Origin of the sequence: Mesorhizobium sp. M0923 (assembly GCF_040319365.1) — a bacterium.
In the GTDB taxonomy this organism is placed as follows: Bacteria; Pseudomonadota; Alphaproteobacteria; order Rhizobiales; family Rhizobiaceae; genus Mesorhizobium.
The window spans coordinates 1-107,582 of sequence record NZ_JAMYNW010000005.1; the positions used below are offsets into that span (position 1 = coordinate 1).

Here is a 107,582-nt window from a genome sequence, read left to right on the forward strand (position 1 = left end):
ACCGGCACTATCACGCTGCTCTGGGAGAACTGGGGCGACAATATCTAGGTTCCCTCCAGATATGGGTGATTGGCGAAAGCGGAAGTGATGGCCAATCTCCCCCCGCGTGGGGGAGATGCCCGGCAGGGCAGAGGGGGGCGCTGTCCCGCCGGCTTATCCAGCTGATTCGTGCTTGCAATCTTTCCCGGGGCGTTGGTGACGAAGTGCACCGGATCCTCGCGTTCCTTCGCGCCCCCCTCTGTCCTGCCGGACATCTCCCCCACGAGGGGGGAGATTGGCAGCTTCGCCGCTGGCTCTCTCTAAACCTCAACATAAGGAATCTTTTCATGACAGATCTGGCAGACGCCGGGTCCGCGGTGGCGGCGCCACCGGCGGGCAACCTTGCACGGCCACCGGCCAACGGGGACAACGGGTCCGCCCCGCCTGCGGCCAAAAGCTGGTTTGACGGTCTTTCCGAAGGCAACCGCAAGCTTGCTGAAACCAAGGGCTGGACCAAGCCAGAAAGCCTCGATCGGGTTTTCACCTCTTATGCGGAGCTGGAGCGGCAGCAGGGTGAGAGCCTGCGCGTTCCGGCAGCCGATGCAGCCGCGGAAGACTGGGACAGGTTCCATGCCCGACTGCCCGAGGCGATGCGTCCGCTGACCTCGCCCGACAAGGTCGAGTACAGGCGCCCCGACGGGCTCCCCGAAAACTTCGCCTATTCGGACGAGCTCGCCAATGCGTCCAAGGCCTGGGCAGTCGAGGCAGGTGCTACCCCGAAGGTCGCGCAGGCCTATCACGACCGCTTCGTCGGCTACATGGCCGAGCAGGCCAAGGCACAGCAAATCGCCGTTGCCCGCTCGGTCGAGACGACCCACGACGACCTTGTGCGGGATTGGGGACCGACCGGCAGCGATGGCTTTCGCAAGAAGCTCGAGGTCGCCAACAGGGCGATGAAGAAGCTCGGCCTGGTCAATGCCTATAAGGCGAAGGGCATCCTTCTGCCGGATGGTGCCTTGACCGACCCGCAGATCGCCAAGGCGTTCCACGCCATCGGCGAGGCGATGTTCCGCGAAGACACGATCGACGGCGGCGCGGCCTTGAGTGGAGGCAATCCCTTCAAGCGCAATGCCGCCGGCGAGCGCAACCTGACTGGCATCTCAGCCCTGGTCAAAAGCGACCCCGCCCGCGCCCGGCGGCTGGCACGCGAGGCCGGCGAAAACCCCGATCTGTGGATGCCCAATAATCCTCTCTGAAATTGGACCATGATCTTTTCCGAAACCGGTTTCCACTTTTCTGGATCATGGTCCGCCAACCCCCACAAACCTGAAGGAAGACAAAAATGGCAGACGCCTATACCCGCATCGCGGACGCGATCGTTCCGTCCGTCTATGCGCAATACTCGTTCGAAGAGCATGTCCAGTCGCTCGACATCTACCAGGCCGGGATCCTGTTTTCCGACCCGGCCATCGCCTCGAAGCTCTCCATGGGCGGGCGTTCCGTCGACATGCCCGGCTGGAAGGATCTCGGCAACGATCCCTCGGAGCCGGTCAATGACGACCCGGCCGACTCGATCGAGATGAAGAAGATCGGTGCGCGCCGCGAAGTCGCGGCCCGCAATGTGCGTGCGCAGGCCTGGGGCATCCCGGACCTGACTTCGATCCTTGCCGGCGACGATCCGCAGAAGCTCATCGTGCGTCGCCAGACCGACTACTGGCAGCGCGCCAACAAGCTGACGCTGCTCGGCATCCTGAAAGGCGTGCTGGCCGACAACATCGCCAATGACGGCAGCGATCTGGTGCGCGTTACCGGTGCTTCCATCGTCGACACCGACATCATCGAGGCCGCCTATCTGATGGGCGACCGCGCCGACAAGTTCAAGACGATCTGGATGCATTCGAAACAGATGAAGGCGCTGAAGCTCGCCGACCTCATCGACTATGTGCCGTCGTCCGAGCAGGGCGGGCCGCTGATCCCCTACTACATGGGGCTCAGGGCCGTCGTCGATGACGATATTCCGGTCGCCGGCGGCGTCTACACCGCCTTCATGTTCAAGGACAAGGCGATCCTGTGGAACGAGCTGCCGGTCAACACCGAAGGCGGCCCGCTCGAGTTCGACCGCAAGCCGCGGCAGGGCCATGGCGGCGGCGTCACCGAAATGGTCGTGTAGCGCGCAAAATCACTTGGCACCTCCGCGCAAGTTCACTTGGCACCAGATTTGGCTCGTTAAATGGGCGTAAAAGGCCGTTGCAGGCGCCTGGCGTTACAACTCACCCAGCGCCGAAGATCACGTGTCGGAGCACCATCAACCCGACCTCGATGCTAGGTGCTATCAGAGCAAGTCCGCCCAGACTGTAGAGCGTGATCGTTGCTAGGCTTAGAATTGGCCGTGAGCGGTCGAGCAAAGTGTAATAGGCAGCAAGAACGTTGAGCACTCCAATCGGGACCGGTGGGATCAATGTGCTCTGCCACTCGGAGTCGCCTCCGAGCACCCCAAGGCCTTGCGCAAGAACAATTACCCTGTAGACGCCGAACAAAGGGGCGCCCTGGCTGCCCGCCGGAACGAATGGCCGGATGGCATCGTACGCAGCCTTGGCCTGACCTAGGTCACCGCCATCGCGGACATAGCGTATGAACTCGTTTGGTGTCTCGAAGCGGCGAACCTCGGACGGGCAAAAAAGCCGAAATGAGCAATACCCGCCCAAAACGAGCAAGCCTCCAAAATATAGAAGATGCAGTCGGGTGATCGGGGAGAACCAAAGGCCTTCGCCCAACAGGCTGAACCGCATGAGCCAGGCCTGAATATTGTCGCCGTAAAGAACTGCATAGCCGACCACGGGCAGAAAGCTCGCCGCCTGAGGAAGCCTCGATCGGGTAATGGCCGCGTTGAGAGACCAAAGCGGATACCGATCCCTCCATGCTCCAACCTCAATGAGCCCCAACCGATCCACCTATGGCTTCCACACGATCAGTTCCCTGGCCGCCCGGCCTTTTGCGCCATCGGATACAACAGGTCTATCCACTCGATGTCAAAGCCCGTGAAAGGCCCGGTACTTCATTAATCGACGGATGAAGCGGACTGCTACGCATCCACCATGGCGGGGGTGGTAGGGTTGTTTTGGACGGCAGACGAGGTCAGGTGTTGAAGCCTCTCTATTTCGCTCTGCAACTCGGCCTCGGTGTTTGCGGCCTGCGCCACAACCGAAGAAGCCAAGTCTTGAAGGCGCTCTATCTCGCTCCGCAACTCGGCCTCTGTTGCTGCTGCGTGCGCCAGGGCGAGGCTTTGGCCGTTTATCGTCGCAAGGGCCTTCTCGGCCGCTTCGGATAGAAGGTCCGATGTCGGGAAGTCGACCAACCCGAGTGGCTCTGCGTCGAGTACATCGTCCTTCAACACCTCGCCGTCGAGGATGACGCGCCGGCGATATTGGACGTGAGCCCCAAGCGGGGCGCCGTCATCGCCGAAGCGGATGAGAATTTCGTAGGGGATCTTAGTGTCTTGGAGGGCCATGGAAACGTCCTTTGTTGGAACAGGTTTTCTTTATGCTGCGATCTGCCATGTGGTGCCGTCCGACATGGCCAGCACCTTGTTCGCGCCACCGCCAGCCACCGTTGTGCGGGGAACGATCGCATTGGCGTCTGTGACGTAGGCCAGCGATCCGGCGCCGCCGACCGAAGCGGCTGGCAATGTGGCGGCCGTGTAGCTCTTCAGCTTGAACGGTACGTTGACGCCGAGAAAAGCGGTTGAACCCTTATAAAGGGCTGCATCGCCAGATGGGCCGAAGTCGATGCCGATACCAAGGCCTGAGCCAGCCCCGGATGACCACTTGCCCTGCAGTGCACCGGCCTGGCTGTTGATCAGGATGGCGGCGTTCTGAAGGGTCAAATTATTGCCGCCAGAGCCGCTGTCCTGTTTCATGGCGCCGGCAGCGGTCCAAGTCTTGCCGTTGGCCGACCAGCTCGCTCCGGTGGCAAGGCCGTTGGTGAAATTGCCGGCGTTGGCGCCGTTGACAGAGATGCCGCCGGCATAGTTGATGCTGAATTCTATTTCGCCAGGATTGGTGCCTTCGGCCGCGCTGCGCAGCGATTGGAACACCACAGTGTTGTTCGTCTGCGTGGTGGCCGGTTGCAGTTTCAAGGCATTGCCGCCGGTAGAGGTATTGAACACCGTCTCGCCGAAGATATTGGCGGTGCCGTGCTTGCCAGCTTTCAAGCCCTCGAAATTTGTATATTCGCCGGCGACGACACCAATTATGATATTCGTATTCGTTGATTGATTGTCGACATATGGCTTGTTGTCGTTCTCGCCGGTGACGACGTAGTTAGCCTTGCCGTTGGCCTGGATCAGCACCATCGCGAGGTATTGAGCGCCGCTGTCGTAGCCCTGATTTCCAACCACGATGGTGTAGGCGGCCATGTTCAGGATGATGCCATAGTCGTAGGCGTTCGAGATCTCGATCAGGTTATGGCCGATATAGTTGCCGGTTGCGTACTGACCTTCGACCTCGGGTCCGCTGTCGATCTCAATCGCGCAGCGAGAGCCGACTGCCAGGTTCGACCCGCATCTGGTCCAAAACGTGTTGTTGAAGAACCGCTCGGCGTTGAATGAGCGCCGTCCCAGGAGGCCCCGACGGATGCCGTTGAAGAAGCACTCCCACACGCTCGAACCGTAGCCTTGAAAGGCAGCCCCGGTTGTGTTGTCGAACACCCTGACGGCGCTGCCGGCAACCCAGAAATCATCGTCGCAATTGGTTCCGCTCTTCAGCGTCCATGCCGTCGTCTGCGTAGCCTTGAAGGTGGTGTTTGTGGTGTAGAAGAAGGCCCGGCCGTTGCCGGGGACTGTGCCTTCGCGGCTGAGCAGGGTGACGTTGTCAACCGAAAGTGTTCCGAGCCCGAGTGAGACGATGCGGCCCACGGCGCCGCTGCTGCCGGTCCACATGAGCATCGATCCGCCCGTCGGAGACGAGCCTTGGCCGGAGCAGTGATGACCGTGGCCGGTAATCCTCAGCGGCGGCTGCTTGCAGACCAGATCGGTGCTGCCATCGTTCGGTAGAGTGAAGTCCTGGGTGACCCGATAGGCGGCTCGCCCGAGAAAGAGTGTGCCGCCGCCAGCCGCGTAAAGCGCCACAAAGGCGTTGGTCACCGCGGCGTCGTTGATGGTGCCTGTGCCGGTCGCGGCATTGCCGTCGCCCACCCCACCGAACTGTTCCAGCATGACGAACCGTCCGAAGTCGAAATCCAGGATGAAGACCAGCACGCCCGCCTGCTTCTGATACATCGTGCGGTGGCCTTGATGGTCCTCGTCGACCAGCACCTGGACGAAGGCGTTGGCGGCGATAGCGGCGACAGCGGCGGTCGCCAGCGCATGCGTGGCATAGGTGCCACTGATGCCAGCAGCACCAGCGGCCGCAATAGCGGATGCGGATGCGGCCAGCCTGTCCGATGCAGTCTGGGCGCGATCTGCCGCCGTGGCGATCGCATCACCAGCAGCAGCCGCCGCGGACCCTTGGGCAGCAGCACTGGCGAGCTCGGCCGCCGCCTGAATGGCGGCGCTGGCCTGGTCCGAGAGAAGGCGGAACGTCGCCCCGCTCTTGTAACCAAGCAAGACGGAACCTGCGGCCACGCCCCCTACGACCGGGTTGTTGCCCGAGTTGGTCTTGAGCGGCAGGGCGGCTTCGCCATTGAATGCCACGGTGACGGGTGTTGCCGTGTTCGTCGCCAAGATCGGCAGCAGGATCAGCGCACCAGCATCGATGGCGGGAACCGGCGTCGGCGTCGTCGCCACGATCACATTGACGCCGCCAGTGTTGGTGGCCGTGAGGAACTGCGTTCCGAAGTCGTCGAGCAGCCGAAAATTGCCGCCCGAAACGTAGCCAAGCACCACCGTGCCGGCCTTCAGGTCACCCGCTTTCAGCTGCTGACCTGTGGCCGACACGATCGTCAGGGCAGCGCCATCATTGAACGCGATGGTGACCGGCGAACCTGTGTTTGCCGCGAAGACGCTGAGGCAGACGATTTGCGATCCTGAGGCGTCGAGCGCGAGGCTCGTCGACGCAACGATCGCGTCAGGTGTGCCGGCGCCGGTGTCGGTCGCATAGACGATCTGGGTACCGGGAACGAAAGGCAAGACATTGACCCATGCGTTGCCGGCGTCGTCCCACCGGTAGAGCCCCGCATTGGCGAGGTCCTCTACGATCAGGGCGAGCTTGTTGTCGGGCTGCGAAGTGTCTGCATCGAGCAGCGCCTTGCTGGCATAAACAAACTCGGGAAGCGCGCCGAGGAACGGAGCACTGGCGATGAGCTGCAGGGCGAGACTGGGTATCGAAGTTCGCCGCGTCAGCGCGATGTTGTCGACGGTCTTGCCGCCGAGAATGCTGTCGAGGCCGCTTGCGGCCGTGATATCTGTCGTCTTTATGCCAATCGAGGCCATCTGGGGGTTCCCTTTAAAACTATTCGAATTCAGATCCTGGCGGACAGAAATGCGCGCATGCTGCTCTCTTGCTCCGCCGTCAGCAGTGGCGTGACTGCGACGGCCGCTATCTTTCCCTGGAAGAAGTTGGTTGCGGTGTTCGGCGTTGCGGCGCCAATCCTCGTCCGCGTCGTGCTTGTGGCCGGTACAAGGGCCGTCGTCGCAAGCGCATTGCCGTCGACCGAGACACCGATAAGTGCGCCATCGAAGGTGCCGCGCACGACATGCCGGCCGGAGAAATCGACGATGGTGCCGTTGACATTGGCCTGCGCGGCGCCGCTGCCGCCACCAGTGCCGCCTCGGTTCACCCCGCCCGACACCGCGCGCGCGATCCAGCGCGAGTTGTTGGCACTGGTCCCGCCGTAGCTGAAGATCCTGCGCCCGGTCGCGTCCGCCGCGAGCGCTTCCTGGTCGACCAGCGCCCATATCTCGCAGGCGGCGGCGCCGGTTGGAAACGGCACGCTGGCCAGATTGAGAAAATGATTGGTGCCGTCGAACGTCAGACAAGGCCGGCCATTGAACGCGCTGGGTGAATAGCCAGGCTGCGACAAAGCCGTCGCTTGCGAGGTGTTGTAGCCGGCGACCAGGTCACGCCATGACGAGACAGAGCCAGTAGCCTCGGATATCGAGCCGACGAAATCGGCGTCCCAATAGCCGGTCAGAAGCGTGCCCAGCTCGCGGATGAGCACCGGGCGGGAGGCCTCCAGAATTGACTTTTTGAGGATGCCAAACATCTCTCAGTTGACCAGGATCGCTTGCAGATCGCGGCTCGCGGCCTGCGCCACTGCCGCCGCGCTCGTGCCAGAGCGGATTTTGACGTATCGGACGCCAATGAAGTCGGAAACCGGCAGCAGGATCGATCGGCTCGCGGCTGCCTGGATGATGTATTCGGAACCGCCCGCCGTATAGAGGTCGTTATAGGTCGCGCCGTCATAGCTGGCCTGGAACGACAGCACCGCGGCCGTCCATGCGGCCGGCATCGCGATCCTGCAGAGCCGGGCGGTGCCGAGATCGATCCCGCCAGTGAGGCTGGCGCCATTGGCGATGTTAGCCACCACCACCGTGACCTGGTTGTTGACGACGGCGGCGTGGAGACGGCCGTCGGAACCGGTCTGGAGCAGCGTATAGTCTCCGTCATCGCCAAGCGCTCCCGGGACATCCTTACGGATTGCAAGCGCCGGCAGGCCAAGATCGCCGGACACATGGACGGCGTCCTCGGCCTTGAACGCCGCGAGCAGGCCAGCCAGTGTGCCGTTGCCGGTGCCGAGCAGTGCTTCGAGCCCGTCGGTGAAGCCCTCAAGCCCGTCCAGATAGGCGCCGATCGCGGTCAACAAAGCGGTCTGGGCGTCCTGCTTGGCGGCTGTGGCCGGATCTATCAAGGCGCCGGTCGCATCGACGGCCATTCGCGCTAGATAGTGCTTGCCGCCGATCAGTTCCGTGGCAATGGCGACGGAAAGTCCGGTGACGGTGTCGGTCGTGTTGATCTGGCTGGCGGCCATCGTTTTGCCCCTCTAGAGCACGAGTAAAAGGAAGGAATTGGCTGGAACCGGCGTCACGAAGTCGTCGGCACCGATAATCACGGAAATGATCACGGTCAGGCCGCTGTCGACGCCGGCCACGCTGACCGCCCAGGCCTGCATCTCGACCGTGTCGCCGAACACATAGCCGGTCACCGCGATGGTGCCTGAGGCCGGCGTACAGGACAGCGGCGGCTGCCAGGCCAGCGCGCCAGCCAGCCGGTGCTGCAGCTCGAAGGCCACCACGGGAACCGCGTTCGACGTGCCGCGGGTGATCATGACGATCAGCCCGTTGGCGTCGCCGGTCTCGATCGTGCCGCTGTCGACGCCGGTGAACACAGGCACCGCCGGCGGTACCAGCGACACGTCGATCTCGGAACCAACCCGGCCGCTCCATGGCGGCGGCTCCTCGGCGTCGGTCAGCTCGTCGATGATGGGTGCTGCCGCCTTCATCGCCAGCACGGAGGAATTGTTCTTGCCGCGCGAGATGCCAGTGATGATCAGAGGGATGCTGTCGAGCACGGCCGGCCCGAAATGCAGGATGTCGCCGGGCTTCGGCCTCTCGCCTGTGCCGGTCAGCCGCACGGCCGCGCTCTCGCCGGCGACCGTGGTGATGGTGCGCACCACGCTGGTGCCGATCGTGTCGTCGGCGTCGAACTGGCGGAAGCGGATGGCGTAGCTCTGGCCGTCGACCATGGTGAAGATGCCGTCGGTCTCGACATGATCGCCGCGCACTGCCTTGACGCGGGCCGAATGCGTGGCGCGCTTCAGCACATCGCGCGATGCGACCACCAGGTCGCCGCTGGTCGCGGTGCGCGCCGTGCCTTGCTGCACCGCCGAATAGTCGACGGCGCGGTTCATGATCTCGTATTGCCGGCGCCGCGTCTCGCGCCAGATCTCGACCGGGTCGGTCTTGCCGGGCAGCTTCAGCTCCTCGGTGATGTCGATCGGCCCGATGTGGCCCGGCCACGGCACCAGGCGCTCGGCCTGCTGGTAATCGTTGGTCTCGTCGATGAACGGCACGCGCAGCGCGTGCGGCGGCTCGAAATAGGAGGGCGACCAGCGGAAGTCGGACGAGTTCCGTGGATTGACGTGGTCGACGACGAGTTCGCGCGGCCGGTCGATGACGACGGTCCATTTGCGGCCGTTCCAGCGCACCGCCGCGCGGCCCGCGGCGCCGATCGCCGCCCTGGTCTGGCCGAGCGTGCTGTCGAAGTCATGGATGCGGTTGTATTTCAGGCCCTTGCCGGCACAGAAGACGTGCCAGTCCTCGAAGGCCGGAAAATCGATCTGATCGTCTGGAACAGGCCGATAGAGCGCCGGGCCGCGAAGCGCGCGCAGCGCCAGCGAGGCGGGGTTTTGCGTCACCCTGTCGACCCATGTGCCGCTCCCGGCATCCCAGTCAGGCGCGATGCGCTTGTCGAGCGTGTTGAAGTTGTCGAGCGTGCCGTTGAGCTGCGCCGTTGCCTTGATGCGTAGCGCGCTTAGGGCCACAGGCTTGCGGAAATTGAACGGGTATTCCGGCCTCCAGCTCTGCAGCACCACCCATGTGCAGTTCGAGATTATCTGCGGCCCGGAAGAGGACATCTGCTCGGAGTCATTCAGGCGCTCATATTCGATCTCGTAAGCGCCACGCACTGGAAACTCGATGCGATCCTCACGATAGAAACCGGCCGCTTTCTTGGCGGTGATCCGCAGAACAGGCAGATCGGTCCATGCCGGGTTGCCGACGAGACGAAAGCGCCGCTGTAACTCCACCGTCGTCGCTTGTTTGTCGCCGTCCTCATCATCGATCTTAATGAGGCCAGCGGGAAACGACAGGATGGCGATTGCCCATTTGCTGTCAGGCGCAGTGAAGCGGCTGACCGGCTTGGCCTCCGACGGAACGCCGTGTTGCTGCTCTCCCATGTCGTCCTTGGGAAACGGCCGCTCCAGATCGGCGCCGACGCGCTCCTCGAGCACCTGATTGACATAGAGCGACAGCGGCGCGTCATCGGCATAGCCGTAGCGCGTCTCGATCTCGATCTCGTCATACTTGGTCAGCAGCGTGTCGCCGAGCTTCTCCTCGGAAATCTCTAGCGGGCCATAGCCGTGCACGAAGACGGCGCGGTCATAGAGAAAGTCGCCGACCACCTCGATATAGGACATCGCTGCGAACGGCGGCGCGTAGCGGTGCGTGCCCATGACGTCGGGCACCGGCGCATCCGGCGTGAACTGGTTCTGCCAGCCGGCAATGGCGAAGGTCGACTTTTCCGGCTTGTCAGGGCCAGGAAGCGGCAGCAGCGCGTTGATCAGCAGCCCGCCGAGCGCGGTCAGGCCAACAGTCAGAGCGGTCTTGGCCACACCTGCCAGAACTTCCGAGCCGAGCAGCGTGGCGCCGGCGGGGAAAAAGAAGCCGGCAATGGCAATCGCCGCGACCGAAACCAGGATGGTCAGCACGGACCTCAGCGCGGTCTGGCCCGGGATGACGCGGATGACGACATGGACCCCGGCATGTGGCCGCGCGCGATGCCAGAGCGCGCGAGGCACGATCTGCATGCCGTCGCCCTTGACCAAGGCGACGCGGGTGCGCGCCAGCACCGGATCGACAGCACCAGGCAGCGCCATCGCCACCATCTCGGCGATCGTCATGCCTTCGGGCAGTGTCAGCTCGACGCGGGCGCGATCGGGCTGGAAGGCCATGGGCGCGGCCGTGACGTGGACACAGTTCGGGGCCTTCATTGGGTACCCCGCCAGCGATAGATGCCGGTCAGGCGGTGTTCCCAGGGCGAGCCGTCGTCATAGCGCTCGATCTTGGAGCAGTCCTGCTCGACCATGTGCAGCATCAGGCCGGGCCGCAGGAACAGGCCGCAATGAGCGTCGAGGCGGCCGCGCCGGAGCCAGATGATGTCCAGCGCCTGCGGCTGCTCGCGCAAGCAGAACTCCTTGCCGTCGCGTTCGCCGATGATCTGCCAGGACGGTGAAGACGCTTCCTGGCTGACGATGGCGGCAATCTCTTGCCGCTCGGCCGCGCCGAGGCCGGCATAGGATGGCAGATCGTTGCCGGCATGCTCGGCATGGACCAGGCGAACGAAGCCCCAGCAGTCGCAGCCGGACCAGTCACGGCCTTTGTCGGCGAAGGGCAGGCCGATGAAGGCTTGCGTCCAGCGGAGATCGCCCCGGGCTTGCATGATTGTCATCTGTGCAGCCCCGGAAAGCGTTCCTTGGTCATGCGGTCGGCCGGATACGGCTCCGAGTCGATAGGCTCCATGGAGAACTTGAGCGACACCTGGCCGCTATCGCCGTCGGCGCCGGTCATCAAAAGCCCGATCCACTCGGCCTCGACGGTGTCGGGGCTCGACGCCAAGACCACGGCCATGTGGCAAGTCGCCTGCACCGTGGTCGAGGTGAGGATGTCGGCGATGTCGCTGTCGAGGATCTCCAGCACCAGCGAGGCCTGCGCCGGCGCGTCGTCCTCCTCGTCTGGAACGAGAGCGTCAAGCATGACGTGTTTGAAAGGCGATCCGTCCGGGGTTCTCCAGGTCGATAGGGTCCCGTATTCCAGCGGCTCGACAGAGAGCCTGTCGGCATTGTCCGACGACAGCCGCACCGGCGCATCGAGCAGTGGATGCTCGATGATGACCAGAACCACCTCCAGCTCGTCCGTGGCGACCACGTCGAGCGCCAGGCGCATGTTGAGCGAGACGCGCCTCATGGCATCACCGCGATCTCGAAGGTGACCCGCCACTGCACGCTGCCCGGCGAACTCGGCGCACGCGTCGGCAGCTGCTGGCCGAGCAGGCAGAGCCATGTCTCGGCGATCAGGATCGGCGTGCCGTCCTCGGTCGTCAGCGGCGTGCCGTCGTCGGTCAGCAGCGGCAGGCCGTCCGTGTCCGGCGCCGGCATTAGGAACGGCTTGGTGCCTTGCTTGATCTCCTCGGTGAACCAGCGGTCGAAGCGGGCGAGCTGCGCCCTGGTCAGCACCGTCGAGAAGTTCACCATGTCGGCGACCGCCGAGAAGCGACGCCGCACATTGGGAGGGCCGGCGTCTTCGGCCCTGCGGGTGCGGCCGTCGCCGCGCGCGTACTGGAACGGGCCGCGCTCCGGCCTCGGCAATTCGGCGGGATACCAGACCAGGCTCATCGGCGTTTCACCGGCTGCCTGGCGCCGCGCGCGTTCAAGGTGCGGTTGGCCGCACTGCCCGGCCTGTTCATCTCGGCCGCCATCTGCTCGCCGACGATCACCTCGGTGCGGCGCCCGCCCTTGCCATCGTCCGTCTCTTCGGTGCGCACACTGCTGTTGCCGTAGTTGTGCACTACCGTGTCGTGCCTGAACTCGATAACCGCCCCGCCACCGCCGCCGGCGCGTGATCCTGACCGAGGCACCGGGTAGCCACCTTCCATTTGGGCGCCGGCATCTTCGAGGCGGCCGTGGCGCCCGGACCTGGCCGAGCGCCGCAGATTGTCCAGGAACGGAACGCCGAGCGCGCGCACCACGGGCGCGTCCATGACGTACTCTTGTTCGTGGACGAGGCCGGCGACCTTGTTCGGGTCGCTGCCGCCGGTCGGGCCGCCAACATCGTAGAGGCCGGCGGTGCCCGACTGGATCGCCGACCAGGCTGCCGGCGACCTGAAGAAGCCACTGATCATAGACCAGATGCCGGAAAACCCGGACAGTCCGCCGCCGGCCGGCGCCGCCGGGAACTGGCTGAGCGCATTGCCGAGCTGGCCAAGCCCACCGCCGAAACTATTGAGGCCCTTTGCGGCAAGGCCGGTGCTTTCGGTCAGCCGCGTGATCGCTGCCGTGGCTTTGTTGCCTGCGCTCTCCACACCGGGGAAAAGCGCGCGTTGATTATCGTTGAGGCCGTTGCGCCAGGAGCCGCCAGCCATCCCGAGCCGGCCACCGCCGAGATCGAAATGCATCTCGTCCATGGCGCCGTATTTGCCCCTCTGGCCGCCGAAATATCCGCCCCACCTGAAACGGTCGGTCAACTCCGGATATTTCTCCAGCTGCACCTGGCGCGCCGTCTGGGCGAACTTCTCGTACGTCGCGAAGGTGCTTGGGTCCTGATAGTTGCCCAGCTTCTTGCCGGTGAGGAGATCGGTCAGCCTGACATCGGTCGCGAGGCCCTGACCGTGAAAACGTGGGTCGCCTGGCCGCAAGCCTGAGATCGCATCGACCTGGTAGCCGCCGAACCGCTTCGCGGCACTGTCGAGAATGTCCATCAGCCGGGCGTCGACGCCCGACTTGAAGTTTCCGACCATGCGAAGCGAGCTTCCGGCGACATCTGACAACGGGGAAGTCGCCGCCTCGCTGCCGCGCATCCCCGACGACGGATCGGTCGAATTGCTGTTGGCCGGTGAGAAGAACCGCTTGATGCTGTCGAAGATGGTGCCAGTGCCGCCGCTGACGCCCAAGGCACCGTTGATGTTGACGACGCCGGCCTGCACATCCATGGCGCCAACAGACTGCCCGCCTGCCGGCTGCGGACCGCCGAGCAGCGTGCCGATGAAGCCGCCAATCCCGCCGATGCTGTCCAGCGTCGGCAGGCCCTTGTTATAGACCGCGTTGGCCAGCGGGTTCTTGATCGCAAGCTGGGCGAGCTGCTTCAGCACGTCGTCGGCCGCGCTCTTCAGCACGCTATCGATATCGGTAAAGCCGCCGAGAGCGCTGTCGACGATGCCGCCGATCGCGTCGACGCCGGTCTCGCGCACGTCCTCCCAGAGCTGCTTCTGCTGCTTCAGCAGCTCGTTCATGCGGATCATCGCCGCCGCCTCGGAATTGAGGTCCACCGCCAGCCCGGCGCCCTTCAGCCGGTCGGCGACGGTCGCCTCGATCGGCGAGCGGCCGAGCTGGTCGCGCTCGAACTGCAGGTCTCGGCTTAGGTTGGCGCGGGATCTGGCTTCGGCCAGCGCGGCCAGCTCCGCCGCGTTGGCGCGCATCGCCTCGGCTTCCTTGCCGTAAAGGTCAATACCGAGCTGTCGAATCTGCTGCTCCACCTGCAGGCTGGCGATAACACGGTCATGGGCGGCGGTACTCGCCCCGACCAGTGCAAGCTCGGCGCGCTGGGTCTCGATATTCTGACCCTGCCCAACGATCGTTGTGCGCGCCGACTGGATGGCGCTAAGCCGGCCATATTCGGCGGCCTTTTCCTTGATGCGCCGGATCTCGGCTTCGTCGGCCGGGACATTGTTGCGGGCGGCTTCCTCGCGGACCGCCTGTTCGAGCTGAAAGGCCATGCGCAGCGCTGCCGCCTCGGCCGCCGTCCTGCCGACCAGGCCGATTTCGAGCTGCTGGGAGGCTATCGTCTGGTCGAGCGACCGCAGACGCTGCTTCTGGGCTTCGTCCAGCGTCTGCTGGGCTCTGGCGTAGGCCAGCGCCGCCGCCGTGTCGCCGCGATAGTCACGGACACCCTTGCCCTCGTTTGGGTCGAATGGCCTCGCGTCCTCGGTTGCGCGAGCGGCCCTGGCTTGTTCTTCCGGCGATCTGGCATAGAGCGACCGGAACGCCGTCTCGCGGTCGCGCTGCAGCTGAACAAGTGCCGCCCGGTTGCCGGCAAGCCATTTTGTCAGGTTGGCGCCTTCATCGCCCCGGCCGACAGTGACGCCCTGGAACGTTGCTATCGCTGCGCTCGACCCGCGCAGATGAAGCTCAAGGGCCGCCGCCTGGTTGGCGCTGTCCTGAAGCTCCTGCGCGAAGTCGTGCGCGGCCTTGCTCAGGCTGGGATCGATCCGCAGTTCGCCGAGCCGCTTCTGGACGCCGGCGGCGTCAATCTGGCCGGCCTGCATTTCCGCCGCCAGCTGCCGGAAGGCGGCCACACCGGCTTGGCCGAGCTTCGCGAAATCCGCGCCGGCGGGGTCCGAAGGCGAGATCGTCGTCGCGATCGACATCTGACGGCGGATATTGTTGAGCGTGGCGACAAGCGTGTTCTTCTCGTCTTCCGCCTGTTTGATGGCGTCGGCCTGTGCCACCGACAGCGGCACTTTCGACGCCTGGTCCTCGTAGGCCTTGGCCGCCGCCGCAGCGAGCGGATAGGCGGCGGCGATCTCGTCGATTATCTTTTTGTGGGTTTTCAGAACGGCGTCGACCGACTGGATGTTTGTCCGCGTCGACAGCGCATAGGCGATGGCGGCGGCGCCGGCGGCAACTAGGCCGGTGGTCACCAGGCCGACGCTGGGCACAAAACCGAGGAAGGACGCGGCCGCCGATGCCAGCGAGCCCCTGATCGCGGTCAGCGAGCCGCGGAGCCCTTTCGGGCCACTCTCCAGCGCGTCATAGACCTGACCGGCCTGCGACGCGAAGATCATCATCGCCGGTGCGCCGAGCGCCCACATCGTGACGACATCGTTGCCCTGCCGCGACAGGTTGAGCAGCTGCGAGGAAGTCAGGCGTGCCGCGCCCGCAACGGAGCCCAGCCCCGTCACTATCTGGCCCGATGCTCGGCCGAGCATCGTATAACGATCGTTCAGATGCGTGAGCGCCAGATCGTATTCCTTGGCGCTGGTGAAGGCGCCGACCCTGTGCGCGTTGTTCAGCTCTGTCAGCTCGGCCTCGTATTGCTTTGAGGCGGCATAGAGCGGGTTGAAGCGGGCCCGCAGCCGGTCCAGTTCGTCGCCATAGGCAGCGATGTCGGAACCGCGATCTGGCACAATGGTGACCCGGTTGACCATGGATTGCGCAGCATTTTTCTGGGCTGCGGCCAAGCCATTCAAGGCGCTGATCTGGCTATTTAGGGCAACCGTCTCCCGCAAGCGCGCGTCGATCGCCAAGGAGCCGCTGATCGCGCCAGTGCGCTCGGCTTGGTTGATGGCCTCAATCGCCGTCCGGTATCGGGTCTGCGCTGCGAAGAGCGGATCGTAGATGGCTCTGATCCGGTCGAGCGCCGCGCCGTAGGCTGATATGTCGGCAGCACGCTGCCGATACGTTGCGTCGTCGGTCGGACCCTTCATGCCGGCATAGGCCGCCACGATCCCCTGGATGCGCTTCTGCACCGCCTCTTGGCCGGTCAGCATGTCGGTCACGCGCTTCGACGATGCCGCCGCCTGGTCGTTGGCGGCGGTGAGCGCCGCCGAGGTGCGGGCCGCCTCGACGCCGACCGTGCGGACCGCCGCTGCCGTGGCGCCGGCCGCCGCAGTCGCACCGACAGCGTCGCCGCTGATGACGAGGGCGAGATTGAGGCTCACTCGCGCACCTCGTTCATGATCGCGCGGGCCTCGATCTCCATGTCGCGCAGATCTTCAAGCAGCTGAGCCGCCGGATAGCGCTTCTTTTCTCGCTTCGGTCGCGCCCGCAGCAGCACGTCGGCCGCCGCATAGTCGATGCCGAGCCAGTAGAGCAGGCCCTGCATGCCGCGCGCGACGACGCGCCACTGTGTCTCGCAGCCGAGAAACAGCACCACCGATGGCATGTTGATGTCCCACACTTCGAACACGTCGCTTTCTTCGTCGTCTGTCGGATCGGGCAGGCTCTCGGGCGGAACGCCCAACGCTTCGGCATCCTGCCGCGCCTGGTCATCGGGCCGCGAAGGGCGTGTCGGGTCGGTCAAGCCTTCCCGTGCCAGCGCCCAGGCGCGCGCGGCCTCTTTCAGTTTCCCTTTCGGGCCTCGGGGCTGGCGAGCGATCCGACATACGCATTGTAGAGCCCGACCCGGTACCAGGTGTCCTGCAGCGCCTGGCGCAGCAGCTCCTCGGAATACTCGATCGGGTTCTTGCTCTCGTCGATGACATCGCGCCAGCCGCGACTGGCCTTGATCAGCAAGTCGTGCTCGCGTGCCCGTCTTTCTTCCGGTGTCTTGAGATCCTCGATTTCCTTTTCGAGTGCCTTCGCGTCGTCCTCGCCGATGCCGACGAACTCATGCGTGTAGCTCTGGATCTGCCACTTGCCGGGGTTCACTGGGTCCGGGCGGTGGATCTTGACCGGCCAGGGGTAGCGATATTCCTTGGTGAGAACGAATTTCATGGGGCACTTTCCTGAGGTTTGAACGGCGGTTTTTGAGGCGTTGAAGCCGCCTTTATTTGACGGTGATCTTCAGCTCGCTGGAGCCGAGGCTGGTCAGCATCAGCGGCAGCGAATAGTTGCGGATGTTGTCGCTCTGGCCCTCTGCCGGCCGGCCGATCTGCACCTTGTCGCTGTCGATCGCCACCGTGTTGCCGCCCACCGTGCCGTGGGTAAGCGCCAGCGCGGCCTTGGTGTGGGCGCGGGCGATCGAGAACCAATCCTTGGTGGCAAGCGATGTCGCCTTGACGACGGCGGTACCAGTCACTGAACGGTCGGTGATCTCGATGCTCTCCTCGCCAATCAGGTGGCGCGGCACGACCTGCGAGCCGGTGTCGATGTTGAGGCTCTCGGCGATCGCGGTCCAGCCATGCAGCGCCATCACCGTGTTGGCCTTGGAGACCACCACCGGGTCGATCCACATCGTCTTGGTGACGACGGGCAAGGCTTCATCGGTGATGGTCCCGACCAGGCCTTTCATCGAGAATTGGAAGCGCGGGATGCGCTTCGGTATGAAGCCGAGCGAGACACTGCCGCGCAGGCCGAGCAGCACATGCTTGACGCCATCGGAGTTGTAATAGAGCCCGCTGCTCTCGAAGGCGTCGTGGATCAGATCATACTGGACGTCGACGCCGGCCGAGATCACCTGGGCAAAGCCGCAGGAGCGCAGCAGCGGGCCATAGGCCGGTGCCGTGCCGAGGGCGCCGGCGCCGGCGATCTCGACCGAGAAATTGAACTGGCCATAGTCGCCGGTCAGCAAGACGCCCTGGTGCCCGAGGAACGGCTGCATCAGATTGCGAGCCTCCTCGTCGCCGGCGAGCGGTGTGAAGACCGCGTCGGAGAGCTGGATGTAATTGGCGGCACCGGTCGGCACGGCATCGACGCCGTACGTGGCATCCATCTTGATGAGGGCGGAAAGCTTCTTCCAGCGGCGGATCGACATGGTCTATTTCCCCTTCCTGGGCGCGCCGGTTTCGGCCGCCAATGGTTCGTCCGTGCCCGCCGGTACCGGCTCGGCCTCCGTGCCGGGCGGCGGCGCGGGCTCGGTGCCCTCGATCCGCTCCAGCGTTCCATCCTTGTGCCGGTTGTACGCACCGCCGGCGATCGGCGTTTCGATCTTTGCCATGTCAGCTTTTCTCCACGAGGTAGTAGCCGGCGCCGAACAGCTCGCGCTGCCAGACGTGGCCGTTCTTGGCTTTGAGAAGGTTCGACGAGATGTGCTCGACAACGTCGGCATTGTTGACGCTGGTCGGCTCGAAACCGATCAAGGCGCCGCGTACCGCGTCCTTGAGGATTTCGATGTCGTCGGCAGCGGCCCCGCCGGTGCCATCGGAGACGTTGCGGGTGACGATGATGACAGCGACATCAGCCTCGGTGCGCTGCAGTACGTTGCCGGTCATGCGCTCGTTTTCACCGCTGTGCTCTTCCTCGACCAGAACGAAGGCCGCGGGCGTCGTCTTCGGTTCGCCACTGAGCGAAGCCCAGGCGGCGGCGCCTGCGATCAGCCGAAAGAGCGGCGGGTCGATATCGCGCAGGCGCTGCTGGAATTCGGCGGACAGCGTCATGGCTGCGCTCCGCCGCCGGCCTCGGCGCGGAAGGCGTCCTCGGCAATGCGCAGGATCTCGGCCTGGTCCTCTTCGTCGACATAGAGATAGGGGCGCGCCGGAATGGTAATCGAGTGCGCGCCGATCGAGACACGCACGGTCTCCTTGCGCTTGCGCGAGGCCTTGACGAAGCGCCGGACGCGATTGGTTTTGGCGAAATGCAGATCCTGCTCGCGCGCCGGGATCTTCACATCGCCGCCGAGCTGCTGGATGGCGGCATAGAGCAGGTTCGTTCCGACCGCCGCTTCGGTTTCCGTCGCCTCGCCGGTAATGGAGCTGTAGAGCCGGTTGGTGACGCGCAGCATGTGGCCATAGCCGCGCTGGCCGCGCCCGATGCGCTTGGCGGCCGTGCGCGGGCTGAGCCGCTGCCACTTACCAGCCGGGCCGGTCTCGCGCTCGAAATGCCGCTGGGTCGAGGTGACCAGGTATGCGGCGATCGCCGACATGATCGTCCTGGGATGTTCGGCCAGACGCTCGATGCGATCGAGTGTCGCCAGCACGGCCTGGTCGACGAGGCGGATCTGGATGCCTTCGGTCGCCATCAGAAGCCCCGCAGCTTGTCGCGGGTGAACACGCGGTTCGGCGCACTGGTCTTGATGGCGCCGCCGCCGGCCTGTTCGGGCGTCTCGCCTTCCTCCTCGATCAGGACGAGACCCTTCGAGACATCCTTCAGCCAGGAGATCGCGTTGGCGAAGTTGCGCGAGACGATGCTGTCCTTGTCGGCCGCCTCGCCATGCAGATAGTAGCGCGCCAGATCCGCGGCGACCTTGACCAGGACCGGCGGTACAACGCTGAGCGGCAGAGTGAACTGCTTGCCGATGTAGCCGTCGATCACGCCGTCGGCGTCGGCAAGCGCGCGGCCGACCACGACGCCGTCGATCGTGCTCGGCGGCATGTTCGTCCGGTCCGTGAGCTGGATCAGCTCAGTGGCGCCGAAGCGGTCGACCAGATCCTGTTGGACGGCGTACATCAGGCACCCACCATGAAAAGCCAGATGAAGGCGGGCCACACGAGGAGCGCCCCGGCCCAGTCCAGGACCGTAAGCGTCAGCGGCACGAGCCAGATGGGCAGGAAGACATGCACGGTCAGATCAGCTCCACGACCAGGTTCGGTTCGGCGAAAAGGGCCTCCAGCTGCTCGGGGCCTTTGAACGCCTCCATGGCGTGCTCGACCGGCGCCTTGGAGTGGGCGATGCCGGCACGGCGGAACCCGTCGACCTTCGACCGGATGCGAACGCCCGTCGGCACATCTCCGTCAGCATTGGCTGCCTGCCAGGCGTCGATCGCGGCGGCCAGGCGCGGGAACTTGGAGCGGAACTCGTCCTCTGCCGTGCCGAGGCGCTTGTCCAAGTCCTCCAGCGTGAGCGACTCGGCGGAGCCGGCCGCATTGCCGGCTCCGCCCTGGCGCTCACTCTCCGGGGGTTTATCGGTGGAATTGATCCCCGTCGCTGCCCCCAGCGACGGGGCAGCCGGTGGCGCCGCTGCGGGCGCGGCACCGGCAGCAGGCGAAGCATTCACCGCGACATTCTGATCCGCGATTACTGGCTTCGTTGCTTCGGAAATGGTCCCCGCCGCCTGTGGCGACGGGGCATCCGACCCATGCTCGACAACCGCCGGGCCGGATGGTTCCACGGCAGCGTTTGTCGGCGCTGCCGTGGTTGGGCTGGCCGCCGAAGCGGTTTCCCCCTCTGAAATGAGCTTCTTGTTCAACTCGAACGGTTGATCCGAGAAGGCGGTTTCCCGCTTGACTACCACCTTCGAAGCTTTCGCCATGGTTCAATCCTCGTTTTCGGGTCTTTGAAAAGGAGCCGTCCGGGCTGCTTTTCGAAAACCCGCCGGCCGGAGCCGGCGGGACGAATTCGGGCAGGCGGTCAGCCAGGCGGTCGTCGATACGGCTCGGACAGGCGCCAGGGGTCGTAGAAGACGAGACTGCGATCGGCGCGGCGCGCGAGCCACCATCTGCGGACAGTCGCGGCAAGCGCGATCACCAGGAGCGTGACGCCGAGCAGCGCCAGGGCCAGCCCCCGCGATCTTCATGACATCGGCGACGACGAAGGCAGTCAGCATGTCGTCGGCGGTCGAGGCGGTGTAGGCGGCCGGCGAGCGGCTATCCGCCATCGAAGGCATGACCGGCATGAAGACGAACGAACAAGCGAAGGCGAGGCAGGCGAGTAGAAGAGGTCGGAAAAGCTTCATCGGATTTCCTCTTGGGTCTTGCGGAAGGAGCCGGGCTCGGCTGCTTCCGGAAAACCCGCCGGCACCGAAGTGCCGGCAGGCAAAGTGCGCAGCTCCGGCTGTGATCAGCCGAGCTGCGGAACCACCACCACTTCGGAGGCCTTGAACCAGATGTTGCTGTCGCCGCCGTTGATCAGCTGCGCCTCAACCACCTGCTTTGCATCGGCCTCCAACGCCTGAGGAACGATGAGCTTGGCCGGACGGATGTTGATGATCTGGCCGTTCTTCTTGCGGATCGCACCCAACGCATCGCGGGCCGCCTTGAAGTTGGCCGGCGTAAGTGTGGCCTTAGACATATGGGCGAGCTGCCAGAGGCCGAAGCCGGCGTTGCATCGCCCGTCGACGCCGTAGAGATACTGGCCCTTCATAAAGACGTTCGTATCGGTCTCCTTGTCCATCGGCACAAGCTTGAAGGGCTTGCGCTTCTGGAACACCATCGGCTGGATAACCCTGGTGTCGTCGACCAGGTACCAGGCCGGGCCGGCGCCAGCGGTGAAGTTCGAAACAGAGGTCTCGCCGCCGTTTTCGTCGAAGCCGGGGTGGTCGGTGTCGAAGAAATTCTGGCCGTCGTAGCAGAGGGTCGCATCGCCCTGCTTCCAGAGCGGCCAGACGAGCTGGTCGGGAAACTCGGCCGCGTCCTGACCCATTTGGGCAGAGATGGTCGTGTAAAAGCCGAACTGATCGTCCTCGATCGAGGCGCGCTTGACGCCGACGGTGCCCTCGAACTCCTTGTTGCGGATGATGTAGGTCGAGGCCGACAGATCATGAATGAGGCGGTCGCCGACCCATTCGCGGATGCCGGGCAGATCGTCCATACGCGGATATTCGTTCATGGCGGTGCTCGAAGGCACGTCCATGGCGACCGTCCGGTATTGTGTCGGGGTGGTTGCGAGCCGCGCGTTGAACGCGGTGCTGAGCCCCGTGTAGACGCTGCGCAGCGTGGAAGCATTAATGTCCATCTGAAGCTTTCTCCTACTGCGCGATCTCGGCGACGACGGTCGCCGGAGTTGCGGTTGCGTTGGTTCCGCCGACCGTGAAGCTGATCACGTCGCCGGGGTTGACCTCGTTGAGGGCGGTCGGCACCACCGTGTCCACGTCGCCCGCGGCCGAGCCGGCCTGGGTGATGGTGATGACGCCGGTGGTCACCGGAACGCCGTTGATGGCGCAGGTGATGGTGGCGTCGCCGGTGGTCAGAATGCCGTCGGTGACGCTGCGCAGCCGGGTGATGCGGCCCTTGACGGAAGCGATCGTCCTGGTGACGCCGGCGCCGACCAGCGTGGCGATGCGGGCGGCCAGCGGGATCATGACCTTTTCAGCGGCCGGGATGTCGATCCAGGTGCGGCCGTCGCTAATGCCGGCCACGGTGCCGACGAGCAGCCGGGCACCGGAGCCATCGAAGCTGAGCGTCTGATCGTCGACGGCGTAGACCGGCCGGCCGATGTCGACCTCGTCGGCGACGAAGATGAAGCCGAAGCAGCCGCGAAGCGCCTCGACGTTCAGGTCGCCGTCCGCGCCGTCGCGGTTATCGACGTTGCCTTCCGCCAGGCCGACGATGGAAACCGCGTTGGCGGTGCCCGCCGGGACTGCCATGCCGGTCGCCAGAAGGGCAACGATCGACTTGCGGAAGATGCGCACACCCGACTTGGCCGGGTAGCCGAAGCGGTCGCCGGAGCGAGCCGGGATTTCGAGATCCTTGGACGCGACCATCAGACGGTTTCCTTGTTGAGCTTGAGGGTCTCGGCGAATTTCTTCGGATCGAGGCCCATGGCGTTGCAGACGGCGAGATCGCTATCCGAAAGCTCGGCGTTTTCGCCGTCCGGCTTCTTGGCCGTGCGGATCTGCGAGGCCGTCATCACCGGCGCGTTGCCGACGAAGGTGTCGAAGGCCTTGAGATCGGCCTTGGCGTAGCCGAGCGCCCAATCCTTCTGCGCCGGCGCGATCTTGCCGGCCTCGATCGCGCTGTTGACCGCCTCGGTCGCTTTGTCGGCGGTCAGATCCTCGCGCAGCTTCTTCAGATCGCCCTGCAAGTCGGTGACGATTGCGATCGGCACGAACTTGGTCGGATCGACCTTGCCGGCGATCGCCGACTGGACGGCCGTGACGATGTCGTCGGCCTTGGCGTCGGCAGTGAGGCCGGCGGCGGTGGCGAGGCGGGTGCGATCGGCGACGATGGAATTGATCGCCGTCAGGATCTCCGCCGGCTTGGCGGTTTCGGTCAGGCCAGCAGCCTTGGCAATTGCCGTGCTGCTGGTCAGATGGGCGTTGATGGCGGCGACAATGCCGTCTTCGGTCGTGCCCTTGGCGAGGCCAAGCGCAGTCAGGATCTTGTCCATGCTGTCTCCGGTGGGGTTGTCGAGAGGGAAGAGGGCACTCGCCGCGACCGCGACGAGATCGAGGTTCGGCGTGTTGGTCAGGCCGGCCATGCGGATGGCGAGCACCCGGCCGGTGGTCTTTTCGTGGAAGAAGACGGGCGATAGGTAGCGGTACTCTTTCCGCTTGATTGCGATCGCTGCCCCTTTGGTCCATTCGACGCGGCCATAGATGCCGTCGTTCTGGACTTTCAGTTCCTTGATCCAGCCGGCGGCCGGCGCTTTGCCACCGACGCCGGGGATAGCCCCGAAAACCGCCTGGTGGTCATAGTCGATAGCGAGGTCGGTGGAGCCGGCATACTGGCGGCTATTGGCGACGATCTGTTCCATCGACGCTTTGTCGCCTGTAACCCAGGGGCCTTGGCCGTTGCGGCCGGAGAACGTGCCGGCTGGCGTCAACTGCACCCATTTGTCGCCACTGTCCGCGTCGGCTGCTGTGAGCGCAGTCGAGTGGGAGGCGACCAAGGCGGCCGAAAGGAGTGCGGCAAGTGCGTTCTGCATCGCCGGACAATTGCCTGCCGCCGCATTTAAGTCGGGAGGCCGAATTCGCCCTCCGGTCGAAATTGATTTTGTGGATTGGCCTGCCGCGAGCTTGTCGCTGTGGATGTCGCGTCAGCGGCGAAACAGACGCTTGGACGGTAGCCGAGCAGGCGCCGGCGGGCAAGCCGTGTAATGACGACCCGCCTCGGCAGTCAAATAGCCTCTAAAATCGGTTTTGAACGGGTCTACAGCGGCAAACGCGGTTCGCGGCTCCAGTGCCACGCCCCGAGGGGTCTCTACGCGCCTGTGCGGCGATCCTGTGAGGCTGCTTCAGTCGGGCGGTGTTGCCCAATCCGAGGTGCTGGTTTTTCGTGCCAGGTCCTGTTCGACAACGGAGAGGTAGCCGGCCTTGCCGGGATTGTAGGCCCAGCCCGGATCGATGCCGTCAGGGACCGTCGTGACTTCGCCGGTGCGCTTGTTGACGAAGCCGCGCATCACGCCTTTCACCGGCTCGAACTTCAGCGCCTCGCCCTCGCGCTCCAGCCGGTCGATGTCGCGCTGCGACAGGCCCTGCAAGGTGCAATGGCAGTTCCAGCCATTCGGGCAGGCATGGGTGCTCCACCAGGGATGGTCGACCGGCAGCACCGTGTTGTGCCAGAGCGCATGAAGCGGGCGCGGGTGCTCCTGGCCTTCCAGATGGACATAGCGCAGGAACGGCCGTGTCGCCTTATTGCGCTCGAATGACGACCAGTGGCCGGCGGCATAGCTCACCCGCATGTTCACATCGAAAATGGTGGTGAGCCGCCTGACGCTGCCGAGCTGCGACCAGCGCGTTTCGCCGGAGGTCGGGTCGAAGGCCGGCTGCTGTCCCCACCAACCCTTGGTCTGAAGCAGCGGCGTCAGCTCGGCCGCGAACTGGGCAAAGGTCTTGCCCTGCGAAAGGGCGACCAGCAATGCCTGGTAGATGTCGCCCAGGATGTCGAAGCCGGCCGACTTCGCCACTGTGAAGCTGCGGGCATGGGCATCCTGCCAAGTGTCCAGCCACGAGAATTCGGGATCGAGCCGTTGGCCGCGCGCAAACAGCGCCGCGATCGCGTCGACTGGCGGGAGTGGCTTCAGATCTGCGGCCACAGGCTCAACCGATCCTGCCCGACCACCATAGCGCCGCGAGTATCCAGATCACGATCATGGCGGCGCTGTATGCCAGGCCGTGCCCATTTCGGCGTTTGGAGTTGATGAAAAAGCCGAGCAGGGCGAGGAACGAACAGAGCGCGAAAAAATAGACCACCGGAGTTCCCTTCAGAGCGTGTCGTCAACTTGGCCTGCGAGCTGGGCTGCAAAGGCCGATCGGGCGAGCAGCTCGGTCAACGCGGCGGCATCGAGCCCGGCAAAGCGCTTCGAAAGCAGCGCCTTCACATCGGCGACGGAGCTGGCGGCCGCGATCTCAGCGTCGAGGCCGGCGACGATCGGCGCGACCAGCGGCTCCCAATCCGCCAGCATGGCGTCCGTCGAGCGCTCGATCGCATCGCGGGTGCCGGTGCCCGCGGTGGAGTGGACCGTCTGTTCGGTCTCGCCGGGTTTCAGTGGCGGGGGCGGGTTGTCATCAGGCGGGTCAGTTGGGGCCGGACCTTTCAGTGGCACGAGCAGTTCTTCGCCCTTGGCGGGGTCTGGAAGGCCGATACGGTCGCGCATCGTCGACATCCCGACCTTCAAGCCCAGGGGAACAAGTTTGGTCACATTGTCGACCAACGATTTGATGTCGACCTGCTCCGGCCGGCCGATCAAGATCCTTGGGTACTTTTTTTGCGGCCCGAAATTCAGATCGACCGTCGGCCGGGTGAGGTCACGGTTCAGCGTGGCTGCGATCTGGCGGCCGTCGGCTTTCTCGATATCCTCACGCACGCCGTCATGGGTTTTGCCGACTGCATAGCCGCCAGCGATTGCATCCGTTGTTCCCGTCTGTCCGAGCACCACCTTGGACGTCTGCTGGTCGAGCCAGTCGGCGCGCTCCTTATAGAGCCCATGCGACCCCGAAATGTCGGCCTTAATGAACTCGACTGCCATCGACGCGGGGACTATGGCGGCATAGTCGACGCCGATGTTGCTCACCGCATCAAGCAGGATTTGCTTGTCCTTCTCGGACGCGCCAGCGTCATATTTTCCCAGGCGGAGCGGCTGGCCATAGGCTTCGCAGAAGATTGCCCAATCCTTGATTGTGAAGCTCTTGAACAGGAAGGTCCAGGCGACGGCACGCGCGATGCCGCCCCGGATCGGCAGGCCGGACTTCACCTTGGCCGAGTGGTAGATCCACTGGTAGGGATTCAGCGGCACATTCTGGCCGCCGTCGCGCAGCAATGGCGTTTCCCCATCAATCTGGTCAAAGACGAACCAGCGCGGGTCGCGCCACGCCAGTCGCTTCGGCCGCCACTGTCCTTCGGACGTGTCCCAAATGATCTCGGTACAGGAGAAGCCCTTTCCGACCGCGTCGAGAATATCGAACAGCTCGTCCTCGAAGCCGTCTCGCTCGATGACTTCACGCACCAGGTCGGCATGCTCGACACTGGCGGCATCCTCGCCGGCCGCTTCAACGGTGATCTCTAGGCCAGAAACCTGCCGCTTGCGCACGCCAAGCACGCCGGCATAGTGCGGATCGCGCTCCTCCATGTCTTCAGCCAGGGCGAGGTAGCTCTCGGGATCGTTGTCGATCGACGCCCGCAAGATGCCGGCCAGCCGGCCGGGGGTGAGGCCAGCCGCCGGGTGAAGGGCATCGTGGCGCCGAACGCCGCTGCCAGTCGGAGCCGCCTGCTCGACCTTCAGGGCAGCTTTGGCGATCGGGCGGCCGTAGCGATCGACGATTCCTTTGAATTCTTCAGCCATCAGAAAATCCCACGGTTGCGGCGGGCGGATGCCATACGGAAGCTGCCCTCGATGTCATCGGAGCGGTTCCGCCACGCGCCCTCCGAACTTTCTTCAAAGCGGCTCTTGGCGATCGCTGCCGGCTGATAGGCATATTCGTGCCACTGCATGCGGCTGGCGAAATACGCCAGGACGAGCGCGACCGCGAAATCGCCATGCCGTTTGGCGCCGGCCATGCCGACCCGCTCCGGCGGGATCGACGGTATGCCGCGGATGATCTTGACCAGGCGAAGATCCACCGCATGCTCGGCGTCCCTGGTCAGCGCGATGTTGGCGTCTTCAAAGGCGGTTTTAAGCGGCGGGAAATTCTCGTTGTACCAGTTCTGGCTGAGCGTCACCGACCAGACCAGGCCGCCGGGTGTCTCCTCGGTGTGCAGGCCGAACGCCCGGCCGAGATCCTCGGCAAGGTTCATGCCGACGCCGGTCGCGTCCACCGCTGCCCCGCAGAGTCGCGGCGCCCGCTTCAGCATCAGGGTGGCGATTTCCTTCTGCTCCTGGAACGGCACGTTGCGCAGCTCGACAGTCAGGGCCGACTGGCGGCGCAGCACCTTGTCGATCGACAGCAGCGACATGATTGCAGGATCGGCCTTGCGCGCCGGGTCATAGCCGAAGGCGTGCTGGCGGTTTTCATCCAGGCCGTCGAGCGCTTCCTTGATGGCAGCCAGATGCGGCGCCATCAGGTGCCGGCGCTCCAGCTCGGGCCGGTGCAGGAAGTCGAGCGGCAGATTGATGCGGATGACCGGTGCCTCTTCCGGCGTCAGCGTCATGCGCGCTTCGATCAGTGGGCTGGTCAGCCAGGCGCCGCTGCCCATGGACGGAACGCAGAAGAGCTCCTCGTCAGCACCGTCGCCGTAGAAGTCGATGATGTCCTGGCGCCACTGCGCCTCTGCCTCCGGCGACCACTCACGGCCAGTCACCAGGCAGATGCGCTCATAAAGCCCTTCGAGCAGCGCCTGGTCGAAATCGATCTTGAGATGGCTGTACTTCGACCGGCCGCCGAGGATGTCCTGGACCTGGACGTTGAATTCGTTATCGGCCCCGTTATGGGTCGAACACACCACGACTTGGCCGCCCCACATCAGGTTGGCCAGCGCCGCCTTCAGCAGCTCCTTCAGGCTGTCGACGAATGCCGCCTCGTCGATGATGACCAGACCCTGCTTGCCGCGAAGGGTGCGCGGCGCCGACGACAATGCCAGGATCTCGAAGCCGGACGCGAACTGGATGCGGAAGGCCTTGATTTGCCGGGTCTCGTCCGGATGGGCGGGGTCGGTGTCGTCGAACAGGAATTCTTCCTGGGCAATGGCTGCCTGCGCGAAGGCCCGAGCCCACATGGCGCAGGCGTCGATGAACTCACGCGTCATCTCCTGCGAATAGGAGATGTACATGGCGTCCATGCCGCCGGCATCCTTGGCGCGGCCGGCGCGGAGCACGGCGTAGGAGGCCAGTGCCCAGGTCTCGCCGATGCGCCGGCTCTTCTCGATGAATAGGACCCGGACCGCCGTGCTTTCGAGCAGCGAGACGGTGCGGCCCTGGTAGCCAAGCAGCACTTTCGGCAGCCCGACGCTTTCGATGACATGGTCGAGGTTCGCCATGCTCTCGCGGCGAACCTTTTCCCATTCCTCTTTGGAGATCGGGCCGGTCATATTCCGGCGGCCCTTTCGATCGCCGCCCGCTTGCACCGATCCCAGGCGCGGCCGCAAAGCCGATCGAGCTTCACCGCCTGGAGGCGCGGCGGCGATCCGGGCGGATAGGTCCAGAACCCATTATCCCCGAACAAGCGACGATAGCGTCGATAGAGCTTGGATTTGCGCCGCCGCAGGTGAACGGAAATCGCGATCCAGTGAGGCCCGCAGATCCACTCACGGCAATCGGCCTTGCGCGTACGCCGGCAGAACGGAACCAGGCAATGCAATCGGGCTGACATCAGTTCGCCCTCATGCCGAGGATCTGCGCCTTGATCGTCTCGCCGTTCATGCGCCAGTCGCTTTCTCAAAGGCCTCGGCCACCTTCTGAATGCAGGCGTCGAGCCGGCGGATGTATTCGTCGACACCGATCCATGCCGGCAGGTTGCGCCGCTTTTCAGCGGCCTGCCTCTCCAGGCGCAGAGCGTTGTTGAGGCATGCTGCCTCGTCGGTCGATAGCTCCAGGCGGATCGTGTTGCTCAATGCAGGCCTCCTGCAGACTTGTCCGACCACGCGAAGTTGAAGGTGTGCACCAGAAGTTCGGCATTCGCCGGATGATTGTCTCCGGTCGTGCCGCCGATCGGGATGCCGTTGCCGTCGAAGATGACCGTCGTCGTGCCGCTGTCGCCCGGCGCGGTCGACAGCGGCAACGCGATTTTCGCGACCTTCTTGCGGTCGTTCATGTCGAGCCGATCCCGTCATAGACTTCCTCAACCGTCGCCAGGGCCGAGCGGAGCTGCCGGAGATAGGCGTCGGTCATTTCCTTGTCGCCCGGCGCGACGGGATAGCCCACAACCGTCAAGCGCCGTTCGACGTTGGCGATCTCATGGACAAGCAGGCCGCGCAAACAGCCGAAGTCGAAGGCCGAAAAGGTGACTGAGATTGCCGGATGCGTCATGATGCCCTCACGCCCAGGATTTTCGCCTTGATCTCCTCGGCCGTCTCGGCCGACATGCCCTTGGCCTTGGCGACGGTATCGACGGCCTTTTCGACATCGGCCTTGAACTCCTTATTGACCGTGGCGCGGCGCTTGCTCGAAACGCTCTGAGCCAGTGCGGCCGAGCGCAGACCGTCTGCCAGCTCCTTCGCCGCCTTGGGTGTGAAGCCGGCTTCACCGCCTGCGGTGATCAACTCGAATATCAGCGTCTTGATCGCCTCGGCTGCGATCACCGTCAGATTGTCCGACTTGTCGGCATCGAACCGCTTGCTGACGGCTTCGGCGATATCGCTGGTTTGCTCCATGCGCCTGGTCAGAACAGCCAGCTTGATAGAGTGCCGGTTGAAGGCCGAGAACGAGGGGATGGCGAATTCAAGCTCGCCATGGTGTTCCGCCTGAAGTGCCTGCATCTTCAGGAAGAACTCTTCGTAGATCTCGGTCTGGGTTCGATCGCGGTCGCGCAGTTGATCATCCGCCCAAAGGATGATGTCGCTGCACTCGGCCGGCAGGCGCTCGATCGCCGAAAGCTGGCCGCGCCCCTTGACCATCCTAAACCCCGACGATGCTTGGGCGCTTGACGCCGTCCAGCACCGTGAGGCGCATAACGTGGTCGAGGCCGCGCTGGGTCAGTGCCGCGATCTTGACCGTCCCAATATCGCTGACGGTCAAGGCGCCGATGTCAGACAGGAAGCCCAGCTCGGCGTGGACCCAATCGCGGGTCCGCGAAATGCCGAAGCTTTCGAGAGACAGGCGCACCAGCTCGGAATTGAGACGGTTGTTCACCTCGGCCGCCAATGCCTTCAGAATGATCAGGCGGGCCTCTTCTCGGATAATGCGGTCCATGCTCATTTCCTGGCTTGCTCCAGAAGGAATTCCTGCAGACGGTCGCTGATCGCGGAGACTGGCTTCAGCCGCTCGTCCAGGGTTTCGATGCGGCCGCTGACACGCTGGTCCATGGCCTCCATGCGGCCACCCAGCTTCTCGATCGCGATTTCAAGCCGGTGCGATTGCTCGCGGTCGGGAAGGTGCTTCAGCGCCTCGTCGAATTTGGCCATCTGCATGTCGAGCATGCCAAACCGCTGGATGATCGCGTCGGACGCCAGCCGCTGATCGCGGTCATACCGTGCCCAGCGCTCTTCGACGCCTTTCTCCAGCTCGTCGAACTTCGCGTCGGTCGACTTCTTGAAGGCGTCGATGTCCTCTTGGGCCTTCGTCGAACCCTTCGTCACGATGACGTAGATCGTCGAGAGCACCCCCATGATGCCGCCGAGCAGCTGCACCCACCCCTTTACGTCTTCCATCAGGCTCGTTTCCTGTTCTGTCGTTCGATGAATGTTTCGCAGTCGAAACACCTGGTGGCCTTGGGCATGGCCTGCCGGCGGGCGTCAGGAATGCGCTCGCCGCAGTCGCAGAAAGGCGAGCTGGTTACCTCGACGGCCTGGTATTGCTCCCGGATCGCCGCCTGGATGCGAGCGACGCCGGCCGCGCACTCCTGCTCGACGCGGCGTTCCGCCAGATCGATGGCTGCGTTGCCGGCCGTCATTTCGGTTCCCTCGCAGCCTTGCGCTCGTCATACCAGCCGGCGCACGCGTCGGTCTGGGCGTTCGCATTGCCCAAGGCGATATCGGCCTTCTTGTTCGCAACGCCGAGCTTGTCGCCGAGCTTCACGCCGCTGCGGTGATGGCGGCGGCATTCCGGGGGATAGTCAGGCATGCGCCGCGCTTCGGCGACCGCGCGATCGGCTTGCGTCAACGCGTCGGTGACGACGCCGGCCTTCGCCTTGTCGGCGTAGGCTTTGCCTAGGGCGGCCTTATCGGTTGTGCAGGCTGTCAAGCAGCTGCTGATCAACAAGGCCGTCAACACGGGCTTGAAGCACGGCGAGTTCATCTTCCGCTTTCCTTCTTTCGGCGTCAGTCAGTGTGAGCGTGGTCTCGAGGTGGACGCGCGCAGCCCGTTCATCATTCGCGATCTTGCTGGCTTCGTCGGCCTTGCCGTCGCTCCAGGCGCGCAGCCGGTGCTGTTCGACCAGCTCGGCATTGAGGGCGTCGAGCTGGGCGCCGGCGACGAGTTCCGTCACTGCCTTGTCGACCGCCTGGCGCACTTCCGAGGTCTTGTCCCACCATAGCCAAATACCGGCAACGAGGAAAACCCAGACCGGCAGCGTGATGCCGAACGTAAGAAGGGGCAGCACCCACTTTCGCAAGAACAGGCCGATGGCCGCGCCGGTCATTGCAGACCGCCATTCTCGTCCGGCTCTCCGCCATCGGTCATCGCGATGGGCGGCGCTGGTTGCCCCGCCAACATCGCCCGCACCATCTGCCTCAGGTCCATGTGGCCGACGCCCATGTAGGCGCCGCTGACTGCCAAGATGAGGCCGATCGCCGTCGCGGCGACGTAAGCGGCCTGTGCATAGACGATCGACGCGAACACTGCCGCCCAGGCCAGGGCGCAATTGATGATGACCAGCCCCTTGGAGAAACGGCGGCTCTTCTGAACAAGCGGCATCAGAGCTTCGCCTTCACCTCGGCCCGGAAGCGGTCGCCGCATTCGCGCGCCGTATCGAAAGCGGGATCGAACGGCAGTTTCGCGATGTCCCATTTGCCGCGCTGCTGGATCCCGAGGTTGGCCTGGACCTCGGCATGCGAAAGCACCGTCCTCGGCCCCACCGGTATCGTGTAGTGCCGGCAAAGCTCGGCGACGACCGTCGAGGCGGCGTCCCACTGCGCCTTCGTGAGCGGCTGCGAGCCAGCGTTGAACGGCCGCTCGACCGCGCCGGCCATCGCACACATTGAAACGCCGATCGAGCCGGTGTTGCAGTTCAGCGTGTGCGCGGCATAGCCGGTCTTGGCCTTCGGTAGCGAATTGAGGTCGATCGACGGGACGCCACGGATCAGCTTGCCGTCATCTTCGATCAACAGGTGGTAGTGCTGGCGGTCGAACTGGGTAGCCTTATGCGCGCCCGCCGTCCAATGGAGAATGACGCGCTGGATGGTTGCGCGGGGCATCCATTCGCTGGGAATAGTCATGGGAACAGGCCTTCCGCAATGAACGAGCGGCCGGAGCAAATCTCCGGCCGGCTAAAGCGAACACTGGTCTATTCGTCGGAAATGGTCGGGTGGCCGAAATCGCCCTGCGGGCCTAAAAGAGAGAGCCCTGATCGTCGTCATCGCGGCGCATGCGGCGGCGATGATCCTTTACGGTAGACCGTGCGACGCCAAGCGTGCGCGTGATCCTGTTGATTGAATAACCCTTGTCGGTCATTTGGGCAATCGCGGCCCGGCGCTTACGCTTCTGGCCATTGAGTGCGGGCGGGATCTCCAGCTTCGCCGGCCCGAACTCGCTGGCCAGCGCCGACGCCGCTTCCTCGCCGACAAGCTTGCTCAGCCAGTGGGTCGGCCCGACGCGACGGGGGATGTAGATCGTCTCGCAGGCCTTGTCGCGCCCAAGAATAAGCGCGGCCCGATCGCCGGCAACCTCTGCGATCTTGTTCAGCAGAGGCGAGAACCAGGCGCGATCGGGATCGTGGTCGCTCACGCCACCTCCAGCCGCAGATTGCGCATGGTCGTGGTCAGCGTCTCGCGGTTCGGCCCGTGCCAGATCAGGCAGAGCGTGTAGAGGCCGTTGCGGCAGCGATAGAGGGCGGAATGCCTGGTCAGCGTCCAGTCACAGCCCTTGGCGGCCGCAAGGGCGTTGCTGGCCAGCTCCGAGGCGGCGAAGGCCTCGATCTTGGCGAAGTCGATCTTGACCCGGCCGGTGAAGCGTCTGCGCGTGCTCATGCTGGCTCCCACTCGATCAGCTTGCCTTCGAACAGACCGACGCCATGCTCGGCCTGCCAGAAAGCGCCCATGTTCCAACGTGCCGACCCCGGCTCGCCAATGCGCTTCAGCCGCCAGTCGCCGACATGCTCGATGCTGAAGCCATCAGCCGCGGCGAAGGCCTCGATCTCGTCGCGATGCAGCGACCGGCCGTCGATGACGATCGAGCCGATGAATTCATCCAGGAGCGGCGTGGTGACGATCGCGATCGGCCGGACCCGGATGCAAATGGGATCGGGGTCGACCAGCTTGACGCAATTGCGGGTCCGCATGCCCTGGTAGAGCTGGACCGGCTCTCCGGGCCGTGCGTGGCGCTTGCGATCGGCGCGGACAGTGTGGCGCTTGATCAGCGCCGATACCTGAGGCCCGAACATGGCCTTGAAGCTGTAGGCGACCATCAGCTCCAAATCCCCGTCGACAGATGCGCAGCCAGATAGCGGTCGCGCAGGCTTACCGGTTTGGCCGTCCCCTCGCGGCCAAGGTCGGGCCACCAATCGTCAGCGCCGAGCATCCAGAGGTGGCGCATGGCGATGTTGTTCACGACGCGATCGGCCGGCGGGTAGATCTCGATCGCCGTGGTCTTTTCACCGACAATGCGGTTCTTGATTGCCTGCAGCTCGTCCCAGGCAATCGTGCCATCATGCTCGATCGACAATAGGCCGAGCTGCCGGTCAAGGTAGATCCTGACGGCGGCGCGCCAGGCCGTTGGCCAGTCCGCGGCCTCGCGGGTGAGAATGACCCTCATGCTAGGCGCTCCTTCCTGATCTGCTCGCCGAGCCGGTTCATGACGGTCGGCCAGTCGCGGTCCGTCATCTGGTCGAGCGGCTTGGCCATGCCCCAGACGAACTGGCGGAAGCCCTTTGGGTCGACTGCCTTGAAAACCGAAAGAAGCTGCCATTGGGCGAGTGCAATTTTTGCACCCGCAGGCCGGAGCCATTCGGCGGTGGCTACGCTCTGATTCCAGTCGACGGCGGCCTCTCTGGTCATCCATGCTTTCAGGGCGTCGATCGCCTTGGCCGAGTCTTCGGCATCGAGGAGGAACCGGGTGTGCTCGATGCCGGTCTGCCGCTTGACGAACGACAGCATGGCGGCGTCGCGCCGATCACGGATGATGCCGAGGTTCCAGGCGGCGATCCAGAGCGCCTGCAGCTTCTTGGCGAAAGGACCTTGAAGGCCCTTTTCAGCCGGCTTGAAACCCTGCCGGCGCTGCTCTTCGACAATGCGCAGATGCTCGCGCTCGTTCATCTCGCGAAGGCTGCGCTTGCCGGTGACGCGCTGGTAGAGATCGCGCGCGGTGTCTTCGTCGAGACCGAGCTGCTTGTTGGCGACGTGGATGGCGGACAGAGTGCTCATGAGCCGCTCCCGCCAAAATAGGGCAGCGCCAAAGGCTTCTGCTGACCAGCGACGGACCGCTTTTTAGCCTCACGCTCGGCTTTGCGCCCTTCGTCGACCTCACGATCGACCGTCTGTTTTACTTCGCCAATCTCCTTGAGGAGATAGCCGAGCGAGGCAGGGTCGTTCACCTCGATCTCTACCTTGACGATGGCGCGCGGGCCTTTGGCCGTGGCTCCATAGCTGCGGATACTCATGTGCCGGCCGTCGATCCAGATCGAGGTCATGGCTCGTCCCTCCGCTCGATCGGCACCGGCCCGCTCCCATGCGGGTTGAAACCGTCGTCGGCGTTTGCATTCACAGCCGCGACGATGCCGCGCCAGAACTCCAGTTCGTCCGGATCGCCGTCGTTGATGTCTTGGACGTTGCAGCCGTCCCGATCGACAATCTCTCTGTCACCAATACGCCATGGTGCGGGGTATGCTTTGGCAAAGGGCGTGAGGACGTGCTTGTCTTCATGACGGCGGCCATAGTCGGCCAGAAGGGCGCGGGCACCGACAGCGATGTCCACACCGCCGACTTTATGGCTGGGATGATCAGCGACGTTTCCGCAGATCGAGCAATCGCCCATGTGCATAGTCGACGGATGGTAGGCGTGGGGTCTCCTGTCCATGGCCTCACGCCTTCGCCAGATCGATGGTGACCGCCCGCCAGTCGGCATCCAGTCGATCGCGCTCGTAGCAGCGGACGTAGATCTTCGAGCCGACCACGCGCATGGCGTCGCGGATGGCCGCCATGGCGCGTTGCCAGCGCTCGTCGCCGATGTCGAGCCGCAGCAGCATGAAGATCGCGGCGCGGTTGATCTGGCCTTCCTTGTCGGTGTTGAAGGCGCGCGTCACGATGGCCCGGATCTCCGGCCGGCTGTCGGCCGACCATTCGGTCAGGCATTCGTCGATCAGGCTCTTGGCGATCTGCAGCTGGGCGCCGAAGTCGATCGTGTCGGCGACCTGCACCTGGACCTTCTTCATGCCGTCGAAGGTCATGAAGGTCTTGTTGCCCTTGGTGCCGCCCTTGGTCGCGCCGTACTCTTGGGCGAGCAGCGCCTCGAAGGCGCCGAGGTCGTTGAACGTGTGTTCCTTGAAGCGGCCGATCTGCGCTGAAAGATCAGTGGCGTAGCCGAGGATGGTGCGGACCGTTTCGTCTTCGAGCATCTCGGATGGCTTGATCATTTCGACCGGCACGAGATTGCCCTTGGCATCGGGCATGTATTGCTTGTCGCCGACCAGGACCTTTCCGGTGGGGCGGGCTTCAGTTGCTGCTTGCATGATCATTCTCCTGTTGGGCGGTAGTAGGGATAGGGCTCGGCATGAAGGCGAGCAGGTCCCGCACGAGGGCCAGCTGGCGTGCGACATGCTGCTGATGTTCGACGCCGGCCAAGCTGGCCCAAGCGCCCTGGTCAAGTGCTGAGATCAGGAGCCTGGTCTCCAGCGCGATCGCCCACAGGCCTTCGGTGGCCATCGCCAGGGCGAGCACCTCGGCAGTGGTGGCCCGGACGCCATTGCGCTCGGGGTCGGCGACGATGCGGCCGCAGAGGTCGATCATGTCGAGCTTGGCGACGGCGGCCAGAAGCGCTTCACTTGCGGCCATTGCTATCCCTCTCCAGAATGGTCCTCAGGCGTTTGGCCGAGCGCTCCAAGGCCTTGCGGGCCGGTATCTCGCCCGGTCCGAATTTCGCCTGCTCAAGCCGGTCGACCGACGTGCCAATGTCCCGGCAGGCCCGCATGATGAGTTGGTCGCGTGTCGACCGTTTCGCAGGCTTGGACGCTTCGATCTCGGCATCGATCAACGGGATGATCAGGTCGGCGAGCCGCTGTGCGCGCGACTTGGCCTCATTGGGCGGGACCGCCATCGTCATGCCGCACCTCCCGGCCGGCCGTCCGAAAACGGCCGCGGGATGACCGGGAACAGCCGCACGTTCGACCCTGGCCGGCACGCCGCCTCGGCGATGCGGTCGGCCTCGGCCTCGCGCTCTGCCTGCGCCTGGTCATTCCAGAGCTTGCAGCTCAACCGGTTCTCGATGTCGCGGGCTTTGCCGCGAAGTTCCTTGATGCACTCGCAGAGGACACGGGCGTCTTCGGGATCGAGGATGCGGGGCTCGTGCTGGTAGTCGGAGATCAGATCGCGCAGCTCGGACAGGCCATCCGAGATGGCCAAAGACATTCTTTCGCCCATGGCTATTTTCTCCTTTGGGGGCAGGTTTTGCAGGCGTGGAAGAGCTGGGCGCGGTGCCGCGACGTGGCGCGGAACGGCTCCTTCTGTTCGGTCAGGCAGCGGTCGCGGCCGATCTCGCCGAGCACCGGGCATTCGACGGTTGCGGCCATCAGGGCGCCGCGCACCATTTGCTCGACACGGGCGACATCGCCCAGATACTTGCCGCTGATGATGGTCGAGACGGCCGAGCGGCTGTAGCCGATGCGCTGGCCGGCGACGCCGAGATCACTGGCATCGGCAAGCCGGGCCAGCTCGTCCAGCCAGTCGGGCAGCGGCGAGCCGTGCGCGACCATGGCCTTTTCGACAAACGACTGGCCGTCCGGCCGGCTGTGCTTTACAGGGCCTCGGTTCATGGCTTCGCCTCGCTCGCGACGGGACGGCCGATGACCGTTTTGCTGTTCGGATCGAACACCATTTTGGTGGCGAGGATCTTCGGTGCCTGCAGGCCGAGATTGTGCACAAGCCGATAGCGCCCTGGGCTGCCGGCCACGACGCCAGCGGTAGACAGCGCGTAGAGATACGCTTCCACCGTCCGCCGAGGCACGTCAGGACAATTTTCTGCCATGTCGGCAAGGCTGAACACCTTGGCCATCTTGATCGCGCGCCAGACCTGCTCGATGGCTGTCTCGGGCGGGGTCTTGCCGTCCGGCGTCAGCCGGGGTGCTACGGCCGGCCGCTTGGCCAGGCGATAGACGACGGTGGCCGGGAGATTGGCACCGCCGCCATGGCTGGCTGTCTTCTGGTCGACGACTTGGGCAATCCCCGCGAGGCGAAGCTTCCGAACGAACCTGCCGACCGCTTGCGTCTTGACGTTCGTCCGATCGCAGATCTGCCGCACCGTCCAGGGACCGCCGAGATCGAGATCGCGGATGATCGACCAGTAGCCGGCTTCGCCGCGCGGCACTGCGATGCTGATCTGCACGATATCGAGGATGGATCGCCCGCTCATGCGAACTTCCTCGGGGTGAATTTCGGCGTGCTGAAGATCGCGACGGCACCGCCGAAAGCGGCAAGGTCGATCTGTTTCGTTCCGAGTATCTGGCTGGCCTCAACCACCTTGGTCAGGTTGACGACGATGCGGCGCGTGTTGCCCTTGGTCTTGTCGAGAATAGCGGCGGCCAGATCGCTGGCGATCTCGATGCCGGGGCAGCGATTGGCGGCGAGCAGGCCAAAATCCTCGGCGTCGCAAGGCACGGCCGACAGCCATTCGAGCACGCGGTTGTGCACGCGCTCGAACTCCTCGAGATATTTTGGCAGCATCTCCTCGCCGATCATGACGACCGGCGCGCCCGACTTGTCGGTCAACTCGCGCAGCAGGTCGACGAAGCGCTTCTTGGCGACAAAGTGCGCCTCGTCGATGATCAGCGGCCGGCGCGGTTCGGCCACCATCAGCATGATGGCGTCGGTCTTCAGATCCTCGATCGAGCCGCGCGGGCGTGTTTCGCCCAGCTCGATCAGAATTTGCGAGAGAAGCGAGCGCGCTGTGGTGAACTGGCCGCATTCGACATAAGCCGCCCGGTAGCGATTGGCGCCATAGATCCCGGACTTGGTCTTGCCCCAACCGGACGGGCCGGAGAACACGGCGAGCCCCGGCAGGTCGGGGTCGCGGTCGACCATCTTGGCAAGCAACGTCGAAAAGGCTGCGACGTTCTTCAATGGCGCCGGCCGGTTGACTTTCAGTGCTTCGTTCATCATTTTCCTCGTTGTGTGGTGCCGCCATCTAGCGGCTCTGTTCTTGCGGAGAGCCCGGTTTGCAGACCGGGCTTTTCCGTTACTCAGGACAGGTACGCGTCCCCGAAATCGCGGTGCATGCCTTGCTGGGCCTTGAACTCGGCTGACAGCTCGTAGCCGCCGAGCCAATGGGCATCGGCAGCAACCACCGGCTCCTCGGCTTCGATGCGCTGGCGAAGGGAAAAGGCGCGCCGGTAGCGCTCCTTGGCCGTTTCCGGCAGCGCCACCACATTGGTGTCCTTAGGCAAATGCGCGGTGCGCAACGCCTCGATCTCGTCCTGCCGGCGCTGGAGCTTCGCATCCGTTCGCGCGAACAACTCGGCCTCGTCATGCCGCGTCATCTCCTCGATCAGTCGGCGATGCGCTGCAGCCGCTGCCGGGTCGAGTGGCTTGGTGGGGTTGAGCCGCTCGCCGAGCGCCTCGATCGCGGCGGCAATCTGCGGCGTCGAGTGGGTATGTTCCCTCTTCGGCAGCGGGATGACGTTCGGCACGTCGCGGCGCGCCACTTCCAGGGCGCGCTCGATCAGCGGCGACCCCTTGGCGATCTTCTTCATGTCCGCCTTCAGATCGCGCGTGCGCTCGTCCACCAGCTCGCCGCGGATTTCCTTGGCGGCGCGCACCAGAGTCTCGGGATGGATGCCCGACAACTCCGGGCAGATCGCATCGCCGAGGAACTCGGCGCCGTCCTGGGCGAAGGCATAGGCGCGGCCGGCGTCGTTCGGGTCCTGCCGCACGAATACGGCCGTGCCCGGCAGAATGGTCGGCGTCATGTAGTGATATCCGTCGATGCGGATGCCGAGTTTGGTGACGATGCGCTGGCCGTCCGTGCCGGCGACCGGCATCAGCAGCAGGTCTAGTGCGCGTTCGGCGACGTATCGCACGGGCGTCGCCGAGGACTGGGCCTTGGCGAAGGGCGTGACCTTGTCCAGGCCTGCATGCGGCCGGTGCTGGTAGATGAGCCGAGCCCAATCATCGATGTGCTTCTGCAACTGCGGGCCGGTCAGCGACACGCTGAACGTTACGGCTTCCGTTTCGCCGAGGCGCTGCGCAAAACTCTTGCGGCTCTCGATCGCCTTCCGATCTTCGACCGAATGGCCGACGAACCCCGGGAGCAACGGGCCAACATCGTGCTGGAACGTCTTGATGACGCGTTCGACGTGGCCCTTTTGTTCGGGCGAATAGGCATCGGATGCGTCGGGATTGATGTCGAGCGAAAGGAACAGGCGCTGGGTGTCTTTGGCTACGAAGTCGGACCCATTGTCGGTGGTGACAACCTGCGGCACTCCCCATTCGAGGATGGCCTTGCGCATCAACAGGGCGACAGCGGAAGCTCGCGGCGTGCGCGACAGCTGCCAGACGGTTCGGCGCGTGGCGATATCGATGCACGCATAGACTGAATGCCGGCCGTCCGTGCACAACGCGTCGACCGGCGAGGCATCGATCTGCCAGAGCTGGTTCGGCTCGGTGATGTGGCGCAGCATGCCGACGCCGGCCGGCGCGAGGTGCGAGCGGTAGCGGTCGGGATTGGTGAGCTTGATCAGCTCGACCTTGTGGCTTTCCTTCAGTCCCTTCAGCGCGTGCTGGAAGGTGCGAACCGGGGGCATCGGAATGATGGTTTCAACGCCCTTTGAAACCGTTTTCAAAGTGTCGCCGAACTCCGACCGGCAGAGGGTCCGCACATGATGGCCGGAGAGGTGCGGCTGATGCGCGATCAGCGCCAGCATGAAGGCGCGGACGGCGCCGCCATTGGCTGTTTCCAGGATGCCGGTTCCCTTGCGTGCCTGGGCTGGATCGTGGCCAAGCGAGTTCGTCCGGCCGTCGCGCTTTTGGGACTGCCAGCGGGCGAGCGAGCGCTTCGACAGGCTCGGCACGATGTCGAGCACCCACTTGTCGATGGTGAGCGAGCCGGCATTGTAGCGGTCAGTGAAGACCTGGACGCGCGTCGTATAGCCGAGCTGCATCCCGCGGCTGAATTTCTCGAACGCTGCGACGATCGCCAGGCGCGCGTCGCGCTCCTTCTGCGCGCGGGCCGTCAGACTGGTGTCGGGTGCTGCCTTCGCTGGCGTGACGGGCCGTTCGATGACGAGGTGCTTCTGCTGGTAGGCGACTTGGGCGAGCACCGGGAACAGCGAGACGTGATACTCGGTAGCGCCGCCCCGGCCGGCGCGTTGGCGGGCCTGTGTGGCGCGCTCGTCCCAGCCTTCACGCTCAGCCATCAACTGGACGCCGCGTTCGCTCCACGGCATGTCCGGCAAGGCCTCGGCGGCGATCTCGCGGGCGGTCAGGCAGTGTTTCACGCGGCCACCTCGGCACCCATGCGCCGCAGCATCCTGCGGACGAGATAGCGCCCCTCTGCGGTCAGCTCCAGGCGGCCGGTCAAGCCGCCGCCACGGTATTTCAGGCGACCGCTCAGCAATCCGGCCTTGAGCGCATCCTTCGTGAGGGAGGGCGCATGCGCTACGGCAAGGTAGAAGCCCGTCGGCTGGCAGAGATCATCCTTCCACCACAACAACACGAGGTTGTTGATGATGTCGGGGCGGAATTTTTCGAGGAGGTCGAGGCGGGCTTCGATCATGGCTGGTTACCGCCCGCCAACAGGTCGAAAATTGTCACTTGCCGAGGATCGCTGCTCATGATCCCCCCCGACTTTTCGGATTTGGCGGCTATGAAGGCCCGTATGTCGGCCTCGTGCGCCTGGCAGAACATCAAGGTTGCCAGCACCGCTTCCAAGCGGCGCATGCAGAGGTCGGCCTCCGCCTGTTTCATCTTCTTGTCGCGGACGCGGATCGGGAACACGTTGCGGCGCAAGGCCAGCTCGCGGTTCACCTCTGCGATCTGTCCGATGATCGGGATTTTGCCGTCAGCCATTGGATGCAGCCTCGCTTGCCTTCACGCGGTCGTGCTCGCTGGTCAGCCAGTCGATCGCCGCGTGCATGGTCGAGAATTTGGCGCTGTTGGCTTCGCTCACGGAAATCCGGTGGATCGAATAGGCGACCCATCGTTCCGAACGCTTGTTGCCGGCGAATTTGGCGATCGTGCCAAGGCGGACGCCGTCGATGACGATGCCTGTCATGCTCGTGCCTGTTGGTTGGCGCCCGCCGCGTCAGTGCGGCGGGCGCTGCTGGCCGAGGCGGCTTGGGAGATCGCCTCGGCGGATTGAAGGGTGCGGATGGCTTCCTGCGTGTAGCCGTGCAGCTGCTCGCGCATGTGCTGCTTCGTGTCGGCATCCTCGCAGCGCAGCATTTTGAACTGCCAGCGGACGAGCCAGTGCGCCTGCGAGGCCGGTAGCTTGAAATAGTGATCGGGGCAGAAGATGCCTGTCGCAGCGCTCGGGCATGCCGGCATGGCGCAGTGGCTCATGACCAAAGGCCTCCGCCATGGACATGCTTCTGGACACGGCGCCGGAATGCCGCGCCGGCCGCGAGACGGGCACCCTGCTGGCGCGTGAAAAACACGTGCAAGCCGTACAGAAAGACGGCGTAGAGAGAGGCGCCGGCGAGGGCGATTGCGAGGAAGCTCATTGGCCAAGCCTCCAGGCGATGACGACCGCCGAAATGCCGGCGCTGCCGAAGCTGGCGAAGGCGACAAAGCCCGCCACTGCCAGCAGCGACAAACAGTCTTGTGCAAGGTCGAGAAGATCGCGTTTCATGTGAAAGCCTTTCATCGTTTCGCTTTCCACTGTGCATCGAACGCCTGCCTATCGAGGGTCGCCCGCTGGATGGCCTCGTCGGCCATTTCCCGCATGATCAGCGCCTCGTATTTTTTGGGGACGACGATCATCCCGGCCTCTTCCAGAAGGGTGTTGAGCGCGCGTACGTCGCCGGTGACCGCGATCAGAGCGAGCAGGCGGAGCGCCGAAATCGAATGCTCCTTGGCCTGGCTGGCGTAGGCATCCAGCATCGGCTTGGAGACCTCGTCCTTCAGGTAGTCGGACATTGCCTGGGCGATATCGGCCCGGCTCTTGTCCGCTTCCGTCAGCGTCAGGCTGACGGCCTTCGACAGTCGTCCCGCCATCGACCAGGCCTGGACCTTTTCCGCATCGAAACGCTCGACCACCGGGGCCGGCTGGTAGTCGCGGAACAGATCCAGGGTCGAGTTGTTGCGGGGTGGCTTGGCCATCAGCTCTGCCGGCCTTTCATCCACCGTTGGATGGCGGCCTCGTGCAGCTCGAAGAACCGGTCTTGCTCGCTTGTCTTCATCTTCGAGAAGTCGGTTGCGAGCTTCTGCCAGCGCGGCTCGGTCGCCGGTTTCGGCGTCCGGTCGAGGATGGCGATAGCATCGGCTACCGAGCCAGCTTGTGGGGGCTCACTGGTCAGTAGCGCGGCAATATCGGCCTGACGCGTTGGCTGTTCGGCTGCTAGCGCCAGAAGCTCGGATTGGTTGTCGGCGATGCCGTGTAGGGCGATCTGGTCGCGGACGTCTGTGGCAATCGTTGCGATCTTCACGGCGTTGAAGATGCTGCGTTCTGACAGGCCGAACGCCTTCCGAGCGGCCTCAGAAAAACTAACTGCAAACTTTGCAGTAGTTTCTTCTAATGTAATCTTCTTCGGCCGCCCCCCACGATTTGCAACGTGCGCAGCCTCGTAGATCTCGCGCCAGCGGGCGATGTCGACGGCGCGATCAAGGGCGCTCAACTCCCGCCGCGCGAGGTTCTCGGTAATTTCGGCCAGCGCGATTTCAGCCTCGGACGCGAAGTCCTCGGAGCTCTTCACGACGGCTGCGATCGCGGGCGAAGCGAGAAGTTTCGCGGCGGCTAGGCGGTGATGGCCGAACACCAGCCGGTAGCGCTCGCCGGTGGCGATCACCTCGATCGGTGTCTTCTGGCCTTGGATCCGAAACAGATCAGCCAGCGTTTCGACCCATGCAGGATTAAGCTTGCGCCGGCCGGCTGCGACATCGATCAGGCCTACGTCAATGGCAGAAATGACGGCCGGTTTGGACAGATTGGCCATCAGAAGCGGCCTCCGATGTCAAAAGCAGCGCTGCGATTTGCTCTAGTCGGCCCAAAATCGGCGCTGATAATCTCGGCGTCCTGTGCTGCGTGGAGTTGCGTGATGTCGAACGGGTTTATTGACGGTCGCCGGATTTCCGGCATGCGTGCAAGGGCGCTCGGCATGGCTCAGGCAGCCTCGCCGGGGATCTCGAAGAACCAACTGTCATCCCAGGACAGGCCACGGCCGATCGCCGCCGCACGAATGCGCTGCATCTCGCGCAATGAAGGGCGCCTGATGCCACTTTCCCAGCGTGAGACTTGGCTCTGTCGAACGCCCGCTAAGGCGGCCATTTCAACCTGAGTGATGGCAAATATGTTGCATCGAATGTGATGGAGTTGGTTCATGCTCGCATTTCATCCCAACAGGGATAAAAGTCAATCCCTATTGGGATTAGGTTTTGATTATCCCTTCTGGCATATTGAAGCGATGGATGTTCCGGTCGTTCTGAGGGCGCTATTGAAGGCTACCGGCTGGACGCAGGCCCGGTTGGCGGGACGTTTGGGCGTCAATCAAAATGACATTTCGCGATGGTTAAAGGGGCGGGAACCACGCGGCAACGCAATGGAAGCGATTCGAACGCTGGCCCTTGAGCACGGCGTCCTCGAAGATCCTACGCTTCGCGGATCCCCTCAGGATCCGAACGAACGTCGCCTTCAGAGCGTGTTCGCGCGCGTAGCCGCAGCGCCACTACTGCTTCAGGATCGAGTTATCAGTTTCGCGGAATTTCAGCTTGAGCAGTTCGAACGTCAAAAGAAGTCGCGCGAAACCGCTACGTAAGCGCTTTGATGATCGATGGCCCATTCGCCGCCATAGGCGGCATGCATGGCCTCAGCGAGCGCTTCAGCACATCGCTGAATTCGGTCCAGCGGCGCCGCAGCCCCTACCTCGCTCCCTGCCATCGACGCCGCCGCCAGCAAGAGCCCCGATAGTGCTACCCGCCGATTGACGTTGATACTGCCCGCCGCTTCTTGCCCGTCCAATTTCCGTGACCCGCCCTAGTTATTATTTTAGAGATATTCCTCGCCGAGGTACCCTGAGGGCGCCTCCGAGGTGTCCCAATACGAGACGCTTACAACCATCTGTATCTGCTTAACAGCTTCCTTCAACCTTTAGCGATCGGCTGTGGATAGCGGGGATCATTTGCACATTTTTCTATGTTTTTTGCACTATATCGAGTCGCCTGGGTTTCCGTCATAAATCGGCGCCATGCCGCCCAAGCGAACAGATGACCAGAGCCCGGAGCGCGAGCGCCATAATTTTCATATGACGCTGGAACTGAAGGCGCGCCTGGCTGATGCGCGCAAGAAGAGTGGCAACAGCATGAATGGCGAAATCCATTCCCGCATCGAAGCGACATTCAACAACTCGGCTCAGCGCATTGCCGCAGTGATCTGGCCGCTCCTTCAAAAGCTCGACGATGACGACCAGGCAAAATTTGCGGATTTGATTGCAGCCATGGCGAGAGACGACTGATAGACAGGCGCCCCCTTTTTGCGGAAGAAGTTCGGTCTTGATTTGAAACTGATCATGGGCGGTTGCGAGCGCTTGGCAGGAGGATCGAATTGAGACCCTTGGTAGGAGCAGCATGCATGGCGATAATTGCGGCCGTCACTTACTATTTTTGGCAGGAGTTTCGGCACTATCGTGCTGGTGTAGAAATCGTGGCCAACCAGCCGCCCCTCGATCATGGACAAGCACCGGCACCGATCGGCTGCGCGCAGGTTCTTGATCGCCTCAAAGCCCTGCGCGCTGGCGACGATGAGTACGTGTTCTATCGCGGTCTCGTTGCCGATTGCCGCCAAAAAGGCAAGTTGAGCCTGCTTGAGACCGGCAATCTACTTGACCCTTGAGACCGCGCGTCCACTTCGGAGTTCGATTGCCTCAATCCGACCTGCAGCATCGCGGCAAGTCACTGATATCTTTGCAGACTTCCGGCTTATCTGCCTTGTTTACCGAACTCCGAAGTCGTTTCGGAGTTCGTCATCGGCGCTCCATCCCCTTCGATGATCCTTTGAACGCCCTGTTTTCGGGCTTTTGCCCGATCTCAGTGGTGCCATCCGATCTTGCGCGCGCACAGACCAAATCATCTGTTCCTCCCGTTTTGGTGCCAACTGAAGTTGCGCGGCCGGTTTCTGGTTTCTGGCTTTCTGGCCCCCGCCTGTTCCCGCTGAACCCCTTGTTTTCCGGGCTTCCCGCAGCTGTTACCGTCAATTCCCACCTTTTCCCAGGATTAGGCGGCTAATGCCATCTGATCTTGCGCGTTACAGGTCGGCCGCCGGCATTTCGTGCCGCATGTGCCGGGCACCCGCTTCCTCGACGCGTCCTCGGCCGGCGAATTCGCCACCGATGCCGAGCTGGCACTGGCGGCAAACTGGGACCGCACGGCGTCGAGCGTCAAGCACATGACGTTCATCGCGCTGAAAACGATGGAGGCCTGATCCGGCCGGAAGGGGCGGGCATCAGACGTCCCGCCCCTTCTGGACACCAGGTCGGCCGGTGTGGCGAATCCCAAGTTCACCCGCTGCGCCGCGCCGGAGTGATGCGAATTTTGCGGTTCGCCACAACGTTCATGTTGCTCGTTTGGCCAATCGACGGCACCAAACAGTTACAAGAAAGGGCGATGCTGCCTTGTCTGAGCAAGGGAGGTAACTATGAACGTGAAGTACAAAACAGTTCAGGAAGTGCTCCGGAAAGCGGGCATTGTCATGAGCAAGAAGGGGGAAGTTCATCGCATAAACTTCTTCAGCGGTCTGGAGGACACCGCCTACTACACACCAAGTCTTCAAGATGCCCTGGACAAGGGCTTGGCTATGGCGGGAGGTATCGGAAGGGTGAAAGCAAGCGTCTTTGCCAAGTCAGCCGAAACAGGGATCTCGACCAGCGCACGCATCGGCTGACTCAATCCAGGCAAGACATCGCCGCATTGTGCGGCGGTGTCGTGAAACCGCAATAACCGAAGCATTGCCGTCTTCCTTGCTCGAATGGAAAAAAGACGGATCACGCAGCACGTGCCACCCATTCCCTGACGGGCGGCTGGCATCGTGACGGCTCCCTGCACGAGACGTGCAACGTTCTGCCCAAGCCACAATCACAAGAAATCCCCAGCCGCCTTGAAGCGGCTTTTTGCCGTGGAGGCACCATGCCCCGTTTTCCCCGACCAACCACACAGACAGAGGCCTGAGCCATGGCCATCACCCCGCTCGACATCGCCAACATGGCGCTCGCCGTGCTCGACGAGGCGCCGATCGACAGCCTCGACCAGGACGCCAAGGCGGCGCGTCTGCTCAATCTGCACTTCGACCTGACCCGCGAGGCCGAATTGACCAAGCACGCCTATGTCTTCGCTATCCTGGCGGCCTCGGTCGCCGGCTTCGACACCGGCAGCGGCGCTGGCACGCTGAACTTTGCCTATGAACTTCCCGCCGACTGCCTGCGGCCCTTGCCGCTGACCCATAATGGCGAGCCGGACGGCGTGCCGCTCTCATGGCGGCAGGAGGCCGGGTTGGTCTATTCCGATCAGGCCGGGCCGCGCATCATCCGCTATATCGCCAACCTGACCGACCCCAACGACTGGGACGCGCTGTTCACCGAGGTGCTGATTGCGGCGCTCGCCATCAAGATCGCGCATCCCTTGACCCACAAGTCCGGCATGATCGACGTCGCTCGCAGCGCCTATGACAGGGCGCTGGATGCCGCCTACTCGGCCAATGCCATCCAGCGCGGCGGCAGATTTTCCAATATGTCCTGGGCTTTCCAACGCGGCGACAACAGGTTCGTCGGCCGATGACCACGCTCTATCCGGTCCAGGACGCATTCATCCGCGGCGAGATTTCTCCCCGCTTGCACGCTCGCGCCTCGCTCGAGCTTTACCGGGCGGCGCTGTCCAAATGCACGAACTTCGTCACGCTGCCGCATGGCGGCATCAGAAAGCGTGGCGGCACGTATTTTTGCGCGGAGGTGAACAATTCGTCGAAGGCGACACGGCTGATCCCGTTCATCTTCTCGGCCGATCAGGCCTATGCGCTCGAATTCGGCGATCTTTACATCCGCGTCTACGCCTATGGCGCCCGCGTCGGTACGGTCGAGGTGGCGGCCCCTTATCTCGAGGCCGATCTCTTCGACCTGCAATTCGTCCAGTCGGCAGACCAGATGTGGATCACCCACAAGGAATATCCGGTCAAGGTGCTGACGCGCACCGCGCACACGACTTGGACGCTCGCCGATTTCGTCTTTCTCGACGGCCCATACGACAAGATCAACACCACCGCCACGACGTTGACGCCGGCCGCAACCGGCAACGCCATGCCGGTCATGACCTCGAATACGCTGCCAAGCGGCACGGTCAGCAACAGCAACGGCTCATCCGACGTGTGGCAGGTGTTCGACGGCGACAAGCAGGAGGGGGTGGACATAGCGGGATTTCCGAGCGGGTATCTGCGCTACCAGTTCGGCGGCGGCGAGGCCAAGACAGTCGACGCCTACTGGATTACCGCGACGAATGATCACTCAGACACTGTCTCGCCGACCCAGTGGCAATTCCAGGCCTCGCACAACGGCACCGACTGGACGACGCTCGACAGCCGGGACGGAGAGACCGGCTGGTCCAAATCGGAAACCCGCTTCTTCGACGGCTTCAACAACACGGTTGCCTACCAATTTTATCAGCTGCTGTTTTCGGGCGGCGACAGCGACGGAACCGCTATCGCCGAACTGGCCCTGCACGAATACGCGCCGTCGCAAACGCCGTTTGATCTCTCGGCCTCCTCGGTCGTCGGCATCAACGACGGAACTGGATTCCAGACCAGCGATGTCGGCCGCGCCATTCGTCTGCTTGGCGCAGATGGCTTCTGGCGCTGGGCCAAGGTCACTGCCCGCACCAGCATGACGGTGGTCACCGTCCAGTTGTATGGGCATGCTCTTCCCGATCTCAGCCCGATCATCCGCTGGCGTCTCGGCACGTTCGTGCCCGGCAGGTACGTGCAGAGCGGTTCGCTTTACGAGGAGCGCCTGGCGTTCAGCCGAAAATTCTCGGTCTATGCCTCGCAAACCGGCGATTTCGACAACTTCGCCACCGGCGAGAAAGACACCGACGCGCTGGAATTCGTGCAGGCCGGCGGCGGTCAGGCCAATGACATTACGTGGGTGGCGGAATCGGACGGTGCGCTGATCATCGGAACGCTTGGCGGGGTGAGGGCGCTGTCCGGCTCTGGCATCGACGAGGCGCTGACACCGTCCTCGTTCAAGAACCGCCGGTCGCGGACCTTCGGCTGTGCCCCGATGCGTCCTGTCGATGCGGGGCAGTCGTTCCTCTATGTCACCCGCTCCCGCAAATCGATCGCCGAGCTGACACAAAACGCCACCGGCCGCTTCACCTCCGACGACGTCGGTCAAATATCGGAGCACATTCCGAAGAAAGGCGTCGTCGAACTCGCCTTTCAGACCGACCCCGACCCGCTGCTCTGGTTCCCGCTCGGGAATGGCGAACTCGGCGGCTACACGCACCAGCCGTCGCAAGACGTGCGCGGCATGCATATCCACCAGATCGCCGGAAGTTTCGCAGGATCCAACTGGGCCGTTGTCGAAAGCGCCGTGGTGACGCCCGGCCAGGACGGCAATGACGACCTGTGGCTGATCGTCAAGCGCACGATCGGCGGCGTGACCAGGCGCTATATCGAAATAAAGACCGTGCCGTTCGAATATGCGGCAATCGAGGACGCTTTCGAGGTCGACTGCGGGCTGACCTATTCGGGTGCTGCCGTCAATGTCGTCTCCGGCCTCGATCATCTCGAAGGCCAGGCGGTCGACGTGCTGGCCGGCGGCAAGGTCTACAAAGGGCTCACGGTCGCTTCCGGCCAGGTGATGCTGCCCGGCGGCGCCACCGCCGCCAAATGGCAGGTCGGGCTCGGCTACCAGTCCGAGGCCAACACGCTGGAGCTGGACGTCGGCGGCCGCGACGGCTCGATCGTCGGCCGGCGCAAGAAGGTCGCCAAGCTCATTCTTTCGCTGCTGGAAACCGACATCGCCGGGCTTCAGGTCCAGTCGTTTATCCGCGGCCGATGGGAGCAGGTTCGCATCCCGTCCGTGGTTGCTCCGGGTGCCATGGCGAAATTGTTCACCGGCAATGTCGAGGTGCCGATCGACGACAGCTGGGAAGGGCAGGGGCGGGTGAAGATCCGCCACGTCAATCCGACGCCCTGCACGATCAGGGCGATGACACCGGTGTTCGACGCCGAGCCTTAGACGCATTGCAGGTTAGCGAAACTCTTGACGACGGCCGATCTCCCCCCTCGTGGGGGAGATGTCCGGCAGGACAGAGAGGGGCGCTGTCCCGCCGACCAATCGTAATTACGTCCTTATCCATTCTGGCCTGACCGCAGTTAGCTAAAGCCGCGATCCTTCGCGCCCCCCTCTGCCCTGCCGCGCATCTCCCCCACAAGGGGGGAGATTGGCAGCTGCGATGTCCTCCCTCAAGAAGGAAATTCTCCAGTGACTCAACTCCCCCATGCCGAAGACCTCGGCAGGGCGCGGACGGCTGCCGATTTCGCAGCGGTCATCGCCTTGCTCGACACCGACCTCAACAATGCGATCGCCCGCAAGGGCGAGCTGGAAACGGAAAAGTTTCACGCGATCTTCGGCGCCGGCAATTTGACGGCGGCGCGTGCCGCATTGGACGACTGCACCGCTGAAATTGCGCTGATCGAGAAAACCATCGAGGACGCGTACGAGCGCCGCGTTGGCGTCCCCCTGGACGAACCCCCCGCCGAACCCGTCGCCGCCACGCCGGCGCCCGGCGACGAGGTCAGGACAAACGCCGAGGCTCTCGGCGAGCGCTGGCGCATGGTCCACTGGCTGATCGAGGAACTGCGCCAGGAGCTGTTCGCGGCCGATGCCTTGAGCCGCGCCGTCACCGCCGCCAACGGCGTGTCCGACGGGGACGCCGGGGTCAAGGTCAACCTGACCACCATCCGGCGCACGGCCATGGCCGGCCCGCGGGCCACAGCACCCACGCGGCTCAGCCGCCCGGCGATCCAGGCCGACCGACTGCTTTTGTCCTTTCTCAGCCCCGGCGGCGTGCTCGACCGGCGCCCTTCGATCGGCGCGCCGGTCGACGGCATCAAAAGCAAATTCATTCCCGCCGGCGAACGAGGCTGACCATGTGCACACTAGCTCTTATCGGCACGGCTCTTTCCGTCGGCGGCGCGCTGGCGGAAGGCCAGCAGTCCAGGCAGATGGCCGACTACCAGGCCAAAGCCTATGAACAGCAGGCGCGGGCCGACGCTCAAAGCTCGGCCTTCGAGCAGGGCCAGGAGCGCCACAAGCAGGACCTGCTGCAGGCGCAGGCGCGTGCCCAGGCCGGCGCTTCGGGCGTCGCCATGGCGGGCTCGCCGACCGAGGTGCTGGCCGCCAATGCCAGGCAGGGCCAGCTCGACCTCAAGGCGATCCAGTACGGCTCGCAGCTGCGCCAGAACGGTCTCGGCACGCAGGCGGCGATCGCGCGCTTTTCCGGCAGGCAGGCGGTGGGCGCCTCGATCTTCAAGGCCGGCGGCAATCTCGTATCGGGCATCTCCGGGCTCTACGACCCGGCCAAGGCGGTGACGTTCGGCAGAAGCGCCTTCCCGCCGGCGCCGGGCGGAGGCCTCTACTGATGGCCACCATCCCGCTCCAGCTTGCCCAGCGCCGGCTCGATACCGGCACTGTGGCCTCCTATCCGAACGGCTCGCCGGTGGGCGCCGCCATGCGAGGCTTTGGCGACGAGCTCTCGGCGATTGCCGAGCGCTTCAAGCAACAGAAGCAGCAGCAGGATGCGTTCGACGCCGACATTATCGGCCGCGAGCTGAACGCACGCATCGCCCACGCCGAGGCCATGGCGGTGCAGACCGCGCCGGCCGACGGCGGCGGCCTGCACGACTTCATGTATGGCCAGCTCGATCCGCGCAGCGACGGCGTCGTCAAGCCCGGCCTGTTCGACCAGATCTTCGACGAGACCGCGGCGAAAGTGCCGGAGGGCGAACGCGCCAATTTCCTGGCGCAAAAACAGGCGTTGCGGCTCGCCGGCTCGGCGCGCATGGCCGCGCAGCAGCACGCGCGGCGCCAGAATTATGAGCAGGCCGAGTGGAGCAAGGTCGAGGCCGGCTACACAAGCGCCATCGCGCAGGGCGACCCGGACGACACAGGAACATTCGAGGCGATCCGGCAGAGCGGGCTCGAGTTGATCGGCAAGATGGGCAACCCGGCGGCCAGGCAGGCGGCCGAGGCTGCCTGGCGCGCCAACACGGCCAAGGCGCTCGTCCAGGCGATGATCGCCCAGGACCCGAAGCGTGCTGCGGAGATGCTGGGGGCGGTGTTGGCCGCAACGGACGGCAAGACCAAGGACGATACCGTCGAGGCTGTGAGTGGGCCTCCGGCGGATGGAACTGCCGCACCGGCTTCGCTCCGTGACCGGGTAGGCAAGCTTACGCCGGACGAAAGGTCGGCGCAGGCCTTTGGGGACGACATTGCCCCCGAAGAGCGGCCAGGGTTGGTCCAGCAGGCCCGAGCCGCCGACGCGATGCGGCAAGTCGAAAAACGCACAAACATTATCCTGGCCGAGCAGAATGCGCCGGCCGACATCAGGGACAGTGGAACCTATTCCGGCTCGATCCCAACGCCGGAACAATTCGTCGCTCTCTATGGCGCTACCGAAGGCGCCGGGCGCTTCGAGGCGTTCAACAGGACCGTTGAGGTTAATCGCCAATTCCACGGCATGCGCGACCTGTCGAATAACGCCGTGCGGGCCATGGTCAAGGACGCCGACCCCACCGCAGATAGTTCAACGCCGGAAGTGGACAAGGCACGCCATGACGCTATCGCCGCCGCCGCGGACCTGACGTTCAAGGCCAGGCAGGCCGATCCGGGCGGCTATGTCCGCGAGGCATTCGCGAACCTTGATGCGGCCTGGAGCAACCTGTCGAAGCCGGGAGACTATCGGGCGGCGATCATTGGCTCCATCGCCGCCCAGCAACAGTTGGGTTTTGAGACCGCCCAGCCGCTACCCAACTCTGTCGCTGAGGATATTGTCGGCAGACTCAAGGCCCAGCCGCAACACCAGACCGCAGAGCTGCGCAATGTGTTCGCCGCGCTACCGAATCAAGCCGCGCGCGAAGCGGTGCTGAGCCACCTGTTTCAGACCAGCGCGTCCCAAACGGACAGCAGCATCGCGGACAGGTCGGTCCGGGCAGCTGTAGTCGACCCGATGATGCTGCTCGATTTAGCCAACACTGTCGAGCCAGGACGATCGGTATCAAACGCGGAACTCACCAACTACTTACCGACGAATCAAGAGTGGCTCGGGAGATTGATAGCCGGCGACAGTGAGCGGGGGAGCCTATGGCGTCTTCTCGCGCAAAAACTCGTGGGCTCCGATGGGCTTGGCGAAGACAGCATCTCGGTGGCCGACTTCACGCCGTTGGGGACGTCATTTGCACTGGAGAAGGCTGGAAATGCAGCGCTGGAAGGCAACTACGACCAAACACTGCTCAATGCCGCGGGCGCAATTCCTGGCGATAGGTTGGCGGTGGTGGCCCTGGAACGCGCCGCGGCGAAGATTGCCAAGCCCTGGGTAGAGAAACTCTCAATATTTTCGAGGCGGCCGACTGACCTAGTCGAAGGCGGCGAGGCACTTGTTCGTGGGGTCGATGCCGAAACCCTTAGGCACCAGCAAGCGCTTGCGCGCTCGGTCTCGCCACCAATCCCACGCCGGAAGACGCGAGCCGGTGAAATGTCCGATAGTGCCTTTGATACCGCGTTACTAGGTGCGATGCTTGCTAGGGATACGTCCAAAGTTAAACATGCCGGGGCGAAGGTTGGGTGGGCTCCATCCAAGGACTATCGAAAAACCTTTTTCGACGCGAATCCTAGTCTCAACAAAAGCGACTATATAGTGCATCATGGCGTCGAGCAGGGAGTTTTTAAAAGGTATCCCGGGCTTTTTGCAGAGCAAGAGCTGCATTCAATCGAGAATCTTCGTGGAATCCGGAACGAGTTCGACATAAATTTGCACCAGAAGGTCATTCGGAACGAGTGGGAATATTTCTATAAGAAAAACCCTCATGCTACTCGCCAGAAGGTCCTTGACTATGTTACGGAAATCGACAAGAAGTATGGACATTTGTTCTATCTACCAATAGGTGACTGATGAGATACTTTGACATTTTGCCCGATGTGGCCGGCGGATTGGGCGACGGCACTGTCATGGATACCAGTGTCCACCCTCCTATCGTGAGCAAGCTTGTGTACCAGATGGAGGGATGGATCGGTGATGTTCTTATAACAAGCTTTCCATGTTTCCTCGTAACGGAAGAGGCCGCGCACGCATTGTCAGAAATCGGCTTCACCGGAGCGGCATTCGCCCCTGTTGAAGTCATAACGTCCGAAGATTTTCGCGAACAGCAGCCCGAGGTAGAGCTTCCATCTTTCGTGTGGCTGAAGGTGAGCGGGAAGGCGGGTCACGATGACTTCGGCATCGCCAAGAACCTTGACCTCGTCTTATCAGAGCGAGTCTTCGATGTGTTTGATGAACGAGGTCTCCCTTCAGCTACCATCAAGCCGTTCGACATTTGGCATGAGCAGCGTTGAGCTTTGCGAGCCCATTCCGGTAGAGCCGTGCAGCGCACTCGCGACAAGCCTGTGCAGCGCTGAATATGGATGTGTCTCACGAGAAAGCGCTGGCCGACCGGGGGCACGCATCGTGCGAGAGCAGATCATATTAAACACCATAGCGATGCAGGAGACTATGCTCGCTGGGCAAGAAGAAGATGGCTCAAGCAAGAAATGAAAGGGAACACAAGTGGTCGAGCGAAATTGTAGCGACGTCAAACCCGACTTGACTAGCGTCACCCGCTTGCCGTCGGCTGACAAAAGCACAGGCGATGAAGAGCTTGATGCTGCACGTCTGGAAGCCCGAAAATATCTTGAGTTTTATGACTGGTTTCAGACATCAAGGGAGAATATCTTGGGTATGGGGCCGACGGCATAATATATATTTTCCTTTTCGAGATTGTACCTGGCAGGCCGGAAGTGGATCCGTGAGTATGGGTGATCATAGGCGATGTGCCTCCGACATACCTGACTTGTGAGGACGCCAAGACTCCATACGAGGCGCTGGATGGATATGTCGGCGCCATGGAAGAGTGGGTCGAAGCTGCGCGACGGGGGGACCCGGTGGCGGATCTAATCCCGGTCGATGTGCCGGCTAGCCCAGCCAACGCCGAAATGTGGGTAGCCGTCTCAAGTTCCTTGATGAGAATGTGCTTCCGTTACTTCCGAAGTGATGTATCGGCGCTTCTCTGCAAGCGCCGTCAGCTAGCTAAAGGTTCTACCGTGCGGTGATCATCGGCAAGCCCCGAACTCGAGCAGCAAGCAGGCGCATTGCCCAGACTTCGATCGCAAAGAGCCGCGGCAAAGCAGCTTGGTTCAACCAGCTATACTAATCTTTTAGTGCTTTCACGATGCTGGCTTATGGCCCGCTAACCGCAGAGCGGTCAGTTGGCGGTGCCTTTTGGATCGCCCCCTGTTTCAGATGCAGGATTGACCTGTTGCGTACCGACTCTTTTCCGACCATGGCAAGGATCGCTTTTCTGCTTACCTTGGCCGCTGTTCTCCTGCTCGCGCTTTCGCCGGTGCGGTTCCTGCAGGAGTTGGACATGGGCTTCACCTTCCACCATGACAAGCTCAACCACGCCGCGGCGTTCGCTGTGCTGGCGGCGTTCGGAAGCCTCGGCTGGCCGGAACACAAGACGAGGCTGGTCGTGCTCCTTGCCATTACCGGCGCGGCGATCGAGCTGCTTCAGGGCGCGCAGCTGATCGCGCGCGATATGGATATCCTCGACTGGGTCGCCGACTGCGCCGGCATGGCCTGCGGGCTGGCGGCGATCGGCGGCACAAGAAGGCTTGTTGGCGGATTGCCATAGCCCTGGGCGGCGTTGCGCGCTGTCCGCAAAATCGTCCGTGAATACACCGGCTGCGCCGGATAGCGCGGTGTCCGGCCGCGCAGCTTAGATTTCCCCCCGCCAGCACCGAACCCCTTCCAGCCTCGCTTATGCGGGGCTTTTTTCATGGAGAAAGCCCTCATGTCCCGACCTGCAACTGCCGCCGTTCGTCTCCTGACCGGCGAACGCGAACCCGTGCGCCTCGCAACCACGGCCGACATCCTCCTGCACGGCCTGCAGGCCATCGACGGCGTGCCGGCCGAAATCGGCGACCGCGTGCTAGTCAAGGACCAGGCCGACCCGACGCAAAACGGCATCTACACGGCGAGCGAAGGCGAATGGTTCCGTGCCGCCGACGCCCGCACCACGCGCACCCTGCAGAAGGGCACGACGGTTCCCAGATCGGGTCGGTCAATGCCGACCGCGTGTTCGAATTCACGGCCGACGAGCCGGCCGTCGGCGCCGATGCCATCACCATCGCCGCATCCGTTCCGCCCGACATCGCCGACGTGGTCGAAGAGGTCGAAGCGCTGCGCGATGAAACCCAGGCCTTGAAGGATGCTGCCGCAGCCAGCGCCGGCCAGGCATCGGCCAGTGCCGCCGCTTCCGCCGCGAATGCGGGCCAAACCACGGCCGACCGGGCTGCGACCAATTCCGATGCCGTCGCCGCCGCGGCGGCCGTCGTCAGCGCCCAGGCCGCACGCGACGCTTCGCTCTACGGCAAGGGCATTTTCCCGACGACTGCGGCGGCAATCGGCTTCGGCGTCGTCGGCAATGGTGCGATCACGGCGGGCTCGGGCGGCGCCAATGGCACGTTCGACCTGGCGTTTGCCGGCGGCACCGGTTCGGGCGCCGCCGGCCGCTTCGTGGTGGCGGGCGGGGCGCTGACGCAGATACTGATCACGGCGCCGGGCTCCTACACAGTGGCACCGACGTTGGGCTTTGCGGCGTCGGCCGGGCTGGCCGGCGCCGCGGCGGTGGCGGTAATGGGCAGGAATGTCGATGTCGGCGAGTATTTCTGGACGGAGGTCAGCGCCGGCTTGCTTGGCCTATTCCGAGTTGACGCCGGGCCGGTTGCAACCGACATAGGAGTTCGTTCATCGACGGCCAGCATTGTGACGAACGTCGATGCGCTGTCGCGCATAGAAGGGCTTGCGGTCACTACGATCAAGCTGACCGAGGGCACTGGTTCCGTCGCGCCGACCTGTTTCCGAACCTATACATTCTCGACTGGCGTCGTAGTCGAGCATGTCGTGACCGCCAGGGCATCCGAGCGCCGGCTGCTGCAGCTGCTTTCCAACGGGCCAGCTGTCTATACCGCCAATTTCGATCTGTCGGACGGTACCTGCACCGGTACCGGCCCGGCACTCACCAGCTTCTCTATGATCGCGCTGGGCGGTGGCGAGTACGAATGCAGAGCGGTAGTCACGCCGACTGCGAACGGCGCTGCCAACGTCCAGACGCGGTTTTCGCCGGCCGGCGTGTTCCCCTTCACCGGCGATGGCGCCTCCGGCGTTTACGTGCGGAACATCGTCCTGCGGCTTCCGTCAACGACCACCAATCTGTTTCCGAGCAGCGACCCGACGAACGCCGTCTTCACCAAGACCAACTGCACAGCCGCGGCCGCGACCGTCCCGGAAGTCAGGGTGGTGCCGCAGTTGCAGGCGCTGGTCGACGTCATCGATGTGCTGGTCAATGGCCGGCTAACGGCCGACAAGATCATCGAGCAATCCGGTTCGGGCAGCCCGTCTGTATATCAGGCCATCGCATGGGTGATCGGTCAGACCTTCGTTTGGGATGTGTATGCCCAAAAGGCCGAGAGGACACGCCTTAACCTGTTTTCCAACGGGGCCTGCGCCTTCGACTGCACCTTCGATCTTGCAGGTGGCACCGCTTCCGGCAGCGGCGCGGCATTCGGCACCGTTTCGACGCAGGCGATCGGCGCCAACTGGTATCGTTGCCGGGTGACCGGCACTGCGAACGGCACCGGCATCGCCAATGTCCAGCATCGCGTGTTCCCGGCCGCCGGTGGCCATCCTTACGTCGGCGACGGCGTGTCGGGCCTCGGTCTCCAAAGCTCTAGCCTGAGCATCAACGGGGGCGCGAACATCCTCAATTCGCCGCGCGATTTTTCGTCCGCAGCCTGGATCAAGGCTGCTGGAATGCCGCCGGTTGCCGCCAACACCATCCGCTATGTCGGCGCGCTCGATCCGAGCGCGATTGACGCGGATGCCGACGACGGTCGGGCAGCGCTTGTCGGCAAGAAATGGACGCTGCTCGGTTCGAGCATCACAGCCCAGGCGTTCTATAGGGGACCGCTGGCCGTGAAGACCGGCATGGTTCCGACAAATCTTGCCTATAGCGGTGGGTCCTTGGGAATTGCCACCAATGGGCACTATGGGTCGCAAAAGATCTACGACCAGATTGCCCTTATTCCGGTAGATGCCGAGATCATCACTTTAGAGCCGGGTCCGAATAATTTCGGAGCGGCCGACGTAGTTCTAGGCGACCTGGGGGATCAAACCCTTGCTTCCGGCTTCACCGGGGCCATGGTTGATGCCTTCAAGGCCATGCGCCTCCGAGCCCCTATTGCCAAGATCATATGCCTCGGTACTTACAGCGGTGGTCCTGGCCACGCTACTCATAGGCTTTTCAGGACAAACAGTCAGGGGAACACTCTCGACCAGTTCATGCGGAGGGAACGCGAGGTCTGTGAAATGATGGGGATCGGCTTCATCGACGTCGGCGGCGGCAGTGGTATCGGGTACCTGACCTCGACACTCTACATGTCGGACGAATTGCACCTCAACAGCGTCGGCGGGGAGAGATACGCCAGCTTCGTTGCCGATAAGCTGCGCGCGCTATCGCGGGTTGGATTCTTTGGCACTTGATCTAGTTGGAAATTTCGCTCGCTTGTGGCAGATACCGGTGAATGCGTATCTTCTCGACCTTCCTCGCTTTTCGCCGTCTCTTCTGGTCATGGATCGCCACCGGCGCTGCCAGGGAGAATGCGATCGTCGGACCCCGGACGCGGTTCGGTGCAGGGGCGGAAATCTTCAACATCCACGGCGACCGAGCGAGGGTTTCGATCGGTGCCGACAGCCATTTGGATGGACATTTGCAAATCTTCGCCCATGCAGGCCGCATCGAGATCGGCGATTGGTTCTACCTTGGACCCGGCTCAACGGTTTGGTCGTCTGATCCGGTGGGGATCAAGATCGGCAAGCGGGTGCACGTTTCATGGGGGGTCGCGATCCACGATACCAACTCGCATCCCATGGACCCTCGGAAGCGGTTTGCGCAAATGCAGGCCATCTTCAAGGAAGGTCACCCGCGCGTCGACCCCGGCATCCGATCGTCGCCAATTGTGATTGGAGATGACGTCTGGATCGGCAATAGCGCCATGATCATGAAGGGTGTCACCATCGGCGATCGGGCTATTATCTCGGCCGGGTCAATTGTTCGATACGACGTTCCGGCCGATGCATTGGTGCGGCCAGCAGACCTAGTGAAGTGATGCCTGTCGCTGCCGCTCATCAACGAGGGTCGTGCCGTCGTATCGCACTGCATGTCGAGCCGGTCGTCCAGTCTACATTTCTCGTCTCGATCTCAGGGCGCTTCGATAAAAGGCATATGCTTGATGCGCTCCCATTGGTCTTTAGCCGTAGTTCTAGACCAGCGGTTACGCAGGACGTTCTCTCGATAGGCCTGGGCAGGCTCTAATTCCGGTATGTCCGAAGCGTCAGGTAAGAAGAACGCGTTCGCGCCGGCGGCCGAGACGGCAACGAGCTTGTAGTCGTGCGTCTTGCATAGCTTGGTCAGGGCGGTGATCGATGCACCGTGATACCAGCCGCTGTCATGCTTGGCCGTGCGGTCGAACGCGAGATCATAGGGCACGGTGATTGGGTTGAGACCGAAACTGGCATTGTACTCCGCGACAATGACAGCCGGACGCACTGGCAGCAGGGCTTGCAGAAACCAGTAGTCGTTGCCGTCGACGTCGACGGAAAGCACTCCAAGCTGTGGAAAATGCGTGGCGAGGTTTTTGATGTTGTCAAGATCGATGAAGCTCTGGCGCACTTCGATTCGCTTTGGAAGCAGCGAGCGGGCCAACCGCACGGTCGTTGCGTCGCCGTCGACGAGCAGACCCCTGAAGTCGCTAAGCCCAATGCAGTTGTATTCCGTGGGATGAAAACCAAACTCCAAGAATGTTTTCGGGCTTTGACCAACGATCCGCGACAGGATCACGCTCTCGTCGGATTGTGGAGACCCACCAAGGTGAGCTTTTGCGAGGTGAAAACAATAGCGGAGCGGGGTTGCGCGAAGAAAGGCATGCACGCGCGACTGGACATTCATCGCTAGATGACTCCTCGATCGCCCGCCCGCAGCAAATTATTTGCAACAAACAGCGACGGTTTGCAACCTTGCGCAACGACCGCGACCGCCTGCCAGACGCTTCGTTCGAACCGCCGAAAAGAAGAACTGCGCTCGAGAGCGGCGCGAGTCGCATCTGCAAAGGCATTTGACCGGAAAAGGCGCTCCGGCTGAGGTTGATGGCCGAGGCGCCGAGACTACCAGAGCGTTTCACTAACCTGCAAAGCTGTCGGCTCAGGAACGCCTTGCGATCGGAACATTGGCGCTAAATTGGGTGAGCTGCTGTCGTGCAATGCCTTGCCGCAGATGGCGCAGATTCAGCAGTTGCGCTTGTTGAGGGTGGGATTCTGCGGTTTGTCGCTTCAAGCCGGTTCCACCTATAAAGCTTTCGCGACGCAACCATAGTCCTACGGCGACGCTTGCTCAGTTCCTCTGGCGAACCTGTTGGGATAAAGGTCGGTCCCTAGCCTTCTGATGACAGCAAGGGCGCCTGTGGTTCCGCATCTGAGATGGGCGCTTTTACGATATCTGGCGCAGCGCGGCGCGCTTTGCTGCCATAGTCGATCTTCTTCGACTGCTTCTTGGCCCACTCTTCGACAAAATACCAGAGCAACAAAGCCGCGCCGAAACACGCGGCAAGCGCAATAGCCGATGCCAGCCATGGGGAGCCGGGGAACACCCGCTCGGATAGTTTTACGAACCTCATGCCGATAGGGACGTGCACGAGGTAAAGCGAATACGAGATCATCCCGACCCTGCTGAACAGGGACGACGCCGGCACCCAAGAGATTGCAATCGCAGTCGAGGCTAGAAGACAGGTGATTGCCCGCTCCGGTCCAAGCGTCCACCACGGCGCAAAGGGCAGCGATCCCGACGCAGAACGTGTTGAGGTCAACCCGCTTCGTCTAGAACATGAAGGTCAGAATGCCGGTGCCGAACACGCTCAAATGGGCCGGCAGGAATTCGACATATCCGGTGCTCACGATAGAGAGCGCGGCAAACCCGCCAAGCATTGCCAAGCCTGCAGTCCTGCTGCTGACCTGGATCGGAAAGAGCAGTCCTATCACCACGTAATATTGAAACTCGATAGCCAGCGTCCAGAACGGTCCGCTAAGCCAAGGCTGACCCACGAAGGCGTTCACATAGCCGATATGCAAAAGCACGTTGGTGACGGTGTAGGGAGGATGCGAGGTGTTGAATTGCGGGATGTGAGCCAGCGCCACGCCGCTGATCAGGATGAAGGCGATCGTCACGAAGTAGGGCGGTTCGAGGCGGACCATGCGCCGGGCAATGAAGCGGAAATAGCCGCTGATCTTGTGCCCAGCGAGGTCCATCGACAGCGGAACGATAAAGCCTGAAATCACGAAGGACAGCGGCACGCCCATGCGGCCATAGCTCCACACGTCATCGACGCCGTTTCCAATCCCGGCAGTACCGACGACATGGAAGACACACCATGAGAGCCGTGATGCCTCGAAGGGCATCTAGTGTCTGGTTGCGCATTCTTCCCCGCCGTGAGTTCGTCGCTAAGCCGCAAGGTGTGCCATCCGGCAACTGAATGCGCAACGTCAATTGCTATTCTGGCGCGGCTTCGCAGGGAGAAACGCCCTAATCTGTTCCGCCCATAAAGTATATGCGGCTCCCGTAATATGCGTGCCATCGACTGAATATTTCGGCAGCAACCTACCCGCGAGGGCGGAGCTGACTGGAGCGCTCTGCTCGTCGCAGTAGCATTTAATCTCGCGGGAGGATCGGGTCCCTCGCTAGCCAAACAATCTGCCTAGACATTTAGAGTCACGACAGCAGAAAAAAGCCGAGCAAAACCGCGAACACTGCGTCCGCCGCCGCCAGCGGCTACCGCCTGCTGTCCTGCGGCTTCTCGTGAGGCTCCTGGCCTTTCGACCACCAGACAAAATACAGCGAGCCCATCTTCATCACGGGAACGCGGCGGTCGCGTTCCCGGGCTCGCAGCTCACGATAGGTCTTCATCTTCAGGGTGCCGCCCGGCAGCCTGATACGCACTGCCATCGGTCCAACTCCCGTTGTGCAACGCAGCAATTGTGTGCAATGCGGTAAGTAGAGACCTTCCGTTACGGAAGAGTCAACAGCAGCATCATCAACTTATTTTGCGAGCTGGCCGGCGCAGGCTTCGCGGTGCCGGGCGGGCAGGCGCATGCCTGTCCGAAGGAGCTTCATCCTGGCGAGTGGTCGTCAATCAGGCGCTGGCGGTTCGACCACCAGGTGAAATAGACCCGGCCGAGCCTGACGACGGGTACGCGGCGGGCGCGTTCGCGATCGCGCAATTCGCGATACATCTTCACCTTCAGCGTGCCGCCAGGCATCCTGATACGCACCGCCATCGATTCCGCCACCCCATTGTGCAACGCAGCACAAGAGACCTTCCGTGGCGGAAGAGTCAACGCCTGCCCGCTGACTATTTTTGGGATCTGGCGAGCGGTCTTCGGAGGTTTCGGCGCGCAGGGCGGTTCCTGATCCCGCACGGAGGCACCAGTGCCCGGTCGGGATCGTCGGGTGCGCGGGCTATTTCCTGGGCGGGGGTTTTTTGGGCGAGGATGGACGATCGGACATGCCGCTCGGCCACCAGATGACGAAGTAATTGCCGACCTGCCAAACCGGCACCTCGCGATTCTGCTCGCGGCGCCGCAGCTCGTCGCTTTTCTTGATCTTCAAAGTCCCGCCTGGGAGTCTGATTCTTATCGTCACGTGTCCTCCCGCACCCGCTACAGGTACGAACGATATACGCGAACAGTTTCATCCCGGCTAAGCAATTTCATCCAGGCCGAGCAATTTCGGGGCCGATACAGCGCGCCGGACCGGCGCGAGATCGCCGAAACCGGCTCTATTTGAAGAAATCCGCAATGCCGTTGATGGCCAGCACCGCATAGACGATCGGTCCGGCGATAAACGCACAATAAAGGCAGAGGATCGCTGCCAGCACCGCGAGCAGCGGCTTGTCGCGACCGACGGCGCGGAGCTCGGACCTCACCGACCAGCGCGCCGCAGCGGTTTGTTCATCATCAGGCATGTGCACCATCCCGCGCCCATTTCACACGGCGGGTCGAAAACATCAACCTTCCTTGCAACATCGGCACGCGCTGCCGCCCAATTCTGCTTTGCCGCCACGCATCCGTTTTTCAACCTCAAAATCCTGCCCGAAAGGGCGGAAAGGACTGCCCATGGACCTTTCATTCAAGGGCGCCGCGAGGCGCCTCGATGACATAGACTTGCCGAAACTCGGCGCCCGGATCGGCGTCGGCGAGGACGAGATCCACGCGTTCCTCGATGTTGAAACCAGCGGGCACGGCTTCGACGCCGTTGGCCGGCCGGTCATCCTGTTCGAACCGCACGTCTTCTACCGCAACCTGTCGGGTGCCAAGCGGGCAACAGCGGTAGCCGCCGGCCTCGCCTATCCGAAGTGGGGCGAGAAGCCCTATCCCAGGGATAGCTACCCACGGCTCAGGGCAGCTTGTGCGATCGACGAAACCGCGGCGCTCAAATCCGCCTCATGGGGCTTGGGCCAGGTTCTCGGCGAGAATTTCAAAGCCGCCGGCTTTCCTACCGTGCAGGCGATGGTCGAGGCGATGATGGCGGACGAGGCGCTGCAGCTCGGCGCAGCGATCGATTTCATCGTCGAGAAGCGGCTCGACGACAATCTGCGCAATCACGATTGGGCGGGATTCGCCAAGGGCTACAACGGCCCCGGCTATCGCAAGAACGCCTACGACACCAGGCTTGCCGAGGCCTATCGCAAATGGTCGCGCATCAAGGACACGCCGTGGCCGTCTGCCGGTCCGGTGTCATCGGCGGTCGTCCCTGCAGCTCCGCCAGAGTCCGCAAAACCGATTGCCGTTCCACCGCCGGCCGCGGCGCCCTCTGCGCCTCCTGTGGCTGTCGCCAAGCCCGGCTTCTGGGCAGCGCTGATCGCCGCCGTCCTCGAACTATCAGCCATCTTCAAACTGTTTGGAAGGAAATGACATGTGGACCCGGATCAAGAGCTTTTTCTGCGACAGCGAGACAATATTCTGGGCGCGGCTTCAGGCGGCCATCGGCGTCATCGCGAGCATCGTCACCCATGTCGACCCGCAGGTTCTTTCGCCGATCATTCCGGGGGAATGGTTCCCCTGGTTTCTTGTGATCAACGGCGTTTTGACCGAGTTCCTGCGCCGCCGCCGCGCGGAGGATTTGTGATGGCCGCACTCCTCGCCATTCTCAGCGCCATCATCGGCAACAAGGTCGTCATGACGGTATTCGCCGCTGTGGCCGGCGGCATCGGCCTTTATGTTGCGGGCGGCATCAATCGGGCGAAGAAGGAGGCGGCTAAACAGGCCGAGGCAAAAATCGCGGCCGCCGAGGACCGCCTCGAAATGAACCGCGAGGCCGCCGCCGAAGAGCGCAAGGCCGCCGGCATGACCGATGCGGCAGCACGAGCGGAGGCTGGGAAATGGGCAAAGCGCTGATCCTCTGCCTGGTGCTCGCCGGCTGCACGACAACCGCGCCGGCCGGCAATCCGCGCCAGGTCTGGTGCGACCACAACCAGCCGCGCCGGCCATCGGCGGCCATCGTCGCCGCCGTGACCCGGCCCGAGCTCGACGAGATGAACGCCTTTAACGGGCAGGGTGCCAGATGGTGTGGGTGGACGCCATGATGCATGAGCTGCTCGACGTTCTGGGCATCAAGGCGCCGGTGCTGGTCGCCGGCCTTTCCGGCGGTATTTTGCGGGCTTTGTCGCGTCATCGCTACAAGGTCCGCGAAATGGTGGCCTCGCCGATCTGCGGCGCGCTGGCGGCGGCCTATCTGACGCTGCCGGTCGTGCATTATTTCCGCGCCGCCGGACTGCCCATTCCTTCTCCGGACGACGACACCACGACGCTCGCCGCGGCTTTTCTAATCGGCGTATCGGCGATGTGGATCTCGGATATCGTCTTCGAGGTGATCGTGCGCCGGTTCGGGCCGGTGAAGGAGGAGTAAGCCGCCCAAGCCTGACAAAAGAGTGATGTTCATTTGAGCCCGCCGCGTCGAAAGGTGCGGCGGGCTTTTTGCATTTTCCCTGGCATTCTGTACGATCTTTCCTTCGCGACAGGGCGGCTCGATCCGACGCCTGCCAGACCAAGATGCGCGTTAGGCTTCACGGGAGATGGTGTCATGATTGCCAGAGTCCTGACACAAGCGGCAGTCCTGACAGCCGGGGCGCTTCTGTTTGCCGCGACGGCCTACGCCCGGCCGGACAGCCGCGCGATGACGTGCGAACAGACACAGCTACTGATCCAGAGGCATCGCTCGGTAGTGCTCACCACCGGACGGAACACCTACGACCGATACGTCCGCCGATTCGGCAATGAATGCGACTGGCCGCAGGTGCCGGGCGCCGCTTATATCAAGACGCGTGACGGTCAATGTCTGGTCTATCGCTGCCAGGAGCCGGTTTTCGACCTCCCGAATTGAAGGCAGGGGCTTTTTCATCCGGCCGCCGACGCGGACAGCGAGGGCAGTGCGAAAGGCGGTGGCTCATTCTTCGTCGAAAGGACCACCTTCGCGTGCGAGATCGCGTGAAATAACGCGTTCATCGGTATCGTCCGGCAAGGCCTCGTCGCTTTCCTGGTAAGCGTTATCGTCGTCCTCCTCCGGCAGTTCGCCGTCTTTCTCGACGTCGTAACGGATGTCGCCGTTTTGCGGCACGCCGTCTGGGAGAATTCTCCCGCTCCGGATGGCATCCCAGTCCTGTTGCTGGATGGTCGGGCTCTCCGTCTCGTCGTCGGTTCGTTCTTTCCTGCGCGGTTCCATCGCTGGTTCTCCATAATGTCGGCGGCCCTGAACTGGCTCAGTGGTTGAACTCATAAGTCTGGCGGCCGGTTCCCGGGCCACTGCGGTCCGGGCGCATTGCCGCACGACGGAACCAATCGCGCCTGCCTGGCTTCACAAGTCAGACGATCCTGGCGCGAAAGGAGCTCGACATGAGACCGCTCATTTTCTTGCCGTACATGCTAGGCGCGCTGGTGCTGGCGGTGCCGGCGTCCGCGCAGCCGGGCGAACAGTCGCAATTCGACCGCTGCAAGGTCGAGCCGCCGGACAAGAACAGCCAGCAGCAGCAGCCGGCCGGCAACAATTTGTCCGATATGCTCGAGCCATGCGGTGGGGTGCTGAACCCGCCGCCAACGGGCGATCAGGGCATGGCGGCGCCGCCGCCGGATGAGGGTAGGACCCCGGTGATCAAGCCCGGCGATGTGCCGCCACAGCCGCCCAAGCAGTAGCCGCTTCATTTGCTGCCACAGGGGCTGCCCATGGGGCTGCGACGGGCGGTAACGCCGCGCCGTTCGAGCCGGCAGGTTTGTTGCAGTCGCCTAGGAACATTAGCGTGTCCTAAATGTTGTTTTAGACGCAGCCGATATCACCCCCTCCGGTATCGCTGCTGATCGGGAAACCGATCGGCCCGCGTCTTGCGACGCGGGCCACCGCAGTTCATCCGCAGTCCATTCGCCGCACGCACGGGCACTTCACCGCTATTCGATTAGCCGCCACTTACGGAACAACAAGGTGGCCTGGGCGTTTGCCTAGAGGGTTCGCCGCTTCGACCGGAATGCCGCGTCGCAACCGTAAAGGCGAGGCCCGTAACAACAGGAGTAGACGATGAAAATCCACCTTGTTCCTGCTGCGGCGGGATTGGTGTTGCTCGCCGGCGTCGGCGTGGCCACCGCAGACCAGGTGATTGTCACACCCGAACAGCAGACGGTCATCCGCGAATACGTCCACAAGCACCCGTTGGCGTCGATCAATCTTCTGGGGGTGGAGCTCAATATCGGTTCCACGTTGCCCGATACGGTCGAGCTGCAACCGATCGATGTTCCCGACGTGCAATACAGATACGTCGTCGTCGACGGTCGCACCGTGCTCGTCGACCCCGGCACGCGCAGGATCGTGCACGTCATCGAGTGACCGGCGTTCCCAAACCGCGAACCGGATTTGGAAAGGTCACGGTCTTATGAAATCGAGTTCCATCCCGAGCGATCGGGATGGAGCTGCCGCTGTCGTCTCGGAATAAGGAAGGAGCCATTCCCATGCTGCCGCATGTCGAGCCGACCAACGTGGCCGCAGCCGTCGACAAACTGCTTGCTGAACGAGGCGATGGCCTGCTGTCGATGAAGGCGGCGATAGCGCTGTTGCGCGAACGCACCGGAACGGAGCGCTCGGACGCCGATCTTGAAGGGCTGATCATCAAGAAGGCGGCGCTCCTCGGCGTTGCTGTCCTGTGTGACAGAGAGGCTCAATAACGGTGCCTGCCGCTCAAGACGCGGGTCGAAATTTCGGCTAGAACAAAGTTGCTTACGCATGAACCGAGCCGACGGAGGCAACAGTGACGGACAGGCAGGAACGGATTCGCCAGCGGGCACACGCGATCTGGGAACAGGCAGGCAGGCCCGACGGGGCGCATCAGCAGCATTGGGATCAGGCTACCGCCGAGATCGACGCAGAAACCGCCGCGCAGGAGACAGCCAGCCGGCCGAAGCCGAAACCACGCCAGCCTAAGCCGGCCACCAAGGAGGGAGCCAAACCCAAGGCGCGACCACGCAAAGCGTGAACTCGAGCGGATTTGATTCCATCGCTGGATCTCGCGGTCCGGTCGGCCCATCGTAAGGCGGGACCAGTCCTAACCAGTCCCGCTGCCGCCCACCCTCGATGGTAAGCCTGATTGTCGTGGCTTACTACTTACCGCAATTGTTGTCGTTGACAGTCGGGGAAACCGTCCCGGCAGGCTTGTTGGACGCATCGGGTTGGGCACCTTGCGGGGTTGCAGGGCAGTTTTGATCCGCATTGGAGTTCATGGCACCCGTCGTGCGCATCGTGCTGCTGGTCGTGCCAGGGTCGATGCCATTCGGCTTGCGACGATGCTCTTCTCACTGCCAGGCGCATTGTTGTCCGAGCCGGCATTCTGGGCCATCGCCGCGGTCGCCAGACCGGCTGCAAGTATGGAGGCTGTCAGGATTTTCGTAAGCATGTTGATCTCCATCATTCGGTTGTCATCGCATGGCGACCGACCGTTGGGGCGACGTTCGTCTATCGCGGCGCCCATCAGTTGACGCTCGCATTGCTTCACCCGGCAGAGGACCTTCCCGAAGTAAAACTTTCGGAAAATTTCACTACAAACTTCACTCGGCTGTTGTGTGAACAGATACCATGAGGCCAGTAAGTTGATCGGCAAAGAAACCGATAATCTTCTTGCAAATTAGTAGGTATGCCACCGGCGATGTCGCGGGCTGTTCAGCGCAACTACAGCAAGGAGAGTGTTATGACCATCATAATCAAAACAATCACCGATGCGGTGGCGGGCAGCGCAGTTGTTTTCATGCTCTCGATGCCCGTGAATGCCGCGGACGGAATTGCCGTTGGTGTTGGCACTTCCATTGGCGGCAACGGCGGCATCAAAGCCGGCCTCGGCGCGACGGTTGGTGGCCGCCGGGGCATCAACGCTGGTGCCGGCGCAACGGTTGGGGGCAGCGGCGGCATCAAGGCCGGCCTCGGTGCGTCGCTGGGCGGCAGTCGCGGCATCAACGCCGGCGCCGGCGCAACGGTTGGCGGTTCCAGCGGCATTGCCGCGGGCGCCGGCGCGTCGGTCGGGGGCAGAAGCGGCATCAACGCCGGTGCCGGCGCCACGATCGGCGGTTCCGGTGGCATTGCCGCCGGCGCGGGGGTAGGTGTCGGCAGCGGCGTCAGGGCCGGCGCGGGGGTCGGGATCGGCAGCGGCATCAATGTCGGCGCCGGTGTCGGGATCGGCGGTGGTACCAATTCGAGCAATCCGTCCAACCCGGGCAGCCCGTCCAATCCCAACAATCCCAACAATCCCAGCAATCCCAACTTACCCCAGGTCGTCGCCGACATGTCGAGCGACAAGTTGGCCAGGATGAAGAGGCGCTGCGTCGACGTGCTCAGCAGCGAAGGCACTTATGACAGCGATTTGCGCCAGTTGTGCCTGCTGATCGCGCGCCGCTAGGGCGAATACATCGGAATGAAATGTCCGACCGGCCGAGAGGCCTTCGTCCACCAAACCTCCATCAGTCCAAAGCCCGCCATAATGGCGGGCTTTTTGCCGAGCACGTGGCGGCAGCATGACGGGGCTCACAAGAGCACGCGCCTCAATGCGTTTGACGGCCAAAATCCGGCGAAACGGTCACCCCGCCCTCCAAGGCGTCCCGACCCAGCGCGGGACTGCTTTGCATCGGTTCGGGGCACGCGAACTCCGCCAGATCGGTTTCCGCGAAGCCGTCGAACTCGATAGCTGCGCCTTGGAGCTGGGCTGCTTGCATGACGAGCCATTCGATGTCTTCGCGCGCAACATTCTCGGCAAGGTTCTGCAGTCGCGCGGCTTCGGCGACAGCAGTCAGATTGATGGCAATCCCGGACCGCAATGTAGCTCGGACTCGGGAACTGACGTCTTCGTGCAGGCGAACCGAAAATCCGTAGCGCATGGAAAACCTTCCTTTCGGGAGCGGTTTGTCCCTCGTGTTCTACCATGCGCCCAGGGTCCGCGATTGGCAAGCGAAAATCATCAAAAATCGTGTTGTGCCAAGTAGTTAGCGTATTTTGTTGATTGCCCATTTGATGCTTGATCCGCTTCATCGGACTTCTGCACGGATCATGCATCTGGAGGTCTTGACGTACTCTGCCAATATACCTAACTCTACAAAGAATTAGGAACATACTAACTCAGCTAATTTTAGCCTGGTATGGCTGGAGGCCGAGATGTCCGAACTGGAACGCCCGGAACGATTGCAGATCATGCTGACCGTCGATGAACTGGCGGCATTGGAGAACTGGCGCTTCGACAAGCGCATGCCGAGCCGGTCGGCTGCGGTACGCGAACTTTTGAGGCGAGGCCTCACAGCCGATGGCTTCCTGACGGCGGCGCATGGGACCAAGTCGCGCGACTTCGGCATTCTGCCGCATTCTGCCGATGGTGACGGGGCAGCCGAGGGGTCTTCCAGCAGCGAACAGTGAATCTCCAGCGACCCCGTTCGCCCGCCGCACCTCGCATGGCCTTCACGGCCACTGGGTATCATCAAGCAGCTTGGTTTATCTGTGTGGCCCCTCCGGGTAGTGTCTCAGTTTGAAATTTGGAATATGCGAAAGGGCCTATTCCGGTTTGCCCGCGTAGGCGAAAGCGCCTATATGCTTAGCGCAAAGCATGTGGAGTTTCCGCCAATGTCCATCAAAGCAAGAGTGCCCAAGATCGCAAAAGGTGACGAACACCTTGCCACCCGGCTGGGTATGGCCGTCGCTTTCCAATGGGATAGCCTGCCGCCTGAAGCGCAGGAGACAATCATTCAGCAAGCTACGTTTGTGGAAATGCCCCCGATGCAGGTCCAGCAAAAACAATCCTTGGAGGCCTTCATCCGTCAGCACAAGGTCAAGGACTGATGCCGACCGGACCTAAAGGCCAGAAGCGCCCCGCCGACGTGATCGGCAATGCCGTTCGCGTCATGCGCATTGCTACCGGCGAGGAAGCCGACGACGTGATTGATGACGGCAAAGACCCTGCCGCGAAAGCGCTGGGTGCCAAGGGCGGGAAGAAGCGCGCCGAGAACATGACGCCAGAGCGGCGCGCCGAAATTGCCCGCAAGGCTGCCGCAAGCCGTTGGAAAAACACACCAAAATAGAATGTGAATATTTTTTGTTGATTTTGCAAAACAGTCGCGTAAGGTGGTCCGCGAAGCAGAGGACCGAATCAACATGGACCAATATTCAGAATCGGACGTCCGCGAAGCGCTGACTCCATACCACGCGCGAATAAGGGCAGTTATCGAGCGCGGATTTGCCGAATGGCTGTCGGTGTCGGAATGCCGCGCGTCGAAAGGCTTCTCCCCGGTTCTCTATCCGCGCACCATTTCGAACTACGTTTTCGATGCCATCGCGCGCTATGCCCGCACTGAGTTCGCCTTGGACAAATCAGTGCGGACGCTCGATGAGAGTCAGACCGTAAAGTTTTGCTTCGACGGCAGGGTCATCGCCCGGTTCAAGAAGGGTGATGACGACAACCTTGGGCAGAACATCCTCACCTTGGCCGTGTTGGACTTCATTGATCCCCAGATGAATTTGCCGGGATTCCCGCCAGAGGCCGCGAAAGTCGAGTTCGTGTGGTCCGCGAACGACATCGGCACGGCAGTCCAGAGCATGTTGGTCGTGGCACGAAACAATGATCGTGTCTTGTGGTCCTACGAAATCGATGATGCCGGCGAAAGCAGCGGGAGCGGTGTCGTTATCTTGCCGAGCAGCCCGCCGGACAACGACGGCCCGCTCGTGACGCCGAAGATCAAGACCGACGACGAAACCGCCAAAGGCGAATAGCTATGGCCACATTTGGAGATTTGCTGCGCCTTGCGCGGCAGTTGCGAGGATTCACGCAAAAGAAAGCGTCTGATGATTTGGGCATCGCACAGGCGGTTCTCTCTCGCATGGAGAACGGCTTAGTCGAGCCCGATCATCAGTTCATGGAACGGGCTGCCAGTGTCTTTGACCTGCCCGTCGAGTTTTTCTCCATTCAAGATACGGTGTACGGCCCCCCGGTCAGCGTTCATACAATGTTGCGTGGGAAAAAGTCGGAAGTGTCGGCGCGAGACGTGGATATGATTACAGCCGAACTGAATATTCGGCTCTTTCATCTTCGTCGCTTTATGGAGAATGTGGACCTTAACCCCGCCAACGAACTGCCTGTCTTGGACGTCGAAGTGTATGGCTCGATTCCCAAGATAGCGTCGGTGGTGAGAGCCCACTGGAAGGTGGTCAACGGCCCCATTAAGAACCTTACGGTACTGATGGAGAAGGCCGGCATCATTGTTGGCGAGTCATCCTTTCACGGCGCGTCTGTGAGCGGTGTCACGTTCGCTGCGCCAGGTCGCCCGCCGCTCATACTCGTAAACCGCGATCATCCAGCCGATAGGCTTAGATTTACACTGGCGCATGAACTGGGCCATTTGGTCATGCATCGTTTCCCGACTGCTCACATGGAGGACGAGGCCAATCAATTTGCTTCGGCGTTTCTCCTGCCGCCACAAGAAATGGTCGAAGCCTTCCGGGGGCGCAAGGTCACACTGGAACTGCTTGCGTCTCTAAAGAAGGAGTGGCGCGTATCGATGCAAAGTTTGCTGATGTCAGCGCAGTCACTCAACGCGATTTCAGACAATCAAGCGAGATACCTTTGGCAACAAATAAGCGCGCGCGGATGGAGAACGAGGGAGCCGGCGGCTCTCGATTTTTCCTTCGATGCGCCGACGGTGCTTCCGAGCATCCTTCGGTCTCATGTGGACGATCTTGGTTTTGATGTGGCTGAGCTTGTTCAGATGTCGCGCGTGCGGGAGTGGGAGTTCAAGGAACTATACGGTTCGCTCGACCGCAACGAACCGACACGTCCGCGACTGCGCATCGTAACGTGAACTTTTATGCTTGACACTAAGCATAAAAGTTCAGATATCAGGGGCATGAACAAGCTGCCCCTGAAAACCCGCGTCCAAATCCTCACCATGCTTTGTGAGGGTTCTTCCATGCGGTCGATCTCCCGCGTTGCCGATGTGTCGATCAACACGGTATCGAAGCTCTTGGTCGATGCCGGCAAGTTCTGCGCCGATCTGCACGACCGCGAAGTTCGCAACGTGAAGGCCAAGCGCGTTCAGTGCGATGAAATCTGGAGCTTCACGGCAGCGAAGCAAAAGAACGTCGCGGCGATGAAAAACGCCGTTGATGGCGCTGGCGACACATGGACGTGGACCGCGCTCGACAGCGACAGCAAGCTAATCATTTCCTGGCTGGTCGGCGGGCGCGACGGCGAATATGCGCTGGCCTTCATGGACGATGTGAAGGAACGCCTTGCCAACCGCGTCCAGCTTACGACAGACGGCCACAAAGCCTATCTGAACGCGGTCGAGGAAGCCTTTGGAGCCGACATTGACTATGCCATGCTGGTCAAGATGTATGGCGAGCCGGAAGGCAAGGCAGTGCCACAGGAACGCCGCTACAGCCCCGCCGTGTGCACTGGCGCAAAGAAGACCCGTATCGAAGGCTCGCCCGATCTGGCGCACGTCAGCACGTCGCATGTAGAGCGCCAGAACCTCACCATGCGCATGCAGATGCGCCGCTTTACGCGCCTCACCAATGCGTTCTCAAAGAAGTTCGAAAACCACGTCCACATGGTTGCGCTGTACACCGTCTGGTACAACTTCATTCGCATTCACAAGACGCTTAAGACCTCACCGGCAATGGCTGCTGGCGTGTCGCAGACGCTTTGGTCGATGGATGATCTTTGCGAGAAGATGGACGCCGTAGCGCCGAAGCCTGGCAAGCGCGGTCCATACAAAAAACAGACGGCATCGGTTACAAACTTGTAACCGACAGGCTGTGATCTCATATTGACCATGACCCTTGTGGGCAGATAGGAATGTTGCGAGCGCTGCTTGCGGAACGCTTCTCTTGACGAGACGTTAACATCAAGAGCCAATCCTCACCGCCGAACGGAGGACTAAACGATGACCAGATATATCCCAGTCTTTTAAGTTAGGCTTTGGCCAGCTTTACGAGGTTAAGGGCGTTCTCATACAAGCCGTTGGCGACGCCCATTTCTTTTTCTCTTTCAGCAATATGGCCACCAAACCACATCTCCACGGCCAGCATCGGACCCTTTAAGAGGTCGATGACATCAGAGGCAGCGATATAGTCCTTCTTGACCATCAACCCAACCGTTTCGAAAAACCCGCACATTCCCATTAGCTTCCCGTATTCCTTCATATCCCTAATGCGGCAATCTCTAAGAAGCTTCGTCCATTCGTCAGAAATGGCCACCGACCTCTGTTGCTGATCGGCAAATTGCTTACCTGAAATTGTCTCGTTTATTTTTTGGGTCCATTCGAAGCAAATGCGCCTGGCTTCCCGCATTTCGGCGGAATCCCATCGATTGTCTAACTCCATAAGCAGCGTCGCATTCATCGCCCTAAGCTGGGCAAGGCGCGCGTTTTCTGCCTGGGTTAGCTGGTTCCATGCTGCTATGGCCGCGACAAAAGCTATTACGGTGAGAATGATCTGAGATATCCAGTATGCTATCTCAAGCCAGTTTGTCTGATCCATCTCCACCCCCCTAGTCGCCCAAGGGGATCGTCCGTCAATGCGGTGAAAATCGCAATTGCTAAATTTCAAACTGAGACACTACCCCCCTCCGCCGTCGGTTGACAGAGCTGGCGTTGCAGATACATTGCACAGGACTATACAGGTGCAATGAACAGGTATGCCTATGGTCCGCCGCGTGGTCCCATCGTCTCCCGGTACGGGCAAGCCCGAACAGATCGCCACGGTTCTCGAACATGAAATCCGCTCCGGTGTTCTGGGCTTCGGCGACCGGTTGCAAAGCGAGAACGAGCTCGTCCAGCGTTTCTCCGTCAGCCGCAACACCGTTCGCAAGGGCCTCGAGGAACTGTCCAGCCGCGGGCTGATCACCACCAAGGTCGGCATCGGCTCTTTCGTCACCTTCGATGGCAAGCCCGTCGATGACTCAATCGGTTGGTCGCGGGCGCTCGCCAACGCCGGCGCAAATGCCGAGACGCGGACGCTGCGGCTCGAGGTGATCGAGGACCCTGATCTTGCCGCACTGCTTGGTATAGAAAACCCGTTTTTCATCGCTGTCGATCGGGTGCGCACCAATGCCAGCGACGGCCACGCTATCTCCATTGAGCGCAGCCGCCTGCCATTGTCACCCGAACTGGAGGACGTGCCGTTACGCGGTCTGCGCGAAGGCTCGCTCCACCAGACGCTCCGCGGCGCCGGTCTCATTCCAGACCATGGCGAGGAATGGGTCGGCATCGAAATGCTCAACCCAGAGGACGCCGCAATCCTCGGCTGCCCGCAAGGCACGCCGTTCCTGCGCGGTTGCCGCTTGACCCGCGCCGCCGATGACCGGCCGATCGAATATGTGACCAGCCTGCTCAACCCGGCGCATTTTGCGCTGCATATGAGGTTCTGAGTGATGCCGGACGACACCGGGAACATAACCGATCGGGCCATGGGAGCGCTTGTGGGCGGGGCACTGGGAGATGCGCTGGGAATGCCGACGCAGCTTTTGTCGCCGGCGCGGATTGCCGAACTCTACGGTCATGTCGAGGACTTCATTGCTCCTTTCGCCGACCATCCGGTGTCGAAGGGACTCCCGGCCGGGACGATCACCGACGACACAGAACAGGCGCTTCTGCTTGGCCGTATCCTGGTCGAATCCGGTAACCGGTTTGACCATGCGCGGTGGGTCAACGCGCTGCTCGACTGGGAACGCGATGTCAAGGCGCGCGGCAGCTACGATCTGCTGGGACCATCAACCAAACGCGCCATCGACGCCATCAATAACGGTATGCCAGCCGAGGAAGCGGGACGCAGCGGCGACACAAATGGTGCAGCCATGCGCATCGCGCCAGTCGGCATCATGATGCCGCCAGAGCCGCTTGACGCACTGGTCGGCAAAGTGGCCGAAACTTGCAGGGCGACGCACAACACGTCAATCGCAATCGCTTCGGCCGCAGCGGTCGCTGCCGCCATCAGTCGCGGCATCGCTGGCGGTGACTGGCGCGCCGCTTCCGACAGAGCCATCGCCGGGGCGAGGCACGGGGCAACGCTCGGCTATTGGGTGACCGGCGGTGACATCGCCGCGCGCATTGGGTGGGCGCAGAAGCTCGTACGCGGCAAGGAGACGAGCGACGCGATCCGGCTGATCACCGATTTGGTCGGCACCGGCGTCGCCAGTCAGGAGTCTGTTCCGGCTGCATTCGCGGTGCTGGAAGTCGCCGGCGGCGATCCCTGGCAAGCGGCAGTCATCAGCGCCAATCTCGGTGGCGACACCGACACGATCGGCGCCATCGCGGCCGGCATGGCCGGTGCCTGCACCGGCTTTTCCCGATTGCCACAAAAACACATCGCCCGGATCAAAGGCCTAGACATTGGGCGGGTGCGCGCGCTCGCCGCCGACTTGGTCGCCCTGCGGACGGCGAAGAGCAGGTCCGGCAAGGATGCGGCAGCATGAGCGGGCGTCTCGTCCACATCGGCAGCGCGGTAGTCGACTATGTCTACCGCATCGATGCCTTGCCGGCACCGGGCACGGAGAAGACCGCATCGAGCTTTGCACAAGTCGCCGGCGGCGGCTTCAACATGATGGTCGCGGCCAGCCGCACCGGCATGAAGGTGGTGTTCGGCGGCCAGCTCGGCAGCGGACCCAATGGCGACTTCCTGCGCGCGGCCTTAGCCACGGAGGGGATCGAGACACTGACGCGGGCATCGCCGGTTCTGGACAGTGGCAATTGCGTCGCCATGATCTCGAGCGATGCCGAGCGCACCTTTGTCTCGTGGCCTGGTGCAGAGAGTTTGCTCAGCCTTGACATGATGGCGCTCATTTCGGTCGCACCGGGCGACTGGGTGTTCACCTCCGGCTATACGGTTAGCTATCCGGGAAGCCGAGAGGCGCTTGTCGACTGGATCGAGGTGCTGCCGGCGGAAATTCCTTTGGTCTTCGATCCGACGCCGATCATTTCAGACATTCCGCGCACCATTCTCGACCGGGTGCTGGCGCGCACGAGCTGGCTGAGCTGCAACGCCGCCGAAGCGGCTGAGATCGCCGGCACCGGCGATGTCGAGGCTATTGCTGCCCGGCTGCTGGCCAGCCACTGCCCCAACGCGGCAGGCGTGGTCGTCCGCGCTGGCGCAAAAGGCTGCTTCGTGCGGCTGGCCGACGGCACCGCCCAAGATGTGCCCGGGTTCAAGGTCGCGGCGGTAGACACCAACGGCGCCGGCGACACTCATATCGGCGCCTTCGTCAGCGCGCTCTCGCACGGCGTGTCGCCGTTCGAAGCGGCGCGTTACGCCAATGCGGCGGCGGCGCTCTCGGTCACCCGCCATGGCGGGTCGACGGCGCCGAACGACCAGGAGATCCAGCGATTCCTCAGCCATGACGATCGACCGACGACCGTGCATGGCCGGAAACAAGAGGCCCATTTCTGACAGCCTAATGGGATAACAAGCCCGCCAACCGGGCAACAATGAGAGGAACGAACATGCGCATGCCCAAACTGACTGCTTTTCTGACGGCAACCGCTGTCTTCGCTTCGGCGCTTACGCTGGCCGCCAGGGCCGACGAGGTGCACGTACTCAACTGGAAGGGCTATGGCGCCGACGAGCCCTGGGCCATAGCCGCCTTCGAAAAGGCAACCGGCAACAAGGTCGTCAACGACTTCTTCAATTCCGAACAGGAAATGCTGACCAAGCTCAGGACCAATCCCGGCCTTTACGATGTCGTCATGATCAATGCCGCCTTCAACGATCAGGCGATGGCGGAAAAGCTCATTCAGCCGATCGACACGTCCAAGCTGGCGAACTATGCCGACATCAGCAAGGACAAGGCCGGATCATCGATGCTTGTCCATGACGGCAAGGTCTATGGGGTGCCGTGGGTTTGGGGGCTGACGGCGCTCGCCATCAACGACAAGTCATTCGACAAGCCGCCGACCAGCATCGCCGAAATGTGGGATCCCGCCCACAAGGGCCGCGTTACCATCCGTGACGATGCCGTCGAGGCCGTGCAGTTCGGCGCCATCGCTACCGGCCAGAACATCAACGACGTCAAGGACATGGAGGCGGTCAAGGCGAAGCTGACCTCGCTGATGCCGCAGATCAAGACGTTCTGGAGCTCGGAGAACGACTGGAACCAGATGGTTGCCTCCAACCAGATCGACATCGGCACCTATTGGAGCGGCTCGGCCGACCGCGCCAAGACGCATTTCAAGCTGCCGGTCTCGCTGGTCATTCCCCAGGAGGGTGCCGTCGCCTGGCTTGACGCCTTTTCCATTCCGGTCGGTTCCAAGAACGTCGCCGGGGCGCAAGCCTTCATCAACTACATGATCGACCCAAAGTTCTATGTCGAATGGGTTACCAAGGTCGGCGCGCCGGTGTCGGCCAACACCAAGGCGGTCGAAGCGCTGCCAGAGGGTTCCTTCAACCGCAAGGTGATGGGCGACCCGGCAGTCGCCAAGCGCATCCAGTTCCAGGCGCCGATTACTGACGCGCAGCGCGAGACCTATCTGGCGCTCTGGCAGCAGCTCAAGGTCGACGTGAAGTAACAGCAGAAGCCGCGATCAGCCGACCATCAATGTCGGCTGATCCTTCCTATCCTGGGAGGAGATGTCATGGCAGTACAGATCGCAGCCGCGTCGCGCAGCGGGCTGAGATCGGCCTTGCCGCTGTTGGCGCCTGCCTATCTCTGGCTGACGGTTGCAATTTTCCTGCCGCTCTCGGCCATGGTCTTCTTCTCCTTCATGACCGATCTGCCGCTATCGGGAAAGCCGTGGGCATTCACGCTCGAAAACTATGCCGCCTTCTTTTCACAAAGCCTTTACCTGACATTGCTGGTGGCCTCGCTGCGCCTCGGCCTCGAGGTGACGCTGTGGTGCATCGTCATCGGTTATCCCGCCGCTTACGTGCTGGCCAAGGTGCTGAAAGGCCGCAGCCGCGAGGCGATTTTCCTGCTCGTCATCCTGCCGTTCTGGTCGAACGGGCTGGTGCGCATCTTCTCGTGGGCGATGGTGCTGCGTGAAGGGGGCATTCTCGACACAGCGCTCAACGCCGTGCTGCCGTTCAAGATCAACATTGATCTCATGTATTCCTATCCGGCCGTCATCATCGGGCTGGTGCACTCCTACGTGCCTTACATGGTGCTGACCTGCTATCTGACCCTGCAGGCCATCGATGACTCGCTGATCGAGGCTGGGCGCTCGCTCGGCGCCTCGCGGCTGCAGGTGCTGAAGCGGGTCATCATTCCGCTGTCGATGCCGGGGCTAGTGGCGGGCGCAGTACTCATCTTCGTGCCGGTCGTTGGCTCGTTCATGGAACCGCGCATCCTCGGCGGCCGCACCGGCACCTTCTACGGCACTGTCATCGAGGACCAGTTCGTTGCCGTGTTCAACTGGCCGCTGGGTGCCGCACTGTCCTTCATCCTGCTGGCTGTGGTGCTGGTCATCCTGGCGGTTACTTCGCCGGTGCTGCGGAGGGCCGCTTAGTGGCGACGACCCGAATCCTGGAATGGCTCGGCCGGGTCTACATTCTGATGCTGCTCGCCTTCCTGTACCTGCCCATCATCATCATGGCGCTGATGTCATTCAACGTCTCGCCCTTTTACCAACTGCCGTTCGAGTGGACGACGGAATGGTATGCCTCGCTCTGGCAGAACAATCAGCTGATCGCGGCCACGCGAAACAGCGTCGAGATCGCCGTCATCACTACCATCATCTGCACCGCGCTCGGCACCGCGGCGTCGCTAGGGCTCTATCGCTACGACTTCCGCGGTAAGAAATTCCTGCAGGCGCTGCTGTTTCCGCCGATCGCTATACCGTGGCTGATCACTGGCACGGCGATGCTGATTTTCTTTTTCGGCGTTGGCATCGGCCGCGGGCTGCATGCCATCCTGCTCGGCCACGTGGCGTTGGCGCTGCCCTATGTCATCGTCGTCGTCTCGGCCCGGCTGCAGACATTTGCGCCGGAGCTCGAAGAGGCGGCGCGCTCGCTCGGCGCCAATCAATGGCAGGTGACGAACCGCGTCACGCTGCCCTGGATCATGCCGGGCGTCATTGCCGGCGGGCTGTTCGCCTTCGCCGTGTCCTTCGACCAGTTCGTCGTCTCCTACTTTCTGTCGACGCCCGGCCAAACGACGCTGCCGGTCGAAATCTACGCGGCGATCCGCAAGGGTTTCACGCCCGAGATCAATGCTGTCTCGACGATCATCATTGTTGTGTCAATGGCGCTGATGCTGCTGACGGCGCGCTTCTTCAAATTCGGCGGAGAGAAATAATGGCGGGCGTGCAGGTATCGAATGTGTCGCGCAGTTTTGGCGCGCACAAGGCGCTGGACGATGTCTCGATCGATTTCGCCGACGGCGGCTTCTACGCCCTGCTCGGTCCCTCCGGCAGCGGCAAGACCACGCTGCTGCGCCAGATCGCAGGCTTCGACTTTCCCGACTCTGGTCGCATCTCCATAGGCGGCGAAAGTGTTGAGCGGGTGCCGGTGGAGAAGCGGCGCATCGGCATGGTGTTCCAGAACTACGCGCTCTTTCCCAATATGAGCGTCTCCGACAATGTCGCCTTCGGACTGTCGGTGCGCGGCGAGCCCAAGGCGGTGATTGCCAGCGAGGTGCAGCGCGCACTCGACCTCGTGCAACTCGGCACGCTCGGTGGTCGCCGGCCGCACCAGCTCTCCGGCGGCCAGCGCCAACGGGTGGCGCTCGCTCGCGCGATCGTCACCACGCCGCGCGTGCTTCTCCTCGACGAGCCGCTCGGCGCGCTCGACAAGGCGCTGCGCGTGGACATGCAAATCGAATTGAAGCGTATTCAGCGCGAGATCGGCATCACCACGATCTTCGTCACCCACGACCAGGAAGAAGCGCTGACGATGAGCGACCGCATCGGCATTCTGCGCGATGGCAAGCTGGTGCAGGAAGGCCCGCCCGAGGAGATCTACGATCGGCCGAAGAGTGAGTTTGCCGCCACCTTCCTGGGCGACGCCAACATCCTTCGCGGCAACGCCACTGGTACGGGCATCCGGCTGCCTGACGGAACGGGGATTGCCGCAGGCGCGGGGGCTACGCTTGTCGCCGGCATGAAGGCGAGCTGCGCCGTGCGGCCCGAACGAATCCGCATCGCCACCAATGCCGGCGTTCCGGACCGAGCCCATGCCAACATGCTCACGGGGCGGGTCTCCAAGCGTATCTTCGCCGGCAACAACAGCACATATTTTGTCGATCGCGATGGCCAGACAATCAAGGTCATCGTGCAGAACACCGGCATCGAAAAGCTGGCGGAAGGACAACAGGTGGTGCTGCGCTGGTCGTCCGAGAGTACGGTGCTGATCGACGCGAGCTAGCAGATCCAATCCTTCAGTCTTGCCAGGCGGTCGGCAATCGGGGAAAGCATGGTCGGGCAAACTCCGAAGCGGAATGCTCGATGCCCCTTGAATTGAATGCGGGCGACCAGTCGATGCTGCATGGCGAGCAAGGCTCGGCAGCGGCTGCCGCCATGAAGATCCTGGTCGCCTTCGCGAAGGCGGTCGACGCGCGCAAATTGCTGGACATTGCCGGTGCCCATATCGACGGCTGCCTCTATCACGGCCAGGCCAGCCTCGATTTCGTCGAAAGGCTGATCGAGGGCGGCGGCCGCGTTCGAGTGCCAACGACGCTGAATGTCGGCTCGTTCGATCTGATCCATCCTGGACTGGTGAAGATGACAGCCGCGGAAGAAGTGCCGGCGCGCCGTCTGATGAAGGCGCATCTGGAACTCGGCTGCCAGGCGACTTTCACCTGCGCGCCCTATCAGACGCGGTTTCGGCCAGGGTTTGGCGAGCAGATTGCCTGGGGTGAATCCAACGCCATCGTCTTTGCCAATTCGGTGATCGGTGCGCGGACCAACCGCTATGGCGATTTTATCGATTTGTGCTGCGCAATCACCGGGCGCGCGCCAGCCTGGGGGTTGCACCTGATCGAAAACCGGCGTGGCCAGGTACTGTTCGAGCTGACTGGCGGCCTCGAGCCTACCGACGCCCTGTTTGTCGGCGTCGGGCTGATCGTCGGGCAAAGGAGTGGCGACCGCATTCCGGTGATATCGGGCCTGCCGCCGCCGCGCGACGAGGACCAACTGAAGGCGCTGGGGGCGGCGGCGGCAACGACGGGCGCGGTGGCGCTATTTCATGCCGTCGGCATCACACCGGAGGCGAAGACCCGCGATGAGGCGTTGCACGGCCTGGTGCCGGAGCAAAAAATCCGTATCAGCTGCGCCGACATCGACCATGCTCTGGCCAGGCTATCGAGCGTCCCCGACGGTGTGCTGCTTGCCGCCGTCTCGTTAGGCACGCCGCATTTCTCCTACGAGGAATGGATGCGCCTGTTGCCGTTGCTGCGCGAGGTCGCGCCGGGCAGAGGCGTTCCGATCTATGTCAACACAGGGCGTGCCACCCTGGCGCGGCTGCAGGACGAAGGCGCACTGGCCGGCATGGGAGCATTCGGCCTCGTTCCGGTCGCCGACACCTGCACTTACGTCACCACGATCATCGAGCGGCTCGACGGTGTGGTGATGACCAATTCGGGCAAATGGGCGCATTACGCACCTGGCAATATCGGTGTCTCGGTGGCCTTCGGTGACATGGAGGACTGCGTCCGCTCGGCTGCTGCCGGCCGCGTCGTGCGAGGCGCGCCATGAGGGGGCCGGACAGAACAGGTACATTCCACCTTGCCGGCTCGGCACAAGGCCCGGCGCTGGTGCTTTCGCAGGCGCTCAGCTTCTGGGGCGGAATCGACGTCGAAACGGGCGACATCATCGACCATTCGCACCCGAACCTCGGCGGCAACATCGCCGGCAAGATCCTGGTGATGCCGAGCGGGCGGGGGTCGTCGTCCTCGTCTTCGGTTCTGGCCGAAGCTATCCGCAGGGGCACGGCGCCGGCCGGCATTATCCTGGAGCGGCCGGACCCGATCCTTGCCGTCGGCGCCATCGTTGCCGAATTCCTCTACGAAATCAGCATGCCGCTGGTCGTCTGCGAGATATCAGGCATTGTCTCCGGCGACCGGATCGCAATCGGTCTGGGCGAAGATGCCCAAGCGATGGTGAGCAAGATCTAGCCGGCCATCAGTCCTGCCGCGCCCCGCCGCCAGTAGGCTGCGGCCAGTGTTTCGTTGCGGCCGAGCGTCAGCGTGCCGCGCCAGTGTTCGCGCACCGTCCTGGCGGCGGCTGCTTCGGCCGCGAACCAGCCGAATGCCGAACCGGTCGGCCATGCGACCGACCGGATGGCGCGCGCCAGCCTGTCGTCGAGCCCGGCCGGCACGCCGTCTCTCGGCAGCCAATGCAGCTCGATACCGGTCGCGTTGTCGATGGCCTGCCGTTCGCCATCGTCCGCGATCTCTATGAAGGCCACGCCTTTGGTCTCGGCGGGCAGCGTCTCCAGCATGCGGGCCAGCGCCGGCAGGCCGGTTTCATCGGCGCCCATGAGATACCATGACGCCGGTCGTACTGGACGGCCGACCGGCCCCATGACGCCGATCTTCATGCCAGGCGCCGCCTGCATGGCCCAGCGGGCGCCGACGCTGTCGCCGGAATGGATCAGGAAGTCGACGTCGATAATGCCCTTTTCGACGTCGAGGGCTCGGATGGTATAAACACGCGCTACCGGGCGCCTGTCGTCCGAGGGCCAGGCCGGCAAGCCATTGCTGCCAAGCACGGGCCAGAGCGGATCGGGGACATCCCTGGTCGGGAACAGCATGCGGATATGCATGCCGCCGAATTTTGCGAAGCGCGCCAGATCGTCGCCGGCGAAGCGGATGCGGCGCATATGCGGGGTCAGGCCGTCGACCTGGGTGACGACCATCTCACGGAACTGCGCAAGGCGGATTTCTTCGGCGAGATCGCCGGTCCAGACGATCTCGGGTTTTTCCTCCTTGGCATAGACTTCGACAGCGGTAGCCAGCAGGTCCTTGATGCGGGCCAGCCCATCGCGGTCGGCGGCGTTGGCCCGCATCACCAGCCGCTCCATGTCAAGGGACGCGTCGCCGAAGGCGAAGCGGAAGTCGAGCCGCTGCCCCTCGCGCGAGGCATCGGCATCGAAGCTTTGCAGCCTGTCGCTGATGCGGTCGATGTAATGCGGCAGGTTGCGCAGGTTCAAGCGCGCTTCGCAGGCCAGTCCGCTCGCTGATGCTTGCCTCATTCTCAACCTCCGATCCTGCCTGTGAGCGCCACCTTGAAGGTGCGGCCCTTGCCCTGTTCCGTTGCCGCCGTCGTCGACCAGGCGCTTTGCGGGTCGGTGTAGGCGGTGTTGAAGACGTTATCGACGCCGAAATCGAGCTTGGCATGGTCATTGATGCGCCAGTTGGCAAAGACGTTGACCAGGTCGAAGCCTTCATCGACCACGGGCGGCGCGTCGGGGTTGGTGCGGCTTGTCCGGGTGATCTTGCCGACGCTGAGATATTGCGCACCGACGGTGAACTGGTCCTCCAGCATGCGGAAACCGACGGTCGCCGAGAAGCGGTCGAGCGGCGTGTTGTTCAGCGCCTGGCCGGAGTAAACGCCGCTGACGACCTTGGCGTCGATCAGGGCGCCGGCGAGGTTCACGAAACCCCAGCCATAGTCGTAGACGGCCTCGGCCTCGATGCCCTTCAGCCGTGCGTCGCCGATGTTGATCGCCGTGCGCGGCAACACAGTGAGGTCGACGTCGATATAATCTTCGACGGCGGTGTGGAAGACGTTGACCTTGGCACGAAACAGGTCACCCGCGGCCAGCACATCGTCATATCTAAGATTGATCCCGGCTTCCCAGTTCTTCGCCGTTTCGGGCTGCAGAAGCAGGTTGGGCTGGTAGCTGTCGCCGCCGCCATGCGCGCCGCCGCCGCGGTAGACGTCCTGCAGGCCCGGCGCCCGGTAGCCTTCCGAATAGGTGCCGTAAAGCTGGAAACCTTCCAATGGCGTTAACCCGACGGTGAGGCGCGGCGACCAGCGGTCGCCGGAAATCGAGGCTTCCGCCGGCGGCACGGTCTTTGTCTCACCGTCGAGTTGATAGCCGTCATAGCGCATGGCGGCGATGAGCTGCAGCCGGTTCTCATAGTCGCCCTGCCATTGCAGGAAGCCACCATAGCCCTGCTGTTCGCCGGCGCCGAAATGCGCGGCGTCCGACGAAGCCTTCAGATAGTAGTAATCGAGGCCGTAGGTGAGGGTGTGAGCGATCTCCCAGGCATCGAAGCGTGAGGAGTTCTTCAGGTTGAAGCCGCTCGTGGCGACGTCGTAGTAGCGGAAGTTGCCGATCGCCGTTGCCGGCCAGACCTGCGTCTGCTCGGCGCGCGTGCGGTTGTGGTAGGCGTTGACACTGAGGTCGACCAGCTCGTTGTCGTCCGGCCTCCACGTATAGCCAGCCGTGTAGGTCTGGTTGGTCGTGTCGGTGTCGTAGCGGCTCAGCGTCGGCGAGGTCGAGCCGCTCGATCCGGTGACCTGGTCGCTGTAGCGCTGAAGGATCGCGCCGAGCTTGAGCTCGTGGCCGTCGGCGGGCCGCAGGGTCGCCTTCACATAGCCGCTGGTGATGCTCTCTCCGGTCCATGGCACGGTGTCGCCATTGCCATCGGTGTAGCTGTCGCGGTCGCGGTAAATGACGTTGCCGATGATGTCGGCGTCGTCGCTGAAACGGTAGGCACCGGTGGTGCTGGTGGTGAAGCCGTCGCCATTACCCTCATAGCCCAGCTTTTCGCTCAGCGCCCAGCGTTCCTCCTGCTTGAGGAAATCGCCGGCATCCCTGGTTTCGAAGGAGACGACGCCGCCGATGCCGCCCGAACCATAGGCATTCGAGACCGGGCCGCGAATGACGGTCGCTTCCTTGATCAGTTCCGGCTCGACATAGAATGAGCCCGAGCCGTGGCCGACGCGCCAGTAATCCTGGCGGGCGCCGTCGAGCGTCACCACCACGCGGCCATATTGTTCGAGGCCGCGAATGTTGATGGCGGTCGCCGGATCGTCGCCGTTCATCGAGGCGGCAACGCCGGGCGTGGTGCGGAACATGTCGGCGGCGGTGTCTGGCTGGATGCGTTCGAGTTCTTCCTGATCGACGGCGCTGATGGCGGCCATCGATTCGATGATCGCCGTCTTGATCATCGTCGCCGAGATGGTGATCAGGTCGAGCACGGTCGGCTCGTTCTGCCCAGTCCTGGCCTGCTGGGGCGGCTTGACCGGCCGGTCGGCCTTGGCGGCGGCGCCCTTCTTCTCCGGCTCCTGTGCTGCGGCGGGCGGCGCGGCACACAGGCCGAGCGCGAAGGCGAGCGCGGTGCACGCCATCAAGGTTTTGTTGCTTGTCAGTTTCATGCGTGCAGCCCCGGAAAAGCAAAGATTGCTGGCGGCGGCCGTTGGCCCTGGCTGGCATGATGGAGAAGCCTCGACACGCGGGCCGGGCAGGGCTACTTATTAAAACATGATGATAATAGTCAACTTAATTTTACAGGCCGCGACCATGACCGAATTATCTAAAATGGAGCAGCGAAACGGCGGGGTCTGCAGCGGTAGACGGTGGAGGCAGACGCGCTGGTTTCAATTGGGCGGGATGGTGGCGGTGCTGATGCTGGCGCTTTCTGCTCTTGCGCCGTCTTGCGGCTTCAAGGCGCTGGCCGCCGAGACGATTGTCGATGCATCGGGGCGCACCGTCGCGACCGGTCCGGGAACCAGGATCCTGACACTCGGTTCCGATGTTACCGAGATCGTCGATGCGCTGGGTGCCGGCGAGCGGATCATCGCCGTCGATCGCGGCAGCAAATATCCCGCTTCCGTCGCGCAAAAGCCCAATGTCGGCTACCGGCGCAGTTGTCCGCCGAAGGCTTGGTCGCGCTTCGCCCGGACCTGATCCTGGCGGCCGAAGACAGTGGGCCGCCGGAGGCGATCGAAGTGCTCAAATCGCTGGCGATCCCGATTGTTCTTGTCCCGGAAGACAACAGTCCTCAAGGCATCGACCACAAGATTACGTTGATCGCTGCCTCGCTCCACCTCGAGGACAAGGGCAGGAAGGTTTCAAGGCAAGTGCTCGACGCCTTCCAGGCCGCTGCCGACCTGGCCGCGAAAATGCCGGCCGAGCGCCGCAAGAAGGTGGTGTTCTTCCACGGCCTCGTGCGGCTGAGTGCTGCCGGTGCGGGCACTGCGGCCGACGCGATCATCCGCTATGCCGGCGGCATCAATCGATGGCCGTAATGCAGGGTTACAAGGCAGCGTCGGAGGAGAAGCTGATCGAAATGGCGCCCGACGTCATCCTGATGATGAGCGACGGCAAGGGCGGACCCACCGCCGAGCAGGTGTTCGCCACGCGCGCGCTGAGCGCCACGCCGGCGGCGAAGGCAAAGGCGCTGATCGTATTGGACGGCGCCTATATGGTCGGCTTTGGCCCGCGCACCGCCGATGCAGTCCGCGACCTGGCGCAGGCGCTGTATTCGGAGACAGCAGACGCCGACTAAGTCATGAACTTTATGACGTCATGTTCAGTGGGTACTCGCGCCCCATCTGCCCCAAGCTTCCGTTCAGATCTCCGGGATGCTTTCCCTGAAGATCACCTGCAGCCTTGGCTGGTGCAGTTCGTAAGGCAATCCCCTGACCGCATGGGTCAAGGTGTTGAGCGCTTCGCGGGCTTCGACGCGCGGGTTCTGGTCGATGACCGCGTCGAGCGTGCCGTCGAGCAAAAGCTCCTTGGTGCCTTCCGTTACTTCATGGCCGAGAAAGACCGTCGACAGTGCACGCCCGCGTTCCCGTAGCGCGCGGGCGATGCCGGTGTTGCCGGCGCCGACATTGTAGATGGCGGCCAGGTCCGGGTGCCGGTCCAGCAGGGCGGAAGCCTCCGAATAGGCCTTTTCCCGATCGTCGAGCATTTCGCGCATCTCGACGATCTGCAGATTGGGCGATTCTTCCGTCAGTATGTGGCGGAAGCCCATCTCGCGCTCTTCGTGGCCGCGGTAGGAGAGCGAACCGGCGAACAGCGCGACCTTGCCCGGACGCCCTGCACCCATGAAGCGGTTGAGCAGGTAGCCGGCGAGCCGGCCGGCGGCGCGGTTGTCGATGCCGATATAGGCGACCCGCGGCACATGCAGGATGTCGGAAGCGATGGTAACGACCTTGACCCCGCTGGCCGAAAGCGAGCGGATCGCCTCGCGCACCGTCGGATGGTCGAGTGCGATCACACCGACGCCTTGCGTCTGTCCGTGCAGTTCCTGCAGCAGCCGGGCAAGCCGGTCCGGATTGAAGCCTTCGATAGTGGCGACGCGGACGTCGAGGTCCGGCCGCGACTGCGCCTGCGCCTCGATCTGGCGGTGCAGCATCTTGATGAAGGAATTGGTGCCGGCGGGCAGGGCGAAATCGAGCCGTATAACCTCACCAGGTATCGCGTTGCGCGAGTTCGGATTATTCGAATTTTCAGCGATATAGCCAAGCCGTTGCGCCGTTTCGAGCACGACCTCGCGGGTGCGCGCCCTGACCCCGGCGCGGTTGTTGAGCACACGGTCGACCGTGGCGGCGGAAACGCCGGCTTCCCGGGCTATGTCTGTCAGGGTGGACCGCACTGTCGATCACCTCATTCCAAAATGCGCCAAGGGCGCATCGAGATTACGCATTTCATGGGTCCGCTGTCGAAGCGGCAGCTTCATCGCCAGCCGCGATTCTGATGGGAAATGATGTAACCAGCCTTGGCCGATACGCAAGCTGCCGCGCTACACCAAAATGCCGAAACGGACCAAAGCGGGGAGGTGGGCAGCCTGGCTCCCTCAAATTCAAGCACCGGCTTCAGTGTGAGTGCCTTGATACACGCCATTCGTCCCCTCCCATGAGATGTTATGAGGCGTCTTGATTATTTATGATGTTGACAGGCTTCGTATAGTGCCGTCAATATCCATCATAAGGGCCGTGGAGGAACAAGGCCCTGAGGGAGGAGTTCCAATGTCGAATTTGATCCGCGTGTCGCGGCGCCGTTTGCTGGCGTCCGGTGGAAAGGCGGCAGTCCTTGTTGCTGCCGCAGGTATCGCACCGAAATTCATTCGCCCAAGCCGTGCCTATGCGGCCGATGCCCTGGCGCCCGGCATGATCGGTGGCCCGACGGGCTTCGACGGCTCGGAGCGCTATCAATATGGCGCCGACACGCCCGAGGGCCGCGCCATTGAGGCGGCCAAGGCGATGAAGGGCGCCGGCAAGGCGCCGGCCAAGATCGTGCTTGGCCTGTCCGATGGTTCGATCGGCCAATTGACACAGCCGTTTCCGGCCGGTGCGCCGTCGATCAAGGATCTCTGGGAGAAGGAAACCGGTATTCCGCTCGAGATCGTCGGTGTGCCGAATGGCCAGGAATTCACCAAGACGATGCAGGACATCTCCACCAAGGGTGGGGCGTATGACATCTACGCGGTCGAATGGAACCGTCTTGGCGACCTCGCCGAAACCGGGGGCATCCTCAAGCTCGACGACTTCGTCGCGCAGTACAAGCCGGAATGGGACGATCCCGAGCGCGGCTATGTCAATGGCGCCAAGGGCGTCTCGCTGCTCAATCAGTATCGCGGCTCGACCTATGGCGTGTCGCTGGATGGCGACTTCCAGACCTGGGTCTACCGCACCGATCTGTTCGGCGACGCAGCCGAGAAGAAGGCCTTCTCCGACAAATACGACTATGAACTGGCGGCGCCGAAGACCTGGAAGCAGCATGACGAGATCGCAGCCTTCTTCCAGCGCCCGGACAAGGGCCTGTTCGGCTCGACCGATCTGCGCAACCAGGGCTGGGGCTATACCAACTGGTATCAGCGTTATGTCTCAATGGCTTCGCCCAATCAGTTCTTGTTCGACGATACCGGCAAGCCGCTGATCAATTCGGAGCAAGGTATTGCGGCGACCAGCGAGTACATCGCGTCGCTTGCGCACCATTCGCCGGATGCGATCTCCTGGGGCTGGCCGGAGCAGTACGGCAATTTCGCAAAGGGCGGTGCGGCCATGACCTGCGCCTTCTCCAATCTGCCGAAATTCCTCGATAATGCCGGCAACAAGGATTCAGCTGTCACCGGCAAGATCGGCTCGATGCTGCCGCCCGGCCGCGAGATCGACGGCAAGCTGGTCAGCCGTTCGGTGCTGTGGCTCAATCTGTCGGCGTCGGTGTCTTCGCAGGCCAAGAACCCGGAGGCCTGCTACCTGTTCCTGCAATGGCTGGGATCTAGTCGCATCTATGCGTGGATGACCGCCAACCCGGGCGGTTACTTCGATCCGTTCCGGCTGTCGGATTTCTCCGATCCGCTGGTCCGCCAGACCTATCATGCTTACCACATGGACGTGGTGCGCGAGACGGTCGCCCGCACCGTGCCCACCATCAACTATCCCGGCGCCACCGCCTTCCACAATGCGCTGGACGAGAACCTCGTCGCCGCGCTGACCAAGGCCAAGACAGCAGAGCAGGCGATGGCCGACACCGAGGCCGAGTGGAAGAAGATTGCCCGCCGCACCGGCGAGGAGAAGCTTCTCGAAGCCATCAAGACCAACAAGGAGGCCTGGCCCACCGTTCTCGATCCGATCGCCTGATCCTCCCGGATCTTACCAAAGAGGGGAGGAGTGATTGCTCTTCCCCTCGATAACGAAGGACCCAGCAAAGCCGCAAGATGAAGCGTTCAGTTCCTTTCGAGATATTCCGCTATGCCGCGATCTTTGCGGCAATGGCGGTGACGCTGGTGCCGATCCTGTGGATGATGTCGATGGCGTTCAAGCCGATCGCCGAATGGTCGGCGACCGGCGCCGACCTGACCTGGTGGCCGAAGAACCCGACACTCAGCAATTTCCGCTTCGTCTTCGGTGAATCGACCAACAATCTTATCGTCGCGCTCGACCGCACAGCTTTGAAGCCGATCCTGTCGTCGCTGCTGTCGGCCACGTTCGGCACGGCGATCGCCATGTCGGCGGGCACAGCGGCGGCCTACGGGCTGTCGCGCTTCAACTCGGGCCAGAACCTGCCGCTGGCGCTGATCCAGCTTCGCCTGTTTCCGCCGATGGCGGTCATGACCCCGGTGATGATCATGTGGGCCTTCCTCAACTTCACCGACAGCTGGTGGGGGCTGTCGCTGATCTACGGCATCGTCACGCTGCCTTTCGCCTTCTGGCTGATGAAGACCTTCTTCGACGACATGCCGCGCGAGATCGAGGAGGCGGCACTGGTCGAGGGCTGTTCGCGGTGGCGCGTCTTCACCCGCATCACGCTGCCGATGATGCGGGCGCCGCTGGCCAGTGCCGCGCTGTTCGTCTTCATCCTCAACTGGTCGGACTATCTGATTGCGCTGCTTCTGACGACGCGCGAATGGGTCACGGTCCCGGTCTACATGGCCTCGCTGTCCTCCTCGATGACCGGACAGCTCTACGGCGCCAAGGCAGCTCTCGGCCTGATCGCCGCGGTGCCGCCGGTGATCATGGGCATCGCCATCCAGCGTCATCTGGTGCGCGGGCTGACCTTCGGGGCGCTCAAGCAATGAGCTCGGTGACAGCCACGATTTCGGAGGGCGACATGCAAGCCTCCAAGGCGGCGTCGGTGTTGCCGGACGAGGGCGCGCGGCTCGGATTCCGGCTGACCCTGCCGGCGCAGATCCTGGTGCTGTTCATCGCCGTCTTCCCGCTGCTGATGCAGCTCTACATCAGCCTGACCGACTGGTCGCCGCTGTCGGGCACCGGCTGGTGGAATGCCTGGTCGATGTGGAACAGTTTCGCCAATTACACCGACCTTGCCGCGGACGCGCGCTTCTGGAGCGCGCTGAAGCGCACGGCCATCGTCATGATCGTCTGCGTGCCGGCGGAGTTCCTGCTCGGCCTCGCGCTGGCGACGCTGTTTGCCGACGAGTTTCCCGGCAAGCGGATCTTCTATTCGATCCTCTTGATGCCGATGATGGTGGTGCCGGCGGTGGCCGGCTACATGTTCTTCATGCTGTTTCAGTCGGGCGGCCCGGTCAACGACATCCTGTCGGCGATGTCAGGCTTTCCCGTCACCATCGCCTGGCTCTCGGATCCGACGCTGGCGCTGATCGCGGTGATGGTCGCCGACATCTGGCAGTGGACGCCGCTAATGTTCCTGATCCTGCTTGCCGGCCTGGTCGGCGTGCCGGAGGACCAGATCAAGGCGGCGACGCTGCTCGGCGCCAACCCCTGGCAGCGCTTCGTCACCATCGTGCTGCCGAAGATGAAGACGATCATCATCATTGCGCTGGCGATCCGGGTGATCGAGAACTTCAAAATATTCGACACCCTCTACATCATGACCGGCGGCGGTCCCGGGGTCGCTACCGAAACCATCTCCGTTTACATCTACAAGCTCACCACGCAGGACCTGATCTGGAGCTATGTGGCGGCAATCGCGCTGGCCATATTGATCGTGCTGTCCATCGCCGCTGTGTTTGCCATGAAACGCATGGCCCGGGTACGCGAGGTGGCGGCATGAGCACGATCCATCTGCAAAACCTTGTCAAGAAATTTGGCGACTTCACTGCGCTGCAGACGATGGATCTGGCCATTGCCGACGGCGAGTTCATGGCGCTGCTCGGGCCGTCCGGCTGCGGCAAGTCGACGACGATGAACATGATCGCCGGCATGGAAGAGCCGACCAGCGGCAAGATCCTGTTCGGCGAACGCGACATGGCCGGCGTGCCGATGGGGCGGCGCGGCGTCGGCTTCGTCTTCCAGAACTATGCGATCTTCACTCATATGAGCGTGCGGCAGAACCTCGCCTACGGCCCGAAAATGCGCGGCGCACCAAAGGCCGAGATCGACCGCCGCGTCGGCGCCATTGCCGAGATGCTGCAGCTGACGCCGCTGCTCGACCGCAAGGCCGACCGGCTTTCGGTCAACATATTGCAGCGGGTGGCGATTGGCCGTTCGGCGATCATGGAGCCGGCGATCTTCCTGCTCGACGAGCCACTGTCCAATGTCGACGCCGCCTTCCGGGCGGTGATGCGGACCGAATTGAAGCAACTGCAGCGGCAGTTCCGGCAGACCATGGTCTACGTCACCCACGATCAGCTCGAAGCGATGACCATGGCCGACCGCATCGCGGTGATGGACCACGGCGTGCTGCAGCAGGTCGGCACGCCACTGGAAGTCTACAACAACCCGGCCAACGTCTTCGTCGCCCGCTTCATCGGTGCGCCGGGCATGAACCTGCTCAAGGGCTGGTTGGCGGAAAGTGACCGTGGCCTGGTCGTCGATCTTGGCCCACTCGGGGCGACGCCGCCGCTGCCGGTCGAGATCGCCGATGCCGCCAGCCGGATGCGCGGCGAGGTGTTTTATGGCTTTCGACCGGAGCAGGTGACGCTGGCCGAAAGCGGCCGTGGCCTCTGCATGCCGGTGAGTTTCGTCGAGCGGATCGGCGCGCGCACCATCATCCATCTTGGCGAGGGAGAGACCGCGGTGAAGGCGGTGTTCGACAATGATGTCGGGCTGGCGATCGGGCAGACAGCCGTCGTCGCGCCTGCGGCGGAGGCGGTGCGCGTCTTCGACGCCGCTACCGGCCTTGCGTTGAGAGCAGGTTGAGATGGCCGATATCGTTTTCCGTAATGTGACAAAACGCTATGGCGGCACGCTGGCTGTCGACGATGCCTCGTTCGCGGTCAACGACAACGAGTTCTTCTGCTTCTTCGGGCCGCCGCTGTCGGGCAAGTCGACGATACTCCGTCTGGTGCTCGGGCTGGAAACCCCGGACACGGGCGAGATCCTGATTGGCGGCAAGCCGGTCAACACGGTGTCGCCGGCGGAGCGCAATGTCGCCATGGTGTTCCAGAATCTGGCGCTGTTCCCGCATATGAGCGCGCGCGACAACATCCGTTTTCCTTTGGTCGAGCGGAAGGTGGCAGAAGCCGAGATCGAAAAACGCGTCGCCGATGTCGCGGCCAAGCTGCATATCAGACATATCCTGCACAAACCGCCGGCGCAGCTTTCCGGCGGTGAGCGGCAGCGCGTCGCGATCGCCCGCGCGCTGGTGCGTGATCCGGCTGCCTATTTGATGGACGATCCGATCTCGGCGCTCGACGCCCGGCTGCGCGAGGAGACGCGCGTCGAGCTCAAGCGCATCCAGCGCGAGCTCGGCAAGACGCTGATCTATGTCACGCACGACCAGGAAGAGGCGATGTCGGTCGCCGACCGCATGGCCATACTGGAGAGCGGCAAGATCAGGCAGATCGGCGCGCCGGCCGAGATCTATGACCGGCCGGCCAGCACCTATGTGGCGCGGCTGCTCGGCTCGCCGATGATGAACATATTGAAGTCGGTGCACGGCGCGGAAGGCGTGGAGGCGGCCGAAGGCACGATCCGCATCGCGGACAAGGCGGCGCCGGCCGATGCCGTCGAGATCGGGCTCAGGCCGGAAGACATCAAGGTCAAGGCCTGGTCGGATGGAATCTCGGACGGGGGCGCGGGCCGCCCGGCGCGAGTGTTCGAGGTCGAGCCGCTCGGCGGCTACACCGTGGTGACGCTCGCCGCCGGGCAGGCGCGCCTGCGGGCGCTGTTGCGCGGCCAGCCGGACATCAGGCCGGACGCGATGGTGGCGATATCCTGCGAGCCGGGCAGGGTGCATTATTTCGGGCAAAGCGGGGAAGCGCTGGCAAGATGACGGCGGCTGCAAGAAACGAGCTTCGGGAGGAACATATGGCAAGCGAAGAAATAGCGGGCAACGGCTTCGAGCCGGACGTTAAAGTCCGCACCAGGGAATACAGGATCGGCTGCGTCGGCGCCGGTATGATCATGGCCGAATGTCACCTTGCCGCCTACAAGGAAGCCGGTTTTCCGGTGGTGGCGATCGCCTCGCGCACCAAGGCCAGCGCCGAGAAGGTCGCCAAGCGCTGGGATATCCCGACCGTCCATAACACGCCGGAACAACTCATCGAGGACAAGAACGTCGAGATCATCGATCTTGCCTTTCCGCCGGACCAGCAGCCGGCGCTGATCCGCCATGCGCTGAACCAAGCACATATCAAGGCGATCCTGGCGCAGAAGCCACTGGCGCTGTCGCTCGATGAAGCCGTCAAACTGCGCGACGAGGCGGCCAAGGCCGGCAAGATCCTCTCGGTCAACCAGAACATGCGTTACGACCAGTCGATGCGCGTCTTGAAGCAGATCATCGACAGCGGCGCGCTCGGCGACATCGTCTTCGCCCAGATCGACATGCATGCGATCCCGCACTGGCAGACCTTCCTCGAGGACTATGACCGGCTGACGCTCGCCAATATGAGCGTCCACCATCTCGACGTACTGCGCTTCCTGTTCGGCGATCCCCTGGAGATCACCACCCTGACCCGCAAGGATCCGCGCACCCGCTTTGATCATTCGGACGGCATCATCGTGTCGACGCTGCGGTTCCCGTCCGGCGTGCTCGCCGTATCGCTGGAGGATGTCTGGTCCGGTCCGCGCCAGGAGGGCTACCAGGACGACCAGCACATCAACTGGCGCGTCGACGGCACCAAGGGTGTCGCCAAAGGCACCATCGGCTGGCCGACGGGCGCTGCGTCGACGCTGACCTACGCCTCGACCGAGACCACCGATGGTCAATGGGTGACACCCAGCTGGGACACGATGTGGTTCCCGCATGCTTTCATCGGCGTCATGGAGCAGCTTCAGCACGCGGTTAAGACGGGCGAGCCGCCAGCGCTGTCCGTCGCGGACAATGTCAAGACCATGGCGCTGGTCGAAGCCGGCTACCGCTCGATCGACAAAGGCCGGACGGTCAAGCTTTCCGAAATATCAACTGACTGAATCACTTACAGGGAGGAATTCACACCATGATGCAGGCAGGTATTTTCACGGGTTATTTCCCGTATGGCCTCAAGGAAACCGCGCAGAAGATCCGTGCGCTCGATTTCAACACCGTGCAGCTCGACCTGCATTTCAGGGATATCGACCTGTCGTCCGGGCAGATCACCAAGGACAGGGCCAAGACCGTCCGCGATACGTTCCGCGACCACAATCTGCCGATCTGCTGTGTGTCGGGCTACACCAACATCATCCATCCGGATATGGGCGAGCGCGAGAGGCGCGTCGGCTATTTGAAGGAGATCATCCGCAACGCGCGCCATTTCGGCACCCCTTACGTGATCTCGGAAACGGGTACCTACAACACCGAATCCGACTGGGTGCATCACCCGAAGAACAAGACCGAGGAAGGGTTCGAGGAATGCCGCAAGGTCATCGCCGACCTTGCCCAGACGGCCTATGACCACGGCGCGGTCTTCCTGCTCGAAACCTATGTCAACAATGTCGTCGGCTCGGTCGAGGAGACGGTGAGGATGTTCGCGCAGGTCGACCACCCAGGCCTCGGCCTGTTGATGGACCCGACCAACTATTTCGAAACCCACAATATCGACCGGATGGATCAGATCCTGAACCAGGTGTTCGACACGCTGACCGACAAGATCAAGATCGCCCACGCCAAGGACGTCAAGCGTTCCGGCGGCGACAAGTCGGAGAAGCACGCAGACATTGGCGACGAGGACGCGCTGGAGAGCCACACTTTCCGCGGCGTCGGTGAGATCGAGCTGCCGGCGCCCGGCCTCGGTTCGCTGAACTACGACCTTTATCTCAAGCGGCTGGCCGAAAAGCACCCGAACATGCCGGTCATCATCGAGCATCTTTCGGAAGACGACGTGCCGCGCGCCAAGAAATTCCTCGATGGGAAATTCCGCGCCAACGGACTGTGATGGCGCGGTTCGGCTACGAAACAAGAGAGGAAGAGAAATGTTGAAATTCGCGTTGAAAATCGCGGCTGCCGCGACGGTTCTAGCCGGTGCAACGCTGGGTACTCCGGCGGTGGCGCAGGACGCCCAGAAGACGTTCTACCTGTTGTCGCATGGCGGCCCGTCGGATGCCTTCTGGATCGACTGGAATGCCGGCGCGACCAAGGCCTGCGACCAGCTCAAGGTGACCTGCAAGATCTCGTTCAGCGGCGGCGACATGGCGGCGCAGAAGGAAGCCTTCAACTCGGCACTCGCCGCCAAGCCGGACGGCATCGCCACGACTTCGGCGCAGCCCGGCCTGTGGACCGAGGAGGTCAAGGCAGCGAAGGCGGCCGGCATCCCGATCGTGTTCTTCAACACCGACGATCCGGCAACCGGCCGGCAAGCCTATGTCGGCGCCGACCTTAGGGAAGCCGGTGTCATCTGGGCGAAATATCTGGTCGACCACAAAATGGTGAAGCAGGGCGACAAGGTGTTCCTGCCGGTCGAAGTGCCGGGTGCCAGCTACCAGCAGCTCGAGACCGAAGGCATTGCCAGCGTCTTCGATCCGCTCGGCATCAAATATGACGTGGTCGATTGCGGCACCGATCCGGCCGGCATCATCGCCAAGATGACGGACTACATGGTGGCCAACAATCCGCCGGCAATCATCGCGCTCGGCGATTCCGTCGCGGCCAGCGTCAAGCGGGTGTTCGATGGCGCCGGCGTGCCGGCCGGCAAGATTCCGGTCGTCGGCTGGGGCAATTCGAAGGAAACGGCCGAGTCCGTCAAGGCCGGTTTCGTCAACGCGGCTGCCTGGCAGTTCCCGTCGGCGCAGGGCTTCATGCCGGTGGCGCTGCTCGGGTTGGCCGCCGCCGGCGAACCGATCGGCTACGACATCCACACTTTCAGCCTCTACGACGCCTCGAGCGTCGAACCGATCCTGAAACTCTACAACAAGTGATTGGAACTGACGCTCGCCGCGCAGGCGGCGGGCCTCACCCTGGCGTATGGTTCGAGCTGTCATGACAATTGCCGCAGAAGAGGAAATGCCGCGTGCCAAACGCAGGTCGAGCCTGATCCGCTCGCCGCAGTTCTCGTCGCTCGTCATCCTGATCGTCCTGCTGGCGGTGTTCGCGATCGCCGATGCGAACTTCCTGTCGCCGCTCAACATCTCCAACATGATGGCGTTCCTGCCCGAGCTCGGCATCATCGCGCTCGGCATGACGCTGCTTCTGACGGCGGGCGAGTTCGACCTTTCGGTTGGTGCTGTGTTCGGACTGGCGCCGGTTGTCGTCATGCTTCTGGTGCAGAACGGCGGGGTGGATATTGGCGTGGCGCTGCTGGCCGGCCTGCTGCTCTGCATAGCGATCGGTGCGATCAACGGGCTGATCGTCACCAAGATCGGCATCTCCTCCTTCCTGGTGACGCTGTCGATGCTGCTGGTTGTGCGTGGGGCAGCGCTTTACATCACCCAAGGCTTTCCGCTGAAGTCCTGGGACCAGCCCGGCTTCTTCGTGACGCTGCTGGCCGGCAGCTTCAATATCGGAACGTTCCGTTTCTATACCTCGCTGTGGTGGTTTATCGGCCTGTCGCTGCTGGCAATCTATGTGCTGCGCTACGCCAAGCTCGGCAACTGGATCAGCGCCATCGGCTCGAACCGTAACGCTGCCGTAGCGCGCGGTGTGCCGGCCGATGCGGTCAAGATCTGGCTGTTCATCCTGACCTCGGTGCTGGCCGGTCTCGCCGGCATGATCAGCGCCTTCCGCATCTCTGCCGCCTCGCCGGTGGCCGGCACCGGCTACGAACTCGAAGTGATCGCCATGGTGGTGGTCGGCGGCACCGCGCTGACCGGTGGGCGCGGCACCATTTTAGGTACCATCGTCGGCGCGCTGATGCTGCGCAGCATCCGCAACGGCATCGTGCTGATCGGCGTGCCTGGGCTCGCCTACAACATCTTCGTCGGCGTCATCATCCTTGCCATGCTCATTCTGCACGCTTTGCTGCAGAAGAACGCCGCCAGGAGCTGACCATGGAAGTGCTTCGGCTGCACAACCTGCAAAAGTCCTTCGGCAGCGTCCGCGCCCTGAAGAGCGCCTCCTTCACGCTCAACGAGGGCGAAGTGGTGGCCTTGCTCGGCGACAACGGCGCCGGCAAATCGACGTTGATCAAGGCGATCTCCGGGGTGTTTCCGGTCGACCGCGGCGACATCTATGTGCGCGGCCAGAAGGTCTCCATCCGCTCGACGCGCGATGCGATGGATCTCGGCATCGAGACCATCCACCAGGACACCTCGCTGGCACCGGACCTCAGCATCGCGCGCAATCTTTTCCTCGGCCGCGAGCCGGTCAACCTCAAATGGCTGGGTGTGTTCGCGCCGCTCGATCTCGCGCAATTGCGCGATGCCGCCTCGGCTCTTTTGAAGCGCGTCGGCATCTCGAAGAAGCTCGACGCCGATGCGCTGGTCAGCACGCTGTCGGGCGGCGAACGCCAGTCGATCGCCATCTCGCGCGCCATGCAATTCGCCGCCAAGGTCATCATCCTCGACGAGCCGACCAACAATCTCGGCGTCGAGGAAACGCACGGCGTGCTGCGCTTCGTCAAGGAAGTGCGCGACGCCGGTCACTCGGTGCTTTTGATCACCCACAACATCCATCACGTCTTCCAGGTCGCCGACCGCATCATCGTCATGCGGCGCGGCGAGATCGTCGCCGAGCAGACGGTCGCCGACACCGACCTGCTGACCGTGGAAAGTATCATCACCGGCGCCGACATGTCGGCCCTGCTCAAGGAGACGAGAGCCAAGTGAAGGACGGGAGCAAAGTGAAGGAACTGGCCGTCACATGGTAGAGCTTTACGGCAAGACGCTGTCGCGCCGGCAGGTCTCGGAACGCTCGGGCATGCTGTCGCAGTTCGCCGGCGTGCGACTGATGACGCTTGGCGACGGCGTCGAGCGCGGCATCCGCATGCTCGAATTCCGCACCGGCTCGGGCCTGCGCTTCACCGCGCTGGTCGACCGGGCGCTCGATATCGCCGATTGCGACTTCAAGGGCCAGGCGATCGGCTGGCATTCGCCGAGCGGCTTTCGCAATCCCGGCCTGCACGAGTATGAAGGCGAGGACGGGCTGGCCTGGGCGCGGTCGTTTTCCGGCCTTCTACTGACCTGCGGCCTCGACCATATATTGTTCATGAACGAGGTACCCGCCGACACCTACAACTATCCGCCGAAGAAGACGGTGCGCCATTCGCTGCATGGCCGCATCAGCACCATCCCGGCGCGGCTGAGTGGCTACGGCGAGACCTGGGACGGCGACCGCTGCGTGTTGTGGGCCGAAGGCATCGTCCAGCAATCGACTGTATTCGGCGAGGATCTGCATCTATTGCGGCGGATCGAGGCCGATGTCGGCGGCAACGAGATCCGGCTTTCGGACCGTGTCGTCAATCACGGTTTCAACCGAACACCGCATATGTTTTTCTACCACATCAATGTCAGCCATCCGGTGCTTGACGAGGGCGCGCGCTATCTGGCGCCGATAAGGGATGTCGTTTGGGCCGGGCATGCCGGCGAGCGTTATGAGGCGCAAAAGGTCGGCTATCGCACGGTCCCGGCGCCGCAGCCGCGTTTCAGCGAACAGGTCTGGCAGCACGAGCTCGGCGCTGGCAGCACCGGCGAAGTCCCGGTGGCGGTGGTCAACGATAGGCTCGGCCTCGGGTTCGAGGTGGTCACGCGCAAGGACCAATTGCCCTGCACCTACCAATGGCAGAATTTCCAGGCTGGACAGTACGCGCTTGGCATCGAGCCGTCGACGCATCATGTGCTGGGAAATCTGGCGGCGCGCGAACGCGGCGAGATGATCTGGCTGGAGCACGGCGAGAGCCGCTCGTACGATGCGGTGTTCCGGGTTCTCGACGGCGCCGGCGAGATCGCCGCCGCCGAGAGCCGGATCGCGGCAATCGCCAGGCAGCCGCAGCAGGATTATCCCCAGCCGTCGGGCCGTTTTCCTGTTCTTGGAGGCAGGTCGTGATAATGGCTAGGACGATACGAGACACCAGTTGGGAGGCTGGTCCCGGCCGGAGCGGGGAGGGTTCGCGGCCGAGCTGGAATTGGAGGTCACAATGGCTGGCACGGTAAAGCGCGATTACAGCCTGGTCGGCGAAAGCACGCGCAGGGCGATCGAGACGGGACTGGCCTCGGCGGAGTGGTACCACACCGATGTCCCCCGCAAGGCGATCAAGGAGTTGATGCAGCGCTCAGACGGCCCGGCGATCCGCGACACGATCATCTGGATCATCGCCATCCTCGGCTCCGCCGCCGGCGCCATCTATTTCTGGGGCACCTGGTGGTGCGTGCCGTTCTTCTTCGTCTACGGCGTGCTCTACGGCTCCTCCAGCGACTCGCGTTGGCACGAATGCGGCCACGGCACGGCTTTCCGCACGCGCTGGATGAACGATGTCGTCTACCAGATCGCCAGCTTCATGCTGATGCGCAATCCGGTGACCTGGCGCTGGAGCCATGCCCGGCACCATACGGACACGATCATCGTCGGCCGCGACGCCGAGATCGCCGTGATGCGCCCGCCGGACCTGCTGCGTGCCGCGCTGGCTTTCACCGGCATCCTCGATTTTCGCTATTCGCTTCCGGCGCTGGTACGCCAGGCGTTCGGCAAGCTGACGCCCGACGAGAAAAGCTACGTTCCCGAGATGGAACAGCACAAGGCCGTCATCGCGGCGCGCTGGCATATCGCGATCTACATCGCGACGATCGCGCTCGCCGTGTTCATGCGGTCGTGGATACCGGTGGTGCTCATCGGCGTGCCGCGCCTCTACGGCACCTGGCACATGGTGCTGACCGGCCTGCTGCAGCATATCGGTCTGGCCGACAACGTCGTCGACCACCGGCTCAACACCAGGACCGTCTACATGAATCCGATCAGCCGGTTCATCTACTGGAACATGAACTACCACGTCGAGCATCACATGTTCCCGATGGTACCGTATCACGCGCTGCCCAGGCTGCATGAACTGATCAAGCACGATCTGCCCGAGGCGAACCCGTCGATATGGCATGCCTATCGCGAGGTCTGGCCGGTCCTGCTCAGGCAGCTCAAATACGAGGATTATTTCCTTAAGCGCGAACTGCCGCCAACGGCACGGCCCTATCGTGGCGAGTTCCACGAAGTGAACATGTCGGCAGCGGCTGAGTAGGCACTGCACGAGCGCAACACAGAAATTTCAGGAGAAGCAGAGATGGCCGATTGGGTCGAAGCGTGCGCCGTGGACGATGTCGAAGAGGAAGATGTCATCCGCTTCGACCATGCCGGCCGCACCTTCGCGATCTACCGTTCGCCGGACGATGAATTTTTCGCCACCGACGGGTTTTGCACGCATGAGAAGGCGCATCTGGCCGACGGGCTCGTCATGGACGACATCATCGAATGCCCCAAGCACAATGGCCGCTTCAATTACAAGACCGGCCAGGCCAAGGGCGCTCCCGTCTGCGTCAATCTCGCGACCTATCCAGTCAAGGTCGAAGCTGGCAAGGTGATGATCCAGATTGGCTGACGGGCCTTCTGTCACGTAGCAAAGGGAACCAAAATCCATGAGCCGGAAAAGACCGACCGTCGCAGACCTGCGCGCCATGAAGGGCAAGCGGCAGCTGACGATGCTGCGCGTGCTGACGATGGACGAGGCCGAGGCCGCCGAACGCGCCGGCGTCGATATCGTCTCGGTGCCGCCGGAGCTGGTGCTCAATCCGCAATATCGCGATGCTGCACCCAGCCTGTTCACCATGCCGGGGGAGAATTTCTTCGAGATCGGCACCGCCGATGATTTCGTCCGCTGGGCGTTCCGGCTCTACAAGGCCAGTGCCGATGCGGTCTATTGCAGCGCCGGCTACGCCACCATCAAACGGATGGCCGACGATGCCATTCCGGTGATCGGCCATGTCGGCCTCATCCCGTCACGCGCCACCTGGACCGGCGGCTTCAAGGCCGTCGGCAAGACCGCCGATACCGCCATGCAGGTGTTCGAGGCGGTGAAGCAACTGGAGGCCGCCGGCGCGATCGGCGCCGAGATCGAGGTGGTGCCAGTCGAGGTGGCCAAGGCGATTTCGGAACGCACTTCGCTGATCATGTTGTCTATGGGGGCGGGCACCGGCTGCGATGCGCAATACCTGTTCGCAGACGATATCCTCGGCCAGAACCGTGGCCACATGCCGCGCCATTCCAAGGTCTATCGCAACTTCGCCGCCGAATACGACCGCCTGCAGGCCGAACGCATCGCCGCCTTTTCCGAATATGTCGCTGATGTGAATAGTATGGCGTATCCCGAAGACAGGCACGTCGTGCACATGGATCCGGACCAGCTCAGCCTGTTCCTGGAGAAGATCGAAGCCGCATGAGACACACCGGCAACAGCGCGAAGCGCCATCGCGGATCGTAAAAACTCCGGTTCGGCGGCAGGGCCAGGTCATCGCATAGCCGGCTGCGATGTCACACGAAAGTTTGTTGGTCCATGTCTGGACGGCATCGGCCAAATGCAGTTGAAACCGGTGCGTCATCGGTTTTGCCGGACATTTGTGCGGTTGCCGATGAGGCGGGAGAAGATTCCCCTTCGGACAGTTCTGCGCATGACCGCCATTCCCGAAAACAAAGCCTTACCCGAAACCGCGCCGGCGGCGCGGCAAGCCCGGCGGGTGGCGCTGATCGTCGCCGTCGCCTTCTTCATGCAGCTTCTGGATTTGACCATCATCTCGACATCGCTGCCGCAGATGGGAGAATCCTTCGGCGTGCCGGCGGTGGTGATGAGCATCGGCATCACCGTTTATATGCTGACCATGGCGGTGTTCGTGCCGCTGTCCGGCTGGCTCGCAGACCGCTTCGGCACGCGCAACATCTTCCTCGTGGCGATCGCCCTGTTCACGCTGGCCTCGCTCGCCTGCGGCATTTCGCAGAACCTGGCCGAATTCGTTGCCGCGCGCGCGGTGCAGGGGCTGGGCAGCGCACTGATGACGCCGGTCGGCCGCATCCTGGTGCTGCGCAATGCGCCGAAATCCGAGCTTCTCAACGCCACGGCGCTGATCACCTGGCCGGCGCTGTTTGCGCCGGTGGTCGGGCCGGTGCTTGGCGGCTTCATCACCACCTATCTCTCCTGGCACTGGAATTTCTTCATCAACATTCCGCTTGGGGTTGCCGGTTTGGCGCTGGTCGCCCGCTTCATTCCCGGCGACCGCGAAGCCGGGGCCAAGCCGCTCGACTGGCCCGGCTTCCTGCTGACCTCTGTGGGGCTCGCCGCGATGCTTTATGGCCTCGAGCGCATCGCGCATCCGGAAGAGGGTGTCTTGCCGACCGTGGTACTGCTCGGCACGGGCATTTTGGTCGGCTGGCTGGCGGTGCGGCATCTGCGACGCGCCAACCATCCGCTGCTCGATCTCACAGCTTTCAAGGTGCAGACCTTTGCCCTATCGACGCTGTCGGCCGGCACGATTTTCCGGATCGCCATCAACGCCACGCCGTTCCTGCTGCCGCTTTTGTTCCAGGTTGGCTTCGGCCTGAGCCCGGTCGATGCTGGCATGATGATCCTGGCCTATTTCCTCGGCAATCTCGGTATGAAGGCGGTGACGACGCCGACGCTGAGGCGCTTCGGCTTCCGTTCGGTGCTTATCGTCAACGGCGTGATCGCCTCTTTGTCGATCATGGCCTGCGCGGCGCTTACGCCGCAGACGCCGCAAGCGTTGGTGGTGGTGCTGATGCTGATCGCCGGACTGTCGCGTTCGATGCAGTTCACCGCGCTCAACACGCTGGCTTTCGCCGACGTGGCCTCGCCGCAGCGCAGCTCGGCGGCGACGTTGTCCAGCATGCTGCAGCAGGTGGCGATGCTGTTCGGCGTAGCGGTCGCGGCGGCACTGCTCAACCTGTCGCAGATCGCCAGGGGCGCTGCGGTGCTCGATCTCGTCGACTTCCGACTTGCCTTCCTGGTGATCGGCGCAATCGGGCTCGTCGCCTCGTTCCGCTTCCTGGCGCTGCCGAGGGCCGCCGGCGCCGAAGTCTCGGGCCATGTTTTGCGGATTTGACGCAGGAACCCAGCGGCGAGCGCGTACATAAATTCTGCCTGCCCCGCTCGTCCTGGAACAAACCTTTGCCGGCGGTTCGATCGGCACGATCAATCCCAAAAGTGCTTGAGTTCCGGACATTGCGCCAGCCTCGCCAATCGGTGCGTCCAACCGCGGAATTTCCTCGCAAGCCGGCCTGCAATGCGCGGATTCATTTGACGAATTGGTCTTGAGCCGATTAGCTTTCGTTCCGATGGCCGCAGAGGGAGCAGGGCGTAGCCATCGCGGGTGAAAGCGGGCGATGAACGCGACCGGCTGGCTAAACTGGAGAAGCCTGAACCAGGAGGGCATTGTCTTTGCCATCGCGGTTGTGCTGTTCATTGCCGCCGCCATCGGCCTGCCCGGGTTTATCAACTCGAACAATCTTGTTGCCATCGTGCGCTCGGTCTCGGTGCTGGGCATATTGGCGCTCGGCATGGCGGTCGTCATAATCGGCAGGGGCATCGACCTGTCGGCGGTGGCGATCATGGCGATGTCGGTTGCGTGGTATCTGCAATTGCTGAATTCGGGGATGTCCGACGGGCTGGCCTTCGCCTATGTGCTAGCCGGTGTTCTCGCCATCGGGCTGTTGAACGGCATTTTGGTTGCCTACGCCGAGGTTCCGGCGATCTTCGTGACGCTGGCGACCGCGTCCTTCGTTTTCGGCTATGTGCGTTCACAACTGATCACACAGGACGCCGTGCCGGTGCCGCCCGGCCATTGGGTCGAGCTCCTGGGCGGGCTGCGCTTCCTCGACATCCCGGTCGAGGTTTTTGTCTTCGCCGGGCTGGCTTTCGCTTTTTTCCTGTTCCTGCGCTACACCAAATGGGGCCGCTACGTCTATTTCGCCGGCGACAACCCGGTTGCGGCGCGCAATATCGGCATTCCAGTGCGCCCGATGCTGGTGCTGCGCTACGTGCTGTCGGCCCTGGTCTCGCTGATTGCCGGCTTGCTCACCGCCGCCAGCCTGCATTCGATCAACACCCGCATCGTCAATTCCACGCTGCTCTACGACATCGTGCTGGTGGCGGTGATCGGCGGCATCGGTCTGTCGGGTGGGCGGGGCGGGGTGCGCAACGTGCTGGTGGGTGCCGCGCTGATGGGCATCCTGCTCAACGCGATGACCATTATCGACATTCCGCTGCTCTATCAGAACCTGATCAAGGCCGCGATCCTGCTGGCGGCGATCATCGTCGATGGGTACATCAATCCGCGCGACGAGCAGACCGCCCAGCAAGGCGACATCTAGACTGACGCGAACGGTTGGGGCCGGCCGCGAACGACATACCAAACCAGAGGATGTGACATGAAAATCATCAGGACATTTATGGTAGCCGCGGCAGCGCTTGCCGTCTCCGCCTTCGTGGCGCCAAGCTTCGCTGCCGAAGATCCGGGTCCGGCTGCCTATTCGCAAGCACTCAAGGGCAAGCGTGTGATGCTGGTGCCGATGGCGATGGGCTTCGACCTGGCACAGGGCTGGGCGCATTACCTGAAGACCGAGGTCGAGGCCTGGGGCGGCGTGTTCGAGACGCGTGACCCGAACTGGGTGGTCGATGCCGGCGCGCAGGCGATAACCGACGCGATCTCGTCTGACACCAGGCCGGACGTGCTGATCATCCATTCGCCGGACCTCAACTCCTATGCCAAGCTGATGAAGAAGGCGCAGGCCGCCGGCACCTATGTCCTGCTGGTCGACAATCCGGCGAACTTCCCGGCCGATGCCTTTGTCGGCAGCGACTGGGATCGGCTCGGCCAGCTGGAAGCCGAAGCGGCGATCAAGGGTTGTGGGCCGAACTCCTCCAAGAAGATCGGGCTGGTGCAGGGCGACCAGGCCAACTCGTCGAGCCTTTATCAATATGCCGGCATCATGAAGGTGCTGGACAAGAACCCCGACTTCAAGGTCGTGGCCAAGCCTGACTCGAACTGGGATGCGACGACCTCGCGCAACGTGACGACGACGATGCTGCAGCAGAACCCCGACATCTGCGCCATCATCGATTTCTGGGACGGCGACGCGACGGGCGCATCTGCTGCGATCCGCGATGCCAAGCTCGAGGGCAAAGTCTTTCTGGTCACCACTGGCGGTGGCGAAAAGACTGCTGATTGCGACAAGCTGCAGGACGGCACCTATGGCGCGGTGGTGATGACCGACCTTGCCCGCCAGTCGGGCGACATGAACGCCGTCATCAAGTTCCTGTTGCAGAGTGGCCAGCCAGCCGGCACCTCGCACACCTACATCTACACGCTGGAGAAGGCGACGACCAAGGCCGACCTCAAGCCAGACAGCTGCTGGGACTTGAAAGCACTGCAAGCCCAAGCTGCGGCCAAGTAAACCGCGGGTCCGTTGCAAGCATCGACGAGGTGGCCGGACCTTGTTCGGCCGCCTCTTTCTCTCTTGAGTGGCAGCAGCAACCGATGTCCTTTCGCGAACGCCTTCAATCCTGGCGCTACAATCTCGTGCCCGACCACCTTGTCGGCGAGATCCTAAGCAAACGCTGGACTGATAACGCCATTCCGTTCCTGGCGCTGGTGGCGACGCTCAGCGTGTTCGGTTCGATCATTCCCGGCTTCTTCAAGCCGATGTCGCTGCAGGAATCGACCCGCCAGCTCGGCGAATTTTCGCTGGTCGTCACCGGCATGACGGTGGTCATGCTCGGCGGCGGCATCGACCTTTCGGTCGGCTCGATCTTCGCGCTGTCCTGCTTTTCCGCCGTGTTCGTCTTTTTCATCCTCGAACAATCGGTATGGCTGGCGCTGGCCGCCTCGATCGCCACCGGGCTGCTGTTCGGCGCGATCAATGGTTATCTGATCGGCTATTTCAGGCTGCGCGCTTTCCTGACGACACTGGTCACCTTCATCTTCGGGCGGGCGCTGTTCGACATATTGGTCACCACCTATGCCGCCGACGTCCAGCTTTCCGATGCCACATCGGATGTGCTGGACTTCATCGGCGACGATACCTTCTGGGGCCTTTCGGTTGCGGTGTGGGCGGCGATTATCCTGGCCATCATCACCCATGTCGCGCTGACGCGCTCGCGGCCCGGCTGGCATGTGCAGGCGGTGGGCGGGTCGCGGCGATCGGCCCACAATGCCGGCATCCGCGTGCGCCGCACCGTGTTCATGACCTATGTGTTCTCCGGCTTCTGCGCCTCGCTCGGCGGCTTCCTCATCGCCTGCCGGCTGAGCGGGGCAGGGCCGGGCACAGGGCTCAATCTCGAGGTCATGGCTTTGACAGCAGCGGTCGTCGGCGGCGTCAGCCTGGGCGGCGGCCGCGGTTCGGTGATCAAGGGGCTGATGGGCGCGATCATCGTGCTGATGATGACCAACGGGCTGATCCGGCTGGGCTATGGCACCGGCACCAACCAGATGGTGCTGGGCATAATGCTGGCCGTCGCCGTCACCATCGACATTCGCTGGCTAAAGAACCGCCATAAGGTGCTGGACGAGGTCTACGTCGCACCGGTCTATCTGAAAATGGGCGCAACGCAGTCGGCGGCACCGGGCTCCGGCACGCCTTACGAGCTCGACAGTCGGCTGTCGAGGGCTGACCATATCGGGCTCGGCGAGCTGGAAGGGCCGGAAGACGTCATCCTC

The 107,582-nt window shown here is 62.8% G+C and carries 138 protein-coding genes (1 of these 138 running past the window's edge); 65 read left to right on the plus strand and 73 right to left on the minus strand.

Annotated features, from left to right (window positions below):
• Positions 1-326 precede the first annotated feature (326 nt).
• Complete coding sequence (locus NKH89_RS09925) at positions 327-1,235, plus strand: hypothetical protein (RefSeq protein WP_352496019.1); 909 nt, start codon at positions 327-329, stop codon at positions 1,233-1,235.
• An 86-nt stretch (positions 1,236-1,321) separates the two neighbouring features.
• Positions 1,322-2,149 carry a Coat protein gene (locus NKH89_RS09930; RefSeq protein WP_352908692.1) on the plus strand — a complete coding sequence of 276 codons (828 nt, stop codon included), beginning with the start codon at positions 1,322-1,324 and terminating at the stop codon, positions 2,147-2,149.
• 100 nt (positions 2,150-2,249) lie between these two features.
• Here NKH89_RS09930 and NKH89_RS09935 read toward each other — a convergent pair whose 3' ends face one another.
• The 60 genes from NKH89_RS09935 to NKH89_RS10230 all read right to left on the minus strand — a co-directional run bounded on the left by NKH89_RS09935 (position 2,250) and on the right by NKH89_RS10230 (position 43,644).
• Positions 2,250-2,816: a hypothetical protein gene (locus NKH89_RS09935; protein WP_352908694.1), complete on the minus strand. Its 567-nt coding sequence runs from the start codon at positions 2,814-2,816 to the stop codon at positions 2,250-2,252.
• Positions 2,817-3,061: 245 nt separating this feature from the next.
• Positions 3,062-3,487, minus strand: a complete 426-nt coding sequence (locus tag NKH89_RS09940; RefSeq protein WP_352908696.1) for a hypothetical protein — start codon at positions 3,485-3,487, stop codon at positions 3,062-3,064.
• Positions 3,488-3,517: 30 nt separating this feature from the next.
• A complete protein-coding gene (locus tag NKH89_RS09945; protein ID WP_352908698.1) occupies positions 3,518-6,406 on the minus strand; it encodes a hypothetical protein in 2,889 nt (962 codons plus the stop codon).
• Positions 6,407-6,435: 29 nt separating this feature from the next.
• On the minus strand, positions 6,436-7,134 hold the full coding sequence (locus NKH89_RS09950; protein ID WP_352908700.1) for a LamG-like jellyroll fold domain-containing protein: 699 nt from the start codon (positions 7,132-7,134) through the stop codon (positions 6,436-6,438).
• Between the two features lie 48 nt (positions 7,135-7,182).
• Positions 7,183-7,944, minus strand: a complete 762-nt coding sequence (locus NKH89_RS09955; RefSeq protein ID WP_352908702.1) for a hypothetical protein — start codon at positions 7,942-7,944, stop codon at positions 7,183-7,185.
• A 12-nt stretch (positions 7,945-7,956) separates the two neighbouring features.
• Positions 7,957-10,683, minus strand: a complete 2,727-nt coding sequence (gpJ, locus tag NKH89_RS09960; protein WP_352908704.1) for a TipJ family phage tail tip protein — start codon at positions 10,681-10,683, stop codon at positions 7,957-7,959.
• Positions 10,680-11,141, minus strand: coding sequence for an NlpC/P60 family protein (locus NKH89_RS09965; RefSeq protein ID WP_352908706.1), 462 nt, complete (start codon positions 11,139-11,141; stop codon positions 10,680-10,682). The genes gpJ and NKH89_RS09965 overlap by 4 nt, the downstream gene beginning before the upstream one ends.
• Complete coding sequence (locus NKH89_RS09970) at positions 11,138-11,656, minus strand: DUF1833 family protein (RefSeq protein ID WP_352908708.1); 519 nt, start codon at positions 11,654-11,656, stop codon at positions 11,138-11,140. The genes NKH89_RS09965 and NKH89_RS09970 overlap by 4 nt, the downstream gene beginning before the upstream one ends.
• Complete coding sequence (locus tag NKH89_RS09975; protein WP_352908710.1) at positions 11,653-12,084, minus strand: hypothetical protein; 432 nt, start codon at positions 12,082-12,084, stop codon at positions 11,653-11,655. The genes NKH89_RS09970 and NKH89_RS09975 overlap by 4 nt, the downstream gene beginning before the upstream one ends.
• Positions 12,081-16,124: a phage tail length tape measure family protein gene (locus NKH89_RS09980; RefSeq protein WP_352908712.1), complete on the minus strand. Its 4,044-nt coding sequence runs from the start codon at positions 16,122-16,124 to the stop codon at positions 12,081-12,083. Before NKH89_RS09980 ends, NKH89_RS09975 begins: the two co-directional genes overlap by 4 nt.
• Positions 16,121-16,486: a DUF1799 domain-containing protein gene (locus NKH89_RS09985; protein ID WP_352908714.1), complete on the minus strand. Its 366-nt coding sequence runs from the start codon at positions 16,484-16,486 to the stop codon at positions 16,121-16,123. The genes NKH89_RS09980 and NKH89_RS09985 overlap by 4 nt, the downstream gene beginning before the upstream one ends.
• A 38-nt stretch (positions 16,487-16,524) precedes the next feature.
• Positions 16,525-16,899 (minus strand): hypothetical protein, encoded by a 375-nt coding sequence (locus tag NKH89_RS09990; RefSeq protein ID WP_352908716.1) that lies wholly within the window; start codon positions 16,897-16,899, stop codon positions 16,525-16,527.
• Between the two features lie 52 nt (positions 16,900-16,951).
• Positions 16,952-17,878, minus strand: coding sequence for a phage tail tube protein (locus tag NKH89_RS09995; protein WP_352908718.1), 927 nt, complete (start codon positions 17,876-17,878; stop codon positions 16,952-16,954).
• Between the two features lie 3 nt (positions 17,879-17,881).
• On the minus strand, positions 17,882-18,061 hold the full coding sequence (locus NKH89_RS10000) for a hypothetical protein (protein ID WP_352571316.1): 180 nt from the start codon (positions 18,059-18,061) through the stop codon (positions 17,882-17,884).
• Position 18,062: 1 nt separating this feature from the next.
• On the minus strand, positions 18,063-18,500 hold the full coding sequence (locus NKH89_RS10005) for a phage tail terminator protein (protein WP_352795483.1): 438 nt from the start codon (positions 18,498-18,500) through the stop codon (positions 18,063-18,065).
• Positions 18,497-19,081 (minus strand): phage virion morphogenesis protein, encoded by a 585-nt coding sequence (locus NKH89_RS10010; RefSeq protein WP_352908720.1) that lies wholly within the window; start codon positions 19,079-19,081, stop codon positions 18,497-18,499. The genes NKH89_RS10005 and NKH89_RS10010 overlap by 4 nt, the downstream gene beginning before the upstream one ends.
• A complete protein-coding gene (locus tag NKH89_RS10015; RefSeq protein WP_352516664.1) occupies positions 19,081-19,509 on the minus strand; it encodes a gp436 family protein in 429 nt (142 codons plus the stop codon). The genes NKH89_RS10010 and NKH89_RS10015 overlap by 1 nt, the downstream gene beginning before the upstream one ends.
• A gap of 115 nt (positions 19,510-19,624) precedes the next feature.
• Positions 19,625-20,311, minus strand: coding sequence for an HI1506-related protein (locus tag NKH89_RS10020; protein ID WP_352908722.1), 687 nt, complete (start codon positions 20,309-20,311; stop codon positions 19,625-19,627).
• A 527-nt stretch (positions 20,312-20,838) separates the two neighbouring features.
• Complete coding sequence (locus tag NKH89_RS10025) at positions 20,839-21,732, minus strand: Mu-like prophage major head subunit gpT family protein (RefSeq protein ID WP_352908724.1); 894 nt, start codon at positions 21,730-21,732, stop codon at positions 20,839-20,841.
• Between the two features lie 13 nt (positions 21,733-21,745).
• Positions 21,746-22,480 (minus strand): hypothetical protein, encoded by a 735-nt coding sequence (locus tag NKH89_RS10030; protein WP_352795490.1) that lies wholly within the window; start codon positions 22,478-22,480, stop codon positions 21,746-21,748.
• Entirely contained in the window at positions 22,480-23,643 is a 1,164-nt protein-coding gene (locus tag NKH89_RS10035; protein ID WP_352908726.1) for a phage protease, read from the minus strand. The genes NKH89_RS10030 and NKH89_RS10035 overlap by 1 nt, the downstream gene beginning before the upstream one ends.
• A gap of 309 nt (positions 23,644-23,952) precedes the next feature.
• On the minus strand, positions 23,953-24,753 hold the full coding sequence (locus tag NKH89_RS10040; protein ID WP_352908728.1) for a phage head morphogenesis protein: 801 nt from the start codon (positions 24,751-24,753) through the stop codon (positions 23,953-23,955).
• A 4-nt stretch (positions 24,754-24,757) separates the two neighbouring features.
• A complete protein-coding gene (locus tag NKH89_RS10045) occupies positions 24,758-24,910 on the minus strand; it encodes a hypothetical protein (RefSeq protein ID WP_352908730.1) in 153 nt (50 codons plus the stop codon).
• Positions 24,911-24,921: 11 nt separating this feature from the next.
• Positions 24,922-26,499 carry a DUF935 domain-containing protein gene (locus NKH89_RS10050; protein ID WP_352908732.1) on the minus strand — a complete coding sequence of 526 codons (1,578 nt, stop codon included), beginning with the start codon at positions 26,497-26,499 and terminating at the stop codon, positions 24,922-24,924.
• Entirely contained in the window at positions 26,499-28,181 is a 1,683-nt protein-coding gene (locus tag NKH89_RS10055) for a terminase large subunit domain-containing protein (protein WP_352908734.1), read from the minus strand. The genes NKH89_RS10050 and NKH89_RS10055 overlap by 1 nt, the downstream gene beginning before the upstream one ends.
• Positions 28,182-28,508: 327 nt before the next feature.
• Positions 28,509-28,703 carry a hypothetical protein gene (locus NKH89_RS10060; protein ID WP_352908736.1) on the minus strand — a complete coding sequence of 65 codons (195 nt, stop codon included), beginning with the start codon at positions 28,701-28,703 and terminating at the stop codon, positions 28,509-28,511.
• A complete protein-coding gene (locus NKH89_RS10065) occupies positions 28,700-28,903 on the minus strand; it encodes a hypothetical protein (protein ID WP_352908738.1) in 204 nt (67 codons plus the stop codon). The genes NKH89_RS10060 and NKH89_RS10065 overlap by 4 nt, the downstream gene beginning before the upstream one ends.
• Entirely contained in the window at positions 28,900-29,118 is a 219-nt protein-coding gene (locus NKH89_RS10070) for a hypothetical protein (protein ID WP_352546912.1), read from the minus strand. Before NKH89_RS10070 ends, NKH89_RS10065 begins: the two co-directional genes overlap by 4 nt.
• Positions 29,115-29,705: a DUF3486 family protein gene (locus NKH89_RS10075; RefSeq protein ID WP_352908740.1), complete on the minus strand. Its 591-nt coding sequence runs from the start codon at positions 29,703-29,705 to the stop codon at positions 29,115-29,117. Before NKH89_RS10075 ends, NKH89_RS10070 begins: the two co-directional genes overlap by 4 nt.
• A gap of 1 nt (position 29,706) precedes the next feature.
• A complete protein-coding gene (locus NKH89_RS10080; RefSeq protein WP_352908742.1) occupies positions 29,707-30,000 on the minus strand; it encodes a VpaChn25_0724 family phage protein in 294 nt (97 codons plus the stop codon).
• Between the two features lie 2 nt (positions 30,001-30,002).
• Complete coding sequence (locus NKH89_RS10085) at positions 30,003-30,458, minus strand: DUF2730 family protein (RefSeq protein ID WP_352546918.1); 456 nt, start codon at positions 30,456-30,458, stop codon at positions 30,003-30,005.
• Positions 30,458-30,700, minus strand: coding sequence for a TraR/DksA C4-type zinc finger protein (locus NKH89_RS10090; RefSeq protein WP_352908744.1), 243 nt, complete (start codon positions 30,698-30,700; stop codon positions 30,458-30,460). Before NKH89_RS10090 ends, NKH89_RS10085 begins: the two co-directional genes overlap by 1 nt.
• The gene (locus NKH89_RS10095) at positions 30,697-30,990 is read right to left on the minus strand and encodes a hypothetical protein (protein ID WP_352908746.1); all 294 of its coding nucleotides are present in this window, start codon (positions 30,988-30,990) and stop codon (positions 30,697-30,699) included. Before NKH89_RS10095 ends, NKH89_RS10090 begins: the two co-directional genes overlap by 4 nt.
• The gene (locus tag NKH89_RS10100) at positions 30,968-31,387 is read right to left on the minus strand and encodes a hypothetical protein (RefSeq protein WP_352908748.1); all 420 of its coding nucleotides are present in this window, start codon (positions 31,385-31,387) and stop codon (positions 30,968-30,970) included. The genes NKH89_RS10095 and NKH89_RS10100 overlap by 23 nt, the downstream gene beginning before the upstream one ends.
• Positions 31,384-31,662, minus strand: coding sequence for a hypothetical protein (locus tag NKH89_RS10105; RefSeq protein WP_352908750.1), 279 nt, complete (start codon positions 31,660-31,662; stop codon positions 31,384-31,386). Before NKH89_RS10105 ends, NKH89_RS10100 begins: the two co-directional genes overlap by 4 nt.
• The gene (locus NKH89_RS10110; RefSeq protein ID WP_352908752.1) at positions 31,662-32,183 is read right to left on the minus strand and encodes a peptidoglycan recognition protein family protein; all 522 of its coding nucleotides are present in this window, start codon (positions 32,181-32,183) and stop codon (positions 31,662-31,664) included. Before NKH89_RS10110 ends, NKH89_RS10105 begins: the two co-directional genes overlap by 1 nt.
• Positions 32,184-32,295: 112 nt before the next feature.
• Entirely contained in the window at positions 32,296-32,691 is a 396-nt protein-coding gene (locus NKH89_RS10115; protein WP_352546930.1) for a helix-turn-helix domain-containing protein, read from the minus strand.
• Positions 32,688-32,933 carry a hypothetical protein gene (locus NKH89_RS10120; RefSeq protein WP_352908753.1) on the minus strand — a complete coding sequence of 82 codons (246 nt, stop codon included), beginning with the start codon at positions 32,931-32,933 and terminating at the stop codon, positions 32,688-32,690. Before NKH89_RS10120 ends, NKH89_RS10115 begins: the two co-directional genes overlap by 4 nt.
• Entirely contained in the window at positions 32,930-33,370 is a 441-nt protein-coding gene (locus NKH89_RS10125; RefSeq protein WP_352908755.1) for an ASCH domain-containing protein, read from the minus strand. Before NKH89_RS10125 ends, NKH89_RS10120 begins: the two co-directional genes overlap by 4 nt.
• Entirely contained in the window at positions 33,370-33,717 is a 348-nt protein-coding gene (locus NKH89_RS10130; protein ID WP_352908757.1) for a DUF7694 domain-containing protein, read from the minus strand. The genes NKH89_RS10125 and NKH89_RS10130 overlap by 1 nt, the downstream gene beginning before the upstream one ends.
• Positions 33,714-34,325, minus strand: coding sequence for a regulatory protein GemA (locus NKH89_RS10135; RefSeq protein ID WP_352908759.1), 612 nt, complete (start codon positions 34,323-34,325; stop codon positions 33,714-33,716). Before NKH89_RS10135 ends, NKH89_RS10130 begins: the two co-directional genes overlap by 4 nt.
• Entirely contained in the window at positions 34,322-34,591 is a 270-nt protein-coding gene (locus tag NKH89_RS10140) for a hypothetical protein (protein WP_352516692.1), read from the minus strand. Before NKH89_RS10140 ends, NKH89_RS10135 begins: the two co-directional genes overlap by 4 nt.
• A complete protein-coding gene (locus NKH89_RS10145; RefSeq protein WP_352908761.1) occupies positions 34,588-34,935 on the minus strand; it encodes a hypothetical protein in 348 nt (115 codons plus the stop codon). Before NKH89_RS10145 ends, NKH89_RS10140 begins: the two co-directional genes overlap by 4 nt.
• A gap of 46 nt (positions 34,936-34,981) precedes the next feature.
• Positions 34,982-35,629, minus strand: a complete 648-nt coding sequence (locus NKH89_RS10150; protein WP_352908763.1) for a DUF3164 family protein — start codon at positions 35,627-35,629, stop codon at positions 34,982-34,984.
• Positions 35,613-35,951, minus strand: coding sequence for a hypothetical protein (locus NKH89_RS10155; RefSeq protein ID WP_352908765.1), 339 nt, complete (start codon positions 35,949-35,951; stop codon positions 35,613-35,615). The genes NKH89_RS10150 and NKH89_RS10155 overlap by 17 nt, the downstream gene beginning before the upstream one ends.
• Positions 35,938-36,219: a hypothetical protein gene (locus NKH89_RS10160; protein ID WP_352908767.1), complete on the minus strand. Its 282-nt coding sequence runs from the start codon at positions 36,217-36,219 to the stop codon at positions 35,938-35,940. The genes NKH89_RS10155 and NKH89_RS10160 overlap by 14 nt, the downstream gene beginning before the upstream one ends.
• Positions 36,216-36,536 (minus strand): hypothetical protein, encoded by a 321-nt coding sequence (locus NKH89_RS10165; RefSeq protein ID WP_352908769.1) that lies wholly within the window; start codon positions 36,534-36,536, stop codon positions 36,216-36,218. Before NKH89_RS10165 ends, NKH89_RS10160 begins: the two co-directional genes overlap by 4 nt.
• 2 nt (positions 36,537-36,538) lie before the next feature.
• Complete coding sequence (locus NKH89_RS10170; RefSeq protein WP_352546951.1) at positions 36,539-36,928, minus strand: transcriptional regulator; 390 nt, start codon at positions 36,926-36,928, stop codon at positions 36,539-36,541.
• Entirely contained in the window at positions 36,925-37,524 is a 600-nt protein-coding gene (locus tag NKH89_RS10175) for a hypothetical protein (RefSeq protein ID WP_352546953.1), read from the minus strand. Before NKH89_RS10175 ends, NKH89_RS10170 begins: the two co-directional genes overlap by 4 nt.
• Positions 37,521-38,267: an AAA family ATPase gene (locus tag NKH89_RS10180; RefSeq protein WP_352546955.1), complete on the minus strand. Its 747-nt coding sequence runs from the start codon at positions 38,265-38,267 to the stop codon at positions 37,521-37,523. The genes NKH89_RS10175 and NKH89_RS10180 overlap by 4 nt, the downstream gene beginning before the upstream one ends.
• An 83-nt stretch (positions 38,268-38,350) precedes the next feature.
• On the minus strand, positions 38,351-40,603 hold the full coding sequence (locus NKH89_RS10185; RefSeq protein ID WP_352908772.1) for a DDE-type integrase/transposase/recombinase: 2,253 nt from the start codon (positions 40,601-40,603) through the stop codon (positions 38,351-38,353).
• Positions 40,600-40,881, minus strand: coding sequence for a hypothetical protein (locus NKH89_RS10190; RefSeq protein WP_352908774.1), 282 nt, complete (start codon positions 40,879-40,881; stop codon positions 40,600-40,602). Before NKH89_RS10190 ends, NKH89_RS10185 begins: the two co-directional genes overlap by 4 nt.
• Entirely contained in the window at positions 40,878-41,174 is a 297-nt protein-coding gene (locus NKH89_RS10195; RefSeq protein WP_352908776.1) for a hypothetical protein, read from the minus strand. Before NKH89_RS10195 ends, NKH89_RS10190 begins: the two co-directional genes overlap by 4 nt.
• On the minus strand, positions 41,167-41,379 hold the full coding sequence (locus NKH89_RS10200) for a hypothetical protein (RefSeq protein ID WP_352516704.1): 213 nt from the start codon (positions 41,377-41,379) through the stop codon (positions 41,167-41,169). Before NKH89_RS10200 ends, NKH89_RS10195 begins: the two co-directional genes overlap by 8 nt.
• Entirely contained in the window at positions 41,376-41,666 is a 291-nt protein-coding gene (locus NKH89_RS10205; protein ID WP_352516705.1) for a hypothetical protein, read from the minus strand. Before NKH89_RS10205 ends, NKH89_RS10200 begins: the two co-directional genes overlap by 4 nt.
• Positions 41,663-41,827, minus strand: coding sequence for a hypothetical protein (locus NKH89_RS10210; protein WP_352516706.1), 165 nt, complete (start codon positions 41,825-41,827; stop codon positions 41,663-41,665). The genes NKH89_RS10205 and NKH89_RS10210 overlap by 4 nt, the downstream gene beginning before the upstream one ends.
• Positions 41,824-41,970, minus strand: a complete 147-nt coding sequence (locus tag NKH89_RS10215; protein ID WP_352908779.1) for a hypothetical protein — start codon at positions 41,968-41,970, stop codon at positions 41,824-41,826. Before NKH89_RS10215 ends, NKH89_RS10210 begins: the two co-directional genes overlap by 4 nt.
• Positions 41,967-42,425, minus strand: a complete 459-nt coding sequence (locus NKH89_RS10220; protein ID WP_352516708.1) for a hypothetical protein — start codon at positions 42,423-42,425, stop codon at positions 41,967-41,969. Before NKH89_RS10220 ends, NKH89_RS10215 begins: the two co-directional genes overlap by 4 nt.
• The gene (locus NKH89_RS10225; RefSeq protein WP_352908781.1) at positions 42,425-43,258 is read right to left on the minus strand and encodes a ParB/RepB/Spo0J family partition protein; all 834 of its coding nucleotides are present in this window, start codon (positions 43,256-43,258) and stop codon (positions 42,425-42,427) included. Before NKH89_RS10225 ends, NKH89_RS10220 begins: the two co-directional genes overlap by 1 nt.
• 167 nt (positions 43,259-43,425) lie before the next feature.
• Entirely contained in the window at positions 43,426-43,644 is a 219-nt protein-coding gene (locus NKH89_RS10230) for a helix-turn-helix domain-containing protein (RefSeq protein ID WP_352452376.1), read from the minus strand.
• Between NKH89_RS10230 and NKH89_RS10235 the strand changes: the two genes are divergently transcribed.
• The 16 genes from NKH89_RS10235 (at position 43,643) to NKH89_RS10305 (ending at position 58,783) form a co-directional block, all read left to right on the plus strand.
• The gene (locus NKH89_RS10235; protein ID WP_352452377.1) at positions 43,643-44,077 is read left to right on the plus strand and encodes a helix-turn-helix domain-containing protein; all 435 of its coding nucleotides are present in this window, start codon (positions 43,643-43,645) and stop codon (positions 44,075-44,077) included. The two genes, NKH89_RS10230 and NKH89_RS10235, sit on opposite strands and share 2 nt — an antisense overlap.
• A 486-nt stretch (positions 44,078-44,563) precedes the next feature.
• Complete coding sequence (locus tag NKH89_RS10240) at positions 44,564-44,773, plus strand: hypothetical protein (protein ID WP_352908783.1); 210 nt, start codon at positions 44,564-44,566, stop codon at positions 44,771-44,773.
• 116 nt (positions 44,774-44,889) lie between these two features.
• Entirely contained in the window at positions 44,890-45,150 is a 261-nt protein-coding gene (locus tag NKH89_RS10245) for a hypothetical protein (RefSeq protein WP_352908785.1), read from the plus strand.
• 26 nt (positions 45,151-45,176) lie between these two features.
• Positions 45,177-45,542 (plus strand): hypothetical protein, encoded by a 366-nt coding sequence (locus NKH89_RS10250; RefSeq protein WP_352908787.1) that lies wholly within the window; start codon positions 45,177-45,179, stop codon positions 45,540-45,542.
• A gap of 43 nt (positions 45,543-45,585) precedes the next feature.
• Positions 45,586-45,738 (plus strand): hypothetical protein, encoded by a 153-nt coding sequence (locus tag NKH89_RS10255; protein ID WP_352908789.1) that lies wholly within the window; start codon positions 45,586-45,588, stop codon positions 45,736-45,738.
• Positions 45,739-45,951: 213 nt separating this feature from the next.
• Entirely contained in the window at positions 45,952-46,197 is a 246-nt protein-coding gene (locus NKH89_RS10260) for a hypothetical protein (RefSeq protein WP_023718157.1), read from the plus strand.
• A 287-nt stretch (positions 46,198-46,484) separates the two neighbouring features.
• On the plus strand, positions 46,485-47,087 hold the full coding sequence (locus NKH89_RS10265; RefSeq protein ID WP_352496021.1) for a phage connector family protein: 603 nt from the start codon (positions 46,485-46,487) through the stop codon (positions 47,085-47,087).
• Entirely contained in the window at positions 47,084-49,540 is a 2,457-nt protein-coding gene (locus NKH89_RS10270) for a phage tail protein (RefSeq protein WP_352908791.1), read from the plus strand. The genes NKH89_RS10265 and NKH89_RS10270 overlap by 4 nt, the downstream gene beginning before the upstream one ends.
• Positions 49,541-49,858: 318 nt before the next feature.
• Positions 49,859-50,452, plus strand: a complete 594-nt coding sequence (locus NKH89_RS10275) for a hypothetical protein (RefSeq protein ID WP_352908793.1) — start codon at positions 49,859-49,861, stop codon at positions 50,450-50,452.
• A gap of 2 nt (positions 50,453-50,454) precedes the next feature.
• Positions 50,455-50,946, plus strand: a complete 492-nt coding sequence (locus tag NKH89_RS10280; RefSeq protein ID WP_352589734.1) for a hypothetical protein — start codon at positions 50,455-50,457, stop codon at positions 50,944-50,946.
• Positions 50,946-53,474 (plus strand): hypothetical protein, encoded by a 2,529-nt coding sequence (locus NKH89_RS10285; protein ID WP_352908795.1) that lies wholly within the window; start codon positions 50,946-50,948, stop codon positions 53,472-53,474. Before NKH89_RS10280 ends, NKH89_RS10285 begins: the two co-directional genes overlap by 1 nt.
• Positions 53,474-53,914, plus strand: coding sequence for a hypothetical protein (locus NKH89_RS10290; RefSeq protein ID WP_023723056.1), 441 nt, complete (start codon positions 53,474-53,476; stop codon positions 53,912-53,914). Before NKH89_RS10285 ends, NKH89_RS10290 begins: the two co-directional genes overlap by 1 nt.
• A gap of 959 nt (positions 53,915-54,873) precedes the next feature.
• Positions 54,874-55,248, plus strand: coding sequence for a hypothetical protein (locus NKH89_RS10295; RefSeq protein ID WP_352908797.1), 375 nt, complete (start codon positions 54,874-54,876; stop codon positions 55,246-55,248).
• Between the two features lie 159 nt (positions 55,249-55,407).
• Positions 55,408-55,821 (plus strand): hypothetical protein, encoded by a 414-nt coding sequence (locus NKH89_RS35800; protein WP_502896883.1) that lies wholly within the window; start codon positions 55,408-55,410, stop codon positions 55,819-55,821.
• 827 nt (positions 55,822-56,648) lie between these two features.
• Complete coding sequence (locus NKH89_RS35805) at positions 56,649-58,157, plus strand: phage head spike fiber domain-containing protein (RefSeq protein WP_502896886.1); 1,509 nt, start codon at positions 56,649-56,651, stop codon at positions 58,155-58,157.
• A gap of 41 nt (positions 58,158-58,198) precedes the next feature.
• On the plus strand, positions 58,199-58,783 hold the full coding sequence (locus NKH89_RS10305) for an acyltransferase (protein WP_352496028.1): 585 nt from the start codon (positions 58,199-58,201) through the stop codon (positions 58,781-58,783).
• A 92-nt stretch (positions 58,784-58,875) separates the two neighbouring features.
• Here the strand turns inward: NKH89_RS10305 and NKH89_RS10310 are convergent, their stop codons facing one another.
• The 7 genes from NKH89_RS10310 to NKH89_RS10340 form a co-directional block, all read right to left on the minus strand.
• Positions 58,876-59,622: a hypothetical protein gene (locus NKH89_RS10310; protein ID WP_352496029.1), complete on the minus strand. Its 747-nt coding sequence runs from the start codon at positions 59,620-59,622 to the stop codon at positions 58,876-58,878.
• A 481-nt stretch (positions 59,623-60,103) separates the two neighbouring features.
• Entirely contained in the window at positions 60,104-60,388 is a 285-nt protein-coding gene (locus NKH89_RS10315; RefSeq protein ID WP_352496030.1) for an acyltransferase family protein, read from the minus strand.
• A 157-nt stretch (positions 60,389-60,545) separates the two neighbouring features.
• The gene (locus NKH89_RS10320; protein WP_352496031.1) at positions 60,546-61,124 is read right to left on the minus strand and encodes an acyltransferase family protein; all 579 of its coding nucleotides are present in this window, start codon (positions 61,122-61,124) and stop codon (positions 60,546-60,548) included.
• A 370-nt stretch (positions 61,125-61,494) separates the two neighbouring features.
• Positions 61,495-61,668 (minus strand): hypothetical protein, encoded by a 174-nt coding sequence (locus tag NKH89_RS10325; protein WP_023723043.1) that lies wholly within the window; start codon positions 61,666-61,668, stop codon positions 61,495-61,497.
• 164 nt (positions 61,669-61,832) lie between these two features.
• Complete coding sequence (locus NKH89_RS10330) at positions 61,833-62,000, minus strand: hypothetical protein (RefSeq protein WP_352908802.1); 168 nt, start codon at positions 61,998-62,000, stop codon at positions 61,833-61,835.
• A gap of 181 nt (positions 62,001-62,181) precedes the next feature.
• Positions 62,182-62,331: a hypothetical protein gene (locus NKH89_RS10335; RefSeq protein ID WP_352496033.1), complete on the minus strand. Its 150-nt coding sequence runs from the start codon at positions 62,329-62,331 to the stop codon at positions 62,182-62,184.
• Between the two features lie 169 nt (positions 62,332-62,500).
• Positions 62,501-62,686: a hypothetical protein gene (locus NKH89_RS10340; RefSeq protein WP_023723040.1), complete on the minus strand. Its 186-nt coding sequence runs from the start codon at positions 62,684-62,686 to the stop codon at positions 62,501-62,503.
• Between the two features lie 151 nt (positions 62,687-62,837).
• On the opposite strand from NKH89_RS10340, the gene NKH89_RS10345 reads away from it, so the two are divergent.
• The 6 genes from NKH89_RS10345 (at position 62,838) to NKH89_RS10370 (ending at position 65,103) form a co-directional block, all read left to right on the plus strand.
• On the plus strand, positions 62,838-63,635 hold the full coding sequence (locus NKH89_RS10345; RefSeq protein ID WP_352496034.1) for an N-acetylmuramidase family protein: 798 nt from the start codon (positions 62,838-62,840) through the stop codon (positions 63,633-63,635).
• 1 nt (position 63,636) lies between these two features.
• Positions 63,637-63,849 carry a hypothetical protein gene (locus NKH89_RS10350; protein ID WP_352496035.1) on the plus strand — a complete coding sequence of 71 codons (213 nt, stop codon included), beginning with the start codon at positions 63,637-63,639 and terminating at the stop codon, positions 63,847-63,849.
• Positions 63,849-64,118 (plus strand): hypothetical protein, encoded by a 270-nt coding sequence (locus tag NKH89_RS10355; protein WP_352496036.1) that lies wholly within the window; start codon positions 63,849-63,851, stop codon positions 64,116-64,118. The genes NKH89_RS10350 and NKH89_RS10355 overlap by 1 nt, the downstream gene beginning before the upstream one ends.
• Complete coding sequence (locus NKH89_RS10360) at positions 64,103-64,306, plus strand: hypothetical protein (protein WP_023723036.1); 204 nt, start codon at positions 64,103-64,105, stop codon at positions 64,304-64,306. Before NKH89_RS10355 ends, NKH89_RS10360 begins: the two co-directional genes overlap by 16 nt.
• Positions 64,306-64,629 carry a hypothetical protein gene (locus tag NKH89_RS10365; RefSeq protein ID WP_036245970.1) on the plus strand — a complete coding sequence of 108 codons (324 nt, stop codon included), beginning with the start codon at positions 64,306-64,308 and terminating at the stop codon, positions 64,627-64,629. The genes NKH89_RS10360 and NKH89_RS10365 overlap by 1 nt, the downstream gene beginning before the upstream one ends.
• Before the next feature lie 174 nt (positions 64,630-64,803).
• Positions 64,804-65,103, plus strand: coding sequence for a hypothetical protein (locus NKH89_RS10370; RefSeq protein ID WP_352496037.1), 300 nt, complete (start codon positions 64,804-64,806; stop codon positions 65,101-65,103).
• Positions 65,104-65,166: 63 nt separating this feature from the next.
• On the opposite strand, the gene NKH89_RS10375 is transcribed toward NKH89_RS10370, so the two are convergent.
• Entirely contained in the window at positions 65,167-65,442 is a 276-nt protein-coding gene (locus NKH89_RS10375; protein ID WP_023723033.1) for a hypothetical protein, read from the minus strand.
• Positions 65,443-65,612: 170 nt separating this feature from the next.
• Here NKH89_RS10375 and NKH89_RS10380 point away from each other — a divergent pair, with 170 nt between their 5' ends.
• From NKH89_RS10380 to NKH89_RS10400, 5 genes are all read left to right on the plus strand, one after another.
• Positions 65,613-65,909, plus strand: a complete 297-nt coding sequence (locus NKH89_RS10380; RefSeq protein WP_352481617.1) for a hypothetical protein — start codon at positions 65,613-65,615, stop codon at positions 65,907-65,909.
• A gap of 376 nt (positions 65,910-66,285) precedes the next feature.
• The gene (locus tag NKH89_RS10385; RefSeq protein ID WP_031195423.1) at positions 66,286-66,591 is read left to right on the plus strand and encodes a DUF1236 domain-containing protein; all 306 of its coding nucleotides are present in this window, start codon (positions 66,286-66,288) and stop codon (positions 66,589-66,591) included.
• Positions 66,592-66,668: 77 nt separating this feature from the next.
• On the plus strand, positions 66,669-66,926 hold the full coding sequence (locus NKH89_RS10390; protein ID WP_352481616.1) for a hypothetical protein: 258 nt from the start codon (positions 66,669-66,671) through the stop codon (positions 66,924-66,926).
• A gap of 83 nt (positions 66,927-67,009) precedes the next feature.
• Entirely contained in the window at positions 67,010-67,234 is a 225-nt protein-coding gene (locus tag NKH89_RS10395) for a DUF2934 domain-containing protein (protein ID WP_352481615.1), read from the plus strand.
• 708 nt (positions 67,235-67,942) lie between these two features.
• Positions 67,943-68,644, plus strand: a complete 702-nt coding sequence (locus tag NKH89_RS10400; RefSeq protein WP_352496038.1) for a hypothetical protein — start codon at positions 67,943-67,945, stop codon at positions 68,642-68,644.
• A 142-nt stretch (positions 68,645-68,786) separates the two neighbouring features.
• Here the strand turns inward: NKH89_RS10400 and NKH89_RS10405 are convergent, their stop codons facing one another.
• Complete coding sequence (locus NKH89_RS10405) at positions 68,787-69,119, minus strand: hypothetical protein (protein ID WP_023721299.1); 333 nt, start codon at positions 69,117-69,119, stop codon at positions 68,787-68,789.
• Positions 69,120-69,393: 274 nt separating this feature from the next.
• Here NKH89_RS10405 and NKH89_RS10410 point away from each other — a divergent pair, with 274 nt between their 5' ends.
• The 6 genes from NKH89_RS10410 to NKH89_RS10435 all read left to right on the plus strand — a co-directional run bounded on the left by NKH89_RS10410 (position 69,394) and on the right by NKH89_RS10435 (position 73,028).
• A complete protein-coding gene (locus tag NKH89_RS10410) occupies positions 69,394-69,648 on the plus strand; it encodes a hypothetical protein (RefSeq protein ID WP_023721298.1) in 255 nt (84 codons plus the stop codon).
• 204 nt (positions 69,649-69,852) lie between these two features.
• Positions 69,853-70,068, plus strand: a complete 216-nt coding sequence (locus NKH89_RS10415; protein WP_352908806.1) for a hypothetical protein — start codon at positions 69,853-69,855, stop codon at positions 70,066-70,068.
• Positions 70,069-70,106: 38 nt separating this feature from the next.
• A complete protein-coding gene (locus NKH89_RS10420) occupies positions 70,107-70,307 on the plus strand; it encodes an RNA-binding protein (RefSeq protein ID WP_352908807.1) in 201 nt (66 codons plus the stop codon).
• A 73-nt stretch (positions 70,308-70,380) separates the two neighbouring features.
• The gene (locus NKH89_RS10425; RefSeq protein ID WP_352908808.1) at positions 70,381-70,995 is read left to right on the plus strand and encodes a hypothetical protein; all 615 of its coding nucleotides are present in this window, start codon (positions 70,381-70,383) and stop codon (positions 70,993-70,995) included.
• Positions 70,996-70,997: 2 nt separating this feature from the next.
• A complete protein-coding gene (locus NKH89_RS10430) occupies positions 70,998-72,080 on the plus strand; it encodes a helix-turn-helix domain-containing protein (RefSeq protein ID WP_352908810.1) in 1,083 nt (360 codons plus the stop codon).
• 45 nt (positions 72,081-72,125) lie between these two features.
• The gene (locus NKH89_RS10435) at positions 72,126-73,028 is read left to right on the plus strand and encodes an IS1 family transposase (protein ID WP_352908917.1); all 903 of its coding nucleotides are present in this window, start codon (positions 72,126-72,128) and stop codon (positions 73,026-73,028) included.
• Positions 73,029-73,194: 166 nt separating this feature from the next.
• Here NKH89_RS10435 and NKH89_RS10440 read toward each other — a convergent pair whose 3' ends face one another.
• Positions 73,195-73,761: a DUF4760 domain-containing protein gene (locus NKH89_RS10440; protein WP_352908811.1), complete on the minus strand. Its 567-nt coding sequence runs from the start codon at positions 73,759-73,761 to the stop codon at positions 73,195-73,197.
• A 163-nt stretch (positions 73,762-73,924) separates the two neighbouring features.
• Here NKH89_RS10440 and NKH89_RS10445 point away from each other — a divergent pair, with 163 nt between their 5' ends.
• From NKH89_RS10445 to NKH89_RS10485, 9 genes are all read left to right on the plus strand, one after another.
• Complete coding sequence (locus NKH89_RS10445; protein WP_023721297.1) at positions 73,925-74,650, plus strand: GntR family transcriptional regulator; 726 nt, start codon at positions 73,925-73,927, stop codon at positions 74,648-74,650.
• A 3-nt stretch (positions 74,651-74,653) separates the two neighbouring features.
• On the plus strand, positions 74,654-75,694 hold the full coding sequence (locus tag NKH89_RS10450; RefSeq protein WP_023721296.1) for an ADP-ribosylglycohydrolase family protein: 1,041 nt from the start codon (positions 74,654-74,656) through the stop codon (positions 75,692-75,694).
• On the plus strand, positions 75,691-76,665 hold the full coding sequence (locus NKH89_RS10455; protein ID WP_352908813.1) for a PfkB family carbohydrate kinase: 975 nt from the start codon (positions 75,691-75,693) through the stop codon (positions 76,663-76,665). The genes NKH89_RS10450 and NKH89_RS10455 overlap by 4 nt, the downstream gene beginning before the upstream one ends.
• A gap of 53 nt (positions 76,666-76,718) precedes the next feature.
• A complete protein-coding gene (locus NKH89_RS10460; RefSeq protein WP_352481612.1) occupies positions 76,719-77,780 on the plus strand; it encodes an ABC transporter substrate-binding protein in 1,062 nt (353 codons plus the stop codon).
• 66 nt (positions 77,781-77,846) lie between these two features.
• Complete coding sequence (locus NKH89_RS10465; RefSeq protein ID WP_352481611.1) at positions 77,847-78,716, plus strand: ABC transporter permease; 870 nt, start codon at positions 77,847-77,849, stop codon at positions 78,714-78,716.
• Positions 78,716-79,504: an ABC transporter permease gene (locus NKH89_RS10470; protein WP_031194613.1), complete on the plus strand. Its 789-nt coding sequence runs from the start codon at positions 78,716-78,718 to the stop codon at positions 79,502-79,504. The genes NKH89_RS10465 and NKH89_RS10470 overlap by 1 nt, the downstream gene beginning before the upstream one ends.
• On the plus strand, positions 79,504-80,571 hold the full coding sequence (locus tag NKH89_RS10475; RefSeq protein WP_352481610.1) for an ABC transporter ATP-binding protein: 1,068 nt from the start codon (positions 79,504-79,506) through the stop codon (positions 80,569-80,571). Before NKH89_RS10470 ends, NKH89_RS10475 begins: the two co-directional genes overlap by 1 nt.
• Positions 80,572-80,651: 80 nt before the next feature.
• Complete coding sequence (locus tag NKH89_RS10480; RefSeq protein ID WP_352496039.1) at positions 80,652-81,899, plus strand: aconitase X; 1,248 nt, start codon at positions 80,652-80,654, stop codon at positions 81,897-81,899.
• Entirely contained in the window at positions 81,896-82,318 is a 423-nt protein-coding gene (locus NKH89_RS10485; protein ID WP_352641248.1) for an aconitase X swivel domain-containing protein, read from the plus strand. The genes NKH89_RS10480 and NKH89_RS10485 overlap by 4 nt, the downstream gene beginning before the upstream one ends.
• Here NKH89_RS10485 and NKH89_RS10490 read toward each other — a convergent pair.
• Positions 82,315-83,397 carry an SIP domain-containing protein gene (locus tag NKH89_RS10490; protein WP_352788649.1) on the minus strand — a complete coding sequence of 361 codons (1,083 nt, stop codon included), beginning with the start codon at positions 83,395-83,397 and terminating at the stop codon, positions 82,315-82,317. The genes NKH89_RS10485 and NKH89_RS10490 overlap by 4 nt on opposite strands.
• A gap of 2 nt (positions 83,398-83,399) precedes the next feature.
• A complete protein-coding gene (locus NKH89_RS10495; RefSeq protein WP_352908817.1) occupies positions 83,400-85,532 on the minus strand; it encodes a TonB-dependent hemoglobin/transferrin/lactoferrin family receptor in 2,133 nt (710 codons plus the stop codon).
• A 250-nt stretch (positions 85,533-85,782) separates the two neighbouring features.
• Here NKH89_RS10495 and NKH89_RS10500 point away from each other — a divergent pair, with 250 nt between their 5' ends.
• Genes NKH89_RS10500 through NKH89_RS10510 form a run of 3 tightly spaced genes read left to right on the plus strand, consistent with a single transcriptional unit; the run spans position 85,783 to position 86,665 of the window.
• The gene (locus tag NKH89_RS10500) at positions 85,783-86,064 is read left to right on the plus strand and encodes a hypothetical protein (RefSeq protein ID WP_352481605.1); all 282 of its coding nucleotides are present in this window, start codon (positions 85,783-85,785) and stop codon (positions 86,062-86,064) included.
• Positions 86,040-86,405, plus strand: coding sequence for an ABC transporter substrate-binding protein (locus tag NKH89_RS10505; RefSeq protein WP_352481604.1), 366 nt, complete (start codon positions 86,040-86,042; stop codon positions 86,403-86,405). The genes NKH89_RS10500 and NKH89_RS10505 overlap by 25 nt, the downstream gene beginning before the upstream one ends.
• The gene (locus tag NKH89_RS10510) at positions 86,396-86,665 is read left to right on the plus strand and encodes a hypothetical protein (RefSeq protein ID WP_352481603.1); all 270 of its coding nucleotides are present in this window, start codon (positions 86,396-86,398) and stop codon (positions 86,663-86,665) included. The genes NKH89_RS10505 and NKH89_RS10510 overlap by 10 nt, the downstream gene beginning before the upstream one ends.
• A 63-nt stretch (positions 86,666-86,728) precedes the next feature.
• On the opposite strand, the gene NKH89_RS10515 is transcribed toward NKH89_RS10510, so the two are convergent.
• Positions 86,729-87,760, minus strand: coding sequence for a LacI family DNA-binding transcriptional regulator (locus tag NKH89_RS10515; RefSeq protein ID WP_023721287.1), 1,032 nt, complete (start codon positions 87,758-87,760; stop codon positions 86,729-86,731).
• A 373-nt stretch (positions 87,761-88,133) separates the two neighbouring features.
• Between NKH89_RS10515 and NKH89_RS10520 the strand changes: the two genes are divergently transcribed.
• From NKH89_RS10520 to NKH89_RS10605, 18 genes are all read left to right on the plus strand, one after another.
• On the plus strand, positions 88,134-89,747 hold the full coding sequence (locus NKH89_RS10520) for an extracellular solute-binding protein (protein WP_352481602.1): 1,614 nt from the start codon (positions 88,134-88,136) through the stop codon (positions 89,745-89,747).
• Between the two features lie 77 nt (positions 89,748-89,824).
• A complete protein-coding gene (locus NKH89_RS10525; RefSeq protein ID WP_023721285.1) occupies positions 89,825-90,685 on the plus strand; it encodes a carbohydrate ABC transporter permease in 861 nt (286 codons plus the stop codon).
• Positions 90,682-91,641: a carbohydrate ABC transporter permease gene (locus tag NKH89_RS10530; RefSeq protein ID WP_352481600.1), complete on the plus strand. Its 960-nt coding sequence runs from the start codon at positions 90,682-90,684 to the stop codon at positions 91,639-91,641. Before NKH89_RS10525 ends, NKH89_RS10530 begins: the two co-directional genes overlap by 4 nt.
• Positions 91,638-92,729, plus strand: a complete 1,092-nt coding sequence (locus tag NKH89_RS10535) for an ABC transporter ATP-binding protein (RefSeq protein ID WP_352481599.1) — start codon at positions 91,638-91,640, stop codon at positions 92,727-92,729. The genes NKH89_RS10530 and NKH89_RS10535 overlap by 4 nt, the downstream gene beginning before the upstream one ends.
• Before the next feature lies 1 nt (position 92,730).
• Complete coding sequence (locus tag NKH89_RS10540) at positions 92,731-93,804, plus strand: ABC transporter ATP-binding protein (protein ID WP_352481598.1); 1,074 nt, start codon at positions 92,731-92,733, stop codon at positions 93,802-93,804.
• A gap of 35 nt (positions 93,805-93,839) precedes the next feature.
• Positions 93,840-94,943, plus strand: a complete 1,104-nt coding sequence (locus tag NKH89_RS10545) for a Gfo/Idh/MocA family protein (protein WP_352481597.1) — start codon at positions 93,840-93,842, stop codon at positions 94,941-94,943.
• Between the two features lie 26 nt (positions 94,944-94,969).
• The gene (locus tag NKH89_RS10550; RefSeq protein WP_352908819.1) at positions 94,970-95,884 is read left to right on the plus strand and encodes a sugar phosphate isomerase/epimerase family protein; all 915 of its coding nucleotides are present in this window, start codon (positions 94,970-94,972) and stop codon (positions 95,882-95,884) included.
• 37 nt (positions 95,885-95,921) lie between these two features.
• Positions 95,922-96,863: a sugar ABC transporter substrate-binding protein gene (locus NKH89_RS10555; protein ID WP_352481596.1), complete on the plus strand. Its 942-nt coding sequence runs from the start codon at positions 95,922-95,924 to the stop codon at positions 96,861-96,863.
• A 61-nt stretch (positions 96,864-96,924) separates the two neighbouring features.
• A complete protein-coding gene (locus tag NKH89_RS10560; RefSeq protein ID WP_352908821.1) occupies positions 96,925-97,929 on the plus strand; it encodes an ABC transporter permease in 1,005 nt (334 codons plus the stop codon).
• Positions 97,926-98,708, plus strand: a complete 783-nt coding sequence (locus tag NKH89_RS10565) for an ATP-binding cassette domain-containing protein (protein ID WP_352481708.1) — start codon at positions 97,926-97,928, stop codon at positions 98,706-98,708. Before NKH89_RS10560 ends, NKH89_RS10565 begins: the two co-directional genes overlap by 4 nt.
• A 34-nt stretch (positions 98,709-98,742) precedes the next feature.
• A complete protein-coding gene (locus NKH89_RS10570) occupies positions 98,743-99,924 on the plus strand; it encodes an aldose 1-epimerase family protein (RefSeq protein ID WP_023721276.1) in 1,182 nt (393 codons plus the stop codon).
• Between the two features lie 91 nt (positions 99,925-100,015).
• Positions 100,016-101,104 (plus strand): fatty acid desaturase family protein, encoded by a 1,089-nt coding sequence (locus NKH89_RS10575; protein ID WP_023721275.1) that lies wholly within the window; start codon positions 100,016-100,018, stop codon positions 101,102-101,104.
• Positions 101,105-101,146: 42 nt separating this feature from the next.
• A complete protein-coding gene (locus tag NKH89_RS10580; protein ID WP_352857998.1) occupies positions 101,147-101,461 on the plus strand; it encodes a MocE family 2Fe-2S type ferredoxin in 315 nt (104 codons plus the stop codon).
• A gap of 37 nt (positions 101,462-101,498) precedes the next feature.
• Positions 101,499-102,299, plus strand: a complete 801-nt coding sequence (locus NKH89_RS10585; protein WP_352496048.1) for a 3-methyl-2-oxobutanoate hydroxymethyltransferase — start codon at positions 101,499-101,501, stop codon at positions 102,297-102,299.
• A 228-nt stretch (positions 102,300-102,527) separates the two neighbouring features.
• Complete coding sequence (locus tag NKH89_RS10590; RefSeq protein ID WP_352908822.1) at positions 102,528-103,970, plus strand: DHA2 family efflux MFS transporter permease subunit; 1,443 nt, start codon at positions 102,528-102,530, stop codon at positions 103,968-103,970.
• 280 nt (positions 103,971-104,250) lie between these two features.
• Positions 104,251-105,237 carry an ABC transporter permease gene (locus NKH89_RS10595; RefSeq protein ID WP_352855146.1) on the plus strand — a complete coding sequence of 329 codons (987 nt, stop codon included), beginning with the start codon at positions 104,251-104,253 and terminating at the stop codon, positions 105,235-105,237.
• Positions 105,238-105,294: 57 nt separating this feature from the next.
• Complete coding sequence (locus NKH89_RS10600; RefSeq protein WP_352855148.1) at positions 105,295-106,320, plus strand: sugar ABC transporter substrate-binding protein; 1,026 nt, start codon at positions 105,295-105,297, stop codon at positions 106,318-106,320.
• Between the two features lie 83 nt (positions 106,321-106,403).
• On the plus strand, positions 106,404-107,582 hold the 5' portion of the coding sequence (locus NKH89_RS10605) for an ABC transporter permease (RefSeq protein ID WP_352908825.1). It continues 945 nt past the right edge of the window; only the first 1,179 of its 2,124 coding nucleotides appear in the window; it begins with the start codon at positions 106,404-106,406; the stop codon falls past the right edge of the window.

Excerpts from the sequence above, each read along its gene's own strand:
- NKH89_RS09925 (WP_352496019.1), top strand. The coding sequence starts at position 327 with ATGACAGATCTGGCAGACGCCGGGTCCGCGGTGGCGGCGCCACCGGCG.
- NKH89_RS09930 (WP_352908692.1), top strand. The coding sequence starts at position 1,322 with ATGGCAGACGCCTATACCCGCATCGCGGACGCGATCGTTCCGTCCGTC.
- NKH89_RS09940 (WP_352908696.1), bottom strand. The coding sequence starts at position 3,487 with ATGGCCCTCCAAGACACTAAGATCCCCTACGAAATTCTCATCCGCTTC.
- NKH89_RS09945 (WP_352908698.1), bottom strand. The coding sequence starts at position 6,406 with ATGGCCTCGATTGGCATAAAGACGACAGATATCACGGCCGCAAGCGGC.
- NKH89_RS09955 (WP_352908702.1), bottom strand. The coding sequence starts at position 7,944 with ATGGCCGCCAGCCAGATCAACACGACCGACACCGTCACCGGACTTTCC.
- gpJ (WP_352908704.1), bottom strand. The coding sequence starts at position 10,683 with ATGAAGGCCCCGAACTGTGTCCACGTCACGGCCGCGCCCATGGCCTTC.
- NKH89_RS09965 (WP_352908706.1), bottom strand. The coding sequence starts at position 11,141 with ATGACAATCATGCAAGCCCGGGGCGATCTCCGCTGGACGCAAGCCTTC.
- NKH89_RS09970 (WP_352908708.1), bottom strand. The coding sequence starts at position 11,656 with ATGAGGCGCGTCTCGCTCAACATGCGCCTGGCGCTCGACGTGGTCGCC.
- NKH89_RS09975 (WP_352908710.1), bottom strand. The coding sequence starts at position 12,084 with ATGAGCCTGGTCTGGTATCCCGCCGAATTGCCGAGGCCGGAGCGCGGC.
- NKH89_RS09990 (WP_352908716.1), bottom strand. The coding sequence starts at position 16,899 with ATGAAATTCGTTCTCACCAAGGAATATCGCTACCCCTGGCCGGTCAAG.
- NKH89_RS09995 (WP_352908718.1), bottom strand. The coding sequence starts at position 17,878 with ATGTCGATCCGCCGCTGGAAGAAGCTTTCCGCCCTCATCAAGATGGAT.
- NKH89_RS10000 (WP_352571316.1), bottom strand. The coding sequence starts at position 18,061 with ATGGCAAAGATCGAAACGCCGATCGCCGGCGGTGCGTACAACCGGCAC.
- NKH89_RS10005 (WP_352795483.1), bottom strand. The coding sequence starts at position 18,500 with ATGACGCTGTCCGCCGAATTCCAGCAGCGCCTGCGCGATATCGACCCG.
- NKH89_RS10010 (WP_352908720.1), bottom strand. The coding sequence starts at position 19,081 with ATGGCGACCGAAGGCATCCAGATCCGCCTCGTCGACCAGGCCGTGCTG.
- NKH89_RS10015 (WP_352516664.1), bottom strand. The coding sequence starts at position 19,509 with ATGTACGCCGTCCAACAGGATCTGGTCGACCGCTTCGGCGCCACTGAG.
- NKH89_RS10020 (WP_352908722.1), bottom strand. The coding sequence starts at position 20,311 with ATGGCGAAAGCTTCGAAGGTGGTAGTCAAGCGGGAAACCGCCTTCTCG.
- NKH89_RS10025 (WP_352908724.1), bottom strand. The coding sequence starts at position 21,732 with ATGGACATTAATGCTTCCACGCTGCGCAGCGTCTACACGGGGCTCAGC.
- NKH89_RS10030 (WP_352795490.1), bottom strand. The coding sequence starts at position 22,480 with ATGGTCGCGTCCAAGGATCTCGAAATCCCGGCTCGCTCCGGCGACCGC.
- NKH89_RS10035 (WP_352908726.1), bottom strand. The coding sequence starts at position 23,643 with ATGCAGAACGCACTTGCCGCACTCCTTTCGGCCGCCTTGGTCGCCTCC.
- NKH89_RS10050 (WP_352908732.1), bottom strand. The coding sequence starts at position 26,499 with ATGGCTGAAGAATTCAAAGGAATCGTCGATCGCTACGGCCGCCCGATC.
- NKH89_RS10055 (WP_352908734.1), bottom strand. The coding sequence starts at position 28,181 with ATGACCGGCCCGATCTCCAAAGAGGAATGGGAAAAGGTTCGCCGCGAG.
- NKH89_RS10065 (WP_352908738.1), bottom strand. The coding sequence starts at position 28,903 with ATGAACGACCGCAAGAAGGTCGCGAAAATCGCGTTGCCGCTGTCGACC.
- NKH89_RS10070 (WP_352546912.1), bottom strand. The coding sequence starts at position 29,118 with ATGACGCATCCGGCAATCTCAGTCACCTTTTCGGCCTTCGACTTCGGC.
- NKH89_RS10075 (WP_352908740.1), bottom strand. The coding sequence starts at position 29,705 with ATGGTCAAGGGGCGCGGCCAGCTTTCGGCGATCGAGCGCCTGCCGGCC.
- NKH89_RS10080 (WP_352908742.1), bottom strand. The coding sequence starts at position 30,000 with ATGGACCGCATTATCCGAGAAGAGGCCCGCCTGATCATTCTGAAGGCA.
- NKH89_RS10085 (WP_352546918.1), bottom strand. The coding sequence starts at position 30,458 with ATGGAAGACGTAAAGGGGTGGGTGCAGCTGCTCGGCGGCATCATGGGG.
- NKH89_RS10090 (WP_352908744.1), bottom strand. The coding sequence starts at position 30,700 with ATGACGGCCGGCAACGCAGCCATCGATCTGGCGGAACGCCGCGTCGAG.
- NKH89_RS10100 (WP_352908748.1), bottom strand. The coding sequence starts at position 31,387 with ATGACCGGCGCGGCCATCGGCCTGTTCTTGCGAAAGTGGGTGCTGCCC.
- NKH89_RS10105 (WP_352908750.1), bottom strand. The coding sequence starts at position 31,662 with ATGCCGCTTGTTCAGAAGAGCCGCCGTTTCTCCAAGGGGCTGGTCATC.
- NKH89_RS10110 (WP_352908752.1), bottom strand. The coding sequence starts at position 32,183 with ATGACTATTCCCAGCGAATGGATGCCCCGCGCAACCATCCAGCGCGTC.
- NKH89_RS10120 (WP_352908753.1), bottom strand. The coding sequence starts at position 32,933 with ATGAGCACGCGCAGACGCTTCACCGGCCGGGTCAAGATCGACTTCGCC.
- NKH89_RS10125 (WP_352908755.1), bottom strand. The coding sequence starts at position 33,370 with ATGGTCGCCTACAGCTTCAAGGCCATGTTCGGGCCTCAGGTATCGGCG.
- NKH89_RS10130 (WP_352908757.1), bottom strand. The coding sequence starts at position 33,717 with ATGAGGGTCATTCTCACCCGCGAGGCCGCGGACTGGCCAACGGCCTGG.
- NKH89_RS10135 (WP_352908759.1), bottom strand. The coding sequence starts at position 34,325 with ATGAGCACTCTGTCCGCCATCCACGTCGCCAACAAGCAGCTCGGTCTC.
- NKH89_RS10140 (WP_352516692.1), bottom strand. The coding sequence starts at position 34,591 with ATGACCTCGATCTGGATCGACGGCCGGCACATGAGTATCCGCAGCTAT.
- NKH89_RS10145 (WP_352908761.1), bottom strand. The coding sequence starts at position 34,935 with ATGGGCGATTGCTCGATCTGCGGAAACGTCGCTGATCATCCCAGCCAT.
- NKH89_RS10150 (WP_352908763.1), bottom strand. The coding sequence starts at position 35,629 with ATGCAAGCAGCAACTGAAGCCCGCCCCACCGGAAAGGTCCTGGTCGGC.
- NKH89_RS10155 (WP_352908765.1), bottom strand. The coding sequence starts at position 35,951 with ATGGCCGCAAGTGAAGCGCTTCTGGCCGCCGTCGCCAAGCTCGACATG.
- NKH89_RS10160 (WP_352908767.1), bottom strand. The coding sequence starts at position 36,219 with ATGACGATGGCGGTCCCGCCCAATGAGGCCAAGTCGCGCGCACAGCGG.
- NKH89_RS10165 (WP_352908769.1), bottom strand. The coding sequence starts at position 36,536 with ATGGGCGAAAGAATGTCTTTGGCCATCTCGGATGGCCTGTCCGAGCTG.
- NKH89_RS10170 (WP_352546951.1), bottom strand. The coding sequence starts at position 36,928 with ATGAACCGAGGCCCTGTAAAGCACAGCCGGCCGGACGGCCAGTCGTTT.
- NKH89_RS10175 (WP_352546953.1), bottom strand. The coding sequence starts at position 37,524 with ATGAGCGGGCGATCCATCCTCGATATCGTGCAGATCAGCATCGCAGTG.
- NKH89_RS10180 (WP_352546955.1), bottom strand. The coding sequence starts at position 38,267 with ATGAACGAAGCACTGAAAGTCAACCGGCCGGCGCCATTGAAGAACGTC.
- NKH89_RS10190 (WP_352908774.1), bottom strand. The coding sequence starts at position 40,881 with ATGATCGAAGCCCGCCTCGACCTCCTCGAAAAATTCCGCCCCGACATC.
- NKH89_RS10195 (WP_352908776.1), bottom strand. The coding sequence starts at position 41,174 with ATGGCTGACGGCAAAATCCCGATCATCGGACAGATCGCAGAGGTGAAC.
- NKH89_RS10200 (WP_352516704.1), bottom strand. The coding sequence starts at position 41,379 with ATGACAGGCATCGTCATCGACGGCGTCCGCCTTGGCACGATCGCCAAA.
- NKH89_RS10205 (WP_352516705.1), bottom strand. The coding sequence starts at position 41,666 with ATGAGCCACTGCGCCATGCCGGCATGCCCGAGCGCTGCGACAGGCATC.
- NKH89_RS10210 (WP_352516706.1), bottom strand. The coding sequence starts at position 41,827 with ATGAGCTTCCTCGCAATCGCCCTCGCCGGCGCCTCTCTCTACGCCGTC.
- NKH89_RS10215 (WP_352908779.1), bottom strand. The coding sequence starts at position 41,970 with ATGAAAGGCTTTCACATGAAACGCGATCTTCTCGACCTTGCACAAGAC.
- NKH89_RS10220 (WP_352516708.1), bottom strand. The coding sequence starts at position 42,425 with ATGGCCAAGCCACCCCGCAACAACTCGACCCTGGATCTGTTCCGCGAC.
- NKH89_RS10225 (WP_352908781.1), bottom strand. The coding sequence starts at position 43,258 with ATGGCCAATCTGTCCAAACCGGCCGTCATTTCTGCCATTGACGTAGGC.
- NKH89_RS10235 (WP_352452377.1), top strand. The coding sequence starts at position 43,643 with ATGCTCGCATTTCATCCCAACAGGGATAAAAGTCAATCCCTATTGGGA.
- NKH89_RS10230 (WP_352452376.1), bottom strand. The coding sequence starts at position 43,644 with ATGAACCAACTCCATCACATTCGATGCAACATATTTGCCATCACTCAG.
- NKH89_RS10240 (WP_352908783.1), top strand. The coding sequence starts at position 44,564 with ATGACGCTGGAACTGAAGGCGCGCCTGGCTGATGCGCGCAAGAAGAGT.
- NKH89_RS10245 (WP_352908785.1), top strand. The coding sequence starts at position 44,890 with ATGGCGATAATTGCGGCCGTCACTTACTATTTTTGGCAGGAGTTTCGG.
- NKH89_RS10260 (WP_023718157.1), top strand. The coding sequence starts at position 45,952 with ATGAACGTGAAGTACAAAACAGTTCAGGAAGTGCTCCGGAAAGCGGGC.
- NKH89_RS10265 (WP_352496021.1), top strand. The coding sequence starts at position 46,485 with ATGGCCATCACCCCGCTCGACATCGCCAACATGGCGCTCGCCGTGCTC.
- NKH89_RS10270 (WP_352908791.1), top strand. The coding sequence starts at position 47,084 with ATGACCACGCTCTATCCGGTCCAGGACGCATTCATCCGCGGCGAGATT.
- NKH89_RS10280 (WP_352589734.1), top strand. The coding sequence starts at position 50,455 with ATGTGCACACTAGCTCTTATCGGCACGGCTCTTTCCGTCGGCGGCGCG.
- NKH89_RS10285 (WP_352908795.1), top strand. The coding sequence starts at position 50,946 with ATGGCCACCATCCCGCTCCAGCTTGCCCAGCGCCGGCTCGATACCGGC.
- NKH89_RS10290 (WP_023723056.1), top strand. The coding sequence starts at position 53,474 with ATGAGATACTTTGACATTTTGCCCGATGTGGCCGGCGGATTGGGCGAC.
- NKH89_RS35800 (WP_502896883.1), top strand. The coding sequence starts at position 55,408 with ATGTCCCGACCTGCAACTGCCGCCGTTCGTCTCCTGACCGGCGAACGC.
- NKH89_RS35805 (WP_502896886.1), top strand. The coding sequence starts at position 56,649 with ATGATCGCGCTGGGCGGTGGCGAGTACGAATGCAGAGCGGTAGTCACG.
- NKH89_RS10305 (WP_352496028.1), top strand. The coding sequence starts at position 58,199 with ATGCGTATCTTCTCGACCTTCCTCGCTTTTCGCCGTCTCTTCTGGTCA.
- NKH89_RS10310 (WP_352496029.1), bottom strand. The coding sequence starts at position 59,622 with ATGAATGTCCAGTCGCGCGTGCATGCCTTTCTTCGCGCAACCCCGCTC.
- NKH89_RS10315 (WP_352496030.1), bottom strand. The coding sequence starts at position 60,388 with ATGATCTCGTATTCGCTTTACCTCGTGCACGTCCCTATCGGCATGAGG.
- NKH89_RS10320 (WP_352496031.1), bottom strand. The coding sequence starts at position 61,124 with ATGCCCTTCGAGGCATCACGGCTCTCATGGTGTGTCTTCCATGTCGTC.
- NKH89_RS10325 (WP_023723043.1), bottom strand. The coding sequence starts at position 61,668 with ATGGCAGTGCGTATCAGGCTGCCGGGCGGCACCCTGAAGATGAAGACC.
- NKH89_RS10330 (WP_352908802.1), bottom strand. The coding sequence starts at position 62,000 with ATGGCGGTGCGTATCAGGATGCCTGGCGGCACGCTGAAGGTGAAGATG.
- NKH89_RS10340 (WP_023723040.1), bottom strand. The coding sequence starts at position 62,686 with ATGCCTGATGATGAACAAACCGCTGCGGCGCGCTGGTCGGTGAGGTCC.
- NKH89_RS10345 (WP_352496034.1), top strand. The coding sequence starts at position 62,838 with ATGGACCTTTCATTCAAGGGCGCCGCGAGGCGCCTCGATGACATAGAC.
- NKH89_RS10350 (WP_352496035.1), top strand. The coding sequence starts at position 63,637 with ATGTGGACCCGGATCAAGAGCTTTTTCTGCGACAGCGAGACAATATTC.
- NKH89_RS10355 (WP_352496036.1), top strand. The coding sequence starts at position 63,849 with ATGGCCGCACTCCTCGCCATTCTCAGCGCCATCATCGGCAACAAGGTC.
- NKH89_RS10360 (WP_023723036.1), top strand. The coding sequence starts at position 64,103 with ATGGGCAAAGCGCTGATCCTCTGCCTGGTGCTCGCCGGCTGCACGACA.
- NKH89_RS10365 (WP_036245970.1), top strand. The coding sequence starts at position 64,306 with ATGCATGAGCTGCTCGACGTTCTGGGCATCAAGGCGCCGGTGCTGGTC.
- NKH89_RS10370 (WP_352496037.1), top strand. The coding sequence starts at position 64,804 with ATGATTGCCAGAGTCCTGACACAAGCGGCAGTCCTGACAGCCGGGGCG.
- NKH89_RS10375 (WP_023723033.1), bottom strand. The coding sequence starts at position 65,442 with ATGGAACCGCGCAGGAAAGAACGAACCGACGACGAGACGGAGAGCCCG.
- NKH89_RS10380 (WP_352481617.1), top strand. The coding sequence starts at position 65,613 with ATGAGACCGCTCATTTTCTTGCCGTACATGCTAGGCGCGCTGGTGCTG.
- NKH89_RS10385 (WP_031195423.1), top strand. The coding sequence starts at position 66,286 with ATGAAAATCCACCTTGTTCCTGCTGCGGCGGGATTGGTGTTGCTCGCC.
- NKH89_RS10390 (WP_352481616.1), top strand. The coding sequence starts at position 66,669 with ATGGAGCTGCCGCTGTCGTCTCGGAATAAGGAAGGAGCCATTCCCATG.
- NKH89_RS10400 (WP_352496038.1), top strand. The coding sequence starts at position 67,943 with ATGACCATCATAATCAAAACAATCACCGATGCGGTGGCGGGCAGCGCA.
- NKH89_RS10405 (WP_023721299.1), bottom strand. The coding sequence starts at position 69,119 with ATGCGCTACGGATTTTCGGTTCGCCTGCACGAAGACGTCAGTTCCCGA.
- NKH89_RS10410 (WP_023721298.1), top strand. The coding sequence starts at position 69,394 with ATGTCCGAACTGGAACGCCCGGAACGATTGCAGATCATGCTGACCGTC.
- NKH89_RS10415 (WP_352908806.1), top strand. The coding sequence starts at position 69,853 with ATGTCCATCAAAGCAAGAGTGCCCAAGATCGCAAAAGGTGACGAACAC.
- NKH89_RS10425 (WP_352908808.1), top strand. The coding sequence starts at position 70,381 with ATGGACCAATATTCAGAATCGGACGTCCGCGAAGCGCTGACTCCATAC.
- NKH89_RS10430 (WP_352908810.1), top strand. The coding sequence starts at position 70,998 with ATGGCCACATTTGGAGATTTGCTGCGCCTTGCGCGGCAGTTGCGAGGA.
- NKH89_RS10435 (WP_352908917.1), top strand. The coding sequence starts at position 72,126 with ATGAACAAGCTGCCCCTGAAAACCCGCGTCCAAATCCTCACCATGCTT.
- NKH89_RS10440 (WP_352908811.1), bottom strand. The coding sequence starts at position 73,761 with ATGGATCAGACAAACTGGCTTGAGATAGCATACTGGATATCTCAGATC.
- NKH89_RS10445 (WP_023721297.1), top strand. The coding sequence starts at position 73,925 with ATGGTCCGCCGCGTGGTCCCATCGTCTCCCGGTACGGGCAAGCCCGAA.
- NKH89_RS10450 (WP_023721296.1), top strand. The coding sequence starts at position 74,654 with ATGCCGGACGACACCGGGAACATAACCGATCGGGCCATGGGAGCGCTT.
- NKH89_RS10455 (WP_352908813.1), top strand. The coding sequence starts at position 75,691 with ATGAGCGGGCGTCTCGTCCACATCGGCAGCGCGGTAGTCGACTATGTC.
- NKH89_RS10460 (WP_352481612.1), top strand. The coding sequence starts at position 76,719 with ATGCGCATGCCCAAACTGACTGCTTTTCTGACGGCAACCGCTGTCTTC.
- NKH89_RS10465 (WP_352481611.1), top strand. The coding sequence starts at position 77,847 with ATGGCAGTACAGATCGCAGCCGCGTCGCGCAGCGGGCTGAGATCGGCC.
- NKH89_RS10475 (WP_352481610.1), top strand. The coding sequence starts at position 79,504 with ATGGCGGGCGTGCAGGTATCGAATGTGTCGCGCAGTTTTGGCGCGCAC.
- NKH89_RS10480 (WP_352496039.1), top strand. The coding sequence starts at position 80,652 with ATGCCCCTTGAATTGAATGCGGGCGACCAGTCGATGCTGCATGGCGAG.
- NKH89_RS10485 (WP_352641248.1), top strand. The coding sequence starts at position 81,896 with ATGAGGGGGCCGGACAGAACAGGTACATTCCACCTTGCCGGCTCGGCA.
- NKH89_RS10490 (WP_352788649.1), bottom strand. The coding sequence starts at position 83,397 with ATGAGGCAAGCATCAGCGAGCGGACTGGCCTGCGAAGCGCGCTTGAAC.
- NKH89_RS10495 (WP_352908817.1), bottom strand. The coding sequence starts at position 85,532 with ATGAAACTGACAAGCAACAAAACCTTGATGGCGTGCACCGCGCTCGCC.
- NKH89_RS10500 (WP_352481605.1), top strand. The coding sequence starts at position 85,783 with ATGCTGGCGCTTTCTGCTCTTGCGCCGTCTTGCGGCTTCAAGGCGCTG.
- NKH89_RS10510 (WP_352481603.1), top strand. The coding sequence starts at position 86,396 with ATGGCCGTAATGCAGGGTTACAAGGCAGCGTCGGAGGAGAAGCTGATC.
- NKH89_RS10520 (WP_352481602.1), top strand. The coding sequence starts at position 88,134 with ATGTCGAATTTGATCCGCGTGTCGCGGCGCCGTTTGCTGGCGTCCGGT.
- NKH89_RS10525 (WP_023721285.1), top strand. The coding sequence starts at position 89,825 with ATGAAGCGTTCAGTTCCTTTCGAGATATTCCGCTATGCCGCGATCTTT.
- NKH89_RS10530 (WP_352481600.1), top strand. The coding sequence starts at position 90,682 with ATGAGCTCGGTGACAGCCACGATTTCGGAGGGCGACATGCAAGCCTCC.
- NKH89_RS10535 (WP_352481599.1), top strand. The coding sequence starts at position 91,638 with ATGAGCACGATCCATCTGCAAAACCTTGTCAAGAAATTTGGCGACTTC.
- NKH89_RS10540 (WP_352481598.1), top strand. The coding sequence starts at position 92,731 with ATGGCCGATATCGTTTTCCGTAATGTGACAAAACGCTATGGCGGCACG.
- NKH89_RS10545 (WP_352481597.1), top strand. The coding sequence starts at position 93,840 with ATGGCAAGCGAAGAAATAGCGGGCAACGGCTTCGAGCCGGACGTTAAA.
- NKH89_RS10550 (WP_352908819.1), top strand. The coding sequence starts at position 94,970 with ATGATGCAGGCAGGTATTTTCACGGGTTATTTCCCGTATGGCCTCAAG.
- NKH89_RS10555 (WP_352481596.1), top strand. The coding sequence starts at position 95,922 with ATGTTGAAATTCGCGTTGAAAATCGCGGCTGCCGCGACGGTTCTAGCC.
- NKH89_RS10560 (WP_352908821.1), top strand. The coding sequence starts at position 96,925 with ATGACAATTGCCGCAGAAGAGGAAATGCCGCGTGCCAAACGCAGGTCG.
- NKH89_RS10570 (WP_023721276.1), top strand. The coding sequence starts at position 98,743 with ATGGTAGAGCTTTACGGCAAGACGCTGTCGCGCCGGCAGGTCTCGGAA.
- NKH89_RS10575 (WP_023721275.1), top strand. The coding sequence starts at position 100,016 with ATGGCTGGCACGGTAAAGCGCGATTACAGCCTGGTCGGCGAAAGCACG.
- NKH89_RS10580 (WP_352857998.1), top strand. The coding sequence starts at position 101,147 with ATGGCCGATTGGGTCGAAGCGTGCGCCGTGGACGATGTCGAAGAGGAA.
- NKH89_RS10585 (WP_352496048.1), top strand. The coding sequence starts at position 101,499 with ATGAGCCGGAAAAGACCGACCGTCGCAGACCTGCGCGCCATGAAGGGC.
- NKH89_RS10590 (WP_352908822.1), top strand. The coding sequence starts at position 102,528 with ATGACCGCCATTCCCGAAAACAAAGCCTTACCCGAAACCGCGCCGGCG.
- NKH89_RS10595 (WP_352855146.1), top strand. The coding sequence starts at position 104,251 with ATGAACGCGACCGGCTGGCTAAACTGGAGAAGCCTGAACCAGGAGGGC.
- NKH89_RS10600 (WP_352855148.1), top strand. The coding sequence starts at position 105,295 with ATGAAAATCATCAGGACATTTATGGTAGCCGCGGCAGCGCTTGCCGTC.